Below are 109,800 nucleotides of genomic sequence, written 5' to 3'. Positions count from 1 at the left end.
AAAAGCCTCGAACTGCCTCTATATCTAAATTACTCCGAATGCAGTCAATATCTGGAATATCTTGCGTTCCTGAACGGGGATAGTACTCAGATAATGCAAAAACCGAGTTTTCACACAGCCTGAGCGAGAAGCGGACGTTATGCTTGCGCACAAACCGTCGGGAATTGTCGGGATAAACTTAGGGGATTCAACGCATTGCCTGCACAACACTAAGGAGTCTTGTCCAAAATACTTCTTTGCAACATAGTGTACTTATCCGTTTTGAATTCAGAGTATCTCATGCTTAAAGTCATTGCCGAAGATTTCATAAAACCAGATTATATCGAAACAGTTCTTCCTCTGTACCGTGAGCTAATAGCGGCAACTAAGAAAGAGCCTCTCTGTATTGCTTATGATTTGTATATTGATGAAAAAGATCCGGGACATTTCATTTTTATAGAGGAATGGCCGGGGCATGAAGCCCTCGACGATCATTGTGCAAGTGAACATTTCAGACGGCTTGTACCTTTAATTGATCAACATAAGCGGAAAGAAGCCCATTACATACTTATGAATTGCTTAGAGACGTCAGAAAGCTCTTGAAGGGGACAGAAACAAGCCCATAACTGATATTCCCTCACACAGGCAACTATGAGCGAGGAGCAGATGTTCTATTTGCCGAAGACATGGCAGTTAACTGTTTAGATGATGGGGATCAGCCCTGTCTGCTGATAAGTCACCCGCAGAGCGATTTAACCAGTGCGTTGCATCCATCGGTTGAACTCACAGCAGAAAGCAGACGGAAGGCAGAAGCCAGAGTCCATGTTCTGGCAGAGAGGTGACAGCAAACAGTGCGGCGCTAAAAAATGAGGCAGAAAAACGATGCGTGCGCCGTAACGATCGGACAACGCGCCACCAACAATAAACATGCCTTGCTGAGAAAACCTTCGCAAACCTAATATCAACCCGATGAGTCCGCCGGACAGCATCATATCGTCGTGTAAAAACACAGCCAGAAACGGCACAACGGCGTAGAAACCAATATTAAAAACAAACTAGCTGACCAGTAAAACAAACGGCCAGAGCAGAATAGCTGACCGCTGGATTAGCGAAGGCATGCTAATGAGCGGGCTTTAAGCGATGTAGTGAATATGTTTTTTTCCGTGGTATGGCGAGATTTCGATCTTTGTCTCTACCCTGAACACATCCCAAAGCAGTGACTCAGTGAGGATCTCCTGCGGACTACCTGCGGCGACGATCTGACCTTCCTGCATCACAATCAACGCGTCGCAGAACATGGCGGCGTGGTTGAGGTCATGAATAGCCACAATGCTGGTCACTGGCAGTTCGCTGACGAGTTTCATCAACTGCATCTGATGATGAATATCCAGATGGTTGGTCGGCTCATCAAGGAGGATCTCCGTCGGCGATTGTGCGATAGCGCGTGCAATGTGAACACGCTGGCGCTCGCCACCCGATAAACTCTGCCACCCCTGCTCGCTTTTGCTAAGCATATTCACGCGCTGGAGCGCGGCGGTGACCGTGTCGTGATCTTGCGTGCTCCAGTTGGAAAACGGGGTGTGATGGGGGATACGCCCCAGCTTCACCACGTCGACAACGCGCATATTGGCCTCCGTCATGCTGTGCTGTTCAACAAACGCCACCCGACGTGCCAACTGCTTTTTGGCAATCCGGCCGATGTTTTGCCCGTCCAGCGTGACAGTGCCTGAGTCTGGGCGGCGTAATCCAGCCAGGATCCGCAGAAGTGATGATTTACCGCAGCCATTAGGGCCCAGTAGCCCGACGGTTTCCCCACGCGAAACGCTCAGCGAGACATTGTTGACGATGACCTTTTTACCCACCTTCCAGGTAATATTTTCAGCGGTGATACTCATCACTTATTCCTTGAGCGGTAGATAATAACGGCAAAGAACGGCACACCAACCAGCGCGGTGACCACGCCGACCGGGAGGCTTTGCGGGGCAATCAATAAGCGCGAAGCGATATCGGCCAGTACCATCAGGATGGCGCCGGCCAGTGCACTGGCGATAAGCAATGTGCGATGCATCGGCCCAAAGAGGAAGCGCATGACATGCGGAACGACCAGGCCCACAAAGCCGATCGAACCGGCCATGCTAACGATGGTGGCGGTGATCAATGCCGTGGTGATGAACAGGATCAGACGAACCCAGGGAACCGCGATGCCCAGAGAGGCGGCCGCATCATCGCCAAAAGTAAATGCATCCAGCGCGCGAGAATAGTAAAGGGACACAGCAAGCCCTACCAGTACGACCACCAGCACCAGTTGAAACTCAGGCCATCTCACGCCGCTGAAACTGCCCAACAGCCAGAACATCACGTCACGTGCCTGCTGCGCGCTGGCGGATGTGCTGATGGTGTAAGCGGTAATCGCGTTGAAGAGCTGGGACGCAGCAACGCCCGCCAGAATGACGCGCTCATTGCCGCCGCGTGCGCCATTGGTCAACAAGGCGACGAATACAAAGGCAGCAAGTGCCCCCGCAAATGCCCCGGCGGAGAGCGACACGGCACCGGTTCCGACACCCAATACGACCACTGAAACCGCACCCGTGGAAGCGCCCGCAGAAACGCCGAGCACGTAAGGTTCTGCCAGCGCATTCTTCAGCAGACTTTGCAGTACCACACCGCAGACCGCCAACCCGGCACCGCAGCAGGCCGCAACCAGTGCGCGGCTTAGACGAAAGTTCCAAACCACACTTTCGTAAATGCCGTTAAGGGGCACGTCTGTCAGACCGAGTTTATTACTTATGGAGAAGAACACACTTTGTAGCGGGATATGAAGCTCGCCCACGCTGACGCCAATTGCGATCATCAGGAATAACAACACCACTGCAAGAACACTCGACGTGCCTAGCAGAAATGTTTTTCTGATCGGTTTCACCCCTGCTGTCATTTATCTAGGCCCAGATTTTTGAGCTGTTCACCAACTTGTTCAGCACCATAGATCGTGCGAATCGTTGGGTTCATCGCCTGACCGTCCATCACGACTATATGGCCTTTTTTCACCGCTTCTAACTGGCTGACAGCAGGATCGGTTTTGAGGAATTTGATTTTTTCTTCCGCGCTATCGAGCGCCCAGCGATTACGATCAAGGCTTGAAACGACTATCACGTCGGGATTTGCAGCAATGATGCTCTCCCAACCGACGGTCGGCCACTCTGTCTCTGAGGTGATGGCGTTATGGCCACCTAAAACATTGGCAATAAAACCGGAAGCGCCGTTCTTGCCGCCGACATAGGGGTCAGAGGACGGGGAAGAACTGGAGAACCAGAAAACAAACGAAAGATTCTTTTTGTTTTTTCCGAACTCCTTACGCAGGTCTGCTTCGCGTTTTTTAAAATTGGCAATTAACGCCTGGCCGCGATCTTCCACGTTGAAGATTTTGGCGAAGTCTTCAATCTCTTGATAAAGGAATTCCATGTTCCACAGTTTTTGGCGACTACCGTACATATCGCCAACACTCTTTTTGGTTGCACACATACCAGGAGACATATAGCTATTGACGCCAACCGTGGCGAGATCTTCACGTTTAGCGACTTTACTTTCTGGGCCGAGCAACAAAGGCGCTTGTGCGGGAACAAAATCAGGATTTTGGGCAAGAATAGATTCAAGCGTCGGGATTTCTACTGTCAGTACTTTTATTTTTGCATTCTGTTCAGTCAGTTGCGGCAAAACTTTAGTTGGCCAAAACGCACTGGCAACCACCTTATCCTGCAACCCTAATAGCATAAGAATTTCGGCGGTGTTTTGTCCCAGTGCGACAACACGTTCGGGGGCTTTGGTAAACACCTCTTTATATCCGCAATTTTCAATCGTCAAAGGATACGTGGTTGCCAAAGCAGAACTGACCGAGGCGAACACCATTCCTAACGCACAGATGACCTTTTTCATAAAACACTACCCTTCCACGGAACTAATTTTGAATGCGAAGCGTAATGATAATGAAAATTATTTATTTTGCGATAAAAATCCACTGCGTAAGCGATGGGCAGGCGCACATTAAATGTCCACTGACATTGTAAGGTTCAACAGCAGTAAACCACTTGATTTACAATTAATTAGGATTATCGTTCGTCGAAAAAGCTCCTTCCTCATAGGATTACCCTCATAGTGGCTTAGTCAGCGAAGACAGTTCTCATTTTCCGCCACCGTTTCGCGCAGTACACCACGTGGTGTAGTTCTGCCGATTAAACGCCGGACAATCATTTGTCTTTGAGATCAATAAATAAGAGTTCATTGATTTATAGGAAAAATAATAATCATTTTCGCCATCTTCGCCGTAGATCCAATAATTTGAAGATCCCTGATTTATGCCATACGGATTAAATGAAAAAAATCGAGGACTCTGCAGGAATAAAATTAGAACGATCGATCAGCATCATGAAAGCATTCGAAAGCAAATGTGTCGTCATTACCATGCCTAAAAATGAAATGACAACCAACAATTGTATAACCATTGAGAGGGATAATTTACTTTTCATAGTAATACAACCATGTCGCTCCTGTGTTGGCACTTTCAAGCGCATGCCATTAATATCCAATAGGTTAATGCCGTCATGGTACTAATTCAATAGCATGATATCAGGCGCTGGTAATACCAAAACTATTCCATAAAAAAGGGTGCCTGGCGCAGGCTGAAATTTACCCCCTACCCGACACAAAAACAAAAAAGCCCGCAATTACGCGGGCTCCAGGGTGTTTCTTGCTAGAGGGTGCCGGTCAATGCCGGACGTCCAATCATTCCCACTCAATCGTCGCTGGTGGCTTACCGCTGATGTCATACACGACGCGGGAAATGCCGTCGACTTCGTTGATGATGCGGTTGGAGCAGCGGCCGAGGAAATCGTACGGCAGGTGTGCCCAATGTGCAGTCATGAAATCGATGGTTTCTACTGCACGCAGTGACACCACCCAGTCGTATTTACGGCCATCTCCCATTACGCCAACCGAGCGCACTGGCAGGAAGACGGTGAACGCCTGGCTGACTTTGTTGTAGAGATCCGCTTTGTGCAGCTCTTCGATGAAGATAGCATCGGCACGGCGCAACAGGTCGCAGTACTCTTTCTTCACTTCGCCCAGCACGCGCACACCCAAACCTGGTCCCGGGAACGGGTGACGGAACAACATGTCGTATGGCAGGCCGAGTTCCAGACCGATTTTACGCACTTCGTCTTTGAACAGCTCTTTCAGCGGCTCAACCAGACCCAGCTTCATCTCTTTTGGCAGCCCCCCCACATTATGGTGCGATTTGATCACGTGCGCTTTGCCGGTGGCAGAGGCAGCAGATTCAATCACGTCAGGGTAGATAGTGCCCTGCGCCAGCCATTTTACCTGCTCTTGTTTGCAGGCTTCTTCATCGAATAACTCGACAAATACGCGGCCAATGATCTTACGTTTAGCTTCCGGCTCATCAACCCCCGCCAGCGCAGACAGGAAACGATCTTCAGCAGCCACGTGGACGATGTTCAGACCAAAACGGTCGCCAAACATATCCAGCACTTGTTCCGCTTCGTTAAGACGCAGCAAGCCGTTATCCACGAAGACGCAGGTCAGACGGTCGCCGATGGCGCGGTGCAGCAGCATGGCGGTGACGGAGGAGTCAACGCCGCCGGACAGACCGAGGATCACGTGATCGTCGCCAATCTGTACACGCAGACGCTCAATGGCGTCTTCGATGATTTTAGCCGGCGTCCACAGCGCTTCGCACTGGCAGATGTCCATCACGAAACGTTCCAGGATACGCAGGCCCTGACGGGTATGCGTCACTTCCGGGTGGAACTGTACGCCGTAGAAGCGTTTTTCTTCGTTAGCCATAATGGCAAACGGGCAAGTATCGGTACTGGCAACGGTGACAAAATCAGACGGGATGGCGGTGACTTTATCGCCGTGGCTCATCCAGACGTCGAGCAACGGTTTGTTGTTCTCGCTCAGGGCATCCTGAATGTCATTGATTAAGGCACTTTCGATCTGAACTTCAACCTGCGCATAACCAAATTCGCGCTCGCTGGAGCCTTCAACGTGGCCGCCTAACTGTATCGCCATGGTCTGCATGCCGTAGCACACACCAAGAACCGGCACGCCGGCTTCGAAGACGTAGTCAGGTGCACGTGGGCTGTCGGTGGCGGTAGTACTTTCCGGGCCACCGGACAGGATGATCCCGTTCGGGTTGAATTCGCGGATTTGGGCTTCGGTTACGTCCCAGGCCCAGAGTTCGCAATAGACACCCAGTTCACGCACGCGGCGCGCAACAAGTTGAGTGTACTGGGAGCCGAAATCGAGGATCAGGATACGGTGCTTGTGAATATTTTCGCTCATGAGGGGCGTTTTCCAGAAAGCAATAAAAGCGTTAAAAACGGAATAGTAATCAGCCCGGCCAACGCCGAACTGGATAAGAACCTCACGGGTGGCGACTCGATCCAGGCGCTCGCGAGCTAAGGTGAGGCAAGGCGGAAGCTGGCGAAAAAGCCCAGTTTACATGACGTAAATGAGCATTTTGAGCCAACTTCCAACACCGCATCACCGACGCGCAGCAGCGTCTGTGGGATCAAGAACCCATGCGGTAGTTTGGCGACTCTTTGGTGATCGTCACGTCGTGTACGTGGCTCTCCTGGATCCCAGCGCCGCTGATGCGAACAAACTCAGCCTTAGTGCGCAGTTCGAGGATGGTCGCACAACCGGTCAGCCCCATACATGAACGCAGACCGCCCATTTGCTGGTGCACGATCTCTTTCAGGCGACCTTTATACGCTACACGACCTTCGATACCTTCAGGCACCAATTTGTCAGCGGCGTTATCGCTCTGGAAGTAGCGGTCAGAAGAGCCTTTGGACATCGCGCCCAGAGAACCCATACCGCGATAAGATTTGAATGAACGGCCCTGATACAGCTCGATTTCACCCGGAGACTCTTCCGTCCCAGCCAGCATCCCGCCGACCATCACGCAGCTTGCGCCCGCCGCGATGGCTTTAGCGATGTCGCCGGAGAAGCGGATACCGCCATCGGCGATAACCGGAATACCGGTACCTTCCAGCGCTTCAACCGCGTCAGAAACAGCGGTGATTTGCGGAACGCCCACGCCGGTAACGATACGGGTAGTACAGATAGAACCAGGACCGATCCCGACTTTCACGGCGCTCACGCCAGCTTCAACCAGTGCCAGCGCACCAGCGCCGGTGGCTACGTTGCCGCCGATGATTTGCAGATCGGGATATTTTGCGCGGGTGGCGCGAATGCGGGAAAGAACGCCTTCGGAATGGCCGTGCGAGGAGTCAATCAGCAACACGTCAACGCCAGCAGCGACCAGCGCATCAATACGCTCTTCGTTGCCTTCGCCAGCGCCAACCGCAGCACCAACGCGCAGGCTGCCCTGCTCATCTTTACAGGCATTAGGTTTACGTTCGGCTTTCTGGAAGTCTTTCACGGTGATCATACCGACCAGATGGAATTGTGCGTCAACCACCAGCACTTTCTCTACGCGTTTTTCATGCATTTTCTGCAACACGATTTCGCGGGACTCACCTTCTTTGACCGTCACCAGACGCTCTTTCGGGGTCATCACGGCGGTCACTGGTTGTTCCAGGTCAGTCACGAAGCGTACGTCACGGCCGGTAATAATACCGACCAGTTCGTTCCCTTCAGTCACGACGGGGTAACCGGCAAAGCCGTTAATTTCGGTGAGTGCTTTAACCTGACGCAGAGTGGTGGAAGGCGTGACCGTTTTAGGGTCAGCGACCACGCCGCTTTCATGCTTCTTAACGCGGCGAACTTCTTCGGCCTGGCGTTCAATAGACATGTTCTTATGTATGAACCCCAGACCGCCTTCTTGCGCAAGTGCAATCGCCAGATTCGCTTCAGTCACGGTATCCATTGCTGCGGAGAGCATAGGGATATTTAGACGGATTTTAGCGGTCAGCTGAGTGCTTAGATCTGCGGTATTAGGCAGTACTGTGGAGTGGGCTGGAACAAGGAGGACGTCGTCGAACGTTAGTGCTTCTTTTGCGATGCGTAGCATGGGCAATATCTCACCAAGGTGGATGCGGAAAGGGGAAAATATTGCAGCGGGATTATACAGGTCAGCAGGCAAGGTCACCAGAACTATTTTGAGAAACTTCTTGATTACCTGTTTCGTGCATGTAGTATCAATCGATTAAGTCTCTGTTTTTGAATTTGATCTGGATCACATGTCGCTACCTTCTTCTCCCCCATCAATTTTTACCGTAAGCCGCCTCAACCAGACGGTCCGACAGTTGCTGGAGAACGAAATGGGGCAGGTCTGGCTCTCAGGCGAGATCTCCAATTTCTCTCAGCCCTCCTCCGGTCACTGGTATTTCACCCTAAAAGATGACCGTGCGCAGGTCCGCTGTGCCATGTTCCGCAACACCAATCGCCGCACCACCTTCCGCCCGCAAAATGGCCAGCAAGTTTTGGTGCGCGCCACCATCACACTGTATGAACCACGTGGTGATTATCAGCTGATTGCCGAAAGTATGCAGGAAGCCGGTGACGGCCTGTTGCAGCAAAAGTTCGATCTTTTGAAACAGCAACTGACGGCCGAAGGGTTGTTCGACACGCAGTTCAAACAACCGCTGCCCTCACCGGCCAAATGCGTCGGCGTGATCACTTCCGCGAGCGGTGCAGCTTTGCATGACGTGTTGAACGTACTGAAACGCCGGGATCCGTCACTGCCCGTCATCATCTATCCAACTGCCGTTCAGGGCGCCGATGCGCCGATGCAAATTGTCCGTGCTATCGAACTCGCTAACCTGCGCGAAGAAGTGGATGTGTTGATCGTCGGGCGCGGCGGCGGTTCGCTGGAAGATTTATGGAGTTTCAATGACGAACGCGTGGCGCGGGCCATTTTCGCCAGCCGTATCCCGATTGTCAGCGCCGTCGGCCATGAAACGGACGTTACGATTGCCGATTTCGTCGCCGACTTACGTGCGCCGACGCCTTCGGCCGCCGCAGAGCTGATCAGCCGCAATCAGTTGGAGCTGCTGCGTCAGATCCAGTCTCAGCAACAGCGTCTTGAAATGGCGATGGACTATTACCTCGCCCAGTTGACCCAGCGGTTTACCCGTCTGAATCATCGTCTGCAACAGCAGCATCCGCATTTGCGTCTGGCGCGTCAGCAAACTGCACTGTTCAAGCTGCGTCGCCGCTTAGATGAAGCTATGCAAAACCAGCTGCGCCAGATGCGGCGCCGCGCCGACCGTTTGCAGCAGCGTCTAACGCAGCAGCAACCTCAGCCGCGCATACATCGTGCTCAGCAAAAAATTCAGCAATTGCAGTATCGGCTGCAACAGGCGCTCACCGCCCGGCTCTCAGACAGCCGCCAGCGCTTCGGCACCCTGTGCGCCCAACTGGAAGGCGTCAGCCCGCTGGCGACGCTGGCACGGGGTTATAGCGTCACCACTACACCACAGGGAGCATTGTTGAAGAAAACCACCCAGACCGCACCGGGCGATACGCTGAAGACACGTCTGGCCGATGGCTGGATTGAAAGCGAAGTGACGTCGATCGTGGTGGAAAAGAAAGCGCGCAAACGTGCAGTCAAAGGGGCCTGAAACAGGCCCCGGAATTGAGCATCAGATCGTATAACTTCTCGTTGCCTCACCGTTCACCCACACTTCACGCGTCTCACACTCCGGCAGCACAATATTAAGCGTTTCCCACACCGGTTTGAAATCACCACGTTGAGTGATAGTGATGTCGATGCGTTCCCCGTTGCTGAGGATTTCCCAGTTCAGCCACAGCGCATGGTTTTGCTGCCAGCGATGGCTTTCACCGTCATCCTCAAACATCATTCCCACCGATCTCACCTGACCCGGTGCCGGGTAAACGTGCAACTCCCGCATGATGTCTTTGTTGGCATCGACATGGGCCAGACGGCCTGATTGAGGCAATGCAGCACCGGCACGCACCAGCAAAGGCAGGCGTTCGAGCGGTGCATCGAGGGTGATCGTCTGCCCGCCAGCGAACCATTTGCCGGTGTAGAAATCACACCAGCCGAGGCCGTTATCCGGCAGATAGACTTGACGCTCGACCTGTCCTTCTTCGACCACGCTGGCCACCAGCAAATCTTGTCCCATCAGGAAGTCGTCGTTTTCGGCAAAGGTCTTTTTATCATGCTCATGATCGAGGAACGTCGGGCGCAGCATCGGCTCATCGTCAGCATGCGCCTGCCATAACAGCGTGTAGAAATAAGGCAGCAGACGATAGCGCAGACGGATTGCATCTCGGATCAGCGGCGTCACCTGCGGGTACATCCACGGCTCGTTAACGGTGTGATCGTCATTCCACGAGTGAATGGTGAAGCGCGGATGCATCACGCCGTTTTGGACCCAGCGCACAAACAGTTCGGCATCTGGCTTATCGCCGGAGAACCCGCCGACGTCGTGGCCAACGTTGTACAAACCCGACAAACTCATGCCGATACCCATGCGCGTGTTATAGCGCAGCGTCTGCCAGTTGGTGCGGTTATCACCGCTCCAGGTCTGTACATAGCGCTGCATACCCGCGCAGCCGGAACGTGAAATCAGATACGGGCGAGTTTCCGGCGCAAAACGTTGCTGAGCCTCAAACGACGCACGCATCATCAGCAGCGGCATAACCGGACGAATATGTTTGATGGCGATCGACTTGCCGAAACCGTGGCAGCGCGCATCACTGTCCCAAACTTCGTATTCGTTGTTGTCGTTCCAGGTCGAACCAATGCCTTTTTCGAGCAACTGCTGCGTCACGCCTTTCTGCCACCAGCGAACGGCGGCAGGATGGGTGAAATCGAGGTGCGAACCTTCGTCATCCCAGAACACCGAGCGCTCAGGTTGGTCACTTTCGCTGTCGCGGACAAACAGTCCCTGCTCCGCCACCTGCGCGTACTGCGGATGATCCTGCAGCAAGCAAGGCTTGATATTAGCGGCAAGGCGGATACCGGCGTCGAGAAACGCCTGTGACATGACTTCCGGCTGCGGCACTTTGTCGTAGTTCCAGTTGAAAACGTAACGCTTGTTGCCAATCGACGTATAACCCGATGAAAGCTGGAACGAATCACAGGGAATGTCATGTTGCTGACACAGGGTGATAAATTTCATCAACTGCTGCTGGGCATCCGGCGCGTCGGTGTAATACATAGTCGAACCGCTGTAACCGAGACTCCATTTCGGGCCAAACGTCGTTTTACCGGTCAGCTTCACCAGTTTTTTGGTGACGTCCAGCGAGGTTGGGCCAAGAAACAGGTAGTAATCCAGATCGCCCGCTTCGGCGCTGAAACGACGATATGGCAGGTGGTAATTATCAATCTCATTGCCGAGATCAAGCCAGACATTGCTGAGATTGTCGTAGAACAGGCCAAAACTGACGTCATTACGACGCGTCATGGTAAACGGGATATGTTTGTACAGCGGATCGGTGCTGGCGGCGTTATAACCCATTGCATCGAGATTGCGCATTTCAAAACGGCGGCCGCTGCGGTTGAGATCACCGGTTTTTTCGCCCAGCCCGTAAACGCCGTCCTGCGCTTCACGCAGCTGATAATGCGCCGACGCATCGCCTTTTACGGCCAGCATATACGCGCCGGTTTTGCGGTCGCTGACCAGCGGCAGCCATTCGCCCGCCGCATTTTTATGTTCCCACTTTAGCCACAGCGGTTGGTGTACGGTGACGCGTAGCGCTTCGGTGGTCACCGTCAGGGTATTTTCGCCGTGCGTCAGTTGATAGCCAGGCAGAGAGAAACCGTCGTTGCTCAGGCGGTCGCGCCCTTCCCACGGCACATCATTTTGCGGCGCGATGCTCCAGGTGCGATCCAGCGCCAGCTCGCCGTTGCGCTGGATAAACACGCGCACCAATCCCTGCTCTAGCACCCGCAGACAAAACAGATGTTTACCTTCCACACGCAGATCCACACCGGCGTCATGATGTGCGGCCAGCTCCCAGTGTTTCAACGTCTTCATACACTTTCCCCTTTTGCCGGATTGCGGCGCTCAGCGATCAGAGCAATCAGGAATACCGCCCCGATCAAGTCAAAAAATCCCATCGCGATAAACAACGGGTTAAAGCCAATATTGTCTGCCACGGCACCGATCAGCAGTGAAAACAGGAAGCTGGCGATCCACGCCGACGAGCCACGCATACCGTTGACGGTCGCGACCTGGCTTTTGTCGAACGTCTCAACCACCACCGCACTCAACATGCAGGAGATCACCTGATGCCCGAAGCCACCGATGGAAATCAGCGCAATCGCAGCGTAAGGGCTTTGCGTGAGCGCAACCATCGCCAGCGACAGCATCATGAAAGCACCGGTGACCGAACTGGCAACGATAGAGTTAATACGCGTGCAGCCAAACACTTTGCGGTACAGCGTGGTGAGATAGCCGCTGGCAATGCTGCCGAGATCGGCGGCCAGGAACGGCAGCCAGGCGAACATAACAATGTGTTTTAAATCCATTCCGCGTTCGTTGGCGAGATACAGCGGTACCCAGAAACTGAACACTGCCCATGCAGGTTCAGCCAGAAATGCGGGAATGGCGATACCGTAGAATTTTTTGTTTTTACAGACGGTTTTCAGTGACTGGATAAACGGCAAACGTGCCAACTGCGGTTCGTTGTCCTGACGGATCAGCGCCAGTTCTTCTTTGCTCAGATTCGGATGCGTTTCGGGAGAGTGGTAAAACTTCCACCACAGCAATACCCACAGCATCGACAGTACACCGCAGAACAAGAACGCGCCGCGCCAGCCGAAGGACAAATGGGCCACCAGAATGATCGGCGGAGCCAACATGGCACCAATCGAGAAGCCCACTCCAGCCCAGCCTGCCGCTACCGGGCGCTCTTTACGCGGGAACCAGTCGGAAATCGCTTTGGCGTTGGCCGGTGTAGCCGCCGCTTCGGCGCTGCCCATGAAGAAGCGCAAGATCGCCAGTTGGACCCAGCTTCCGGCTCCGGCATGCAGCATACACACCACCGCCCATACGGATGCACAGATCAGGAAGCCAAGCTTCAATCCAATGACGTCAATCAGCCAGCCGCACAGTGGTTGGAATATCGTGTAGGCTGCCTGAAATGCAGCCACGACGTAAGAATATTGCTCGGTCGTCATGCCCAAACTGGTTTTCAATTCGGCGGCCAGTAAACCCAGCGAATTACGGGTGATGTAATTGACGGTGACCCCAAGTAAAAACAGCGACAGCATCCACCAGCGTAAAGCTTTTATTTTCCTGCGCCCTGTAACCGCAGTTGTCTCAGTGTTGATTTGAATTGTCATGCCGGTTCTCCCACCCGTCGGCCAATGCCGCAGATGATGTGTTATTTAAGGTACTCCGGCAGAGTAAGCAGACGGATTTGTGAGCGGAACGTGATTCTTTGCAAGAACTTTCACGGTATAACTTTTAACGTTTACTTTTGGCATTAAAGCCTGATAACACGGCATCTATAGGCTATGAAAATTTATTCATTTTCGAATTTGAACGGGATCACACTTTGAAAGGAAAGCTGAAAATCCAGCAAATTGCCAACCAGACAGGGTTGTCGATCAGTACCGTTTCGCGCGTTTTAGCGGGGAAAAATAATACCAGCGCCAAAGCCCGCGCCCAGGTGATGGAATGCGCAAAATCGCAGGGCATCTTTACCGGACTTTCGACTGGCCGGCTGATGCTGAACAACATTATAATTTTCGCTCCGGCTCGCGCTTTCGATGTGCGCAGCGATATTTTCTATTACAAAGTGGTGCAGGGCATTCTGGAGGCGACTGCACATCATGAAGTGCGCGTGCGCTATTGCGCGATGGAAGAGGAGAATGCCGACGCCGCGCTGTTTATCGCCAAAATGACCGACCCACTGACCGAAGCGGCGCTGTTGGTTGGCATCGACGACCCGCATATCCATCAGCTTGCTGCCGAAATGGGCAAACCCTGCGTGCTGGTGAACTGTCATGACCGACACATGCGCCATGATAGCGTCAGCCCCGATCATCAAACCATGGGCGATTTTGCCTGCGACTATCTGTTCTCTCAGGGGCATCAGCATATCGTGACACTGCAATGTCTGCGCCGTCATACCATGGAACTGCGCCTGACTGGCATCAAGCAAGCGTTCTCCCGTCATCATCAAACCTTCAATGACGGCCATCATCTGTTGGTCACCTCGGGGTTTGGCGCACAGGAAAGTGAACAGACGCTGCTCGACTATCTGGATGCCTTACCGGCAGGCCAGCCACTGCCGACGGCGATTCTGGCCGGTGGCGACTTTATGGCGGCTGGGGTGGTTGCTGCCCTGAGTAAGAAAGGGCTGTCAGTGCCGGGGGACATCAGCGTACTCAGCACTGACGGGTTTAATCTGGCGGAAATCCACGACGTGCCACTGACTGCCGTGCACGTTCCGCGCGATGAATTGGGGACCGAGACCATTGCCCTCTTACAGCGGCGTATGCTGCGCCCTGATGCACCCTACACAACGCAGCTGTTACAGGGACGGCTGGTGGTGAGAGAATCGGTGCGTAAGGCATCGGGTCGCGCAGTGACGCCTCATCCTCATCAATTGTATGACCCGCAGCCGGACAGATAAATCTCATCTTTATTGGGCATGACGTGGAGCGGTTCTATACTGATCGGTGACGACTATTCATTAGCCGCTTTTCAGTATCTGACATGCAGAACACCTTTCTTTCACCTCAGAGTGGACCTTGATAAGGAGATTCACGATGGATCATTGCTCAGCGAAACGTTACAACAGCGTTATCCCTCCCTACATGCTCAACCGCATTATCGAACATGGCTCAGAACCGCAAAAAAAATGCGCGCGCCAGACCCTGGTCCACGTTAATACGCTGATGACTGAATCTTATGCCAAACCCAACGTGACGAAAACGGCCAAAGGCGGTCAGGTCGAGCGGGATATTTATGATGCTAAAAATACCACCACGTTACCCGGAGAATCGGTTCGCCAAGAGGGCCAGGCCAGCGACGGCGATATCACCGTTGATGAAGCTTACGATTATCTTGGCGTAACTTATGATTTCTTCTGGCAGGCGTACCAGCGTAATTCGCTCGATAATAAAGGGCTGCCGCTGCTGGGAACAGTGCATTACGACAAGGGCTACGAGAATGCCTTCTGGAACGGTCAGCAGATGGTGTTTGGCGACGGTGACGGCGAGATTTTTAACCGCTTCACTATCGCGATTGACGTGGTCGGACACGAGCTTTCTCACGGCGTCACTGAAAGCGAAGCGGGTTTGGTTTATAGCGGGCAATCAGGAGCACTGAATGAATCGCTGTCTGATGTGTTTGGCTCATTGGTGAAACAGTTCCATCTGAAACATACGGCCGATAAAGCTGACTGGATCATCGGCGAAGGCTTGCTGGCCAAAGGCATTCACGGCACCGGTCTGCGTTCGATGTCGCATCCCGGCACCGCCTACGATGACCCACTGCTCGGCAAAGATCCGCAGCCCGCCGACATGGGCGGTTACGTGAAGACCCGCGACGATAACGGCGGCGTCCACATCAATTCCGGGATCCCCAATCGTGCATTCTATCTTGCTGCCACCAAGCTGGGCGGTAACGCCTGGGAGCGCGTTGGGTATGCGTGGTATGACACGGTGTGCGACAAGTCACTGCCGCAAGATGCCGACTTTGCTACCTTTGCCCAGAAGACCATTGCACATGCTGAAAAGCGTTTTGACAGCGCCGTCGCGCAGGCGGTACGGGAAGCCTGGGAGCAAGTCGGAGTGATGTAAATGAAACCACTGGACACACTGGACAGCAGCGCCGTAATTGAAATGTATCGGGAAGGCGGAATGGCGTTTATGCCAAAACTCAACGGGCCACGTCGTGTTGAGCTGGCCGGAATGAGCGATGATAAACGCCAGAAAATATGCCAGCTGATTAATCAGTCCCTGCTCTATGCCAAACCGGCGGAAGAGGCTGGGCGTGGCGATCAGCGCTATTACCGGCTGGAAATTCAGTACGCTGCACCCGGACAGTCCGGCAGTCTGGTGGTGATTATTCCTGAAAATCAAATCCCGGCTGAACTGGTCGAGTTGTGGAAAGCAGCCTCGCCAGACGGTTAATCGCCATAAGGCGCATAACTGAACAAGACGCGCTTTTTAGAGATCATCCCATGCCCGTTTTGGCAGAAGTAATCTACCGCGCCACAGGCTTTCAACGCCTGCAACGGCAGATGGCAATCCGGGCATAATGGCGTTTGTTGATACTCGCGGTGGCAGGTGTCACAGTGGAAGTAACCACTTACCCAGCTCATCGACTGGCCGCAAACCGGACAGAGTGCTTCCATCATGTTTCTCCCTCAAATGATGCGGTTAAACCACGCCCAGCGTGCGTAATAAATACAGCCCCAGTGCGGTAGTCAAGAATGATCCCAAGGTCGTCACGGCAATAATATTGGCAGCCAGCGTCGCATTACCGCCCATTGCGCGGGTCATGACGTAACTTCCTGCAGCAGTTGGCGTACAGGAAAAGAGGAAAAGAACGCCAAGCGGCGCACCGCGAAAACCAAATGCCCAGGCACCTAAAGTCATCAGCGCCGGAACAAACACCACCCGCGATGCCGATGACCACGCTGCAACGTTAGAGCTGCGGAACATTGCCCGCCAGTCGAGACTGGCCCCTGCGCACAACATCGCCAACGGCAGCGCCATACCGGAGATAAATGAACCCGTGCTGGCAATCGTATCCGGCATCGGCAAATGGCTGTACTGAAACGCCAATCCTGACACCAACCCGAGAATCAGCGGGTTCGTCACGATGCCGCGTAAAATCGACTGCATCCCGATACCTTTGCCCTGCCCTCCCTGCAAACTTCGGGTCAGCGTGATCACCGACAGTACGTTGAATAAAATCACCGTGACGGCCAGATACATCGACCCGAGGGCAATCCCTTCACTGCCAAATGCCAGCGAAGCATAAGCCAGACCGGCGATCCCCGTATTGGCGCGAAATCCCCCCTGAACAAAAATGCCGCGTTCTCGTGGGTTTTTCACCAGCTTCAGCGCGACCAGTTCAAGCAACAGGAAAGAGACCACCGTCGCAACACCGCCATAAATGGCCAGCGGCAGGTTGGAGCCGGAAGAGTTATGTCCTTGCGCTACGCTGAAAAAAAGCAGACAAGGTAGCGCAATATTGAAGACCAACCGACTGGCTTTCTCATTAAAACTGTCGTCCATCAGGCCAGTCCGCCGCAACAACATTCCTAATAACAGAATCAATAGATTGGGAACTGTCACACCAAACGCAAAACTCCAGGTCTGCCAAAACATCCGGCCTGCTCCTCGCGGGGAAAATTAGACAAAAAAAGGGGTACATTTTCATGCACCCCATCAGTTTAGGATTTGTTTTTCAGGTGCTGCAGGAGGCGTCTGCGCTTGCGCTGCTGGTGCGGCGACAGCGAGTTCTTTTTACCTTCATAAGGGTTCTCACCCTCTTTGAACTGGATGCGGATCGGTGTTCCCATCACTTTCAATGAACGACGGAAATAGTTCATCAGATAGCGTTTGTAGGAATCAGCCAGATCTTTCACCTGATTGCCGTGGATAACCACGATCGGCGGGTTATAACCCCCGGCGTGAGCATATTTCAGTTTCACGCGGCGACCGTTAACCAGCGGCGGCTGGTGATCGTCAGCGGCCATCTGCATGATACGTGTCAGCATCGAGGTACTGACGCGCGTGGTCGCGCAGGTATAGGCTTCGAGCACTGATTCGAACAGGTTACCCACGCCGCTGCCGTGCAGAGCAGAGATAAAGTGAATACGTGCGAAGTCAACGAAACCAAGACGTAGATCCAGCTGGTCCTTAACCTGAGCACGCTCATCTTCGCTCATGCCATCCCACTTATTGACTACGATCAACAGTGAGCGCCCACTATTAAGAATGAAGCCCAACAGCGAAAGGTCCTGATCCGAGATGCCATCACGGGCATCAATAACCAACATAACCACGTTGGCGTCTTCAATCGCTTTCAGCGTTTTGATAACGGAGAATTTTTCAACGGTTTCCGTTACTTTGCCGCGCTTGCGCACACCGGCGGTATCGATCAGAACGTATTCACGTTCATCACGAATCATCGGGATATAAATACTGTCACGGGTGGTGCCCGGCATGTCGTAAACCACGACGCGCTCTTCGCCAAGAATGCGGTTAGTAAGTGTGGACTTACCTACGTTAGGACGTCCGACAATAGCCAGTTTGATCGGCAAAGAGCGTGGGTCGAAGTCATCTTCGACGTCGGCTGGGATCTCATCTTCTTCGAGACTGGCTTCCTGCTCTGCCCAATAAGCGGCATTGGCCTGTTCTTCGGACAGTTCCACTTCTTCTGGCTTAGCACCTACAAACGGTATCAGTACGTGCTCGATCAACTGCGCTACGCCACGACCATGAGAAGCCGCAATCGCGTAGACTTCGCCTAATCCGAGCGCGTAAAAATCACCTACAGCGCTGTCAGGATCAAGCCCATCCGTTTTGTTGGCTACCAGGAAGGTGGCTTTTTCACGGCTGCGAAGATGCTGGGCAATGCCCTGATCCGCAGGCATCAGACCCGCGCGCGCATCAACCATAAACAGCACAATGTCCGCTTCTTCAATAGCCAGCAGTGACTGCCCTGCCATACGGGTTTCTACGCCATCTTCCGTACCGTCGATACCACCGGTATCAACGATGATGAATTCGTTACCCTCAATTTCAGCACGACCATACTTGCGGTCACGCGTTAGCCCCGGGAAATCCGCGACCAACGCATCACGCGTCTTGGTCAAACGGTTAAATAAAGTGGATTTACCCACATTCGGGCGCCCAACCAGCGCGACGACAGGTATCATTTTTGAAGCCTCTATTTTTTAATAGCAAAGCGTTTTATTGCAAAAAGTTCTAATGCACAAGTTATAACGCAAACATTAAGAGTTACAGCGTGGTGAAAAAATACAAATCGCTATAAATCAAATCATTACATCACAGCCGACAATGAGCGGCTGCGCATATTTCAGAATACGAAACGGCCCCTGATACATTCAGGAGCCGTTTTAAAGCCCGGTGAACTGCGATCCCAGGCCAGACGCTGTCAGCGAAAGTTAGCGGGTGAAGGAGTAAACCTCACCGCCTTTTGCCTGGATAACCAGCTTATCGCTTGCGACGATTGGCGCGCCGAGGAAACCGGAGCTGTCAACTTCCTGCTGTGCGACGAAACGACCATCAGTAGTGTTGATCCAGTGCAGATAACCTTCGGAATCGCCGACCACAATATACCCATTATACAATACTGGGGCTGTCAGGTTACGGTGCAATAAATCACTTTGACGCCAGAGGCTTACGCCGCCCTGAGTATCAAGTGCCATGACGCGGTCATCTTGATCAACGATATAAATATGGCCTGCATCGACGATAAAGTCGTTGATAGAACCCACATCACGTTTCCACGCGATCTGACCAGAACGGAGATCCATCGCCACCAAACTGCCGTTGTAAGCCAGCGCATAAACGACGCCATCAACGATAATCGGCGTGGTATCAACATCACTCAGACGATCAATCTCTGTTGCACCGCTTGGCTGAGAAATACGTTGCTGCCAGATAAGCTGGCCTTCTTTCATCATAACTGCGCTCACGCGACCGCTGTCACCACCCACAATGGCGGCGCCAAATGCGGTAGCCGGAGCAGACTCGCCGCGCAGGGAGAGCGTTGGCATATCAAGGTTAGCCGTCCACTGGATGCTGCCATCAGCTTCGCTAAGCCCTTGCAACATACCGTTGCCAGTATGAATCAGGACCAGGCCGTCGCTGACCACTGGGCGTGAAAGTGCTTCACCCGCCACTTTGGTCTGCCACGCGATGGTGCCATCACTGCTGTTCAGTGCATAAACGATGGCTTTCTCGCTGCCGATATAGACATGTGAACCTGCGGCAGTAACACCACCTGACAGTTGCGCTGAGTTATTGCTGGAGAAGAAGCCGGTCTTTTCAGACAGATTCACTTTCCATTTCTCTTTACCGCTGTCTGCATCCAGTGCTTTTACGATGCCAAAACGGTCAGCCGCGTAAATAGTATTATCTTGCCAGGCCGGGCGCAGATGCGAGTAGTAATCGCCCACGCCATCACCGACGGATGTACTCCAGACTTTCGTCGGCGTGAATTGATTTTCAACTTTCGGCAACGGGGACATCTTGACGACATCTTCTTCGCTGTTAAACAAAGAACAGCCACTCAGCAGGGCAACAGAGACCCATCCTACCAAGAGTGTTTTACGCAATTGCATCGGGGTTCCCCTTAGCTGGATAAGTTGTTCAATTTCATACGCAGCATGTTTTGCAGCGTTTGAGAAGGTTTAGAATCAAGGCCTTTGCTGTAGGCTTCACGTGCGCCTTTAGCATCACCTTTCGCCAGCAGGACGTTACCGCGAACATCTTGTTGCAGTGCTGTCCAGCCTTCGCCCTTCACGCCATCTAACGTTTTGAGTGCGTCATCGAACTTGTTTTGCTGCATCTGGATACGCGCTAAACGCAGATTCACCAGCGACAGTAAATTCTCTTCTTTTGCCTGACCCTGCGCCTGAGTCAGTTGCTTCTCGGCATTGGCAAAGTCTTTGGCTTCCGCGAAATGGTCAGCCAATTGCAAAGCAGCAAACACGCCATAATTGTTGCTGTTGCTCTGGGCAAACTTTTCGAGATCTTCAACACCTTGCGCTTTTTTATCCGTCATGGCCTGATTGGCTTGCTGGAAAGAAGCGGAAGCGTGGGTCATCTCAGAGCTTTGATGAGTTTGCCAGTAACGCCAGCCACCCAATGCAGCAATGCCCAGCACAACACCTATCGCCAATGCTTTTCCATTTTCAGCAAAGAAACGACGTACGACGTCAACTTGTTCATTTTCAGTGGTATAGACTTCCACGTGGTCTTTCTCCTTAACCTATCATCGAGGCCAGACGCGCAGCGAGGGAGCTTTGCGCCAGCGTTTCTTGCTCACCGCTTTGCAGATCTTTAATCACTACCTGCCCGGCCGCGACTTCGTTTTCACCTAATACCAGAGCGACACGCGCTCCCCATTTGTCAGCGCGGGCAAACTGCTTCTTGAAGTTGCCACCGCCGTAGTTAGTCATCACTTTCAATTCTGGCAGCGTATCACGCAGTGATTCAGCCAGTTGCATAGCCACACCCTGAGTACCGACACCGGAAGAAATCACATAAGCATCCACCGTGGCAGGCGCTTTGAAATCAGGATTGACAGCCTGAACCAATAACACCAACCGCTCAAGGCCCATTGCGAAGCCCACCGCAGGCGTTGCACGTCCACCTAACTGTTCTACCAGGCCATCGTAACGACCACCGGCACAGACGGTACCCTGCGCACCAAGATGGGTGGTTACCCATTCAAAGACGGTGCGGTTGTAGTAATCCAGGCCACGAACCAGACGCTGATTAACCGTATATGGGATACCTGCTTGCTCTAAAAGTTCACACAGGCCAGCAAAGTGTTCTTTAGATTCAGGATCCAGGTATTCAGCCAGTTCAGGAGCATCGTTCAACAGAGCCTGAACATCAGGATTTTTAGAGTCCAGAACGCGCAGTGGATTGGTGTACATCCGGCGTTTACAGTCTTCGTCCAGCTTATCTTTATGCTGCTCGAGATAGGCCACCAGTGCATCGCGGTAATCCGCACGAGCCTCAAGAGAGCCGATAGAGTTCAATTCGAGTGCAACGTGCTCAGAAATACCCAGCGCACGCCACCAGCGCGCAGTCAGCAGGATCAGTTCGGCATCGATGTCCGGGCCCTGCAGGCCAAAAACTTCGACTCCCAACTGGTTAAACTGACGATAACGCCCTTTTTGCGGACGTTCGTAGCGGAACATCGGACCGATGTACCACAGACGCTGTTCCTGATTGTACAGCAGACCATGCTCAATACCGGCACGCACGCAGCCAGCCGTTCCTTCAGGACGCAGAGTCAGGCTTTCACCGTTGCGGTCTTCGAAGGAATACATTTCTTTTTCTACGACATCAGTCACTTCACCAATGGCGCGTTTAAATAACGGGGTCTGCTCTACAATCGGCATGCGGATTTCACTGTATCCGTAATTACCCAACACCAGCTTAAGGATGCCTTCGATCTTCTGCCACAGCGCGGTATCTTCCGGCAGGTAATCGTTCATGCCACGGATGGCCTGGATATTTTTTGCCACGTCAATTCTCTACCATTTTATAAAAAATGAACCCGATTATAGGGGCTTTAGGTCATGCGGTTCAACGCGCAGACATTCCCACTCTGACCAAAATAATTGGTGCTGTATCAAGGCGGCAAGCGAGAGAATCCCGATGAGCTTACTCAAGTAAGTGATTCGGGGGAACAAACGCAGTTAACGCAGATGCAGCTTCAAGTATGAAGGGCTGGTCGGGTTCAATATAATGCAGGTGCTTAAACGCGCCCGCAACCGATGTTACTTTTCAAGATGATTGATAACGATACGATTACTCTTATCCATGATGGCCGCTTTAGCACGGATCTTCGCTTCAAGCTGGTCGATCATTTTTTCGTTATCAAAGCGCTCTCTCTGGCGCACGCCGTCTTCGTAAAAACCGCTCTTGTTATGGCCACCGGTCACGCCAATGGTGGAAACCAGTGCTTCGCCAGGTCCGTTAACCACGCAACCGATAATAGAGATATCCATCGGGGTGATCAGATCCTCAAGGCGCTGTTCCAGTGCATTTACCGTACCGATAACGTCAAACTCCTGGCGCGAACACGTCGGGCAGGCAATGAAATTGATACCGCGGGCTCGAATACGCAGGGATTTTAAAATATCGAAACCGACTTTAACTTCTTCCACAGGATCGGCGGCCAGTGAGATACGCAGCGTATCGCCAATACCTTCGGACAACAGCAAGCCAAGACCAATCGCAGATTTTACGGAACCACTGCGCATCCCCCCGGCTTCGGTAATACCTAAATGCAACGGCTGGTCGATGCGCGAAGCCAACAGGCGATATGACTCAACGGCCAAGAAAACATCAGAGGCTTTTACGCTGACTTTAAACTGATCAAAGTTGAGACGATCGAGGATATCGACGTGACGCATGGCGGATTCAAGCAGAGCTTCAGGCGTAGGTTCGCCGTACTTTTCCTGGATATCTTTTTCCAGAGAACCGCCGTTCACACCAATTCGTATTGGAATATTGTGGTCACGCGCGCAGTCAACGACAGACCGAATGCGGGACTCGTTACCGATGTTGCCCGGATTAATACGCAGGCAGTCCACGCCATATTCTGCAACCTGCAGCGCAATACGGTAGTCGAAGTGAATATCGGCGACCAACGGGACATTGACCTGCTGCTTGATGAGTTTGAAGGCTTCGGCGGCATCCATTGTAGGCACCGACACGCGCACAATATCAACGCCAACACGTTCCAGCGCTTTGATTTGCGCTACAGTAGCAGCGACATCGGTAGTACGGGTGTTGGTCATTGATTGCACGGCAATCGGCGCACCATCACCGATTGGCACCTTGCCGACGTAAATCCGGGTTGATTTTCGACGGGTAATGGGTGCTTGGTTATGCATGACTTACTCTCCCTTGTTGCAAAAATTTACGGACCGCCGGTTTATTCGGCAGCCAGAGTAAACCGCGCAACACGGCTTGATTTAACAAAACGGCTCAAATCAACCTGTTTACCCTGGAATTGTATTTCAACAGCACCAGGTGCACCAATCTTCAGTTTGTACGGGGCTGTTCCTTTAACACTTAAGGATTCGCCACCTTTCTTCATACCGCTGAACAACGTTTTGCCAGAAGCATCGTCAATCTGCAGCCAGCAATCTGACTTGAACGTCAGTGCCACAGTATCCGTATCGGTACCTGCAGTTTGTGCATTGGCAGTCGGCAGACCGCTTTCAGCCGTGTTCTGGCTGGTAGAGACGGCGACAGGAGCTTGCTGAGCTTGAGTCGCTGGGGCATTAGATGCCGCAGCGGTATTCGCAGGCTGTGCCGGAACAGCACCGGTGACTTCATCAGCAGGCGGCGTACCCTGGTTAGGTTCGCCTTCTGTTGGTCCGGAATTAGGGCTGTCACCATTGGTCAGGGGAATTGACTGCCCCTGGCCGTTATCCTGATTTAACTGCGCCGTTGACTGATCAGCCATCGTAACGATATCTCGCTGTTGTGCCTGATGGTTTTGCCACCACCATGCGCAAGTCAGGCCGAGAACCACGAGCACGACTAACCACGTAAAGCCCATCAACCATCCATCACGTTTCTTACGTGACTTACCGAGTGAGAAACCTTGCATCGAGGCAACTTTCGGCACTTTAATTGGCGCTTGTTTGCCAATCATGCTTGAAAGTTCGTCTTCGGGTACATGAACTAATTTAGCGTAGGAGCGAATGTAACCACGTAAAAACGTAGGCGCGAGATCGGCCGGCGTGGTCCCTTCTTCAATTTGGCGAATAGTCGAGACTTTCAGACACAGGCGTTCTGCAACGGCCTGATGAGTCAGTCCCAGCTGTTCACGAGCTTGACTCAGGCGTGCGCCTGGCGTCATTGTTTCTTTATTTTCTTTGGGGGCTTCAGTATTCATTAGCTAAGAACTGCTGGTACTGTTGAGATTGTGGAAAACTTCGCGCCAGCTGCTTGCCGTAGCGCTGAACGCTAACCGGGTTGCTTGCTGACGCAGCGAATCGAATCTGTAACATGAGGCTTTCAGCACTGGCTGGCAGAACATGTTGGTAGACATCCAGTAGTAATTGCGCCTGCGCGCGTTTCCCTTCGCCAAACTGTCTGGTTGCATTGGCAAGCAAAGGCCCACCTTTATCAGGATCAGTTTTTAATGCCCGACTCAGTAACACGCGTGCTTCCTCATTCTGATTGGCCTTCAGAAAACAGTAGCCTGCGTTTTCAAGACTGTCAGCCACCTGACCGTAATCAGGGACATTAGTCGCTGCGCTAAACTGCTGTTGTGCCGGTACATACTGCCCTAAACTACACAGAAACGCACCGTAATTATTCAGGACGGTTCCATTTTGCGGAGCCAACTTCAAAGCCTGTTGATAACGGCTTTGAGCCGCACTATTATCGCCGTTTTTTTGCTCATAAAGCGCCATGCCCAACTGGGTATGATAATCATCTGGCGCCCCGTCTACAGCCTTCTGTAAATTCGACTTCGCGCCGGCCATATTGCCCTGAGACAAATAGGCCATACCCAGCTCAAGGCGAGTTTGCAAAGCGCCAGTGGCCTGCTCTGGCTCATTTTTAGAACCTGAACAACCTGCCAGCAGGCAGAAGGTAAAGCTTAGCGCAACTGCCTGTCTCCATCCGAGTTTACTCATCATGCTTAAATCCCTTTATTCTGCCACCGGCCCGACTTCAGAAAAACATAACGGTCTGCCTTACCGCGGTTAACCCCGTCGTCAGGCAGAATGTCGCATCACCGTTTTTAGACTGCTTTGATGGCAATAGATTCACCGGCCATCTTTTTCTTTAATACACGCTTGGTGCGGTCGATGACTTCACCTGCCAACTGACCACAGGCCGCATCAATATCATCACCACGAGTTTTACGCACAATAACGGTAAAACCATAATCCATCAGTACTTTTGAAAAACGATCAATTCGGCTGTTTGAACTGCGGCCATAGGGCGCGCCGGGGAACGGGTTCCACGGGATTAAGTTGATTTTACACGGCGTATTCTTCAGGCGCTCTGCCAACTCATGCGCATGCTCAGTACCATCGTTGATATGATCTAGCATCACATATTCAATCGTCACCCGGCCCTGATTAGCGTTGGATTTACCGATGTAACGCCCTACGGCTGCCAGGAAAGCGTCGATGTTGTATTTGCGATTAATCGGGACGATTTCATCACGAATAGTGTCATTCGGCGCATGCAGTGAGATGGCCAGCGCTACATCAATCATGTCACCCAATTTATCCAGCGCAGGGACTACACCTGATGTTGATAGTGTTACACGACGCTTGGATAGCCCAAAACCGAAGTCGTCAAGCATGATTTCCATCGCAGGAACGACGTTATTCAGGTTGAGTAAAGGTTCACCCATGCCCATCATCACCACATTGGTGATCGGACGCGTGCCGGTCACTTTGGCCGCACCAATGATTTTCGCCGCACGCCACACCTGACCGATGATCTCGGACACGCGCAGGTTACGGTTAAAGCCTTGCTGAGCGGTTGAGCAGAAAGGGCATTCCAGCGCACAACCCACCTGCGAAGAAACGCACAGCGTTGCGCGGTCGCCATCCGGGATATACACGGTTTCGACCTGCTGATCGCCCACTTTGATAGCCCATTTAATGGTGCCATCGGTAGAGCGCTGTTCCAGTGCCACTTCCGGCGCGCGGATCTCGGCAACCCGGGCCAGCTTTTCACGCAGTGGGCGATTGATGTCGGTCATTTGCTCGAAATCATCGCTGCAATAATGGTACATCCACTTCATGACCTGATCGGCACGGAAGGGTTTCTCGCCCATGTTGGCGAAGAATTCACGCATCTGTTTGCGGTTAAGGTCAAGAAGGTTAATTTTGGCAACCACAGGCTCCACAGTATTCACTGCATCAGCGGGTTGAGAAGTCAGTTCTGAATTGAGGTCAGACAAGTTTTGCTCGGGCGTGTTTGATTCAAACATAATACGAATTGGCCTCGTTGTTACACGTTATGGCATCAGGGAAGTGCAGAGCTTATGAAGAAGTAGCCTGCAATACATTTTTAACTGCGTATTTAACGACAGCGCGTTAAAAACACATACGCCCCAAAGAGGCTGGCTCATTCGGGGCGCAACATTGTACAAATTTTAGGGCAGGGTTTCTATGTTTGAAAGGTCAGACTCAACTATTTATTGTATCTGTGGGTGAATCCTTGCAAAAAACCCGGCCAAAAAATCTTAACGCGGGCAGATTTCGCTTTCGGTGAAGAAGTAAGCGATTTCACGCTGTGCTGATTCAACAGCATCAGAACCGTGCACGGCGTTAGCGGTAAAGCTGTCAGCGAAGTCAGCACGCAGAGTACCGGCCAGAGCGTTGTCTGGGTTAGTTGCACCCATGATGTCACGGTTGCGCTGAACGGCATTTTCGCCTTCCAGAACCTGAACCATGATTGGGCCAGAGGTCATGAACTCAACCAGACCGTCGAAGAAAGGACGGCCTTTATGTTCAGCGTAGAAACCTTCAGCCTGCTCTTTGGTCAGTTTCAGCATTTTAGACGCGATGATCGTGAAACCAGCACGTTCAAAACGCGCGTAGATTGCGCCGATGTCGTTGTTAGCTACGGAGTTTGGCTTGATGATGGAAAAAGTACGTTGAATAGTCATGTAAAACCTCTGGCTGACTCTTATAGGTAGGGCCGGTTAAATTAATGTTATACCTGCCGTAAAATGGCGCAAATTATAGGGGGCGAAGTTAAGATTGCCTACCGGAATCACAACATTTCGTTAAATAAATGTGTCAACAAGTGAAAAGGAGCCAGTGGCCCCTTTGTTACTATGACGTCACCTAATCAGGCTTTGCCAGACGACGGAATAATATTGCGCAGCCAGCTTCCCCACTTCCGCTGATAGAACGGCTGGGTATGACTGATCAGGTAGTGACTGATGCCGCGCTCTTTCTCGGAGACGATGCAGAAATCTACCGGCTGATCGTCCGGCGAGGTTTCGCTGGCGACATTGCCCGCTTCACGGATCAGGGCATCTACCTCAGCTTCGGTTCCGTCTGCCTCTACGCCTACCAGCAGGTTGGGTAATTCATCGGCGGCCTTATCGTGGATCAATGCCAGGAATGCCCTGCGCACCGGTTTCTTCTGGCTAAACAGCGTGGTCAGGGCATCGATCATCGCTGAAGGATACTCCGGCGGCGGGCCGATCATCAGCTGACTCTCTTTATCCAGCACCAGTTCCGCAGGCGCATTTAGCCCACCATTGCTGAGCAGCAGGGTGACTTCGCTCGGCATGAACTCTTTACCATATTCAGATTTAGGATTGAGGAACAACTCCTCACCCTGGGTCATTTCAAACAGAACCCTGGCAGGAAGCGCCACAAAAGCCTGCTCCTGCGGGCTCTCTCCGGCACTGGCGCGTTCCAGCACTTCCAGCGACGAGAACAGAGGGATAATCGACATTCCGTCCTGCTTTTCCCAATGCAGCAAATTCAGTTCGCTGCCAGCAGTGATCGCCACCTCACCGGCACCCTCTTCTTCCTGACCGGCATCACCCAACACATACACCGTCGCTTCAAGCAAAGCCTGATAGAACGCCGGGCGGTACGCAGCTTCCTTTACCGACAGACGCAGCAAGCGCTCAAGTTCATTTTCATTGTTAGCCGCGGCTGCCGCTGGCAGGTGATCGTGCGGGACACTCATGTTCTTTCACTCCGATAAAACGGGGCACTTTTCAGTGCCCCGTTGTGGTCTTTCTGTCATACAAAGAAATCTATTTAGCTTTCGCCAACAATAGGTTAGCAACAGTACGAACGCCTAAACCGGTCGCACCGGCAGACCACTGGTCAGCCGCACTTTTACGGTAGGTCGCAGAGCAGTCGATATGTAACCAGCCCTTTTTGTAGTTCTTAACAAAGTGGGACAGGAACGCCGCCGCCGTGCTTGCGCCAGCAGTGTGCGCCGGGCCTGCAATGTTATTCAGGTCCGCAAAGTTGGACGGCAGATGCGTGCGGTGGAACTCTTCCAGCGGTAAGCGCCAGAAAGGTTCGTGCTCGGCTTTAGCGCTGTTTTGTAATTCAGCTGCCAGTTCATCGTCAAAGCTGAACAACGCGTGATACTCACCACCCAGTGCGGTTTTGGCCGCACCGGTCAGGGTTGCCGCATCGATGAGCAGCTCCGGGTTTTGCTCAGAGGCATCGATCAGGCCATCAGCCAGCACCAGACGGCCTTCGGCGTCGGTGTTCATCACTTCCACGCTTTTGCCGTTACGGTAGCGAATGATGTCGCCCAGTTTCAGCGCATTGCCGCTGACCATGTTGTCCGCGCAGCACAGATAGAGCTTCACACGTTTGGTGAGGCCGTTGGCTGCCGCCAGCGCCAGAGCACCGGTCAGGGTGGCTGCGCCGCCCATGTCGGCTTTCATGGAGTCCATACCCGCGCTCGGCTTCAGGCTATAGCCACCGGTATCAAAGGTGATGCCTTTACCCACCAGGCAGGCGTAAACCGGTTCGTCAGCGTTGCCGCTTGGGTTGTAGTCCAGTGCCAATAGTACCGGTGAGCGGTCAGAACCACGGCCCACGATGTGCAGACCGGCATAATTTTGCTGACGCAGGTCATCGCCTTTGGTAATGCGATAATTCACGTGACCATTGCCGAATTCGCACATCAAATCCACGGCGCGGGTGGCCAGTTGCTCCGGCCCTAACTCTTCGGCCGGAAGGTTGATGGTGTCACGAACCCAGTCGATAATTTTCAGGCGCTGCTGCAGGGTTTGAGTATCTTCGGCTGACAGTTCAGCCCACTCAACGTTGCGGCTGCCTTTTGGCCCGCGGAAGCCCTGCCAGAATGCCCAGCTGTTTTCCAGATCCCAGCCATCACCGGCCAGTTTTACGTTTTTCACACCCTGACCGTCGATACGGCGTGCTGCACGGGCAATCGCTGTCAGCGCATCGCCAGCGGTCAGGTGGATAGTCATGCCTTCTGCATTCGTGCTTAGCGTGGCTTTCTCGCCCCAGCGCGCGTCGGCAGACTGGGAAGAGATGAAAATGGACATGGCTTCATTGGTGGTAACTTCGGAACTCATAACTGCACTCCTGCTTGTTTTTATTCTCAATGAAAGTTCTATCTTCAATGGCAGGCTTTACGCCCTGACGTTCTGTAACGTTTTATCCAATTTTGTTAAGAAGAAAAAACTGGCGGTAATTCGCGTAACCGACTGACGGATTTCACAATCAGTTCAACAGCATAGTCTATCTCTTCTGCCGTTGTGAAACGTCCTAACGAGAAACGGATAGAACTATGGGCCAACTCTTCAGTCAGGCCCAAAGCGCGTAAGACATAGGACGGTTCAAGACTGGCGGAGGTACAGGCCGAACCGGACGACACCGCCAGATCTTTCAGCGCCATAATCAGCGATTCACCTTCAACACCGGCGAAACTGACATTCAGAATATTGGGGGCTGCATGTTTTGGCGAGCCATTGAGATGAACGTCTCTTAAGCGTTGGATACCATGCCACAAGCGATCGCGTAATGCATGCAGGCGCTGTGCTTCTTCGGCCATCTCTTCTTTCGCAATGCGAAATGCTTCTCCCATGCCGACAATCTGATGCACCGGCAATGTCCCTGAACGCATGCCGCGCTCATGCCCGCCGCCGTGAATTTGTGCTTCGATGCGAACTTTGGGTTTACGGCGAACGTATAAGCCACCGATACCTTTCGGGCCATAGATTTTATGCGCGGAAAAAGACATCAGATCCACAGCCAGTTCACTCAGATCCACCGGCACTTTACCCACACTTTGCGTGGCGTCCACATGAAAAATAACACCACGACTGCGGCACAATTCACCGATGGCGGCAATATCCTGAATCACACCGATCTCATTATTCACGTGCATGATTGAGACCAAAATGGTGTCATCACGCAACGCAGCCTCAACGGCAACCGGAGGAATAAAACCGTCCCGGTTCGGTGCCAGATAGGTCACGTCGAAACCTTCACTTTCCAATTGACGGCAGGTGTCCAGCACCGCTTTATGTTCAGTCTGACTGGTAATGATGTGCTTACCCTTTTCGCGGCACGCGTGCGCAGCGCCTTTAATCGCCAGATTATCCGACTCGGTTGCGCCCGAAGTGAACACCACTTCGCGCGGATCGGCGTTGATCAGTTCGGCAATCTGGTTACGGGCCACATCCACGGCCTCTTCCGCCTGCCAGCCAAAGCGATGCGAACGGGAAGCCGGATTACCGAAAATACCGTCCAAAGTGAGACACTGCATCATGACCTGCGCAACCCGCGGATCAGCAGGCGTAGTGGCAGAATAATCCAGATAGATAGGTAGTTTCATGGCGGGCAGACTCCGTACTGCGCATTGGGGACGAAAAAGTGAAAAACGGGGTGTACAAGTGCTCACCTGACCGATCATAAAACCCGCCAAGTATGGGTGTCATTATTACTCATATCTCTCCATTCCGCCTGCAGAATTAAAGACATGCTTGCAAAAAACAACCCAGATTGAAAGGGCGCACAGGGCAATTCCCCCAAGAATAAGATATGCGAAACTCCATGACGTGTGGCTGACAATTGCGCCAGCCACAGCAGGACTGAGTGAAGCACCCAGCCCTTGCAATAACATCACGATGCCCAGCGCTGCGTTGATATGTCCCGTGCCATTAAACAGCGAAGCTATAAGTCCAGGAACGGCCACACCCAGAATACCAGCTGCAATACCGTCCAGCGCCTGTACAGGGAATAAAACGAACTCATTGTTCCAAAAAGACGCAATAGCAGCACGCAACGGCAACGCGATGAGTGCAATTACGATCAGCTTTCCATAGCCATACTGAGAAGCATATCGCGCAGTCAGCAATGCTACGGGGATCATGACCGCCTGCGAAATAACCACCGTTAGCGCGGTATATGTGCCCGGCGTGAACATTGAGCCAGAGATTGAGGAGGCTACCCGCATGCTCAACATTGGCAGCTGTGCCGCATTTGCCAGGTGGAAAAGAAGCAGAGTCAACCCCACTACGGCTAGTTCAGGTCGTTTTAGCAACACAAAAAAAGAGACAGATACTACAGGGCCTTCGCGTATTTCAATACCCCGGGCCACATTATGGTCTATATCGTTTTTGTTAATCGCGGATATACACAGGATGGTGCACACGGCCATAGCGGTCATGAGTAAAAATACGGATCCAACCCCCCAAATCCAGCATGTTAAAGCTGCCAGCAGTGCAACCGCCATGTTGCCGCTATGGTTAAAGGCTTCATTTTTGCCCATTTGTCCCAAAAAGTCTTTCTGGCCGGTAATGCCTAAAGTTATTCCAGCAATAGCTGGTGCGACGATAGCTGCCGATAAACCTGTAATAATTTGCGATAAAATCACAACGGTGGACGTCGGGAAATACCAGAGTGCAAGTGTACTCAAAGTAATCAGCACCGATGAGACCATAATTAGCAGACGTTTATAACGCGTGGAATCGACAATCATTCCTGCAGGAAAAGTGGCCAACAATCCAGCCAGACCGCCCAACGTCATCACAAGACCAATCTGATCAGCCTGCCAGCGATGGGATATCAGAAATATTCCTAAAAAAGGCCCAATCCCGTCGCGGACATCGGCGATAAAAAAGTTGAGTAAACAGAGAACCTGCAGTGAACGTAATTTCATAAATGATCCCAGGCAATGAATATGCTCGTTACTCATTTTAAAAGGTGAAAATAAGGTATGTGCCTTAATGTATCGATTTCAGTCTACAACGCAAAACTGAAAAAAAGTACAGGCTGACAGTATCGTCTCCGAGTAAAAGGTCGCCGTAAAAAAGCCGTTAGCCCCGTCAACGACAGAAAATGTCGAAAGAGACGATGGAGAGAAGCTTTGCGGTTACGAAACAGCGCTGCTGACGCAGCTTTATTTTTTATTACTGTACAAAAAATAAGTCGAGCTGCAGCAAGGGGCAAGCTCGTCAATCCCTGGAAGCTTAGATAACTTAGCGACTGGGGTGAGCAAGCGCAGTCTGCAACTTAGAGTATGAAGGGGGTAACGGGAGAAAATATCGCGAGCGGTTTTCAGTCATTCAAAAAGAAGAACCCCACGAAAAGCGTGAGGTTCTTCAGCGCTCATAGGGCTGCTACTGGCAGCCCTATGAGCATTCTAAAAATGGTCAGTCTAAAGAGACTCAGGCTCTTAAATTAACGTTGATCGTTTCAAGCATGCGGCTGCTGGTCTGACGCCGTGGTTCACCGTTCTGGCGGTCGGCCACTTCCAGGATTTCCTGATTGTTGACCAGTTCACCCAGCGTAATATTGTTGAGGAAGCCGCTGATGCGCTCACTCAGATCACGCCACAGGGTGTGAGTCAGGCAACGTTCGCCATTCTGGCAGCCTTCTTTACCCTGGCAGCGGGTAGCGTCAACCGATTCGTCAACGGCAGTGATCACCGCACCAACGGCAATCTCACCGGCATCTTTACCCAGCAGATAACCACCACCCGGACCACGTACACTGGCGACCAGACCATTTTTACGCAAACGCGAAAACAGCTGTTCAAGGTAGGAAAGAGAGATGCCCTGGCGTTCGGAAATATCGGCTAAAGGCACCGGACCGTCCTGTGAATGCAGTGCCACGTCAAGCATAGCGGTTACGGCATAACGACCTTTGGATGTCAGTCTCATAGCATGGTTACCTGTTGATGAATACGATGGGGTAGAACATGCAAATGAGTCTGCCATTCCCGAGTAAAACAGTCAACTATTTAACCTAGTAATTTACTCAAGTATTATTTATGGCCTTTATCGATAGGGATCCCTTTATCTATCGAGGTCAAAATGCCCCGCAGGATGTTCAACTCCTGAGATTCAGGACGCGCACGGGTGAACAAACGGCGCAGTTTACTCATCACCTGCCCCGGATGCGCCTGACGAATAAAGCCGGTTTGCAGCAGGGTTTGTTCAAGATGCTGATAGAAGCGCTCGAGGTCATCCACCCGTGGATAAGCTTCCTCTTCTTCCATCTGAACGGCCGGTTTGTCTGCTTCGAGCAAAGCCAGATGCGCGACGCGTACTTCATAAGCAATAATTTGCACGGCCATCGCCAGATTCAGCGAGCTATATTCTGGATTAGCCGGAATACAGACATGGTAATTACATTTTTGCAGCTCTTCGTTGGTCAGACCGACACGTTCGCGACCAAACACCAGAGCGACCGGCGCGGTTTCAGCGGTTTGTGCGCTTTTCTCACCGCATTCACGCGGATCGAGCATTGGCCACGGCAGCGTGCGTGAACGTGCACTGGTACCGACCACCAGACTACAACCGGCCAGCGCTTCGTCGAGCGTATCAACGATTTTCGCATTGCCGATAACATCACTGGCGCCAGCGGACAAAGAGATGGCCTGGGAGTCAGGCTTAACCAGCGGGTTAACCAGATAAAGGTTAGATAAGCCCATGGTTTTCATGGCACGGGCGGTCGACCCCATGTTTCCCGTGTGGGAGGTTTCAACCAAAACGATGCGGATATTGTGCAGCATAGAGACTCTGAGCGTAGCGGAAAATCACAACAGCTTAACACAACGGTAGTCAACTTTACGAACCCCTGCTATACTGCGCGCCGTTTCCCGTATTCCCGTTCTTTAACATCCTAGTTGGAAGATATCCATGCATCCGATGCTCACCATCGCCGTGCGCGCTGCGCGCAAGGCCGGTAACCTGATTGCCAAACATTACGAAACGCCTGATTCTGTCGAAGTCACTCAGAAAGGCACCAATGATTTTGTTACTAACGTTGATCGTGATGCAGAGCATCTGATTATTGACGTTATTCGTAAGTCCTACCCTAAGCACACCATCATCAGTGAAGAGTGTGGCGAGCTGGCAGGCGAAGACAACGATGTACAATGGATTATTGACCCACTGGATGGCACTACCAACTTCGTTAAACGTCTCCCTCATTTTGCTGTTTCTATCGCCGTGCGCATCAAAGGCCGCACTGAAGTGGCGGTAGTTTACGATCCAATGCGTAACGAACTGTTCACCGCCAGCCGCGGTCAGGGCGCACAGCTCAACGGTTACCGTCTGCGCGGCACCGCAGCGAAAGATCTGGACGGCACCATTCTGGCGACCGGCTTCCCGTTCAAAGTGAAACAACACGCAAACAGCTACATGAATATCCTCGGCAAACTGTTTGGCCAATGCGCTGACTTTCGCCGTACTGGCTCTGCTGCGCTGGATCTGGCCTACGTGGCTGCAGGCCGCGTTGATGGTTTCTTCGAAATCGGCCTGAAACCTTGGGATTTCGCGGGTGGCGAACTGCTGGTTCGTGAATCTGGCGGCGTAGTGACCGACTTTGTTGGCGGCCACAACCATTACACTTCTGGCAACGTGGTTGCCGGTAACCCGCGCGTAGTGAAAGGTATTTTGACCACCATGCGCGATGAACTGAGTGAAGCCCTGAAGCGTTAGTCTGCGTTATGCCACTCAGCAATCTAAAACGGATGCCAAAGCATCCGTTTTTTTATACCTGAAATCCGGCCACTATCCTTGACCGAAGGGGCCAATTCCCCCGCCGACTGACACAGCGCTGGCATTGTACAACAGCACCCCGGCCAACAGCAGGATCACCCCACCCGCCAGCGCCACTGCTGACCACGCCACAGTTTGCCACGCAGCTGGCGTTCGTTTCGCACCAAGCTTTACCGCTATCGCCCGGCTATAAAACACCAGCAAACCGATCATCGATACCGTGATCGATGTCCCAAGCGCCATCATCAGCGCCGAAAGCACGCCCCAGAAATAGACACCAATCACCTTGGAAAACAGCAATACCATGATGGCCCCGGAACAGGGCCGCAGCCCCATCGCCAGAACAATAGTCGCCTGCGTACGCCAGTCACTGCCGGTCTGAAGCTGCCGATCGGTGGGAAGATGCTGATGCCCGCAGCCACAGTGGTCGTCATGAACATGGTTTTCATCCAACGGCCGCAGACGATGAATATGTAAACCTGCCTGCTGCCTGAGACGTTTCAGGGTGCTGTAACAGCGTCGGATAGCGCGCCAGCAGAGCAAAACACCAAGCAGCATCACCAGAATGAAACTGCCCCTCTCCAGCCAGAAACTGCTTTCGTGCAGTTGGCGAGAAGACAGCTGAAGCACACCCAGCATCACCGTGACTAATAATACCGCCACCAACCCCTGCACCAACGCGGAGGCAAACGTCAGTTTCAGGCTATTTTTCAATCGGGAAGGATGGGTAGCCAGATAGGTGGTGATGACAATTTTGCCATGCCCCGGCCCAACGGCGTGGACGATACCGTAAATCAGACTAAAGCCCATCAGCGTCAGACCGGCCTGGTGCGGGCTGGCTTTCACCCGCTGTAAAAGCGTTGCCAGTTCCTGGTGTAAATCGCGCTGCCAGATAATACTGTCGAGTAAAATGCGCGGCCAGTATTGCCAAAACAATGCACCGCCTATGGCCAGCAGCAGCAAAAACAGCAGTAGCGGCCAGACATCCCAGGCCCAATGACGGCGATGTTCAATTATATTCAATGACATTGTACGGTGACCTTTTGCGCAAACTGCTGGCCAAGATCCATTTCTTCGGGCGGCGCATTGGCCTTATCCAGCGACAGCGCATAGCTTTGCAGTGAGGCATCCGGCTTAGGGGTAAATAAACTCAGCGTGCAGGATTGCGCCACTTCAGGCGGCAGATGCAGCGCACTCTGATCTTTATAGGTCATATCCACGAAGTAACTCGGATCGAACGTAGAGAAAACCATCGGCTTCCCGCTTAACGGCTGCGGCACGGCCAGCGGCATTACAAATTCCAGCACCGCCTGATCGCCTTTACGTGACAGCTTATATTCACTGGGTAGATCCAGGTATTTAACCGGTTTACCGTCGCGATAAAAATCCGTGAAATAGTGCTGACTGAGCACGCGGGCCATCACTTCGGCGGCCAGTTTTTTCCAGATATCGGAATCAGCGTTGGCTTTATGCGCGTCATACAGCAAGTCAGCGGAAGTGATCACATCCATCGTCCAGACCATTTTCAGGCCGGTCAGTTGGTGCTGTTGAATCACCAGCGTGGTTTGCATATCAATAAAGCTGTGCGGGTGTGCCGAAACGGACACCGGCAATGCCAGAAAGCTGCTCAGCAGCAATATATTACTGCTGATATAACGCCGGTTTCTGGCGTAAAAAGAGGTCTTTTCCATGGTTAAGGCCCGTAAAATCAATCACACATCACATTTCATTGTTATAACGTAACAGCTTTTTATTAACCGTTTAAGCAATCGAAAGAAATATCTGTGATCTGAGTTGTAAGCCGGTGTAAAACCCTGAACTCTCACCCGATGCGCAACCGGTGATTTGCTATGCTTAACGTATAATTTCATTTTGAATGGTAACGGATAATTCTATGAGCCTGGACACTAACCCCGTGCCTGAGCTCTCCGGTCAACAACGACGCTGTCATGTTCTGTTGATGCTGTATGCGCCATTATCGGCGGTGCAACTGGAGACGATCGGCCGAATCAACGGCACTGATCTCCCGACAACCCGGCAAGATATTGCCGAGGTCACCCGCGAGATCCAGCGCTTACATCATCTTGATATTCTCCCGTATGGCGAAGATGCCTGTCATTTACAGGGAAAATTGCTGGATCAGCGGTTGTGTCTGTTCAACGGATTGCGCCGCACCCTGCGCACGTCTCCCTGGTTTATCGCCGACCATTTCACTCCCTGGCTGCATCGGGCAATGCGGCCGCACTCCTTTGCTGACAACAGTTTTCGCCAGCAGCAGTTAACGACATTAATTGTGCAATGTGCCATACAACTTGGGCGTGAATTTAGCGAACGCGATCGAGAATTTCTGCGTATCTATCTACAATATTGCCTTTGGCAGAACGCCGAGCAATCCAACTCCCCCTTCGGCCCCATTCAGTTTGATGCTCTGCAATGCCAGTGGTTGCGCGAGAAGCCGGAATACACCGCTGCCAGTATGCTGTTCAGTCAATTGCAGCAACTCAGTGCGGGTTTACTGGCTGAGGGTGAGCGTGACTTTTTCACCCTGCTGCTCAGATTGCTGAAAAATCACAGCTATCACAGTTCAGGCTCAGATGAAGATCGGCGACTGATACACCAGGTTGAGCAGGTGGTGGCCAGCTTTCAGGATGTTGCCGGAATGAAATTCAGCAGCGACGAAGGATTAATCCGTCAGTTGTTTGCCCATCTTGGCCCGGCCATTGAACGCTGCCATTTTTCCATCGGCATCGACAGTTCACTGCAAGATGAAGTGACCCGTATGTATCCGCGGCTGGTGCGCACCACGCGCAGGGCGCTGGAGAGTTTTCAACAGGAGTATCACATTCGTCTTTCAGAAGAGGAGATTGGTCTGGTGGCGGTGACTTTTGGCGCGTGGCTGATGCAGGGCAATGCACTGCAGGAGAAACAGATTTTGCTGTTGACCCACCATAACCCGCAACTGGAAGAGGCGGTCGAGCAGCAAATCCGTGAGGCGACATTACTGCCGCTTAATATTGAATATCAAACGCTGGTGGAGTTCCAGCAGCATGGCGCACCGGACGGCGTTGCAATGATCGTTACACCTTACGCCACCAAGATAACCGACGCCGATCCATTGGTGATCCACACTCAGCTTCCTCTGACAAAAGAGCAGCGAAAACGTATCCGCTCGCTGCTCGAAGCCCCTTAAGCCGACGCAGTCGGCGTCACTTTTGGTCGCAGGAAAATAGCCGGAATCGCCAGTGCTGCCATCACGAAGAATAACCCTGCGTGCAAATATTCAAACAAAAAGCCCGACACCATGGTCATTACCGCAATACCCCCTCCCATCGCCAGTGCCGAATAGACCGACTGCAAACGGATCACCTGATCCCTTGGTCGTGACGCGATAAACCGCATACCCGCCAGATGGCAAACGGTGAAAGTACCGCAATGCAGGATCTGAATCAGAATCAGCCATGGCAGTTCAATGAAGGCTCCCATCAGCGCCCAACGCACCACGCCGCAGCAGGCCGACAGCAATAACAGATCGCGCGCTGACCAGCGGCGGAAGAGCTGATTACTGAAGGTAAATACCAGCACTTCCGCTACGACACCCAGTGACCATAAGTAGCCCACCACTGACGCCGAATACCCCTGATCCTGCCAATAAATGGCACTGAATCCGTAATAAGCCGCGTGTGCACCTTGTAATAAAGTGACGCACAACAGAAAGCGCCACACCGGGGTTTCACTGAGCAGAGCTTTCCATGAGACGGTCGGCGCATTGCTTTCGCGCTTCTCGCCCACCGGTTTCACGCTCGGGCGCAGCAACATGCCGAGTAGCATCGCCGCCACGGCGACGGTCAGCGAATACAGAATCGCGTTGTGACCGTACACTGAGACAAGCTTACCGGTGAGGGCGGAGCCAATCACGAAGGCGATCGAACCCCAGACGCGGACTTTGCCATAGTCCATATTGATTTGCCGTTGCAACGTACCTGATAAAGCATCCGTTAGCGGAACCAGCGGGCCGAAGAACAGGCTGAAGCCCGCGATGTTGATCATCAGCCACGCCCAACTGTTGCCGAACCAATAACCGACGGCAAAGACCAGGGTCAGTAGCGCCAGAATGCGCAGGCCTGTGACTAAATGTGCGGGATCTTTGATGGCGGGGGAAATAATCAAGGTACCGAGGAAGCGTGAAACCAGACCGGCCCCCAACAACAAACCAATGCTTTCAGAAGAGATGCCCTCACCTTTAAGCCACACGCCAAAGAAAGGCAGGAAAATACCGTAACTGAAAAAATAGGTGAAATAGCTAAGTGCCAGCCAATAGGTTGAACGCAATACCATAATTCCTCCGGTTTGAGGGCAATACTTTGACAGAGGTCACACTGGCTAGCAATCGGCGGTGATGTTTCGAAGGAAAGAATGCAAAGCAGCTCACAGTTATGGCGTCATTCCAAAAAAAACCCGCTTTCGCGGGTTTTGTCGGTTCGAAAAAAACGTTTTAACTGACGCGATTAGGCATAAACCGGGAAGCGCTCGCAGATATCGAGAACTTTCTGCTTAATGCGTTCGATAGTCGCTTCATCGTTAACGTTGTCGAGAACATCGCAGATCCACCCAGCCAGTTCACGGACTTCCGCTTCTTTGAAACCACGGCGGGTCACAGCCGGAGTACCGATACGCACACCAGAGGTCACGAAAGCGCTTTTCGGATCGTTTGGCACGCTGTTTTTGTTAACGGTAATATTGGCGCGGCCAAGGGCGGCATCCGCTTCTTTACCGGTCAGGTTTTTATCCACCAGATCCATCAGGAACAGATGGTTATGCGTGCCACCGGAAACGACTTTGTAGCCACGTTCCAACACCACGGCGACCATTGCCTTGGCGTTGTTAGCCACTTGTTGCTGGTAAACTTTAAACTCAGGTTCCATCGCTTCTTTCAGCGCGACCGCTTTACCGGCAATCACGTGCATCAGCGGGCCGCCCTGACCACCAGGGAATACGGCTGAGTTGAGTTTTTTGTAGAACTCTTCGCTACCGCCTTTCGCCAGAATCAAACCACCGCGCGGTCCGGCCAGAGTTTTATGCGTGGTAGTGGTAACGATGTGGGCGTGTGGCACCGGGTTCGGATAAACACCCGCAGCAATCAGACCTGCAACGTGCGCCATATCGACGAAGAAGTAAGCGCCAACGCTGTCAGCGATTTCGCGCATTTTTGCCCAGTCAACGATACCGGAGAAAGCCGAGAAACCACCGATGATCATTTTTGGCTGGTGAAGTTCAGCCTGGCGTTTCACATCGTCGTAATCGATGTCACCGCTTTCGTTAATGCCATAAGGCACTACGTTGTACAGTTTACCGGACAGGTTGACCGGTGAACCGTGAGTCAAGTGGCCGCCATGACCGAGGTTCATCCCCAGAATGGTGTCACCCGGTTGCAGCAGTGCGGTATAGACCGCGAAGTTAGCCTGCGAGCCAGAGTGCGGCTGAACGTTGGCAAAATCTGCACCAAATAGCTCTTTTGCACGATCGATAGCCAGTTGCTCTACGATATCAACATACTCGCAGCCGCCGTAATAGCGTTTGCCCGGATAACCTTCGGCATATTTGTTGGTCAGTTGAGAGCCCTGAGCCTGCATAACACGCGGGCTGGTGTAGTTTTCTGAAGCAATCAGCTCGATATGTTCTTCCTGACGAACCACTTCCTTTTCCATTGCTGCCCACAGCTCAGCATCATAATCGGCAATGTTCATTTCACGCTTTAACATCTGCATCTCCTGACTCAACAAACTAAAGATTAAATGCCCCTTCCGGGTTCTGCGCCACAGTGTAAATGTTTAAGACGCCTGCGGATAGGGCCAGCTCAAGGTTTTTAGGCAAACGATTGGCTCCAGTGGTGGCAAGGCTTTGATCTACTAAACACTCTGCATAATCAAGGGAGATTTCTTCAGCATGCCATGCATATTTTTCAGCTTTGTGACCACACGCGCAGCAACTGCTGACGCAGGGAATTGACGCTGACCGCATTCGCTACGAATGCTTCGGCCCGCATAAAGTGAACTGACTCGCTAAATAGCAACCACAAAAAAGGCTGACGCAATGTCAGCCTTTTTCATTTTCAGCGTCAAAGAGGGACTGAAAATCAGATCGCTTCTTCGTCCTGTTCGCCGGTACGGATACGCACCACGCGGGACACATCGAAAACAAAGATTTTACCGTCGCCGATTTTACCGGTCTGCGCAGTGGTCATAATAGTTTCGACGCAGGTATCTACGATGTCGTCAGCCACCACAATTTCAATCTTCACTTTTGGCAGGAAATCCACCATGTACTCCGCGCCGCGATAGAGTTCGGTATGGCCTTTTTGACGCCCGAATCCTTTCACTTCAGTCACAGTCATTCCGGTGATCCCAACTTCAGCCAGTGCTTCACGCACGTCATCGAGTTTGAACGGCTTAATTATCGCATCAATTTTCTTCATGGCGGACCCTTATCATCATTCGTTTGCTCTCCGCCTTCCTGAGCGGCAGCATGTTTCACATTCGCGCTGCCGTCGTCAACGCACAGGCAGGCCTAAAGGTATCATATAGTAGCAGAGCAGAGTTGCTACTCTTTAAAGTCGGTCGCTTCCAGCTCGTGACGGGAGAGCAATTTGTAGAATTCGGTTCGGTTACGTCCGGCAATCCGTGCCGCGTTGGTGACGTTACCTTTGGTTATCTGCAATAACTTACGCAGGTAATTCAATTCGAACTGATGGCGAGCTTCAACAAAGGTCGGCAACGCAGTGTTCTCCCCTTCCAGCGCCTGTTGCACCAGTGCTTCACTGATCACCGGTGCCGACGTCAGCGCCACGCACTGCTCAATAACATTGACCAACTGGCGAACATTGCCGGGCCAGCTGGCGGCCATCAACCGCTTCATGGCATCGGTTGAAAAACTGCGCACAAAAGGCTTGTGGCGCTGCGCAGAGGCCCGCAGCAGATGAATGGCCAGTAACGGTATATCTTCGGCACGCTCAGCGAGCGTGGGCAACTTCAGGCTCACCACGTTCAACCGGTAAAACAGGTCTTCGCGGAACTCACCCTTTTCCATTGCTTTAGGCAGGTTGCGGTGAGTGGCAGAAATGATGCGCACGTCGACATCAATGTCATGATTACTGCCGAGCGGGCGCACTTTGCGCTCCTGCAATACCCGCAGTAATTTAACCTGCAACGACAGCGGCATATCGCCAATTTCATCGAGGAACAGCGTGCCGCCGGTCGCCGCCTGAAACAGCCCTTCGCGGCTGCTAACGGCACCGGTGAAAGCGCCTTTGGCATGACCGAACAGCTCAGACTCCAGCAGTTGCTCGGGCAAAGCGCCGCAGTTGATAGCAGTAAAGGCTTTTTTACCGCGCGGGCTGGCGGCATGAATAGCCTGCGCCAGCACCTCTTTGCCGGTGCCACTCTGGCCGTTAATCAGTACGCTGACGTCAGACTGCGCCACCATATTGGCCTGTTCCAGTAAACGCTGCATCGCCGGATTACGCGTCACGATAGCCTCGCGCCAGCTTTCATCACTGGCAGGAGCAGACAGTGAGAGTGCGGCATCAATAGCTTTGTAAAGCGCATCCCGGTCAACCGGTTTGGTCAGAAAGCTGAACACGCCCTGCTGGGTGGCAGCCACGGCATCGGGGATCGAGCCATGCGCGGTAAGAATGATCACCGGCATACCCGGCTGATGTTTCTGGATCTCGGCAAACAGGGCCATCCCGTCCATTTCATCCATGCGCAAATCGCTCAGTACCAGATCAATGCGTTCGCGGTTTAGCAGGCGCAAGGCTTCAGCACCGCTGCCGGCGGTAGTGACGCGAAAACCTTCGCTGGTCAGGCGCATACCCAGTAATTTAAGCAGGCTGGGGTCGTCGTCAACCAGTAACAGACTGGAGGCTTTACGCAGAGTCATGGGGTCTTTTTCTCCCTGGCAGGCGTCTTGTACGTTTCTTCCGGTTTAACTTGAGGAGCAGTGGTGCTGTCGCTGTCCGGTAAATCGCTTTGCATCTGTTTGCGCGAAGAGAGCTGACGTTCAATCTCTGTCAGGTTTTTTAGCTTAAGTTGCGTATCGGCGAGACTGGCCTGCAATGCAGCTTGCTGCTGCGTCATCAACACCACCTTACTCTCCGCCACCTCTTGCTGGCGGGCATTACGGCTTTTCTCATCACCCAGCGTAACCTGCAGCGTCTGACGTTCGCGCCAGAGTTGTACCAGAGGACGGATAGCGCCCGGCATCTGCGCACGGTACTGATTGACACGTGTTAGCAAAGCCCGCCGCTGCTGCTGATCGGGGTCGGTGCCGGAGATCAAAATGCTCTGCTTGAACACGGAATCCCAACGGCTCGCCTTGATCTGCTGCGCCTGAAAACGGGCCTGCGTATCGCTCATGCGATCGGCGCAGTCCATTGCCCGTAACCAGTAAAGTGAGTTAGTCATGGTCTCACCGTCATCAAGAGCCCATAAAGTTTCACAAGGAGCCACGCGAAAATCGATCACTTTGCTGGTCGGGATCATATCCTCAATCGGGCGATAATAGCCGTCACTGGTAGAATGGGGTGTACACCCCATCAGCAACGCGGGCACGGCGATCAGCGCCAGTGCGGCACGGCGCAAAGCCGCGGCAAAGGGTAATAAAACAGGGTTTACAGTCGCCATCAGGCGCTCCTGTCTGAAGATGGGATCATTATGGGTATTTCTCAGCCGTTAATGGCAATTCAATACGAAAACAGACGTCGGCGTCCTCTACGGCCACCAGTCTTAATTCACCGCGCATTCTGCGTATGCAATCTTGTGCAATACTCAGTCCCAAACCACTGCCTTTTACAGCGCCTTTGCGTTGTTGGCTTCCCTGATAAAAAGGTTCGAAGATCATCGTCTGTTCTGCCTCGGGAATGGGAGGGCCGCTGTTAGCAACATCAATAACCACCCGGTTTTCCAACTGCTGACTGCGCACCCAGATGGTACCGGATTCAGCGCCGTAGTGCACCGCATTGGAGTAGAGATTATCCAGTACCCGCATCAGTAATGTCGGTTCTGCCCAGCAGGATTGCGCGCCAATGTTCACTTCACTACGGATCTGTTTGGCCCGCGCTGGCAAACTGTTCGACGCCACCACGCTTTCAATCATAGCAGCAAGATCGATCTGTTCTTTTTCGGTTGGGCCATCGGCCAGTTTACGGTTGTAGTCGAGCAGTTGTTCGATCAGCGTCTGCAGATGCCGGCTGCTGTCATTAAGGATCGCCACGACCTCTTTTTGATCCGGCGTCAGCGGCCCCGCCACCTCATCCTGCAAGAGTTCAGTGCCCTCCCGCATGCTGGCCAGGGGGGTTTTCAATTCATGCGAGATATGACGCAAAAACTCATGCCGCTGGGATTCCAGCCAGGCCAGTCGCTCACTCAGCCAGACAATGCGCTGTGCCAGCGAGCGGATCTCGCGTGGGCCTTTAAATTTGGCAGCATTACCGAGCGGCTTGCCCTCCCCCAGCCGGTTAATCATCTTCTCCACCCCTTTCACCGGGCCGATGATCATGCTTGTAAACAATAGAACCAGCGCGCCACTGAGCAGAAACAGTACCAGAGCCTGCCAGCCAAAGAACTGCCCGCGTTCGGCAATCGCCCGCTGCAGTTGTTGACCGCGAGAGAAAATCACTTCACGGGTGGCTTGTACCATTTCAGCATTCGAGCGGGCAAAATTTTCCAGTTCGCCAGCAGAGGCCGGCGTCGGATTGTTATTCGCGCATTTGAGATCGGTTAATTGAGTGAGCAGTGCTCGCAGCGTCTGGTAATAGTGCACGTCAGGCAACACTGGCGCATGGACCTCCAGCATTTGCGAATAACGCTTGCGTTGCGTCTGATAAAGAAGGGACAACGTGGCATCGTCCAACACGCAGTACTGGCGATAACTACGTTCCATTTCCAGCGCCACGCCGGACATCGCTTCACTGCGACGTGCGTCGGTCAGCGTGGTGCGGTTGATTTCAGCCGCCTGAGAACTGAGACGGTCAAGACTGTGATAAGCCTGGTAAGCCAACACCAGTAAAGGCAGCAACACCAGCAAGAAGGCCATCAGCACAAGCTGACGCAGGGAGCCGGGAAATAGGTTTCCTCTTTTCAACGCTTTCATCTCATTCGCTGGCGATCTGTAAATGCTAACTGAGTAACGCAGTGACAGCCAGAAAAGAGTCAGACAAAAGAAGCATTGGAGAAGAAGATGAGAAAAGGGATGACTTTTTGCAGGTTGGTGTTGCTGAACGCCAGGGCGGCATTCAGCAAACCGGAAGAGGTGGTGCCTCACTCAACGTGTCGTTCGATGCTTGATAACGAGCTTGCGCTGCGATTATCGGTATTGTGAACGATAGGCACCTTTCTTTGGCGTCATTCGGGCATTATGGGCGTTGATTGCGGATTAGCGCAGGCTTTCATAATTAATTGAATGAGCAACTACGCCTAGTATGCATAATATATGCCAACCTTCAAATTTTAATTATAAAGCATTGTTTTTATTGAAATATAAAAATCCGCATTTTTTAACATCGCATTAAGGAATGATTAACGCGACATAAAATTCAACAAAGCGTCGCCAAAAAACAACACATAAACGACATGGAATTTATTTTCATAAAAATCAAATAGTTACATGTCTCCATTTTGAGACATCCCTATAGCCCTTTGTCGCTATTTTTAGACACAGTTGCCTGGCTTTCAGCCGAAGTAATCAATGTTCACTGAAACCCAGCGCATTAGAGGCAGGAACGTCCTGCTCGCAGTTGGCTGGGTTATCCACTTTGGCAGGATCACATTTCGCTACGACTTCAGGCGGCAGGAAAATATGATCTAAGATGGCGCGGGCCGTTGGGCCAGCCACCACGCCATCCCCTCCGCCGTTCTCCAAAATCAGCGCCATCACTACCGTCGGGTTTTTATAGGGCGCAAATGCGGTATAAAAGATGTGGTCACGCAGGCGTACTGGCGTCATCTTGGCATTGTAGGTCTGGTCCTCGCGTAAGCTAAAAACCTGCGACGTCCCTGATTTCGCCGCAATCTGATACGGTGCGGTATGGAATAGCTTATAGCCGGTGCCATTCGGCAAGTTTGCCATACCAAACATACCGTTTCGTACGAGGCCCCAGATTGGTGATTTCGGATCGGCAATTTGCGCGGCAGGCGGCGGCAGATAAGGGGTGATCACTTTACCCTTTTTGCTAGAATAGAGCAGATGCGGGGTTTTCAATTTACCATTGTTCACCAGCGCACTTAACGCGCGTACCATCTGAATCGGTGTCGCCACCCAGTAACCCTGCCCGATGCCCACGGACACGGTATCTCCCTGATACCAAACTTTCTTGTGTACCCGCATTTTCCAGTCACGGCTTGGTAACAACCCGCTGTACTGCTCGTCCAGATCAATACCAGTGGGCTGACCGTAACCAAATTTAGTCATCCATTCGTGGATGCGATCAATGCCCATCTCATAGGCCACCTGATAGAAGAAGGTATCGGCGGACTCCTCAATGGCTTTGGTGACATTAAGCAGGCCATGGCCCGTTTTAAGCCAGTCGCGATAATGACGATCGGTTCCAGGCAGAATCCAGGTCGGTGCGCCGAAGAACGTGGTTTGCGGAGTGATCACGCCAGCAAACAGTGCCGACGTCGCCATAAAAGGTTTGATGGTTGATGCCGGCGGATAGAGGCCCTGCGTCACACGGTTGATCAGTGGCAGATCCGGATTTTTCAGCAAGGCATTGTACTGCTTGCTGGAAATACCGTTAACAAACGGATTGGGATCGTAACTCGGACTAGAGACCATCGCCTTAATACCGCCGTCGCGCGGGTCCATTATGACCACCGCCGCCCGCTGGCCTTTCAGCACTTTCTCGATGTACTGCTGTAAATCAAGATCCAATGTCAGATAGATATTCTGGCCAGCCTGCGGCGGTACCTCGCGCAACAGCCGAACGACGTGGCCGTGGTTATCCACTTCGACTTCCTGATAACCCGTGCGACCATGCAGGATATTTTCGTAGTACTTTTCTACGCCCTGTTTACCAATATTATGATCGGCAGCGTAGTTCTCGGAGATGCCTTCTTTATCGAGCCGTTGTTCATCTCTATCGTTGATTTTAGACACATAACCCACCACATGCGCTAACTCAGCGCCATAAGGATATTGCCGCTGCTGATAGGTGCTGATCGACACGCCTGGAAATTTGAATTGATTGACGGAGAAACGTGCCACTTCGAGATCGCTGAGTGCCAGTTTCAGGGGAATTTGTGCGAACTTCCGCCCGTGATACATCGCATCATGGAAAGCATCAATATCGTCTTTGGTCAGATCAACAATCGGCGTCAGCGCCCGCAGTGTAGCGTTGAGATCGTCCACTTTGCCGGGGATCACCTCAAGCTGATAGAGGGTGATATTACGAGCAAGGATGACGCCATTACGGTCCATAATCAGCCCCCGACTTGGGGCTATCGGCAGCATTTTGATGTCGTTCTGATTGGAGCGAGTCTGGTAAAAGTCATGCATTCCTACCTGTAAACGATACAAGTTGAACACCAGAATGGCTGAGAGCAGTACCACCACCATAAAGGCAATGATGGCACGGCGGACGAAAAGGACGGACTCGGCAGTATGGTCGCGGATTTCGTCATTGAGTAAAGCCATAAGCGGGCAGGTACCTTTCTGGTCGGTTTCTTATGCAGTGGAGAAAACGCAGAGGTGAAAAGTGCGCAAGTCTAGCCCGTAAGCACCGGAGCGACTACCAGAAGTGTGCTAATGATGTGGCAGTAATGTTTCTATTTATGAATACTTCAGCCATACCTTCACTGGGCAATAAAAAACCCGGCACAGTGGCCGGGTTCAGTCTGCACTCTGTCAGCGCCTATTGGGTACTGACCTGCACGCAGTCGCCATAGACGTATCCTTCAGTCTCAGTGGCGACAACAAAGCTATTTTTAACATGAATATACATCAGGTTATCTTCTGTCCCGGCTTTCATCGGCTGGTTATTTTGACCAATAATATCGGTCAACTCCGGGCTGGTGATCATTTTGGTACCATCCGGTGAGAAGGTAAAAGTATTACCCGCATCAAAAACATGCGCATCTTTATTGATCACATCTGCAGTTTCCGTTCCGTCCGCCGCCTGCACATTGTGCGTCAGCACACATTTATACGCCGTAACTGCAGAGACTGAAAAAGAAGTCAGTGCCAGCAAAACCGCCACCAAAGCACACAACCTGAACATGAGAATATTCCTATCGTGAAAGTTGCGGCACATCCTACCACTTAGGCCTTTTATAGAAAGGGGTTGGCGAAAAAATATTCATGTTGGGGTGATGAGGAGCGAAGCCCTAAAACTAACACCGTAAAGCATGACCCAGATCAAACAAAACCCGCGGTCTGACTGGCCTGCAAGGACGTTTTAACTGCAATTATCGACCTGATATGGACCAAAAAACGCCGTTCATACCGTCTTCTGTGCATTTCATTCCGCAACGCATGCATCTCATGCCGCAAACGGATCGCCTGACGAAGATCGATTTATCATACCAACAGATTAATTGACTTTACTTCGCTCGGGAGAACCCACTATGAGTGACACATCAGGCATGCAGAACTACAACCGTACCCGTTGGCTGACGCTGCTCGGCACCATTATTACCCAGTTTGCCCTTGGCTCTGTTTATACCTGGAGTCTGTTCAACGGCCAGCTGTCGCAGAAGCTGGATGAGCCGATCAGTCGTGTTGCGTTCTCTTTCGGTTTGTTAAGTCTGGGTCTGGCGATTGCTTCTTCCGTCGCCGGTAAACTTCAGGATCGCTTCGGGGTGAAAAAAGTCACCATGGCGGCAGGTGTGATGATGGCGGTCGGTTTTGCCCTGACAGCCCATTCGAACAACCTGATCATGCTGTATCTCAGCGCCGGTGTGCTGGTTGGTCTGGCCGACGGCGCCGGGTATCTGATGACCCTCTCCAACTGCGTGAAATGGTTTCCGGAACGCAAAGGGGTGATTTCCGCCTGTGCCATCGGTGCTTATGGTCTCGGCAGTTTGGGATTCAAATTCATTTGTGGGCATTTACTGGCAGTCAACACGCTGGAAAACACCTTTATCATCTGGGGCATGATGGCAATGGTGATGATCATTATTGGTGGTCTGATGATGACTGATGCGCCAAAACAGGCCGCACAAACTATCACCTGTGATGAAGATAGCCTGACCAGTAGCCGCGACTTTACGCTGGCTGAAGCCGTTCGTATGCCACAGTACTGGATGCTGGCGTTGATGTTCCTGACGGCCTGCATGAGCGGTCTGTATGTCATCGGCGTGGCGAAAGATATCGGTGAAGGCATGGTCCATCTGAATGCGATAACTGCGGCCAATGCGGTGACCGTCATCGCGATTGCCAACCTAAGCGGACGCCTGATCCTCGGCGTGTTGTCAGACAAAATGGCGCGTATCCGGGTTATCTCAATGGCGCAGGTCATTTCCCTGGTTGGCATGAGCATCCTGTTGTTTTCCAGCATGAATGAAACGCTGTTCTTTATCTCCATTGCCTGCGTCGCTTTCAGCTTCGGCGGTACCATCACCGTTTATCCTTCACTGGTGAGCGATTTCTTTGGTTTGAATAATCTGACCAAAAACTACGGCCTGCTGTACCTTGGTTTCGGTATCGGCAGCGTTATGGGCTCGCTGATTGCCTCCCTGTTCGGCGGTTTCGTGGTGACATTCACCTTCATTACTGTTCTATTGATTGTGTCGTTAATTCTGTCTGCCACAATTAGCTTACCTAATAAGTCGGAACAAAGGCATAATGCGCCGCAGCATGCATAGGCCAGTTTTTGTGAGCAGTTAAAATGAAAAAAGGGAGCATAATTCGCTCCCTTTTCTTATTAATTAGATGGTTATCACTCAGCGCGCTCCTCTGCATAATTTACCCCTATTTTGATCGGATACGTACCAATGAACCGCACTATCGCCGTACTTTTCATTCTGACTTTCAGCACTCTGACATTCAACAGCATTGCAGCGCAGCCATCAACCGCCCGGGATGTTGCATCCGAACTGAGCCGTAAAGCACATGAAGGCGGCGAACCGCTCAGTACAACTATCAGTGCCAGTGCTCAAAATAAATTGTCTGCTCCTGTCGATACCCTGAATTAATCCTCAGACCGCAGCACAGATCGCGGGGACGAAATCATAAGATCAAAGAAGTGATTTAAACCTTAAAGACTGTTTTTACATCTTCTGCTTAAACCTTACTGAGCGATGACAAAAACATACAGAGCGTTTGGTAACTTAGAGCCATCAAGAAGTTGTGTGATGTCCCTGTGTAGAAAACCCTTGTAGAACCCTGTTATTTTGCCCGCCTTGTGCGGGCTTTTTTTTGTCGTTAATTTGCCAGGTAAGTGAATCTGATGAACTAAAAGAAAAAAAGGAGAGGGACGAAAAAAACACAAAAAAGCCGCGCCTGGGCGCAGCTTCTATTTATAAGTGCCGGTAACTTTCCCGGCCGTCACATTGTGGCGCAAGCGTTCATCGAACACTCCAACATTGCGCAGTCTGAGCATGACTGTTTCACAACAGAAAAATCGGCTCTTTATAAGTCTCTTATTTATCCGATAAAAAACAGATTAAGATAAAGAGTAAACCGGCTTTTCTGTTGGTAAACAGATGAAGCAAAAAACATAACTGCAGAGAGCAATAAACCCCGATTTTCACCGAGGTTTATTTATATCGTAGTAACCGCTGTCTTAATTATTTCCCTGTCTGCTCCGGGTTATTCCCATCATCGCTATTGCAGGTTAAAAACATTATGACAGTCGAATGTTACAGTACGACTACGTTGCCGGCTGATGGGCCTTTCATACCATTTTCAATGGTAAATTCAACGTTTTGGCCTTCGTCCAGGGTTTTAAAATCATTGCTCTGGATTGCAGAGAAGTGTACGAATACATCTTTGCTGCCGTCTGCAGGGCTGATGAAACCAAAACCTTTACCAGCGTCAAACCATTTTACTAAACCAGTCATTTTATTAGACATAAGAAATACCTTCTTCGATTTTATTTTTAGATGCCATAGGCAATGAGGGTCTGTTTTTATTATGAGTTACTTATGGGGGCACTAGAGAAGAAAATTCGTCGGAGAAGAGATTTGTTATATCACTTGGACCAGGAACTGCTTTACTAAAATGTCTTTCATAAATAGGTCTTAACGACAAACCGTGCAGCTATTTACACATAGATAACTTTTTGGTGCAAGCTTTATTTCATATTATATTAACAGGATAACCTTTATTCTTTAGCATTATAAACCGCTGGACGTCTATTTGTTAACACCCTGAGAGGGGGAATAAACGTCCCGTCGCACCGCTGACGCTATTAACAGGGCTCCGCAGGGTCGATAGCTTATGTCATCCGGCATTCGCCACACACTTCTGCCGCCGTTCATCGACACGCTTAGCGAACCAGGCCGTGGTCAGCTTGCGGGTGATTTTCGGGCTTTCCAGCTGGATGCCCGGCAACATTTCCCGTGGCTGACGCTTGCCGGTGGCTTTATCAGCCAGCGCAAACACCTGTTTATATAAAGACGATTGCTCAAAATCTGGCTGATCACCTTTCTCCAGCGCACGCCGAATGGCAGAATTGCTCATGCTCAGACGTTTGCCCAGCACCCGCACAGCCAGTTCCGTCGAACCAGGTTTATCGGTACCGAAGTTAATCAGGTCACCATCCAGCGCCAGCGGAATACCCGAGGCAACGCTGACCGCACGCTGAAACGCGGCATTTCGGCTGGCATACCACCCGGCATTGAAATCGGCAAAGCGGTACAACGTCTGGCTGTAACTGGCTGGATACCCCAGTAAATGCAGAATGCCAAAATACATCCCGCCGCGACGGCTGAACACTTCATGTCGGATCGTACTCTCGACAGCATACGGATAACCTTTGGCATGGGCCTCGGCAAAAGCAATACTCACCTGCATAGGCCCGCCAGTATGCACCGGATTAAGATTGCCAAACAGCCTCTGCCCCATCGGTACTATGTTGATGAAATCGTCAAAAATGGCGCTCAACTCTTTCTCACTGCGCACCTTATCCAGCCGCTCGCTGTAGGTCTTACCGTTGGGTGATTTCAGCATCAGCGCAGTGTGCACCACGAAATTCGGCACATGGACCGCGTCGGCACGCCGGTCAATTTCCTTCCATGCAATTTTCCCAAGGCCAGGCACCGGCGCATCGACGCTAAAATTAGACTCCTGTTCCGTCACCGCCAGCACCGCGCAAATGTTTTCTGTGGTAGGCGCAATATTTTGCGCGGCAAAAGCCGCTGTCATGTCCCTGGCCCAACCCTGCCGGTCAGAGACGTTGGCTGGCATCAGGCGGACAATTTGCGCTTTTACGTCAGCCGGATGCTTCACCGCGGTTTCACTCTGCTTCTGGCTGCTACACCCTGCCAGCACCAGCAGTGCTACAAGAGAAAGTGTGTGCTTACATTTATAATGAATCATGCTTAACCTGGTTATCATTCTGTTTTATAGGAGGTTACCCATACTTACCGATTGAAATATGCCGGGTATAGTCTATGTTTGTAGCCTGAGATGTTTCAAACAAGGAACAGGAATTAATGCACAACATCAATAATCATATCCGTTTTATACGCTATTTAATGCTGCCGTTGATGCTCGCGACGCTGATTCTGGCCGTCAGCGGCTGCGGTGATAAAGAACCGGCACAGCGTAAAGCGTTTATCGATTTCCTGCAGACACGTATTCTCGCGAAGCAGACAGTTGCTGTGCCGAAACTGACCGAAAAAGAGCGTGAACAGTTTGGCCCTTACAGCGATGGCTACACGCTGATCACTGATTTCTACCAGCAGATGAACAGCGAAATGAATGCCTCGCTCGTGCCGGTATTCAGCGGTCTGAATGCCACCACCACAGTGAGTACACTGCTGGAAAAACGTGACGACCTGCAGAAAATGATCGAAAGCAGCACCAAGTGGCGTGAAAAGCTGGTGATATTGCGTAAACAAGTCGACACCCGCCACGCCGCGTTGAAACAGCCGGATGATCTGAAAGTGGTGTATGACCAGGTCTACACAAAAGTCATCGTGCAACCCAGTGAGGTGGCCGAACAGGCGTTCACACTGGTGCCGAAAGTATTGACGCTAGTGGTCGCGAAAGCAGATTTCATCAAAGCCCAGGGCAAAAGCGTCACTGTTTCGGGCAACATTATACAGTTTGAAAAGCAATCCACGCTCGATAAATACAATGCTATTCAGCAGCAGTTACTGCCGCTGAACGCCGAGTTGATCAAGCTCAGTGGGCAGATGCAAAGCATGGTGCGCTAAACCACTATTGTGACTCAACCGCCGCAAGGCGGTTTTTTTTGTTCTGGATATTTTGTTAAGGTGTGCGCCATCACTTTTAAGGAGATAACCATGAGCGACGATATTCAGGCCAAACGTATTGATCAGCTGGAACGCGTGAACCGTGAATTGCTGGTGCAGATTTCAGCTATGCGCATTCTGTTCGGCACCGTCGGCAATGTGATTAACGCACAGCACGGCAATGCCTTTACAACTGCCGTGAATGAGACCATTGATGCTGGCAAAGCCGATGTCGCCAGCACGCCGGACCTTGATGACGCATCAAAGAAATTCCGCGAAGACGTATTCAAATGCGCGCAATCCCTACTGCCCGGCTCAAAAGCCTGACAGTACGCGGACTAAAAAAAACGTCAGGCGCAGTGAAAAACTGGCCTGACGTTGTTGTTGCTGGCTACTCTAATCCCTGCAATTTCCACTAATACTGTCCCGTCCATGCGTGCACACATCCTTGGATGTAGGTATCAATCCCCACAAATGGTTGTCTGCAACACACCCGGTCAACATTGCGATCATTCCGAGCATTAAGAGGATTTTGCCACTCTGAAATTTTGGGCGTTTAAGCATAATTCCTGCTATTACGGCGATGCGATTAATAGGCCTGACAATTTTTCTTCGACTGGCTCATGGAGCCATCATGACAAATGAATTTCTCACCATAACAGTGGGAAATACCGCCTTTTTTGCCAGAACATGGCGTATTCGCAGCGGTGGCTGTCAATGTAAACAAAAGGAGGAAGAGTGCAATAAGGCATTTGTTCACTTTCATTCCTTGATAAAAATGTTGAATAGGCATTTTCCTGCTCAACATTCTAGACCTCACTTGCACTCACTGATGTGACCTCATACTCATATCACCGCTATTTTCACTTGCGCAATATTTTCTGTAACCTCGCCTGCTGCCAGCGGATTAGCCAGTCCCGCAGAACAAATACCCGCAGCCCACGAAAGATAAGTAACCCACCCCATATCCCCAATGGCCAAAAGAACCAGTGATTGCCTGGCGTGGTGACTCGGTTAATAACGAATAAAATCACATTGACGATGATGAAGACGATCACTCTACGATAAAAGTTACTTTCATCACGCACCTGCCGTCTTGCTGCTTGAATCTGTTGATCCAGCGCCAGATCCGGCGTGGTATTTTCGTCCATCTCGGCTGGTGCGATAAGTTCAGCGACTTTAATGTCAAAGGCTGCCGCTATGGCACCCAACGTTTCCAGACTGGCCTGTTCCCCGTTTTCGATACGCTGCACAGTACGAACGCTGAGTGACGAAAGCTCAGCCAGTTGTTCCTGTGACCACGCACGAGAGACCCTCAATTGCTTAATACGGTTTAGGTTCATTGATATCACCTTTAACTGATTGTTGAACACCTCAGTAGCATGCATTCAACGGCAAGCATTCAACACGACAGTAACCTGACAGCAAAGCGACACGGTGCAGACAGGCATAAACAGTGCATCAACGATGACGAAAACAATAGCGCTACAAAAGACCATCCGGTCGGATAATCATCTTCCCAGTGTTTCAATCTGCTCAAAAGCCATTCTCAATTGAGCGGCACCTACAGCGAAAGGCAAGTTGTGAATAGACTCACCGGATTGCAGCGTACGCGCTATCAGTGCGTCAATCTGCGCTGGCTGATGAATATCGACATCCAGCGCCGCCAGAGTGGTCGGCAGATGCAGTGTTTGGTACAGCGCCACCAGTTGTTGGGCCACGTCATTTTGCCCGAGCAGCGCCGATTGCACCAGAATCCCGTAAGCCACTTTGGTGCCGTGCAGGAAAGAATCGGTGTGCGGCAGCGCGGTCAGGCCATTGTGAACCGAGTGTGCGGCGGCGATGCGGGTATAACGATCGCCCAGCCCACCCACCAGCCCGCCACCGGCAATAATCGCGTCGAGCACATCCAGAAAATCCTGGCTCAGCTGCTGCTGGTCCTGCGCTCGCAGGGCCGATTCACTTTGTGTTAACAACACATCACGGATAGCCAGCGCGGTATTCAACCCCAGACGCACGGTCAGCGGCAGCCGCTCGGGCTGCGGGCTAAGCACTACGGCTTCATACCATTTCGCCAGCGTATCGCCGATCCCAGCCAGGAGATATTCTTGGGGAGCTTGCAAAATAATCTCAGGCTCCACCAGCACCAGATGATTGGCATCATTGAAGATCTCATAGCGCAGCGCCTGCCCGGCATCGTTATACCAGACCGAGAGCGGTGTCCACGCAGCACAGGTCGCTGCAATAGTCGGGATAGCCACCAGCGGCAAACCCAATTTTCTGGCGACAACTTTCGCCGTATCCAGCACCGCACCGCCGCCCACTCCCATCACCACCCGACGATCTTCGCCAGCCTGCGCCACAATGCGTGCCACTTCACTTTCACTGCAATGCGCGCTGAACAGCACATGTTTTGCGCCCGGTGTGGCGAACACGGCAGGTAGCCAGGGTTTAGCCGCCTCAAGTGCACGCTGTCCATAAACCCATAAGGCGCCCGCCAGTTGGTCGTCAGAATAGAAGTCGGACAACCGCTCAATAGCGCCAGGGTAAGAAAAGTAATTGGCCGGGCCGGTAACAACGCGGATGTCGGTATCGCTCATAAATTTCCCCTGCTTGAATAAATAAAAATGGTGACGAAAGCGATCGGTGGTCCTACTGTCATTTTCAGGCATCCAGATGGCTAATACTCTTTGGTATTAACTTATGTTATTTCATTCATTGCCAACAACCTTAAACCCGTGAAGACTGAGAAAATAACCCCATTTTAAGGATTTACATGGCTTCCCCGGCACTTTCTACTCCCGATCACAGTCATAATATGCGCCTTATTGGTCACAGCGATCAGGGTGGCAGGCCCGATGGTGTACAGGTGATGGTTAACCGCGGCTTCGCGTACATCGGTCATATGGTGTCGCAGGGCTTTTCCATTGTGGACGTGCGCGATGCCAAAAATCCGCGCGCGGCCGGGTATATTGCCGCCCCACCGGGAACCTGGAATATCCATTTGCAGGCCCACGACGATCTCTTGCTGGTGATCAACGCCCGCGATCTGTTTGCCGACGCACGCTTTGCCGATGAGAAAGTTTATTACACCCGCTCGGTCAGTGAGACCGTCAGGGACGTGCAGGATCGCGGCTGGAGCGCCGGTCTGCGAATTTTCGATATCTCGATGCCTGACCGGCCGCGCGAAATCAGCTTTCTGCCGCTTAACGGCATCGGTATTCACCGCATCTGGTACGTCGGCGGACGCTGGGCCTATGTTTCTGCGCTGCTCGAGGGTTACAGCGACTACATCTTCCTGACCATCGATTTAGCCGATCCGCGCAAGCCTGAAGTCGCGGGCCGCTGGTGGTTACCGGGCATGAACATTGCTGAAGGAGAAAAACCGGACTGGCCGGAAGGCAAACGCTACGCGCTGCACCATGCAATCATCAGCGGCGATACAGCCTATGCCAGTTGGCGCGACGGCGGCCTGACGCTGCTGGATGTGAGCGACCGCCGCCACCCGAGCCTGATCGCCCATCGCAACTGGAGCCCACCGTTTGGTGGAGGCACACATACCGCACTGCCACTGCCCGACCGTAACCTGTTAGTGGTGCTCGACGAAGCAGTGCTGGACAATCAGGAAGATGGTGAAAAATTTATCTGGCTGTTCGATATCCGCGAACCGGCTAATCCGGTCAGTATCAGCACCTTCCCACAGCCGGATGACACCGATTATGTTAAAAAAGGGGCGCACTTCGGCCCGCACAACCTGCATGAAAACCGGCCGGGTAGCTTTATCAGCTCCACGCTGATTTTCGCCACTTATCAGAATGCCGGTGTCCGTGCCTATGACATCAGCAACCCTTATCAGCCAAAAGAGACCGGTGCGCTGGTTCCTGCTACACCGGAGATCATGATGGACAAACGCCCAGATCGGCCGCAGGTGATCCAGTCCTGCGACGTCTTTGTCGATGCGCAAGGCATGATTTATAGCACCGACTACAACGGCGGTTTGTCGATTATTGAATATCTGGGGTGATCAAATCAGCCTCTGTCAGCTGATTTTCGTAGGGGAGAGACTGGAAATTCGCTCTCAGGCATGACTCACAGCAACAATCACTGGGTTAAATCGCCCTATGAAGCGGTTCAGGGTTGAATCCTGAGGCCATGCAGGTCAAAATATGCTCTGTCCATCTGCGGAGTTCACATCATTATCAAATCTATAAGCACTGACAAACCACGCCGCCCACATGGTCGATGGACTTACTTCATCATGCATGAAGACATTTTGTGGCCCTGCCCTGTTCATTGGGAATGGGAAGACAGCTACGGTGGCTGGCTGCCCTATTATTTATCGCCCACGTTTGAATTTGTTGCGGGTGATCCTCTTCTTGCGTCAAAAGTATCGAAAGACAAACCAGCGCCAGACAGCAATCCTGAAATATAGCCCAGCTCCTTAGGGTATTCACTGCTACGCTTAATCCAACCGGTTGTCGCTTGCACCGTCCATCCGTGAAGCTTCCCAGCTTGTTCTTCACTCACTCAGCGTACGTACACATTCAGCCATACCGATCCCTGTCCTTTTGCGTACGCATAAGGAATGTTCGCGTGAAAAACCCTTTCAGTGTCTGGCTAAAGAATCGAAGAAATCTCCCGGTGTCAAAGGGCGCAATGCCCCGCACCACCAGAGAGAGTCAGGAAAATATTCTCATTGCGGCAGAACTTTTCTCTGCCGATCAGATGGAACGTTATGGTGAAAAGCTGGCGCAATCCCACAAACTATCCAGTAAAAAAGCGCCCTACTATCTGTTAAAACGGCTGGCCGCAAATGAAACGCTGCTGACCCGTAACTGCCATATTCTCAGCAGCGGCGAGAAAAACAGCATCGCGCCCGCCGGTGAGTGGTTGCTCGACAACTTTTATCTGATTGAAGAACAGATCCGCCTGGTGCGTCAGCTGCTGCCGAAAAATTTCGGCAAAGGCCTGCCTGCGCTCGCCGCACCGCATAACTGTCCGCGCATTTATGACATTGCCACCGAAGCCATCGCCCACAGCGACGGCCACTGGGACCCTGCGACCCTGACGCGCTTTATCGCCGCCTATCAAAAAGTCACGCCGCTGAAACTCGGCGAACTGTGGGCGTTGCCCGGTATGCTTCGCCTGGCGCTGATCGAAAATCTGCGCCGCGTGAGTATTGACGTCGCCCAAGCCCAGCAGGAGCGTAATCTGGCCGATCGCTGGGTGACCAAAATGCAGGACGCCGCCGAGAACGATCCGGCCCGACTTATCATTGTTATCGCCGACATGGCGCGCACCAACCCGCCTCGCACCAACGCTTTCGTCGCTGAACTGGTACGCCGCCTGCAAGGTCACGGCTCGATGCTGGCGCTGCCGCTAACCTGGATTGAACAGCGGCTGGCGGAGGACGGCCTGACCACGGCGGAGCTTATTGCGCGTTTTAACCAGCATCTGGCGGTCAGTCAACTCTCCGTTAGCAACAGCATCACCGGCCTGCGCCAGCTCAACGAGATGAATTGGGCAGACTTCGCCGAAAGCATGAGTCTGGTCGAACAGATCCTGCATCAGGATCCGTCGGGCGTTTATCCGACCATGCATTTTGACACCCGCGATAACTACCGCCACGTGATCGAGATGCTGGCACGGCACTCTCCGTATGACGAAGCCGGCGTCGCCCGTCAGGTCATCCTGCTTACCGAAAATGCACCGCCAGGCAGCCGGATGCAGCATGTTGGCTACTTTCTGGTCGATAAAGGTCGCGAGGCGCTGGAAAAACATCTGCAGGTCCGCTTCTCACCGCTCAGCCGCTCCCGTTCTCAGCTCAATAAAGCCCCACTGCTCTCCTGGCTCGGCAGCCTAAGCCTGCTGATCACTGCCATGACCGCCGACCTGCTTTTCCGCACGCATACACAGGGTATGAACTGGATATTGTGGCTGCTGGCAATACCGGTGGTGATCGCGTGCAGCCAGTTCATCATGAACTTACTGAGTGAAATCACCACTCGCATCCGCACACCACATCCGTTGCCACGACTGGATTTCTCCGAAGAGATCCCCGAGAAGTTCAGCACACTGGTGGCGATCCCCTGTTTGCTCGGTAGCCGCAGCGGCATTGATACTCTGCTCAACAGCCTTGAAGTCTGCTACCTGGGTAACGAGCACGCGCATCTCTATTTCGCGCTGGTCGCCGATTTCTACGACAACACTGTTCAGTTCCGCCCTACCGATGATCCGCTGCTGGATTATGCCAGCGTGCAAATCAATCAGCTCAACCGCAAATATCCGGACGGCGGCGGCCATCGATTTACCCTGCTGCACCGCGAAAATCAGTTCAACGCGGCACAAGGCGTGTGGATGGGTTATGAGCGCAAGCGCGGTAAGCTCAGTGCGCTGAACCGCTGGCTGCGCGGTGAAGCGCAGCAGTTCACCACCGTGGTGGGCGCGACCCAAAACCAGCTCAGCGTCGTCAAATATGTCATCACTCTCGACAGTGACACCGTGCTGCCACGCGCCACTGCACATCAGTTGATCTCCGCGATGGCCCATCCGCTCAACCATCCCGTCTATGACCCGAAAAAGTTGCGGGTGGTGGAGGGTTACGCCATTTTGCAACCGCGTCTGGCCGAGGAGATCCCTCGCTATGGCCAGAGCCGTTATGCAGCAATGAGCAGTAGTATTCCCGGCAATGACCCTTACTCATCAATGTCTTCCGATATTTATCAAGATCTGTTTGGCGAAGGCTCTTTCGTCGGCAAAGGCATTTACGACGTGGATATGTTCAAGCAAGCCACCGCCAACACCTGTCCGGAGAATCTGGTGCTCAGCCACGATCTATTAGAGGGCTGCTATGCCCGTTCAGGAATGTTGAGCGATGTGGTGCTGTACGAGCAATATCCTGCTAATTATCTGGTCGATGTGTCGCGCCGTTCACGCTGGATCCGGGGTGACTGGCAGTTGCTCAACTGGCTAGGCCTGCGCGTACGTCAGGCCGATAACCATCTCTGCGCCAACCCCCTCAGCACGCTGTCGCGCTGGAAACTGCTGGATAACCTGCGCCGCAGTTTGGTCGCACCCAGCCTGCTGGTGATCATTTTTGCCACCCCGTCACTGGTGCCGAATTCAGGTTACTGGCTGGGGTTTACCGCGACGCTGATCCTGTTCCCCACCGCCGTTGCGCTGGTGCTGGATTTGCTCAACAAAGCGCCACGCCGTCCGCTCCTCCAGCATATTCGTAGCGTCATTTCCGGCACCCTGAGCCGCCTTTTACACATTGTTGTGCATCTGGCCACGTTGCCTCATGAGAGTCTCTATACCCTCAAAGTAATTTTAGTCACACTCTGGCGGCTGGTCGTCAGCCACAAACATTTGCAGGAGTGGACCAGTTTTGACGCCAGTAAGTCACGCTTTTCACTGACGCCGGAGAATTTCTACCGCGCAATGTGGATAAACCCGCTAGCCGGCGTGGGGTTGATTTTACTGACCATGCATTTCAATCCGATGCTGATGACTATTGCTGTACCACTCGGTGCGTTGTGGTTCCTGGCACCGCGTCTGCTGAGCTGGCTGAGTAAAGCACCCGTACGCCCGAAGGCCAACATCAACCTAAGGCAGCGCCGTTTCCTGCGTCAGACCGGCCGTGAGACCTGGTCATTCTTTGCCACCTTCGTCAACCAGCAGGAGAACTGGCTGCCGCCGGATAACTATCAGGAAGTGCCGGAACCGGTGATTGCTCACCGCACCTCGCCGACCAACATCGGCCTGTCGCTGCTGGCCAACATGACGGCGCTGGACTTCGGTTACCTCACTCAGGGCGAACTGCTGCTGCGTACTACCCGAACGCTGGATACCCTCGACAAACTCGAGCACTTTCGCGGCCATCTTTATAACTGGTATGACACCCGCACGCTGGCACCACTGAATCCGCGATATATCTCCAGCGTCGACAGTGGCAATCTGGCAGGCCATCTGCTGACCCTCAGTACGGGCTTTGCCAGAATGCGCGACCAGCCCGCCATGAATATCGCCAGCGTACTCGCCGGTCTGGAAGATACCCTGAATCTGGTGGAAAGCGGCGCAGGCACGGCCAAACGTGAAATGCTCAAACCGTTGCGCCAGCACTGGATGAATGCCAACGCCTTACCGGTGCATCAGGTGTTTGGCGAACTGAATGTCATGCTGACGCTCACCTCAACCCTATTGCATGACACCACCGGTGACCATCGCTGGCTCAGTGCGCTGCAACAGCAACTGAGTGAGTTCTGTCAGGAATGGGCACTGCTGTTTGGCTGGATGCAACAGGAACCGGCCGAAAAAGTGCTGCCATCGCTGGTATGGCTGTCGCGGCTGGAGGGCAAAATACCTGGCCTGAACCGGGCGAAAACCACCCTGACGGTCACGCTGGCGTGCAAGCGTCTGGTATTGATAAGCGAACTGGAACAGCGGCTGGCTGAACACGCCAGGATGGACTTCAAGTTCCTCTACAACAGTACCACCAGCCTGCTGAGTGTCGGCTTTAACTGCGATCTTGGTAAGCTCGACAGCGGCAGTTATGACCTGCTGCCCTCGGAGATCCGTCTGACCAACTACTTCACTATTGCCACCAACCAACTGCCGCAAAAAAGCTGGTTTGCTCTGGGACGGCTGTTCACGGTAGTCGACAAACAGCCCTCGCTGATGTCGTGGAGCGGTTCGATGTTTGAGTACCTGATGCCACAGTTGGTGATGCCGGGTTATCCCGATACGCTGCTGGTGCAGATGTGTAAGGCAGCGGTTAACCGGCAGATTGAATGGGGCAACGAGCACGGCATACCCTGGGGGATTTCTGAATCCGCCTACGCGTCGTTCGACCCGAACCATAACTATCAATATCACGCGTTCGGCGTACCGGGTCTCGGCCTTAAGCGCGGTCTGGGCGAGGACATGGTGATTGCACCTTACGCGACGCTGATGGCGCTGGTCGTCGAGCCGCAAAAGGCCTGCGATAACCTGATTGTGCTGGAGAACATGGGCGCGCGCGGTATATACGGCTTCTATGAAGCACTGGACCACTCGCCTTCACGGCTTAACCGTGGCCAGACCTACGTGATTGTCCGCTCTTACATGGCGCACCATCAGGGCATGAGCTTCCTTGCGCTCTCTCATCTGCTGCTCGATGCGCCGATGGTGGATCGCTTCGCGGCCAATCCGTCGTTCCAGTCCGCACGCCTGTTGTTACAGGAACGAGTGCCTGACGCCGTTGAACTCTATAGCCTGCGCCGTCAATTTGAATCAGCCGAAGGGGGACTCAAAACCGCCAACGTTGAGATCCGCCAGTTCGACAACGTGGACAGCCCGATCCCGGAAGTCCAGTTGCTCTCCAATACCCACTATCATCTGATGCTGACGCAGGCCGGAGGTGGCTACAGCACCTGGCGCAATCTGGCACTGACCCGCTGGCGGGAAGATGTCACCCGAGATAACCGCGGTACCTTCTGTTATATCAGCGACCCGCAGTCCGGCGAGATGTGGAGCAACACCTGGCAACCGGTAGGCAAGAAAGCCAACCAGTATCAGGTTGTGTTTACCGACGCCGGTGTCGAGTTCAAACGCACCGAAGGCACGCTGACTATCCACACCAAAATCGTGGTGTCGCCGGAAGATGACGTTGAACTGCGGCGCATGACCCTGACCCACCGTGGCCGCCAGCCACGCACCATTGAAATCACCACCTATGCCGAAGTGGTGCTGGCACCGGCGGCCAATGACCTGACGCATCCGGCCTTCAGCAACCTGTTTATTCAGACTGAACTGGTCGCCGATCGTGAAGGGATCCTCTGCCACCGCCGTCCGCGCGAGGAGAATGAAGCCTGCCCGTGGCTGTTCCATATGATGGCTATCCACGGCCCGACCGACCGTGAAACGTCATTCGAGACTGATCGGGCCGCTTTTATTGGACGCGGCCAGACTGCCGCAGACCCGCAGGCGCTACGCACCCACGGACCGCTTGGTAACAGTGCCGGACCGGTACTTGACCCGATCGTGGCCATCCGCCAGCGCGTAGTGTTAAAACCCGGCATTCCGCTCATTATCGACATGGTGTACGGCATTACAGAAGAAAGAAATCTCAGTCTGGCCCTGATGGAGAAGTACCGTGACCACAACATTGCCGACCGCGTATTTGACATGGCCTGGTCACACAGCCAGGTGATGCTGCGCCAAATTAATGCCAACGAGGATGACGCTAACCTGTTCAACCGGCTGGCCAGTGCCGTGCTGTTCCCGAGCGCAGAACTGCGCGCCGATGCACACATGCTGGCCCGCAACCGGCGCGGGCAGTCCGGCCTGTGGGGGTACGCCCTCTCGGGTGACCTGCCGATCGTGCTGCTGTCGGTAACCAACAATGAAAATATGCTGATGGTCACCTGCCTTATTCAGGCGCATACCTACTGGCGACTGAAGGGGCTGAACGTCGATTTAGTGATCCTCAGTAACGATCAGGGCGGTTATCAACAGGAGTTACACAACGAGATCATGAGCCGCGTGGCCGCGGGTGCAGAATCGAGCTTGATCGACAAGCCGGGCGGGATTTTCGTGCGTAAAGCCGAGCATATGGCCTTAGAGGACCGCACTTTGCTGATGAGCGTGGCGAGTATTCTCATTGAAGACCATCACGGCAGCCTGATCGACCAGATGAATCAGAAAATGCAAATTCCTCTTAACACGCCGCCACCGCTGGTGGTGCAGCCTGGACTGCCGGATAACCGCTATGCACCGCGTGAGTTCGACACTGCGTCGCTGGCCTTCTTTAACGGTTTAGGCGGTTTCTCGCCGGACGGTCGCGAATATCAGATCCTGCTGGGCGAAGGTAAAAATACCCCTGCGCCCTGGTCCAATGTCATCGCCAACGCCAATTTCGGTACGGTAGTTTCCGAAAGCGGACAGGCTTATACCTGGTTTGAGAATGCACATGAATACCGGCTGACGCCGTGGGAGAACGATCCGGTCAGCGACAGCTCCGGCGAAGCCTTCTACCTGCGTGATGAAGAGAGCGGCGAAGTCTGGTCGCCGACGCCGTTGCCGGTGCGCGGCAACGGCGAATACCTCACGCGTCACGGCTTCGGTTACAGCATCTTCGAGCACCGCCAAAGCGGTATCGACAGCGAACTGACGGTGCTCGTCGCCGAACATGCGCCAGTCAAACTGTTCATCCTCACACTGAGTAATCACTCAGGGCGACCACGCAGACTGTCGGCCACCGGATATGTCGAGTGGATCATGGCCGATCTGCGCGCTAAATCCTCCATGCACATCGTTACCCGTTCCGGCCCTGCTGACCGGGGTTGCAGCGTACTGGCGACCAACCTTTATGGCGGCAACGGCTCTGATCGCACCGGCTTCTTTGCGGTCACCGGCGCCCACTGTTCGGTGAGCGGCGACCGCCGCGAGTTTCTCGGCCGCAACGGATCGACAGGCTCACCAGCCAGTATGCTGCAGCAAAGGCTATCAGGTAAAACCGGCGCGGCGCTCGATCCCTGTGGTGCGGTGCAGTCTGCTGCCACGCTGATTGACGGCGACCAACGCACCTTCATCTTCGCCTTAGGCTTAGGGCAGAACGCGCAGGAAGCCGAACAGCTTATCGGCCAGTTCCTCAATGAGGGCGCGGCACGCCGCGAACTGGATAACATCCACCACCACTGGCATCAGGTGCTGGATAGAATTCAGATCACCACGCCGGAACCGGCCGTCAATCTGCTGGCTAACGGCTGGCTGATTTACCAGACGCTGGCCTGCCGCATCATGGCGCGCAGCGGCTATTACCAGTCCGGCGGTGCGTTCGGATTCCGCGACCAGTTGCAGGATACCCTTTCGCTGACCCACGCAGCACCGGAGCGGATGCGCGAGCAGATCCTATTGTGTGCATCACGCCAATTTGCCGAAGGCGACGTCCAGCACTGGTGGCATCCGCCATCCGGTAACGGCGTGCGCACCCGCTGTTCAGATGACTATCTGTGGTTGCCGCTGGCGATGTGTCACTACATCGACGTGACCGGCGACACTGATATCGCGCAGCAAACGGTCGGCTATATCGAAGCGCGCCTGCTGGCACCGGAAGAGGAGTCATTCTACGAGCAGCCAACCCTCAGTCAGCTTAGCGAATCGCTGTTTGAGCACGGCGTACGCGCCATCAAACATGGCCTAAACTTCGGCAAAAACGGCCTGCCGCTGATGGGTGCCGGGGACTGGAATGACGGCATGAACAATGTCGGCATCAAGGGCCAGGGCGAAAGCGTGTGGCTCGGTTTCTTCCTCTATAACGTCCTGCAACGCTTCGCGGCGCTGGCCGAACGGCTGGATCACCCGGACGTTGCCGCCCTGTGCCGCCAACAAGCTGCCACGCTTAAACAGAATCTGCACGATAACGCCTGGGACGGTGAATGGTATCTGCGTGGCTATTTTGACAGCGGAGAAACTCTCGGATCGCACCTTAACAATGAGTGTCAGATTGACGCCATCGCCCAGAGCTGGTCGGTAATTTCCGGCGCAGGCGACCCGCAGCGCAGCCAGCAGGCCATGAAAGAGCTGGATACGCGGCTGGTCGACGATGAAACCGGGCTAATTAAATTACTGACACCGCCGTTCAACGGCGACGGACCTAACCCCGGCTATATTCGGGGTTATCTGCCCGGCGTGCGCGAAAACGGCGGGCAGTATACTCACGGCGCTATTTGGGCAGTGATGGCCTTCGCCGAGATGGGTAATATCGAGCGGGCGTGGCAGTTGATGCGGCTGATTAATCCCATCAATCACAGCCTCACGGCTGATGCCGTTGAGCGCTATAAAGTCGAGCCTTACGTCATTACCGCCGATATTTACACCGTTGACCCGCACAACGGACGCGGTGGCTGGAGCTGGTACACCGGCTCCGCTGGCTGGACTTATCGGCTGATCACCGAATCACTGCTCGGTATAAAACGCCACGGCGAATTTATCTCCATCAATACCCGCCTGCCCGCCGACTGGCCGCAGGTCACCCTTACCTATCAGCAGGGCAGCAGCCAGTATCAGATCACCGTCAAACGCGGTGAAGGAACCTATCAGGTGATGATGGATGAACAACCGCTGGCGGATGGCATGATCCCGCTGATCGACGACGGTGAAAACCATAGGGTGGAGGTGTGGCTGGCGGAGTGATGCACATTTCGCTCCACGCCGAAGCATTACATTTTGAACCCGATAAAGTGACTCTCATTCCTACACCAGAGAGAAGAATGATGATCGCAGTAATTTTCGAGGCGGATACCGTTCCGGCTAAACAAGCGCGCTATCTTGAGCTCGCCGCTGAATTAAAACCCCTGCTGGCTGATATAGCGGGTTTTATTTCTATAGAGCGTTTCCAGAGCCTGACGACGGAGGGGAAAATCCTTTCATTGTCGTGGTGGCAAGACGAAGAGTCGGTGCTTGCCTGGAAGAAAAATATCTTTCACCAAGCGGCACAAGCTGAAGGGCGTGAATCAGTATTTTCATACTATCGGATCCGCATTGCGCACGTTGTCAGAGATTACTCATCAGAAAACCGGAGTTAAGCGATGCACGACATTCATGTCATTCTGAAAAATGTGCCCGGTGAACTGGCCCTTTTAGGCGCAACTCTCGGACATAACGGCGTGGGCCTTGAAGGCGGCGGCCTATTTACAATAGATTCACAGTGTCACGCCCATTTTCTGGTTGAAGATGGCCAGAAAGCCAGAGCCGTGCTTGAAAGCGCAGGCATCGAGGTGCGAAAGATTCATCGGCCTCTGATCCGAAAACTCAGGCAGGAACGTCCCGGCGAGTTGGGGGAAATAGCCGCAGCACTGGCTGAAAAAGGCATCAACATCCTGACGCAATACAGTGACCATGCAAATCAACTCATCCTCATTACGGACAATGATATTATCGCGAGCAAATTAACCGCAAAGTGGGCCGTTCAGGGTGAGTAAACATGCTTAAAAAACGTGAGCCGGTTGAAGATAATGACACGCTCGAACTCTCAATAGCAGCCATTGCGGCTGCTATGTCTGACCCCTCCAGAGTCAAAATGCTTTGCGCTTTAATGGATGGGCGGGCATGGACCGCGACGGAGCTCAGCATAGTGGCAGACGTCGCCTCTTCCACAGCCAGCGCGCATCTGTCCCGGCTTTTCAATGAAAAAATGGTGACCTGCCTTTCGCAAGGACGGCACCGCTATTATCGTCTGGCGGGACATGACATTGCCGAACTGATTGAGACGATGATGGGTGTGTCATGGAAAAGGGTCTTGCCTCCGGAAACCCGCGCACCGATTGGGTTAAGAACCACCCGCACCTGTTACGACCATCTGGCCGGTGAAGTCGCCGTTAAGATCTATGACGTGATGGTCAGTGAAGGATGGTTTGATTCTGAGGGCACGTCAATAACGCCTGAAGGCTGCAAAAGGTTTCAAGCGTTAGGCGTTGTACTCGATGCAAAGACAAGGCGTAAAGCCTGCTGCGCCTGCCTCGACTGGAGCGAACGACGTTTTCACCTCGGCGGAGATGCAGGTGCAGCGTTCTTCACCCACTGCGAACAAAAAGGTTGGTTAGCACGGGTGCCGGGCTTCAGGGAAGTCAGCATAACCTCCAGCGGAAAACTGGCCTTCAGAAGGTTATTTAATATCGAAGTGTGATGTTCCCTTGTTTTTTTATCTTATGTTTTTTTATGAAAACTCATGATTACTGCGGCCAGCTCGTCATCTTCTGCATAAAAATATGCCAATGGTAGATCCAACACTTGTGCAATCCGAATCGCCGTATCTTGATCAGGCTGGTGCTTTCCCTTCTCATATTGATTCATTCGCGCACTTGAAGATGCTTCATCAATACCCGCCAGAACGCCGAGTTTGTATTGTGAGAATCCCGCGCGCAGTCGTGCTTCTTTGAGTCTTTTGATTATCATGATTTTCGAAGCCAACACCTTTACTAAGTTAATCTTAGCTTTTTATTGTGTTATTTTTAGGCTTACGAGATACTAAGGATAATTTAGTATTTCGCATAAAAAGGAGCTTTACATGACAAAATCGAAGGATTGGCATCAGGCAGATATCATCGCGGCTATAAAGAAAAAAGGAACTACGTTGGCGGCACTCTCAAGAGCATCAGGCTTGAGCTCTTCAACGCTTGCAAATGCATTATCTCGCCCATGGCCAAAGGGGGAATATCTGATTGCTGAAGCGATTGGAATTAAACCGCAAACAATATGGCCGAGCAGATATTTTGATCAAACGACAGGGAAAGCAGTTGAAAAAAAGGCTTTACCATTTGATATGCGCATACCTAATGAGCTAACTGTTGAGAGTATATCTAACAGTGAAAAGGGCGTAGATGTTCATACAGCCAATGACGCTGATGACCTATTTAACAAGCTTAGTATCTGAACACTAAGCACCTTGATGGCGCTTCAGATTGCTGACGTCGTCGTGGGCAGGACTTTGACCCGGTATGGATACGCCGTTTTTGCCTCGCGTTATAAATAGAAGGTGATGGTGATGAAACCACACAGGATCAGCCCACTCAGGGTAATTTCAAACCGGTATCGATGCAGCATCATGGTTCAATACCTCAGGCCAAAGCGGGAGACAAAAACACCCGGCAAGCCGGGTGTTTAATCATCAGTCTGGATAATGGTGAGTAGAGTCACTCACCAAAATGTCTGACTTATGCTGCTGGGGTGCTTTTTACAGCAGGTGCAGCTTTTTTAGCATGTTTCACGTGTTTTTTAGCAGCCTGCGCTTTCTGAGCTACTGGTGCAGCTTTTTTAGCGTGTTTCACGTGTTTTTTAGCAGCCTGCGCTTTCTGAGCTACTGGTGCAGCTTTTTTAGCGTGTTTCACGTGTTTTTTAGCAGCCTGTGCTTTCTGAGCTACTGGTGCAGCTTTTTTAGCGTGTTTCACGTGTTTTTTAGCAGCCTGCGCTTTCTGGGCTGGCTTCTTATGTGATTTCTTCATGACATGCTTAGTCGGCGCTTTCGCTGCCGGCGCTGCGGTAGTAGTAGAAGTTGCCGGTGCCGGAGCAGCGGTAGTTTCAGCAGCGAACGCAACAGAAGACAGACCCATCGCAGCAGCAACAACCAGAGCTAATACTTTTTTCATTTTAATTCCTTTACGTTTTGTTGTTTAGGTTTGCCCTACACTGCCGGGCCGTTGAAAAAAGATTAAGCTTCTGAACTCTGAAAGTAAGTGAGTGAATGGTGTCGGTAAGTAACCATATGTACATTCACTCACCAAGGCTGACGTCTTTGACGCAGGCACTGAGGGTAAAATGCGGGCTGTTACCAGGTGGTTCCATTGGAGCGGTTAATATAGATAGCCCCGGATGGCGCCAAATTCTTGGTGCACAAGAACGTCAGGTGAATCTCACGTCCGTCGTTACTTTCCCCCATAATGTCGTACTTCCCGCCACAAAAATCATAGATTTTCTTGAAGGTATCTTCGCGGCGACTGCGTTCAAGCGGGGCAATGATGGACGAGGTGTAACTCGCCTCACCTTTGATCCCGCTGGCGTTGAGCGGACGGTAGGTGGCAGAACCGACCGGTTTATCAATGCTTGAACAACCTGCCAGAATGCTGATGCTCGCAGCCACCACTAAAACGCTGATGTATTTCATGCCGATCTCTGAAAATAAAGAATGTCATAAGAGTATCGGCGAAAATGGTCCAGACATTAATTTTTCGGCACGTTCCGTGTCAGGAACGGAGTCGCTACACTTTGTCATGCTGCACGATATGTTGTGTTGATGCCCATTTTGAAATTTTTTGCCGCCATCATCACCGTCAGAATCAGTAATAGAGAAAAGTGATGAGGTCGTGGCAACTCAACTGATAGACGCCCTCGAAGCGCCTTCCGGCGCGCAGGCCCGCACTCAGCGTCACGGTTAACTCCAGCGTGAAGCGACATTCATCTTCATTGAGCGCGACAAGCTGTGCATCAAGAAAACCAAACAGTCTGCCCACCTGCGGATAGAGCATCTTAAACAGGCTCTCTTTGGCCGAAAAGGTTAAGGTCAATAATACAGAAAGAGAAAGGTGCGGGTGATGTCGAAGCAGTTCATATTCTTTGCCGTTGACAATCATTGGCAAAAAATCCAGTGCCTGCTGCCCTTCCATCAAGGTTTCAACATCAATACCTACGCCGCCCAACGGCGGTGAAGTGTCGTAACGCACCGCCGCGCACAGCGCAGTATCCTGGTTATGGCTGATCGCACCTCGGACGTTGTGCGGCCAGCACGGTGCGCGATCGTCGCCGGTTTCAACCGTAAATTGCAGATAACCAAGGGGATCTAAAACCATCGATGCCAGATAGCGTCCGGCCAGAAACTCAGCGCGCCGTTTGGGTACGGCACGCATTAAGGATGACGGGAAAACCACGCCAAGCTCCGTAAACAGCACGTCACGATAGCCCACCAGCGTAAAATGGCAGCGCGCTATTTTACCCGGAAACGGTGCCGCCAGCGGCAAGCTCAGCCACTCGACGTCGGTAATAAAATGATGGGGCAAGGCGGTTTATCTCCTTTTCCGTACAACTCAATCGACCCAAAAACACTGGAGTTGCAGGAAGGCGGCAAACGAACGAATCCCGATGAGTTTACTCCGGTAAGTGATTCGGGTGAGCAAGTGCAGCCAACGCATCGGCAGCTTCAACGATGAAGGGGACTCAGGCACCCAGCGTTGCGCCGCCATCAATCACGATGTCCTGCATAGTAATATGACCCGCGCTGTCGGAGGCCAGGAACAGCACGGCGTCAGCCACCTCCTGCGGCAGCGCAATTTTGCCGATCGGGATCCCCAACTTGAACTGTTCGGGGAATCCGGCGATGGTGCGCTGTTCGGCGTCGGGCGTTTGCCACATCGCCTGCTGCATTGGCGTATTGGTTGACCCCGGCGACACCAGATTACAACGTACGCCGAACGGGGCCATTTCCAGCCCGACGGTCAAACACAAGCTACGCAGCGCGGCTTTCGAGGCACAGTAGGCCGACATACCGACGCGCGGCACATGGGCGGCGTTCGAGGCGATGCTGACAATCGCACCGCGTTTTTGCCTGCGAAACACCGGTAGCGTGTGGCGAAACAGGTTGAAGGCTCCGCCCGCATTCACCGCCAGACAGCTATGCCAGTCGCTGTCGCTGATTTCATCCGTCGCGCCCATGCGCAAAATGCCCGCGCCGTTGACCAGCACATCCAACGCCGGTTGTTCAGCCAGCAACCGCTGGCAAATTACCGCCACCGACTGACTGTCGGTAATGTCCATCACTTCCGTGCGAAATGAATACGCTTTGCCGCTGAACGCTTTATCGAAACCGATCACCGTCGCGCCCGCTTTCTGAAACGCCAGTGCGGTATGCAGGCCAATCCCCTGCCCGGCACCGGTGACCCACACCTGTTTGCCGCTAAAATCCCATACTGTGCTCATCAGGCTTTTCCCGTGGACAACAGCGCCCACCAGCCGTCAATAGTCGGCGTTTTGGCCAACGCAACAAAGTCGATATCGGCGCGGATTTTACGCCAGCGGGTGGCCAGGGCCATGATGCGTACCGAGTCGAGACCGTAGTCGATCAGGTTCTCATCGTCGGCAATATCATGGCTATCATCATCCAAAAATGGCAAAATCAGCGCACGCAATGCCGCTTTACTCGCCATCCCCTGACGGCCGGTATCAGGCAATAGTTCGGCGGTCGTCACCACACGACCGCAGCGACCAGCGGTATAGCGCAGCGCCATCAAATGCTCGTCACGGGAGAAGTCGGCCAGACCGTCTGCCACCATAAAGGGTTGAATATTGCGCATAAACGCATCGATGGCGGTAGTCAGGCAACCAATGTGAGCGTAAACACCACAGATAATCAGCTGGTCACGGCCGGTTTCCTGCAAAATATCCTGTAACGGCGAGCGGTGAAACGCGCTGTAACGCCACTTCACTAACACCTGATCGTCGGCGTCCGGAGCCAGTACATCCACTACCGCCTGCTGATCCGGATGTTTATTCAAACCCGGCCCCCACATGTCATTGAGCAGCGCGCGATCTTCATCACTCTGATTATTCGGTTGAGCGGTATAAAAAACCGGGATCCCCACTGACTTGCAGTAACGTCGCAGGTTAGCAATGTTCTCCACCACTTGTTGGATCAGCGGGCTATCTTCGTCCCAGAAATTAAGGAAGTATTTCTGCATATCGTGGATCAGTAACGCCGCGCGCTGCGGCTCAACCGCCCAGGTGACTTTATTGGCAGGCAGTTCACTCACCGCGGGCAGTGCATAGGATTCGAGTTTAGGAATGGCCATGAATTATTCTCCCTGAGGCTCAGTCTGTTCTGGTGCAACCAATGAGAAGGGTGTTTCCAGAGTTTCGCGCAGATGTTTTTTATCCACTTTGCCGACCGGCGTCAGCGGCAGCAGATCAACCCGCACAAAGCGGTCGGGCAGTTTAAATTCAGCAACGCCCAGTTCACGCAGATGACGGCGCAGTTGTACCGGTTTGAACGCCGTGTGCGTCACCACAAATGCGCAGCTTTTCTCGCCCATTAAGCTGTCGGGCATCGACACCAGCGCGGCGTTAATCACGCTTGGGTGGCGCAACAGCAGATTTTCAATCTCTTCCGCAGCGATTTTTTCACCGCCACGATTGATCTGATCTTTCAGCCGTCCCTGCACCTGCACGTAGCCGTCTTCGGTCAGGGAAATCAGATCGCCCGAACAGTAAAAGCCCTGTGGGTCGAAAGCCTCGGCATTATGTTCAGGGCTTAAATAGTAACCACGGAAGGTGTAAGGCCCGCGTGTCATCAGGCGACCGGTCTGGCCGACGGGTAACGGATTACCCTGTTCGTCAGCTACCCAGAGTTCATCATCAGGTGACATCGGCGTGCCCTGAGTAGTGAGAATGTGCCGGTCATCGTCGTCCAGCAGAGTGTAGTTCACCAGCCCTTCGGCCATGCCAAAGACCTGCTGTAGCCGGCAGCCGATTTCCGCCGGGATACGTGCCGCCAGCGTTTCGCTAAGTTTTGCGCCGCCCACCTGCAACAATTGCAAACTGTCGAGTGACGGATGCGCTTCCCATTCGCTCATGGCCTGCAACCACAGCGTCACCGCCGGAGGAACCAGCGCCGTAACCGTAATGGCGTGCTGCTCAATCAGCGGGAAACAGACTTGCGCGCTGGGGTCGGTCGCCAGAATAACCTGCCCACCGCCGAAGAAGACGCCGAGTGCGCCGGGGGAGCTCATCGGGTAATTATGGGCAATCGGCAACGCGCACAAATAGCGAGTCTGAGCATCGAAACGGCAAATTTCCACGCTGCGCCGGATGCTGTAGTAGTAGTCATTGTGGGTACGCGGGATCAGTTTTGGCGTACCCGTGCTGCCGCCGGAGAGCTGGAAGAAGGCCACCTCATCGGCAGGAGTCGGTGCGGCGAGAAAGTCAGCAACATCTTCGGCAATCCAGGCCGCCAGCGAATACTCTTCATTCTCAGCATTGCGCAGCGCCATCACCCGCAGCGAAGGGTGTTGCTCAATAAAAATATCGGCAAAAACGTGGTCAGCAAACAGGGTATGCGCGCAGTCAGCAATCAACAACGCGGGCTGTATCTGTGCCGCATAGGCGCTAAGTTCGCTGCGCTGATGGCTGAACAGGGCATTGACCGGCACGACGCCGATTTTCAGCAGCGCGAAAAACACCACATAAAATTCCGTCACATTGCCTAACTGAACCAGTGCAGTGTCGCCGGACTTCAGCCCGCGCCGCAGCAGCGCAGCAGCCAGCCTGCCCGAGTCCTCGGCCAACTGACGGTAGCTCAGGCTGGACGTTGAATCGGCGATCGCCACGGTGTCGCTGTCGGCATGACGCTGTAAAATATCGGTCAGCGGCAGATCCAGCCAGTAACCGCGGTCACGGTAGCGCTGCGCCAAATCATCCGGCCAGCGGGTAAAAGCAATAGTCATGCCCATATTCTTATCCTTGATCCAGGCCGAATGCATGCAGCATGGTGGACAGCTTGGTGCCTGTTTCTGCCCATTCGGACGCCGGGGATGAGTCCGGCACAATGCCGGCTCCGGCAAAGAGTTTCACCTGGGTGTCTTTCACCGTTCCGCAGCGAATAGTGACCACCCACTCGCCGTTTCCCCTGGCATCACACCAACCAACAATGCCGCCAAACAGGCCACGGTCGAAAGGTTCGAGCTGTTCAATAAACTCGCGGGCGGTTGACATCGGTGAGCCGCACAGCGCTGGCGTCGGGTGTAAAAGGCAGGCCAGCGACAGTGCGTTTTCAGCCGGATCGGCCACGTCGCCATCAATCGGAGATGACAGATGCCACAGCGTTGGTGTACTGAGCAGCTCCGGCTGGCGAGGAATATTCAGATGGCTGCAACGCGCCGTAAGCGCCTCGCGCATGCCTTCGGTGACGATGTGATGCTCATAAGCATCTTTAGTGGATGCCAGTAACTGATGACTGATTTGCTGATCCTGTTGCGGGTCGAGGCTGCGTTTCGCTGAACCCGCCAGCGGAGTGGAGTGAAAATGGTTGTCCAGTTTACGCAGCAGCAATTCGGGGCTGGCACCAAGCAGCGCGCCCTCTTCAAGCGGCACGTGGAAATGAAAACCGTCCGGGTTCTGCTCGATCATCCGTGCCATCAGCGCCGGTTTATCAACCGGCTGACGGGTTTCAATCTCCAGCAGCCGTGAAAGCACCACTTTGCTTAGCGCTCCCTCACGGGTGGATTTGACCGCAGACGACACCATCTGCATAAAATCATTTTTCGCCGGATGCTCGGTTTTGCTGACCACCTCAGGCAGCCCAGTATCAACTGGGGTCTGGCTTTGCAGAAATGCCTGCCGGTCAAACCACTGCACCCGCTGTGGGACAAACAGCGAAGAGGGCTGCCGCGTATCGAAAGGAATCGCACCGCAGAGTATTGGATTAGCTATTCCGGCCGCTCGTGCCTGGCTGAATGCCTGCTGCACCGCCTGCTGAAAAGCACTAGTGAGTGATTCACCGCCTGCTGCAGGCAGGTTCAGGCGAGCAAAACAGCCCTGGGTAGCCAAACTGCGAAAAGGTGAAGTGAAGAAGAAACCCGAAGTGGGAGAAATGTTTGTCTCATTATCAACACCGTCACTTAATCGCTTATACGTCTGATTGACCACGTTCACTGTTGCATCCATTAGTTCGCTCCTGTTAACAGAATGATAATGAATATAATAACCATTATCATTTGCATCTATTGCAGGTAAACTACTCGCCGAATTTATGCCTGTCAATAAACGTAAACCACGCTTTGTGCGTTTTGGATTGAGCTGCCAAGCACAGACATGCTGTAAAATGAGCTACATCAGCATGTAACAACTGAGGATCGCCGTTAATGAAGAGTACCCTGTTTCAACGTTTCGCCCTGTCTGCCGCATTTTTGACATTATTGATGCAAACGTGCATCGCAGCCCCTGCCGGATGGCCGCGACAGATTGAAACCGAACACGGCATAGTCACCCTCAACCAACCACCGCAACGCATTGTCTCCACCAGCGTCACGGTCACCGGCACCCTGTTGGCGATTGACGCGCCGGTCATTGCCAGCGGCGCGACCACCCCCAACAGCCGTATTGCTGATGCGCAGGGCTATTTAAGTCAGTGGGGTAAGATTGCGGCTGAGCGCAAAGTGCAACGGTTGTACATCGGTGAACCCAACGCCGAAGCCATCGCCGGAGAAGCGCCGGACCTGATCATCATGTCGGCCACCGGCGGGGATTCCGCCCTCAAACTCTACGATCAGCTTGCGGCCATTGCACCGGTATTGGTGGTCAACTATGACGATAAAAGCTGGCAGGAGCTGGCACGACAACTCGGTGAAGCCACCGGCCATGAAGCGCAGGCCAACGCCACCGTGAAGCAGTTTGACGCGCGGGTCAAAAAGCTGAAAACCGGACTGGCTTTACCGCCTCAACCGGTCTCCGCGTTGGTTTACCGCCCGGATGGTAAGTCTGCCAATCTGTGGACCAGCGCCTCACCGCAGGGACAACTGCTGCACGAACTGGGCTTCACTCTGGCCAAACTTCCAGCCAGCCTGCATGGCAGCCAGAGCCAGGGCGTACGTAAAGACATTGTGCAACTGAGCGGTGAAAACATGGCCGAAGGGTTAAATGGCAACACGCTGTTGCTGTTTTCCGCTGATGACAGCGACGGTCAGCGAGTGATGAACAACCGCTTTCTGGCCCACCTTCCGGCGGTAAAAAACCAACGGGTTTATCCGCTCGGCAATGACACCTTCCGCCTGGACTATTACAGCGCCAGTAACCTGCTAACACGGCTGGAAACGCTGTTTACTTCTCACTAACTGTATCGGAGGGCGCGCCCGGCTGCGCCAGCATGAGACTGTCGTTAAAATGTGCCGGTTGCACCGATCCTGGATGTGTACCATAATACGTACGTACAGAATCATGTACATACGGAGAAATACTATGCACACACTTACCAGCACCGAATTACGCCAGACCTTAGCGCACGTCCTGGACGAGGTAAGCGCAAGCCGCGCCCCGATCATGGTCACACGGCAGGGCGCTGAAAATGTCATTCTGATTGCAGAATCCGAATGGTCTGCCATGCAGGAAACGCTTCACCTGTTTAGCAATCCAGCGAACGCCGCGCACCTGATGGAAAGCATCGCGCAGGCCGAACGCGGCGAAGTAATACCTTTCGACCTTTCGGCCGGAACTTTTAAATGAATGTCGTTTTTACCCATAAGGCGAAAGAGGATTATGACTACTGGGCCGAGGTAAACCCGAAGACCCGCGATAAGATTCTGGAGCTGTTACGCAATACCGCAGAAACACCTTTTAAAGGCATCGGCAAGCCGGAGGCCCTTAAACATAAAAAGCCGCTATGGTCGCGCAGGATAACGCAGGAGCACCGCCTGGTGTACTGGGTAGAGGGTGATACCGTCACCGTAGTGGGCTGCCGATATCATTACACCAATATTTGAATTACCCAGGATGATGTTGGTTTTTTTTTGGCTGGAAGCGCACTCAGTTAACGGTATCTCGTAACGCCCGCATAACCAAAGCCAGCACCACGCCGAGAACCGCTGCAGTGAAACCGAAACTCGCGGTGGTCATCGCCGGTAACATCACCGAGCCCAGCGCGCCGAGCAGCAGCGCACCGATGGCATCGCCGGTGACGTTTTGCGCGGTCCACAGGCCGTTAATCCTGCCAAGAAAATCATCCGGCGTCAGGTTCTGGATCAACGCATATTGCAGCAACGCATTGATAGCGCTGAGATAACCGAAGATCGTCAGAAACACCAAGCCCAGACCAAACCACGGCATCAGACTGAACAAGCCAATGGCAACGAACGCGCCGATGGCGGTCGTCAGCAGCATCCAGCCGGGCCGGACCACATTCGCTACGCGTCCGCTGGTCAGCGCTCCGACGGCGGCACCCAGCGGCACCGCCGCGTACATCAACCCCAGCTCAGACGCGCTAACCTGCCAGAGACCAGACAACACCGGGTAAAGCACGCGTACCGCGCTGGCCATGGTGAGCAGTGCGCCAATCAGCGCCACCATACCGATCACCCGGTTCTGCAACAGAAAGACGAAACCCGATACCAGTGCCCGCAGCGGATGTTCGCGTTTTTGCATCGGGGGCATCAGCTGTGGTAAACGCAGCAACGGGATCAGCGTCAGGCCAGTGCCGAGCGCCGCCAGAGCGTAATTCCACACCACGCCACCGCTGGCGATCACCAGCCCGCCGATAGCAGGTGAGAGAATCGAGCCAAACCGCACGGTAAGCATGCTGATCGCCCCGGCTTGTACCAGGTTTTCACGCCCGACAATCGCAGGCGTGGCCGCCAACAGTGCCGTGACGCCCACCGCACCGAAGAAACCGTCCCACACCGCCAGCAGATAGATCACCGTCAGCGAAGGCGCAGGCAAAAGCGCATTGATGCACAGCCCGATAAACCCCAGTCCGCAGGTGCTGCGCGCAAACAGGATCAGGTGACGGCGCTCATAGCGGTCTGCCATCACGCCGCCCATCAACAGGCCAATAAACATACCACTTCCGGCCAGCGTGACCGACAACCCTACCAGCAGAGTAGAACCGGTCATGGCCTGAATCTGTACCGGCACCGCAATGCCCAACAGACCCAATGCCAAAATAGAAATAAAGCGGGCGCAGAAGACGGCACGGAAAGTGGCATGGGTTTTCAACAGGGAAAAATCGAGTAAAATCGAGGGCTTATTCATTATAAAGTTGTCTTAAACCAGTAAAAGGCACAGTCGGAGTAATGCTATAGAGAGATAACTCATGCTACCATAGTCAAATGCAATAGATAATGATAATAAAAATCATTAAGATTAACTTTGGTGTATTTTCTTACTATGTCACGGCTTCTTACCGATAGACCTCACAGGCTTTCCAACACACAAAAGAGACGGCCAACCGCCACCTCGCGGGCGCTTCTGCGCAACGCGCTCTGCATGCTGTTGGCAATTGCCTTGCTGGCGCTGGTTATTTTCCTCAGCCTCTCCGTGGGTGCAAAATCCATCCCGCTGCACACCGCGATCTCCGCGTTGCAGGGCCAGTGCGCCCTGCCCGACTGCACCATCATCCGCGATGCCCGTTTGCCGCGCACGCTGGCCGGGCTGCTGGCAGGCGTGGCGCTGGGGCTTTCCGGCGCACTGATGCAAATCCTCACCCGCAATCCGTTGGCCGATCCCGGCATTCTTGGCGTCAACGCCGGTGCCGGTTTTTCCGTGGTGCTGGGCATCACCTTTTTCGGCGCCGTCGACGTCAGCCAGTATTTATGGTTTGCCTTTGCGGGTGCGCTGGTTGCTACGCTGATCGTGGCATTGATCGGCGCTATCGGTGGCGGCAAGGTCAACACGATACGTCTGACGCTGGCAGGCGTGGCGCTCGGTGCCGTGCTGGAAGGCTTCTCCTCCGGCCTTTCCCTGCTCAATCCTCTGGTATTTGATCAACTGCGTTTCTGGCAGGCTGGCTCGCTGGATATCCGCAGTATGGCGGTGATCCACGCGGTGACGCTGCCGATCCTCGGCGGGGCTATTCTCACCCTGCTGATGAGCCGCGCCCTGAATAATCTGAGCATGGGAAGTGACCTTGCGACCGCGCTGGGCACCCGCATTGTTCCTACTCAACTGTGCGGCCTGCTGGCCGTGACATTATTGTGCGGCAGTGCAACGGCGGCGGTCGGGCCGATTGCCTTCGTCGGCCTGATCATGCCACACATCGCCCGCCACTTGGCCGGTTCCGACCCACGCTGGATGCTGCCCTGGACGCTGGTGCTGACGCCTATTTTACTGCTGACGGCCGATATTGTCGGACGGCTGCTGGTGCCCGGCGAACTACGCGTCTCTATCGTGACAGCCTTCATCGGCGCACCGGTGCTGATAGTGCTGGTGCGTAACCGTGCGCTGATGAAGCGGAGCTGATAATGAAAATCTTCACGTCAACTGCGCCCCCTTCACGCAAGATAGCGCTATTTCCGCGACAAATTCTGATGATCTGCTTGCTCATTATCCTCTGCGTGATGCTGGCGATATACGGGCTGGGCAGCGGCACGCTCTCGCTGAGCCCGATGCAGGTGATTGATGCCCTGCGCGGAGAAGGGCCACATAATCTGACAGTTATTGTCACTCAGTGGCGGCTGCCACGCGTGGTGATGGCGTTGATTTTGGGCGCGGCGCTGGCGGCCAGTGGAGCAATTTTTCAGTCGCTGATGCGTAATCCGCTGGGTAGCCCGGATGTGATTGGCTTCAATACCGGCGCGTACAGCGGCGTGCTGGTGGCGATCGTGCTGTTCAACAGTTCGATCCTGGGCATTACCGCCGGTGCGATGGCCGGCGGCCTGCTGACCGCCCTGCTGGTCTATCTGCTGGCGTGGCGCAACGGCGTGGAAACCTTCCGCCTGATCATTGTCGGCATCGCCGTGCGTGCGCTGCTGGTGGCTGGCAATACCTGGCTGGTGATTTCGGCCTCGCTGGAGTCGGCGCTGACTGCCGGGTTGTGGAGCGCAGGTTCGCTGAACGGTATCACCTGGGCCAAAAGCCTGCCGGTGGTGGGCCTGATTATTCTGGCGTGGGGGCTGGCGCTACTGCTCTCGCGGCGTATGCATTTGCTGGAGATGGGCGATGATATGGCCCGCGCGCTGGGCGTGCCGGTGGAACGTTCACGCCTGCTGTTGATGCTGACGGGCGTTGCCCTGACCGCCGCTGCCACCGCCGTGGCCGGGCCGATCTCATTTATCGCGCTGGTTGCACCACAAATTGCCCGCCGGTTGTGCCCAAATCAGTCGCAGCCACTGCTTATGGCAGGGCTGACCGGCGCGCTGCTGCTGCTGGCGGCCGACGTCGCCACACAGCGCCTGTTCCTGCCCTACCAGTTGCCGGTCGGGGTGCTGACCGTCAGCCTCGGCGGCATTTATCTGATTGGATTATTAATTCGTGAGTCGCGCAAAAAATGATGACGAAAAACGACCTTAACGCTCCGCTACGGGGTGAAAACCTGACCCTGAGTTATGACAAAAAAGTGGTGATAGAGGATCTGAATCTCACCATTCCGCCCGGCAAACTGACGGTGATCATCGGCCCTAACGCCTGCGGAAAATCAACGCTGTTGCGCACGCTCAGCCGCCTGATTTCACCGCAGTCAGGCAGTGTGCTGCTCAACGGCCGGCAGATCAGCGATTACGCCACCAAAGAGGTGGCGCGCGAACTCGGGCTGTTGCCGCAAAGCTCCGTCGTGCCCGGCGATATTCTGGTGGAAGATTTGGTAGGCCGTGGCCGTTATCCGCATCAGCGCATGTTCAGCCGCTGGAGTGAAGCTGATCGGCTGGCGGTGAGTGAAGCCATGCAGGCGACCGGCATCAGCGGGCTGGCAGATCGTGCCGTCGATACACTGTCAGGCGGACAGCGCCAGCGGGTGTGGATAGCCATGGTACTGGCCCAGCAAACGCCGCTGCTGTTACTCGATGAGCCAACCACCTGGCTGGATATCACTCATCAGATTGATTTGCTGGAATTAATGCAGGATCTGAACCGCAATCTCGGCCGTACGCTGGTGGTGGTGCTGCACGACCTTAACCACGCCTGCCGTTATGCCACGCACCTGATCGCCATGCGTGACGGCAAGATTGTTGCCGAAGGGCCACCGGCAGAGATTGTGACCACCGCACTGATTGAAGCGGTGTTTGGCCTGCGCTGCATGATCATCGATGACCCCGTTTCGCATACACCGCTGGTGGTCCCGCTGGGAAGGGCTCTGTCGCCAGCGGTACGCCGTTCTGATTGACGAAAGGTTAAGTGGCTACGGTTCTCAAGACACGGTTTAGCAGCGGCCCCAGGATTTTAAATGAATCCGGAGAGACAATATCCACGTGCGCGCAGTCCAGTTCGTGAACCTGTAATGCATCGACGTATTCCGCCCAGGTTTGTTGTACGTCCATCCCGTCCTGCAACGTTTGGCGGGCGACAAACAGCGTGGCCTGCCCGTTGAAACGCGCGGTTTTGGTGGCCGACAACAGCCGTACCGAATCAGCATAGTTGGCCTCGATATGATCGAACATGATCTGGCGGGCCTCGACCTGTTCGCCATCCAATGTCTGTTCTGAAGCCGCCCTGAACTGCTGGCGTTCGCGCTGGATCTCCTGCAATACGTTGTCATCAAGCATCACATCCCAGCTCTGGGTTTCCGGCGGGTAAGTATCCAGCAGCCCGAGAAACGCCACCGCTTCCCCTCTGGCTTGCAGGCGGGCCGCGATGCCCTGTGCCAGCGTCCCGCCAAGTGAATAACCGATGAAATGGTAAGGGCCATGCGGCTGCACAGTTAATACCCTTTGTAGATGAGCATCGCACACCTGTTCCATATTCTGGCTGACGGCCAGCGGACCATCAGGATGCGGCGACTGAATACCAACCAGCGACCAGTGTTGGTCGATATAGCGCGGCAGTACGCTGAACTGCCAGGCAAAACCCGAGGCCGGATGCAGGCAGAACAGGATCGGGCCACTGCCGGTGCGCAGCGGCAGCAACGCATCAAAACCGCTGCGATCTGCCTCTTCCTGCGTGCATTCTTCAGCCAGTAATTGCGCCAACTGCTCTACCCGCGACGCCACCATCACCTGCCCGACCGACACCGGTTTGCCGAGTTCGCGCCGCAGTTCTGCCGCCAAACGCATCGCCAGTAGCGAATGACCACCGAGTGCGAAAAAGTCGTCATCGGCAAACACCTGCTCGCATTGCAACAAGCGCCCGAACAGGGCTGCAATGGTGCTTTCCAGTCCCGGCAACGGCTCGCGCCCCTGCTGGTCGGTGGTACTTTGCGGCTGCGGTAAGGCTTTTCTGTCGAGCTTGCCGTTGGCGCTGAGCGGCAGTGCCTCGAGCGTCACCAGCACCACCGGCACCATATGCGCAGGCAGCCGCTCAGCCAGCGCGGCGCGCAGACTTTCGGCGTCCAGCGTCAAGCCTGGCTGAGCGACCAGATAACCCACTAACTGACGTGCGTCGCCGCCCGTGGCATCGCTGCTGACCGCGCCCAGCGCCATAGCGTGAGTCACTGCCTGCTGCACGCCGGGCAACGACAGCAACGCATGGTCGATTTCGCTCAGTTCAATCCGCTGACCGCGAATTTTGAGCTGATCGTCACTGCGTCCGAGATATTCCACCGCGCCATCCGGCAGCCATCGCGCCACATCGCCGGTGCGGTACATGCGCCCGCCCTGCCCGAACGGGTCGGCGACAAAGCGGCTGGCGGTGAGTTCAGGCCGGCCAAGATAACCCTGAGCCAGTTGGTCGCCGGTCAGGTAGAGATCCCCCGCCACGCCCGGCGGAACCGGCTGTAACCGCGCGTCCAGAATGCGCAATCCAGTGTTCCATACCGGCACGCCAATGGGAACGTTGGCGCCTTTAACCGCCGCCAGCGCCTCGCCCCACGCGGGGTGCCAGCTGACGTCCACCGCCGCTTCGGTCGGGCCATACAGATTGTGCAGCGGCACGCTGGTTTTACTCTGCCATAAACGACAAAGCTCGGCCGGCAGCGCTTCTCCGCTGCAAAATACCTGTCTGAGAGAGGCACACTGGGCCACCGCCTGCGGCGTATCCAGCGCGGTGACGAACGCCGCCAGCATCGACGGCACAAAGTGCAGTGTGGTCACCTGATGTTGTTCAATCAGATTCAGCAGCTGTTCGGGATCGCGGTGCGCCTCAGGCGGTGCCATCACTAAGCGGGCACCGACCATCAGCGGCCAAAAAAACTCCCATACCGAGACATCAAAACTGCACGGTATTTTCTGCAACACCACGTCCTGGGGGGTCAGCGGGTAGTGATCCTGCATCCACAGCAGCCGGTTGACGATGGCCTGATGTCCCACCACCACACCTTTAGGGCGGCCGGTGGATCCTGAGGTAAAGATCAGATAAGCCGCATGTTCAGGCGTTGGAGCATGAACGGGCAGCATGGCTTCAGCATCCGGCGATAAAGGTCTGTCCACCAACAGCACGCGGCCCTGACCGGCAAAACGCGCCAACTGGCCGGGATGTGTGACGATCAACTGCGGGCTGGCGTCTTCCAGCATCATCCGCAGGCGCTCATCGGGGTAGCCGGTATCGAGCGGCAGATAAACCGCACCGACCTCGACAATCGCCATCAGCGTCAGCGACAGAAAGACCGAGCGCGGCAGCGCAACGGCCACAATATCACCGCGCATCACGCCCTGTTCAGTCAGCCGCTGTGCCAGTGCCACAACCTGCTGGCGGGTTTGCGCATAGCTAAATTGATGGTGCAGATCCGCCAGCGCAGGCGCGTGCGGCGTGCGTTTTGCCTGTTCCGCCAGTTGCTGACTCAGCGTACTTTTCACCACCGGATGTGCGGTGCGGTTGACCTGTTCGATTAATTGACGGTCCGCGTCGCTTAGAAGCTGCACCGCACCGACCGGCAATGCGGTATCAGCGGCAAACTGACTCAGCAACAGCGGCAGGCGCTGCAAATGAGCCTCAAGTTCATCGCGGTCATAACGTTCAGCATTGGCCTGTAAATCCACCGTCAGCGCACCGGCGTCACCGATATGCAGCGCGATCTCCAGATCCCGCACCGGCCCGGAGGCGAGATCGTGAGTGATGCCCGCCACGCCGTCGAAGTCGATGTGATAATCGAACATTTTAAAGTTGAATACTGTGCCATACAGCGGCCGGGCGTCACCGGCAATGCCTATGTCGCGTGAGATCTGCTCGGCATCGTAACGCTGATGGCGGCGAACTTTTTTGAGCTCATTGCGCAGCCTGATGGCCAGTTCAGTCAGCGTGTCGGCAGGGGCAACGTTCATTGCCACCGGCAGCACATTGATCACTGGACCGGTAGCACACAGGGCGGCGGAGCCCATACGGCGCATAAAAATAAAACCGCCGCAGAAATCCGTCTGACCGCTCAGGCGTGATACCCACAACACCACCAGCGCGATGGCAATGTCGCTGGCGGTTAACTGATCGTCCTGCGCCATGGGAGTCAGAGACGCGACCTGGCGGGCGTCGCAGGCGCATGACAGCCGGTGAAGGCGTACAGACGGCGCCTGCCCGGTCAACGGCTGCGGACAGAGGGTGGCAGGTGCAGGTAACGTCGCCGCTTTTTCGCGCCAGAACTGGGCATCACGTGCAAAAGCGGGTCCCTGTTGGTACTGCTGGTACTCTTCCACCACGTCCCGAAACGGCACAAACGGCGTCGGTTCCGGCGTTTTCCGCTGGCGCAGTGCGGTATAAAGTGTGGCGATGCGCCGGGCAATGGCGGTGAAGCTGAAGCCGTCGACCTGAATATGGTGATAGCGCTGATACCAGAACCAGCGCGCATCGGCGATGCGGATCAGTACATGGCGGTGCAGAATATTGCCGCTGAGAATACGCAGCTCCACCGCCAGATCCTGACGCATCAGGGTCAGCGCAGCGTGCTCAGGATCGGCTGACTCGCGCAAATCCAGGCACTCTGGCTGAAAAGCGGCAGGCGCAGGCTGCGGGGTTTGCAAGGCGAAACCGTCCTGCTCTTCAAAACGCATATGCAGCGTATCGGCTTCGGCCAGACCCTGAACGATGGCCTGCATCATGTCGTCGGAATCGAGCAGCCCCTTGATGTCAATATAGTGGGCGACGGTGTAGGCATTACCGTGCGGCGAAAGCTGGTCCGCCATCCAGATGCCGGGCTGCGCGGCCACCAGCGGCATGCCGGTGGTGACATCATTACGGGTCGCTATCAGAGAAGTTTCAGACACCGGTTCACTCCTGTTCGAAAGAGGCTGCATCATGCAGGCGCAGGGATTGCGGACGCATGTCTCGCCAATTGGCCTCCAGCCAGCTGGCACACTGCTCGCGGGCCGACGGGCCAAAGACCACGCGCCAGCCTGCAGGAACCGAGAGGGTTTCCGGCCACAGGCTGAACTGCTGCTCATCGTTAGTCAGTACGCAGCACACTACGTTTGGGTCATCAAACGGGTTAAGGTTTTCCATCACACACTCCTTCAGCTTCACGTACCGGCGCAGTGGCAACAAAGTGCGGCGACCACAGCATCGCCAGCCCGTCCATCAGACCGCCGCGCCAGCAAAGGGCATCGTGCCCGCCGGCCACCGCGCGGTAATGAACCTGATGCGGCGTCTCCTGTAGCAAATTCACCAGTTCGCCGTTCACCCGGTGGATCAGGCGCTCATGCACACCGGCTTCCATAAAGATTTTCAGCGGTGCGGCCTGCCCTACCCCCTGCTCAATTTGGCGCAGCAACCAGCCGGATTGATCCTCAGACGCTTCCGGCTGCGAGGCCTGGCGTTGCGGCCACCAGAACGAGCCGGACTGACTGAGCGTGCAGCCAAAGGTTTGCGGCCAGTGCAGACAGGCGTAAAGCGCCGAGAGTCCACCAAAACTTTGTCCGGCCACCACGGTGGTGTCGGCCGAATTATTGTAAGCCGCCCAGGCGCGCAGTTGCGGCAAAAGCTCCTCCTGCACCGCCAGCCAGAAGTCAGCATTGCAGGTCAGTTCGCGGCTGCGGTGTTCGATATCGATCACCTCAATTAACAGATAAACGGCTTCGGGCAGTTTGTCCTGCTCCGTCAGCTGATGAAGCGGTTCCCAGACCGGCATTTGCTGCGACCAGAACTGGCCATCGAGCAGAATGGCCAGCGGGCGCGAGGCGGGATCGCTGTCACCGGTGGTATAGACCCAAACCGTGCGGCTGTTACCGAGGCGTGGGCTATGCCATTGATGTTTTTGTAGCAAGGTCGGCGGTGCTGGCGTACAGCGGCCGCAACCGGTGGCGAAATTGTCGAAATCTCGCCACGCCGGTTGCGCCGGTGCGTCCGGCATATGCAGCCCGGAGACGCGATGCCCGCGCCCGCCGGGCCAGCTGCGGTGCGCATTGAGGATGTCGGCAGTCGAGGTGGTAAAGCGGTCACGCCACCAGTGGCGCAGCGCCATCATGTTGGTATGAGGATCGTCTGACGACGGCGTAAAAGGCCGGTTTTCAGTGGCCGGCAGAAAGCTGTAACTGCCGCGCCAACCCGCTTCCATGTCGGTTTGCCAGAACCAGACATCGGTGCCATTCAGGCGTTGCAGGCTTTGAGGAGGATTGGGCTGATGATGATCGGTCTTGCCGGTGATGTTGATCCACACGCGTTCACAGGTCGAGGTAAATTCGCTGCCTTGCGGGTCACGCCAGAAGAAGGTGACTTTCCAGTTTCCCTGCCCTGAAGGCTCAATCCATGGTGTCCCGCGTCGGGCAATATCCAGCCACCAGCGGTTACTCCCCGCATGCCTGCTGGACAACAGCGTGCCACTTTCTGACTCTGATCCCATTTTAAACATCCCTACTCACATTATGGATTATTTATTTAACATAACAATAACCTCATTATTTATAACAAGTTACATGAGGATGTTATTTTCAGCGTTACGCCAAACGATAAAGGGAATGGTATTGATAATTGTTTTCATTTGCAATAGTGTGTGTCTGCCCATAATAGGTGGGCAACGATTGACGACACAAATTGACTTCACACAACACGATCACCGGCCGTCCTGCTGCTGGCTTTTATCTCTCCTCATGCAGCCATTGCAACCAGTAGTTCAGGAACGGAAACCGGACCAGGAACGAACATGAACAACACATTGTCCAGCTACTCTTTAGCGACGCTTTTAGGATTGGGCCTCGGGGCCAGCACATTCTCTACCTCTCTCAGCGCCGCAACCACCAACCCCACAACGGTTGCAGCAGCGTCAGATCAAGCAGAGAACGGTAAAACTGAAGACCTCAATGGTGACACCATCATGGTCACCGCCGCGCAGCAAAACCTGCAGGCACCGGGCGTCTCCACCATCACTGCGGATGAAATCAAAAAACGGCCTCCGGCCCGTGATATTAACGAACTGATTCGCACCATGCCCGGCGTTAACCTGACCGGCAACTCCACCAGCGGCCAGCGCGGCAATAACCGTCAGATCGATATTCGGGGTATGGGCCCAGAAAACACCCTGATCCTGATCGACGGCCTGCCGGCCAACAGCCGCAACTCGGTGCGTCAGGGCTGGCGTGGCGAGCGAGATACCCGCGGCGACACCGCCTGGGTACCGCCCGATATGATCGAACGCATCGAAGTGCTGCGTGGCCCGGCCGCTGCGCGCTACGGCAACGGTGCGGCAGGTGGCGTAGTGAATATCATCACCAAACGCGATACCAAAGCGTTGCACGGCTCATGGAATACCTACATGAACGTGCCGCAGCATGATGAGGAAGGTTCGACCAAACGTACCGACTTCAGTCTGGCCGGTCCGCTCGGCGATCAATTCAGCTTCCGCCTGTTTGGCGGCTACAGCAAAACTCAGGCTGACGCGCAGGACATCAACCAAGGGCATCAGTCTTTACGCACCGGTACCTACGCGGACACATTGCCTGCGGGGCGCGAAGGGGTGATTGATAAAAATATCGATGGCCTGCTGCGCTGGGATTTCGCCCCAATGCAGTCGCTGGAATTGGAGGTTTATAATGGCCGTCAGGGCAACCTGTATGCGGGTGATACGCAAAACACCAACACCAGCGACCTGGTGAAAAGCCAGTATGGCGATGAGACTAACCGCATTTACCGCCAGACCTATGCGCTGAATTATCGTGGGGCCTGGGACAACGGCATCAGTACCACTAACTATGTGCAGTATGAGAAAACCAAAAATACGCGTTTGAATGAGGGGTTGGCTGGCGGCACCGAAGGGATCTTCGCCAACACCGATTTCAATACCACCTCTCTCGATAACGTACTGCTGCACAGTGAAGTGAGCATTCCGTTCGACCTCGGGGTGCCGCAGACCGCGACCTTCGGCACCGAGTGGAATCAGCAAAAGATGAAAGATCTCTCCTCCAATACCCAGGCCATGTTGGGTGGAGATATTGCCGGGGTAGATAGCAGCAACCGCAGCCCTTACGCCTCGGCTGAGATTTTTTCGCTGTTTGCGGAAAACAATATGGATCTGACTGACAGCACGACGCTGACGCCAGGCCTGCGTTTTGATCATCACTCGGTTGTCGGTGATAACTGGAGCCCGTCCCTGAACCTGTCGCAGGAACTGGGTGACGACTTCACGCTGAAAATGGGTATCGCCCGCGCCTACAAAGCACCCAGCCTCTACCAAACCAACCCGAACTACGTGCTCTACAGCAAAGGTCAGGGCTGTGCCGCCAGTGCCGGAGGATGCTACTTGTTGGGTAATGACGACCTGAAAGCCGAGACCAGCATCAATAAAGAGATCGGGCTGGAGTTTCACCGCAATGGTTACCTGGCGGGTATGACCTACTTCCGGAATGATTATCGCGATAAAATCGAAGCGGGTTACCTGCCAAATGGTACATCGAGCAACGGTAAGTCCGATATTTACCGCTGGGAGAACGTCTCGAAAGCCGTGGTTCAGGGGCTGGAAGGAACGTTGAATATTCCGGTGACCGACACCGTCGCCTGGAATAACAACGGTACCTACATGATCGAGAGCAAGAATAAAGAGACCGGCGATTATCTGTCGATTATTCCGAAGTTCACCATCAACTCCACCTTGAGCTGGCAGACCACGGAAGACCTCTCTCTGCAATCCACCATGACCTGGTATGGCCGTCAGAAGCCGAAGAAATACAACTACAAGGGTGAAGCAGTCACCGGCAGCGAACGGCAGGAAGTTAGCCCTTACGCGGTATTCGGCCTGAGCGGCACCTACGCGGTGAATAAATACGTCAGCGTGACGACGGGCATTGATAACCTGTTGGATAAACGCCAGTTCCGCGAAGGCAACGCCCAGACTGTCGGTAACGCCACCACTAACGCCTATATGTACGGCGCCGGTGCCGCAACCTACAACGAACCGGGCAGAACGTATTATATGAGCCTGAATACGCACTTCTAAGCTGAACTACGCTAAAAAAATGCCGCTGTGAATCACTTCGCAGCGGCATTTTTTCTAAACATAGACCCAAAATAATTCGAGTCGCCCAGAGGCGCCTACTTTTGGTGCAGAAAGGCGGCAAATGAGGAAATCCCGATGAGCTTACATAAGTAAGTGATTCGGGTGAGCGAATGCAGCCAACGCATCTGCGTCCCGAAGTATGACGGGTATATTTACTTGTCAGTAAAGGTTATGCGTACCACATCATCCGGCTCGCTGGCCTGTTTCTGCTTCGATGACGCCTGTTTCACAGTGACAAACAGCGACTGACCGTCGTCCGACAGCGCCAGGCTGTTCGGGTGAACCGGTGTGTCGATGGTGTGCAACACCTTATAGGTTTTAGCGTCAATCACGCTGACTTTGCCCGCGTCACGGTGGGTGACATAAATTTCATGGCGAACCGGGTTGAACAGCACCGCCAGCGATACCGGCAGGTCGGTTTTGTGCAGTACTTTGCCATTCTCTGTATCCACCACCAGTAACTGCGGCGATTTTGAATCAGTCAGGAAGGCGCGATGGGTAGCCGGATCCAGTGCGATGTTCAGATAAAAGTGTTCGCCGTCGGCGTCCAGTTTCACGCGGGAGAGAACCGCATTGGTTTTGGTGTCAATAGTTATAAATTCGTTGTTCGCGTTGGTGACATACAAACGTGATGCAGCGCTGTCGAGCGCCAGCCCTGTCGCATACTTCCCCAGGCCTTCGATGGTTTTTCTCAGTTGCAGCGTCGCGCCGTCAATGACCCACACGACACTTTGATCCCCTAATCCCCCCATATAAACGGTGTCGGTTCTCTCATCCACGACCAACTCACGCGGTGCCAGCGGACGCTCAGTTTCGCTACGCGGGCGCTTATCCAGCACCAGCGTCCCCTTCACTTCCCCCGTTTTTGCATCCACGGCGGTTATCGCGCTGTTGACAGTATTACCGAGGAACAGCGTGTCGGTTTTCTTGTTCATCGCCAGACCAAAGGGTTTCAGCGCATTTTTAATGGTCTGCGTAACGCTCAACGTGGCCGGGTCAAGACGATACAGAATGCCACCCTGGTCGAGCTTGCGGCTGCCGGTTGTTGCCACATATAAAGCCTGCGGCGAGCGGTACACCAGTTCATACACGCCTTTATTGACCGCTTTACGCTCAACGTTGAAAGTGCTTTCAGCCCAGGCAGAACCGGAGGTCACGAGTGAAATGAATAACGCCAGCGGCAGGATGCGCTTCTTCATTAATGGGGATGTAATCGATGCCATAAATCCTCTCAAACAATAAGTAACAGAGCCGCCACGGTGGTTCAGATCAACCGCAACAACGTGAATTATAAATAGAAATGATAATTGTTATCATTCTAATTCAAATTCAACCATAGGGCCATGAGAAATGAGAGAATTGAGGAGTTCTCGCTGAAAGATTGCCCGAGTTTCACGGAGGGCCCGACAATAAAAAGCCCACTCGAAAGTGGGCAAAGGGGGACGAACTTTTTTCTAACGGCTTACTTTCACTGGTGTGGCACACATTACTCTTTTACCGTTTCCTCTAACGTGAAACGGCCTAACGGATTCTGGTGGAAGTCTTTAATATTTTTACGGGTGACGTTGCGATACGGGCTGTAATACAGGTCAATCCAGTTCACGTCAGCTTTGGCCATTTTCTGCAAATCGATGTACATCTGTTCGCGTTTTGCCGGGTCCATTTCGATCCGGGCGGCGGCGACCAATGCCTTCACCTTCTCGTTGTGGTAGTGCGTCATGTAGTTATTGTTCGAATCGTGGCCCAGCGTGAAGGTGGTTTTTTGATCCGGATCGAGAATGTCGTTGGTCCAGTACATGACTGAAATATCGTAATCCCCGGCCACCAGCATGTCCCAGCTCTGACTTGGGTCCACTTTTTGCAAATTGGCGGTGATCCCAACTTTTGCCAACTGTTGTTGCAGCAGAACGGCGATCTGTTCATCGACTTCATCACCGGCATTAACCAGATATTTCAGCGTCAGGTTTTTCACACCAGCGGCGGCCAACAGCTGTTTGGCTTTTTCCGGGTCATAAGGGCGCTGTAAGTTATCGGCATAGTGATAGAGCGCGCCGTCAGGGATATAGGAGTTCGCAATTTTGCCGTAGCCGAAGGTCACGGTATCGATAATGGATTTCTTATCGATAGCGAAGTCCAGTGCCTGACGCACTTCAATTTTGGCTAAATCGCCGTGGGCATGGTTGATCAGCAGATGGTCTTCCCGGGTGGAACGGTCCAGTTCGACGTTCAGTTTCGGATCTTTTTGCAGCGACGAAATGCGCGAGAACGGAATCGACAGCGCGGCATCAATTTCTCCGGCCTGCAATTTCAGCATACGGGTGTTGTCATCCGGCAGCGTCAGCCACTCAACACCCTCCAGTTTGACCTTCGTCGCATCCCAGTAATACGGGTTTTTCACCAGCTCGACTTTCTCGCCGCGCGTCCACTCTTTCACGCTGAATGCGCCAGAACCAACCGGGTGCTCGGCAAAATCCTCCGCGCCCTGTTTGGTCAGCGCCTGTTGTGAAATCACCGAGGCATTCGGCAGCGCCAGCTGGGATAAAAACGCCGCCGACGGGGTTTTTAGGGTTATCACCAGCGTATGGGCATCGGGGGCTTTGAGGGTGTCGATGATGCTGTAAGAGTCTTTCCACATTGACGCCGCATCGTCACGGATACGCGTCAGGCTGAAAACCGCATCAGACGCGGTGACTGGCGTGCCGTCAGAGAATTTTGCCTCACGCATTTTCAGCGTATAAGTCTTGCCGTCCGGCGAGATAGTCCAGCTTTCCGCCAGCCCCGGCAGCAGTTTAGTGCCACTGTTATCGACCCGGACCAGCGGATCAAACACATTGGAGAATACCCAGTTATCGGCGTTTTGCGCGGATTTGATCGGATCAAAGGTGGTGCTGTCTTCACGACGACCAATGGTTAACACCCCCGCAGCCTGCGCCATTTCGCTGACCAGGCTTAACGCCAGCAACACCCCGGCGGCCACAACGTTAAAATGCTTTTGCTTCATGTAACATTCCTTCAGTCATCGGATAAAGCCTGTCGCGGCTGTGGCCGTCAAGCACACAGGCGAAGGCATGGTCGGCAATATGCCGGGTTTCTGGTGCCGCGCCCTGCCGGCATGCGGGAAGCGCATGGGCACAGCGTGGGTGAAAAGCGCAGCCTGCCGGCAAAAAGACTGGACTTGGCGGCTCGCCCTGTAGCGGATGTTCCGGCAGCGGCCGGTCGGGGTCGATCTCAGGAATGGCCGCCACCAGGGCGGCGGTATAAGGATGGCGCGGCGCGTTAAATACGGTCTGCGTCGGCCCGCTTTCGACGATCCGCCCGAGGTACATCACCGCCACGCGGTCGCACAGGCGGCGCACAATCGCCAAATCATGCGCAATGAACAGGATCGCCAGCCCCATGTTTTCGCGTAGATCCATCAGCAAATTGATGATTTGCGCCTGAATCGACACATCGAGCGCCGCAACGCACTCATCGGCGACGATCAAACGGGGTTCGATGGCCAACGCTCTGGCGATACCGGCGCGCTGACATTGCCCGCCGCTCAGCGCCTGTGGACGTTTGCCCGCGTGTTCCGGGCTAAGACCGACCAGCGTCAGCAACGCATCAACGCGCGCAGGGATCTCCGCTTTCGTCACTTTGTGATGCACCCGCAGCACTTCGGCAATGCTTTCGCCCAGCGTCTGCCGTGGGTTAAGTGACGAGTACGGGTCCTGAAAAATCATGGCAGTTTGTTGACGCAGGCGGGCGATATCCGGCTTTATGCCGTCAGTGATCAGCCGCCCACGAAAGCGCACACGGCCTGCGGACGGCTCCTCCAGATGTAAAATCGCTCTGCCGAGGGTGCTTTTGCCGCTGCCCGATTCACCGACCAGCCCCAGCGTTTCACCCGCATTGATGTACAGCGAGACGCCGTTCACCGCCTGTACATAGCGTTTTTTAAGACCAAAACCACCGGAGACCGGAAAAGCCACAGACAGCGCTTCCACCTCCAGCAGCGGAAAGGGTTTATTGACCATGTTCACTCCCGGATATCATGACGTGCAGCGGATGATGGCAGGCCGTCACGTGACTGTGAGCAAATGAAGCGGTTTGCATGGCGGGCTGAACGCGCTGGCATAGCGACGTGGCGCGGGTACAACGTGGATGAAAACGACAGCCGTCAGGGAAACGTGCGGCAACCGGCGGCTGGCCGGGCAACGTGATCAGCCGCCCGATACCGCCTTCGCTGGCGGGTTGGCAGTCAATCAGGCCACGAGTATAAGGGTGCAACGCCTGCGCCAGCACCTGACGCTTCTCGCCGCTTTCACAGAGACGGCCGCCATACATCACCGCAATGCGGTCACAGGTTTGTGCCACCACGCCAAGGTCATGGGTGATCAAAATAATAGCGATGCCGAGCCGGTCACGCAGATCGCGGAGCAGCCGTAAAATCTGCATCTGCACGGTAACGTCCAGCGCGGTGGTGGGTTCGTCGGCGATCAGCATTTTCGGCTCGCAAGCCAAGGCGACAGCGATCATCGCGCGCTGGCGCATGCCGCCGGAAAACTCATGGGGATAATTGTCTGCACGGCGCTGCGGATCAGGAATGCCTACCTGCCGCAATAACGCTATCGCCTGAAGATGGGCTTCACGGCGGCTCGCACCGAAATGTAAGCGACGGCTTTCGGCAATTTGCTGGCCGATGGTCATCACCGGATTGAGATGGCTGGCGGGATTCTGGAAAATCATGCCGATTTCCCGTCCGCGTATTGCCGTCATGCGTTGGTCGTTCAGGGTCAGTAAATTCGTTCGGTTAAACAGAATTTCACCGCCGCTGATGCTCAGTCCTTGGCCCGGCAAAAGACGCATCATCGCCCGGCAGCTCAGGGTTTTTCCCGAGCCGCTCTCACCTACCAGCCCGAGAATATCGCCCGCGTTCAGCGTCAGGGACAATTTATCCACCAACGTGATACCTTGCCGGTCTTCAATCGTTAAACCGGAAACCCGCAATAGGGTCATGGCCGCTCTCCCAGTTTGTCGCCCAGACCGTCAGCCAGCAGGCTAAAACTCATCGCCAGCACCACAATCGCCAGACCGGGAAAGGTGGTTATCCACCATGCGGTGGTGATAAAACTCTGGCCTTCGGCGACCATCACGCCCCATTCGGCAACCGGCGGTTGTACACCAAGGCCGAGATAACTGACGGACGCGCCGCTGAGCAACACCAGCACGCAATCGGACATTGAGAACACCAGCGAACTGGTCAGGGCGTTTGGCAGCAGGTGTAACAGCAGAATGCGCGGATGACTGTAGCCCAGACTGCGCGCCGCCAGAATGAAATCCCGGTGTTTGAGCGTCAGTACCTGCGAACGCACCAGACGCGCGTAGGACACCCAGCCGACCATTGCCATCGCGATGTAAAAACTGCCGAGGCCCGGACCAAGAATGGCAATGATCGACAGCATCAGAACCAGGAAAGGAAACGCCAGCACCACATCAATCACCCGCATGAAGAACGTGTCGACTGCACCACCGAGATAGCCGGAGAATGCGCCAATCAGCGTGCCGAAGATAAACGGGAAAATGACGCCGATGATGCAGATTTGCAGATCCACCTGCGCGCCCCACATCACCCGCGAGAGGATGTCTCGGCCAAAGTTATCAGTGCCGAACGGATGTGCCATATTGGGCGGCAACAGCGTTGCGGCCGCATCCTGGGCTATAGGATCATAAGGCGCAATCCACGGGCTGAGCAGCGCGACCAGAACCCACGTCAGCAACATCAACATCCCCAGCCGCAATGCCTGCTGGCGCGGTAGCCAGCGCAGGTGATAAGAGCTGAACCGTGGCGTCGCCATCTTGTTAGTCATGCTCATTTTCATAGTTTCACCCTCGGATCCAGCGCCACCGTTACCAGATCAGCGACCAAATTCACGCCCACCGTTGCCAGCGCAAACACCAACACCACGCCCTGCACCACCATGTAGTCACGGCTGATGATCGCTTTCACCAGCAGTTGCCCCATGCCGGGAATGGCAAACACGCTCTCAATCACTACCGTGCTGCCAATCAGCCAGCCAATGTTCACCGCCAGCAGATTGACGGTCGGCACCAGCGAATTCGGCATGACGTGCCGCCAGAAAATACGGTTTTCGTTTTGTCCGCGCGCACGGGCGGCGGTGACGTAGTCATTCTGTAATTCCATCAGCAGGCTGGCGCGCAGATTGCGGGTCAGCACTGCGGACAGCGCCAGTGCCACTGTCAAACAGGGTAAAAACAGGTGATGCAGACGCTCGCCTGCGTCACTGCCGTAGCCTGAAACCGGAAACCAACCCAGCGACAGGCTGAACAGTAAAATCATCATGATCGCCAGCCAGAATGCGGGCAAACCGAGACCAATGGTGGAAAGCAGGCGGATCGCCTGATCGGCCAGGCGCCCGCGATTTCGCGCCGCCGCCGCCGCCAGCGGTACCGTAAATAACAGGGCCAGCAGCACGCTGCCGAGCACCAGATAAAGGGTCGGTTCGATACGCGACATAATTAGCTTCAGCGTATCGACGCGGTAGATCAACGACTTGCCCATTTCGCCGTGCAGCAAATTGCGCAGGAAATAGAGATACTGCTGCCAGATAGGATCATCCAGTCCGTATTGCGCACGGATGCGGGCAATAGCTTCCGGCGAACTGCGCACACCGAGCAGGATCCGCGCCGGATCGCCCGGAATGGCGCGCACCATGATAAAAGTGAGAACGCTGATCCCCAGCAATACCGGCAGCAGTTGCAGCGGTCGCCAGAGCAGAAAACGATAACGGTGCATGGCAATCCTCTTAATGACGTATGCAGGTGCAGGGATGGGCTGGCAAAGAGGATCGCGCACCACCATAGTGCAATGGCGCTTTATCAGATTCATCTGCGAAAACCGGCCGCTTCCCTCTTCGGCTTTCGGCCTCTGAAGATCCTTTACCCTGTCGCCCTACGTTAGCCTTAGCGCCATATCACCGGTAGTTAGTAAAAATGCTAGTTTTGTCATTGCTGGGATCTGGCACTGTGATTGCATGTTTTTTATACGTTGAGAAGACTGAAGCTGGATGGCTGCCCGAACGGGTACTGGCTGGCACAGAGATAACGCGGGCTGGAGAGAAATTCATGAAACTTGCGGTGAAACAGAGTGCAACATCTTTGCGGGAAACCAGCGTGGATGCCGCGTTTGATCAGCTGTTCGCCCAGACCTCACGTCTGGGGTTTGATGCCCTGATCTACGATTACACGCCGGTTACCCGTTCACTGGAGGGAGATTTAATCACGCCGTCGCTGCTGCACATGTGTAACGTGCCGGGCGATATGCAGCGGTTATGGCTGGAGAACGGCTATTACCAGGTTGATCCGGTGCAGCATTACGCCCTTGAAAGCTGCGCGCCGTTTATCTGGTCTTATCAGCGGCCTGATAATACGTCGCTGCAAAATCGCCTCAGCGATCTGAATAAACCGGTCACCCATTACATGTGCGATAACAATATGCCCTGCGGTGCGACGGTTCCGTTACATCTGCCGAACGGCGGGTTTGTCACCGTCACCGGTATTCACACCGGGGCCGGGCACGAGCTGGATATTCAGGACGTGCTGGCGGAGTTGAGCCTGCTGGCACTGACCTTTCAGGAGTGCGTGTTTCCGCTGTTCGACGCCAGCGTACTGACCTGCCAGCATGTGCGGTTAAGCAAACGCGAGCGTGAATGTCTGGCCTGGGCGGCGGAAGGGTTAACCGCCAAAGAAATTGCCCGAAAACTCAACCGTTCAATTGCCACCGTCACGCTGCATCTCAACACCGCTGCCCGTAAGCTGGGTGCCAGCAACCGCGTGCAGGCGGTAGTGCGTGCGCTGCATTACCGTTTGCTTAATCGTTGAGCCAAAAAGACGCCGCCCCACTTTCTATCTTTTTTACTAGCTGTTTAGCACCGCCCTGATGTTTACCCTGTGATGATTATTCACCGACAGGGGAAACAAAAATGATCAACATCACTGAAGGCTATGCGCCGTTTCAGGAATACCAGACCTGGTATCGCATCTGTGGCGATCTTCGCAACAGCGTCACGCCGCTGGTGATCGCACACGGCGGGCCGGGCTGCACACATGATTACGTCGACGCTTTTCGGGATATCGCCGAAACCGGCCGCGCAGTGATCCATTACGATCAAATCGGCAATGGCTGCTCCACTCACCTTCCCTCGAAACCGGCAGATTTCTGGCAACCGTCGCTGTTTTTGGCCGAGCTGGATAATCTACTTAAGCATCTGGGCATCGAAAAAGACTACGCGCTGCTCGGGCAATCCTGGGGCGGGATGCTCGGTGCCGAACATGCCGTAACGCGACCCTCCGGCCTGAAAGCACTGGTCATCGCCAATTCACCGGCATCGATGGCACTCTGGCTCCAGGCCGCCGCTCGTCTGCGCAGCGAACTGCCTGCCGACGTGCAGGACACCCTGCTGACGCATGAAACTGCCGGAACCCTGGACAGTGCCGAATACAAAGCGGCGTCGCAGGTGTTCTATCAACGTCACGTCTGCCGTCTGGATCCGTGGCCTGAGGAGGTGAAACGCACCTTCGCCGCGATGGACGCCGATCCAACGGTGTATCACGCCATGAACGGCCCGACTGAGTTTCACGTCATCGGCAGCATGAAAGAGTGGACGGTGATCGACCGGCTGTCCGCCATCGACGTGCCGGTGTTGCTGATTTCCGGCCGTTATGACGAAGCCGCTCCCGAAGTGGTGCAGCCCTTCGCTGACCACATTAAACAGGCAGAATGGGTGATCTTCGAAAACTCCAGCCACATGCCCCACGTCGAAGAACGCGAAGCCTGTATGCGGTGTGTTAACGGATTCTTGCGACGTAAGATCGGCGGAAAGGACATGCCGGAGTAAGTATCCACTCCGGGCAATGAATTGTCGGTACTGAGTTAGCCTTCTGCGGGCTGGCAGATCTCCAGAATCGCCAGCAAATAAATGCGCACAATGTCCAGAAAATCACGAATGTGGACGCGCTCGTCAGGCATGGTGTTGAATTTCCCGCCCGGTCCGCAGACGATGCCTTCCATGCCCAACATCTGGTAGAAATGTGCGGCGTCGGTTCCGTAAAATGCCGGTGGCGTTATTACGCCGGTAGGCTGATCTTCACCGCGAACCTGGCGATAAGCGCGCCCTACGGCTTTGACGATCGGTGATTGTGGCGACACTTCAAACGGCATCATCGTCGGGCGATCGCGTTTTCCATCGTCAAACAATTCCGCCTGTAAACCCGGATATCTTGCGCACAAGGCATCCAGCAATTGCTGAAGATCCGCCAGCACACCTTCGACGCTCTGACCTGGCGCAAAACGCGCGGATCCTTTCAGCCGGACAAAGTCAGCCACCTGCGGCGGTCGCCAGTCCTGTAAATCCCGGCCCAATGCGCCGAACATCGACCCAATGTGTCCACGGTTAACTTTCAGATGCTCGGCGGTTTTCGCGCCGGTGAAGGTCATACCGTTAATTTGTGGCACCAGGTCCATCGCCGCAACAATAGCGTCCACGGCCTCTTCGCGTTTCGATAAATGGCGGGTGTCGCCGGTAAGCTCAATGGTGAACATCAGCGAGCCTGCGTGCATGGTCAGCGCCTGCACATCGGTCGGCTCTGAGTTGATAAAGTAGTCGGCTTTAATCCCCTGTTCAATCGCGGCAATGGTGCCCACGCCGCCCTGCAATTCGCCGACCACATAGGTCAGGATCACATCACCTTTAAGCTTCACACCGGCATCAATCAGCGTTTTTAATGCGCAAAAATAGGCAGCGTCTCCCGCCTTCATGTTCGATACGCCAATACCGTAAATAAACTCGTCGTCGATTTTTCCTTCCCAGGGATCGACCGTCCAGCCTTCGGTCACCGGATTGGTATCAAGATGTCCATTGAACAGCAGGCTGTTTCCGCCACCGCCCACGCCACGTAATGTACCAATGGCGTTGACGCGATCGCCCGGGACAGCTTGCATCTGGGTTTCAAGGCCCAGCGCCTGCATCTGGCTGGCCATATATTCTGCCAGTTGGCGCTCACCGTCGGTGGCGCTATAACTTTTATGTTGCACCATCCGCGCCAGGAAATTCAGGCAATAGTCATCATCGATAGAAGCCAAAAGCTGTTCAGCGTTCATGGTAAAACCTTTTATTTCAGGAGAGTTCAAAGGGAATTTCGCCAACCGCAGGGCTGACGTCCGGCGTATGGATCGCGGCTAATAACGCGCGGGTATAATCATGCTGTGCGTGATGCTGCATATCTTTGCCCGGTAACAACTCCACCACATCACCGCGATACATCACGGCGACCCGGTGAGCAATCTGGCGAACCAGATTGAGGTCATGGGTAATAAACAGATAGGCCGTTCCATAACGGCGGCGCAGTTCGAGCAATAATTCAATCACCGTCGCCTGGACGGACACATCAAGCGCGGCGGTGATCTCATCGCAAATCACTAAGTCAGGCGGATGGGCAAAGGCGCGCGCAATGGCAATGCGTTGTTTTTGACCACCGGAAAGCTCATGCGGAAAACGCCGGGCAAAATCTGCCGGTAAGCGGACGTCTTCCAGCAATCTTGCCACCGCCTGTGCTTCGGTTTCGCCATCGGGTAAACCGTATAGCCGCAGCGGGCGGGCAATGATGTCACCAATGCGCTGGCGCGGATTGAGGGAGGCATCGGGATGCTGGAAGATCATCTGCACCCGACGACGATAATCTTTGCTCATCTGCGCTTTGCCAAACACGCCATCACCACCGAAGTTAAGCTTGCCGCTGAAGGGCACCAGCCCGGTTAGCGCTTTGGCTAAGGTCGATTTACCCGAGCCGGACTCACCGACAACTCCCAGTATTTCCCCCTGATGTACGGTAAAACTGACGTCGGTCGCCGCGCGAGTCTGGCGGTTTTCACGTTTGAACAGGCGTTCAATCAAGCCATGAGTGCCATAATCGATCGTCAGTTTTTCGAGGCTTAATAAGGCGTGCTGAGAGACGGGTTCGTCGTCGACTAAACGGTGAGCAGGATCGGGCACCGCGGCGACCAGTTTTTGGGTATAGCTGTGCTGCGGCGCACTGAATAACCGCTTCGCCGGCGCCTGTTCGACAATCTGGCCCTTTTCCAGCACGCAGACGGTATCTGCGACGGCCGAGACGAGGGAGAGATCGTGGGAAATATACAGTGATGCCACACCTGTCTCTTCACGCAAACGGGCAAACAACGCCAGTATTTGCGCGGAACTGATGACATCAAGGGCAGTAGTCGGTTCATCAATAATCAGACAATCTGGCTGACAGGCAAAAGCGGTCGCGATCAGAATGCGCTGTTTTTCCCCACCCGATACCTGATGCGGATAGCGTCGCATCATCGCTGCCGGATGTTTAAGTTCGACGTCGTGAAGCAGCTGAATGCCCATTTCATGTGCCTGCCGGGGTGTCAGTGCCCGGTGACGAATAAGTACTTCAGTCACTTGCTCACCCAGCGTCAGCGTCGGATTTAATGAAGCACTCGGATCCTGAAAAATCATCCCCAGCTTGCCGCCGCGCAATGCTTCAATATGTTGCTGAGGCATCTGGCGCAAATCGTTGCCGAGCAGGCGAATTTTACCGCTGCGCTCACGGGCGTTGGCGGCCATATAACGCATGATTGACCAGCCGAGCGTGGTTTTTCCTGAACCAGACTCGCCCACCAGCCCGACCACTTCACCGCGTTTAACCTCAATATTAATGTTTCGCAAAACGTGCAAAACATCGCCTCCCGGCAGCACATAATCGAGGCTGTAATCTTCAATCGACAGCACGCTGTCGTTGACCGGCTTCAGGTGTTCATCATGCAGCAGCGTCATCTTAATGGCTCCTTGGGTTGAGCGCATCGCGCAGGCCATCGCCCAGTAAATTGAAACCGATAGCAACCATGGCAATAGAAATACCGGGAGCCAGCATCATCCAGGGAGCGTTGAAGAAATAGGCCCGCCCGTCGGATACCATCAATCCCCACTCCGGTTCAGGCGGCTGCGCGCCCAGCCCGAGAAAGCTCAGTGTGGCAAATAACATGATGGCGAACGCCACACGAATAGTGGCTTCAACGATGATCGGCGCGACAATATTGGGTAACATTTCGCGCAGAATGATGTAGTGCGTCGATTCACCACGGGCAATGGCCGCATTGACGTAATCCTGCTGGCGGGCAGCCAGCGAAACGCTGCGCGCTATGCGTACCATGCCGGGAATAAAGGCAATGGTGATCGCCAGAACGGCATTAAAACTGCTCTGCCCCAGCGTGCTGACGATAAGTAATGCAAACAACAGGCTCGGAATCGACATTACGGCGTCCATGGTACGCATGATAATTTCATCAATTTTGCCGCCCAAATAGGCACTGGTCGTACCGATAATGGCGCCGATGATCATCGACATCAGCGTTGCCAGCAATGAAAGCACGATCGTCGCGCGCGCTCCGATCATCACGCGGCTGAAAATATCGCGTCCCAACTGGTCAGTGCCAAACCAATGTTCCAGACCCGGTGCTTTATAACGTGACAAAATCGACAGAGCCTCTGGGTCATAAGGCGCAAAGTGCGCGCCGCCCAACACCATCAGCGTGGCAATAATCAGAATGAAAAGCCCCACCGCACCCTGCGGCGAGCGGGTTAAATGCTTCACGACATCATGCATAACTGATCCGCCGGTCAAGGTAGACATAGGCCAGATCGGCCAGGAAATTGGCTATCGAATAGGTGGCAGCGAGGATTAACACGCCCGCCTGAATGGTCGGCAGATCCCTCGCCTGCACCGCCACAATCAGTTCGCGCCCCACGCCCGGAATAGCAAAAATCTCCTCAACGACCACAATGCCACCGAGCAGATAACCGACATCGAGCGCCACAATCGTGATGGTCGGCAACAGGCCGTTGCGTAAGGCATGTCGCCACAGCACCCGCCGTTTCGACAATCCTTTCAGGTGCGCGGCGCGGATATAGTCAGTTTGCAATACGTCGACCATTTCGGAACGCACCATACGGGAAACGTGGGCGACTAAAATCAGTGCGACGGTAACGGAAGGTAAAATGAGGTGGCTGACACCGCCCCAAAAATCCTCGGTGATCGGCACATAACCCGTGGCCGGTAAGAGTTGCCAGACGTCGGAAAACAGCAACAGCAGCAGCGTGGCGGTCACAAATTCGGGAAACGAGATCCCCACGTATGACAATACGCTAACCAGCATGTCGGCCATTTTTCCACGCCTGACGGCAGCCCAGATCCCCAGCGGAATAGCGATGAGCAACATGAGTAACAGGGCGCAGGCCGCCAGTAATAATGAGCGCGAAAGCGCGGCCAGAATGGTCGGTGCAACCGGTAAACCATTGCGCATTGACACACCAAAATCACCGTGCAGGATGCCCGATAGCCAGTGCCAATATTGCAGCCACGCTGGTGCACCCAGCCCCAGACGAACGCGCACTGCCGCCAGCGCTTCCGGCGTAGCGTTTTGCCCCAACAAGGTGACCGCCGCATCGGCGGGCAACAGTTGCGTGATGCCAAATACCAGCAGCGAGACCACCAACAGGGTGTACACCACCAGCATCAGACGTTTTAAAAGATAACTTGCCGTCACACTGCCCCCTGCTATTTGCGGTTGGGTGCTTTGTCGGTCACCCACACGTGATCCAGACGGAATACCGCACCGCGCGGATTAAGCTGGTAACCGGCCACGTAATCACGACTGGCGGCCAGCAAGTCGAAGAACATCGGGATCACCGAAGGCACCTGCTCATGCATCAATTTCTGCGCCTGACCATAGAGTTCAGCACGTTTAGCTGGTTCAGCGGTTTCACGAGCCGACTGCACGGCTTTATCAAAATCGGGATTGTTCCAGCGGGTTTCGTTCCACGACGCCGTCGAGGTATACAGCAAGGAGAAGACGGCATCCGCCGTCGCCTGCATATTGTAGAAACCGACGTAGAAGTTGCCTTTCTTCCACACCTGATCCAGATAAGTGCTGTTAGCCATGGTTTGTACTTTGATACGAAAACCGGCAGGTTTTGCCATCTCACGCAGGGCTACGCCAAGCTGAGTACGGGTAGAAGGCTTATCTGAAGCAATCAGCGTGATATCCAGTCCGTCGGGGTAACCGGCTTCCGCCAGCAGTTGTTTGGCCCTGGCGTAGTTGACCTGTTTGAGCGGCTCTTGCATAAAATATTGATACGCCGTGTTCAGCGGTGTGTCATTGCCTGGCGAACCAAAACCGTTGGCGACAAAATCGACCATCGCCCCACGGTCGGTACAGAGTGCCAGCGCCTGACGTACCCGCACATCATTGAACGGCTTCACATCGCAGGCCATATTGACGTTGAGGAACTGTCCGGCCGGAACACGGAGCGGGATCACCCCCGCAGACTTGGATAAACGCGGAAACTCAGTGGATTGCGCGGCCTGCATCAGGTCAGTATCCCCGGAGATTAATGCAGAACCTTCCGCAATAGCGTCGGGATAGACCACCACTTCAACCCGATCCAGATAAGGGCGTTTGGGATCGTAATAATGCGGGTTGCGCTCGACCACAACTAAACGGTCCGGGGCAAACGACACCAGCTTAAACGGCCCGGTTCCAACCGCCTCTTTACTCAGGCGGGCCAGTTGGCCGTCGGCTATCGAAGCAGGAATGATTTTGGCGGCAGGATAGGCCAACATGACCGGCAAATCGGCGTAAGGCCCGTCGGTAGTGATCACCACATTCAGAGCATCGGTGGCGGTGATGGTTTTAATCGGTCCGATATTGCGCTGGGCGGACGAGGCGTTTTTGCTGTCCAGAATGGCATTCAGGCTCGCCACTACGTCTTTGGAGGTGCAGCTTGAACCGTCATGAAACATCAGGCCACTGCGCAGCGTGAAGGTCCACTGCGATAAATCGGCGTTTGGCGTCCAGGATTCGGCCAGATCGGCTTCGGCTTTCATATCCTGCGTCAGCCGGGTTACGCCGCTGTACAGCAGTTCAGCCAGCAGGTATTCAGGAACCACCCGCGCCTGATGCGGGTTGAGCATATTGGCGGCCTGATCAACGCTGATGCGTAATACTCCGCCGCGTCGCGCCTGACCGCTGGCAGGCGTTGAACTTGATGCTGGCGCAGCGGCCTTTGCAGACCAAGGAAGCATTGCCGCACCGGTTAATGCGGTACTGGCTGCGATGAACTGGCGGCGGTTAACGTCTTTCATTGCACACATGATGACTTCCTCAGTAATGAATTAAAAAACCTGGGTTGGCGCTATCAATAAAATCAAAATTAACACTGACTATAAGCAGCAGAGACGGATGGCTCAGGTTCAAAATCAACCGCGATATACGCCAGGATTGACTGAGCCAGAGCTACAATATCCTGCATCGTGGTGTACTCGTCCGATGCATGGATACGATTCTCAGGGCGGGCTAATCCGCCGAGCAGAATTTCTTTAATGCCCGCCTGTTGAACCCACCCCATATCAGAACTGGTTGAGGATCCCCAGACGGCGTAATCGTTTGCGTTAAAACCAAAACCTAGACTGAGTGCCGCCAGCCAACGCGGCCAATGTGGGCCGGTCGGATCACTCACCGGCGCCAGATGGCCGATAAGATGATAATCAACCCGCAAGGCGGCCGAGCCGGACATCGCCTCGTCGATACATTCGGTGAGTTCTGCAAGAACCTGTTCAAACGGCTCCTCCGGGGAATAACGCCGGTTAATCAACAGCTCAAAACGGGCCGGGATGGTGGAGCCTTTGCTGCCGCCCTGCACTGCCGCCAGCGTCAGGCGCGACGTTAAAGGTTGCCCCTCAAAATGCGGTGGCGATGGCATGGCAGATCCGCGTTGTTCCACCTGCTGTTTCAGCGCAAATAAGGCATTGAGCAGCGGTAAACCTTCTTCGATGGCGTTAATTCCGCCGACCGGATCGCCGGAATGCGCGGATCGACCAATAACGCTAATTTTCAGATCAATACTGCCAAAGCATCCGCCCCAAATACGCGCTACCGCGCCGCCGTTAAAGCTGAGCATGTGGCCATCAAACCGTTTCTGTTCCGCCAGATAGCGAACGCCGGGATACAGGCCGCCTTCTTCATCGGTACACAATAAAAGTACCGGATTAAACCGCAGTGCCAGACCCAACCGCTGTGCAGCGCGAATAGCGGCCAACGTCGCCACGATAGTGCCTTTCATATCGGCACTGCCGCGACCAAACAGCTTGCCGTCGGCCTGGGTCAGCGCCAGCGGCGGGTAATTCCAGCCATCACCGGCAGGCACGGTATCGACGTGAAAGTAAAGATTGCAGGCTTCGGCCGCACCGGCATCCAGCGTAGCAAGCAGGTTAACGCGTTCCCCCTGCGCACTGCCGTCCGGCGTTTGCCAGAGTAATTCCGGCACCACCACGCGTTCGCAGGAGAATCCCATCGGTTGTAATAAGGATTGCATAACGTCGGCAAACGCCGGATAACCGGTTCCCGGAGGGAAACAGGTATCCACCTCAAGCATCTGACTCAGTTCCCGTAAAATGGTCTCAGAATCTTGCTCTATGGAGTCCAATGCTAATTGCAAACTTCCTTCGCACGGCATGCTACACTCGCTTAATCCTATTTCTATATAGTTTATAGATAAAGCAGATATTCCCTCAGGTCAATAGGTAATCAGGCATGAATCAGAAAAACCATGGTGAGCAGGAAGTCAGCAGCTTTGCCCGTTTAGGCGACAGGGAAGGCGCGCCGCTGTATGAGGTGGTAAAACGTCATATCAGTGAATCTATCCTGATGGGGCAACTGACGCCGGGCATGGTATTACCCAGCGAGAATGCGCTGGCGGTAGATTTTGGCGTGTCAGTGGGCACCGTTCGTAAAGCACTGTCGGCGTTAACCACTGAAGGATTGCTGATGCGCCGCCGCAAAACCGGCACGGTGGTTACCGGTTGGGCGCCGCTGCACAATTTAAGTTATTTCTTCCAGTATTTTCGCCTGCACGGCCGCGATGGGTCGCTGGTTCATTCCGAAACGCGGGTAATTGATTATCAGACCGGCCCGGCCAGCGCCGATGAAGCAGAAAAATTGCAGATTGCACCGCAGTCCAACGTTATCCGGCTCAGGCGTTTGCGCAAAATAAACGACATTCCCACCATGCATGAGCAGCTGGTTCTGGCCGCCGATCGCCTGCCAGACTTTCCTGCCGCTGAAGATTTACCGCCACTGCTGTACCGTTTTCTACTGGAAAAATACGGCCTCCGCGTGGCCGCCGTGCGCGAGCAGATCACCGCAAGCCTGGCGACCGAAGAGGATTTACGATTACTGGCACTGCCGTCGCCCCACGCCGTGATGGTGATCGACGAAGTGTCATTTGATCAAAGCGCACTACCGATTATTTTGGCGCATCACCGATTCAGCACCGATAATTACGTCTACATGAACGAAATCAGATAAAGCGTTTATATCCACTGTTGGTTTTCTGTGCGGTGGGTGAATACAGTTGTCGACCTATGCTCCTTCTTGAAAGGGAAATCGTCGACTCAGGTTCCTGTTTGCAACCCTGCCTATTTGATTAGCGGGTTCATTTAGAAAAAGCAGAAAACCGTATGAAAACCGGATCACCAAAATAATTCAGGTAATGACGTAATGAATGAAAAAAAATTTATAATCAAAAATATCAACGAAATTGATACGGAAAACTTTGAACGACCTCCCCTTTATGAGTCCAAAGGAGGCTCACTCACTTCAGGAACGTTGGCCCAAAAATTGGGGGCATCGGTTGATACTTTGCCGCCGGGCAAAAGAAATGCCCCCTACCATTTTCATCATGTTCAGGAAGAGATGTTCGTCGTGCTGAAGGGGACGGGAACAGTTCGAATAGCAGACCAGATGGTGGCGATTAAAGAAGGCGACGTAATTTGCATCCCTCCAGGAAAACAGTATCCACACCAGATAATAAATACATCTGAATCACTTTTAACTTATATGTCGATAAGCACCATGGAAACCCCGGAAATTTGTGAGTATCCCGATTCAAACAAATATTTAGTAAAATCGGTTAATGATGAGATCGGCACATTAAGGGTTATAGATTTTCATGGAAAAAATATTGATTACTGGGAAGGCGAGCCTTAATCAGGCTTTCTGGGGTCCGCCTGGAATTCGAAAAACATTATCCGTTAAGCGTTTTGAGCGTAGCGGATGATGTTGGAATTGTTCCGGAAAGATCATCGAGTCGATAGGTATTTACTGACATTTTATCCCTGCCTTCGACATTGGCCACGGATTCACAATTGACTTCGGGCGGCATGCTGGGCCGATCGCATCACTGACTTATTTCATGTGGACATGTGGATGAACACTCATTAGTGAACCGCCCTGCTAACTATATAAATAGTAAATATCAGGCTCTTATTTTCTTGCAATTGGACAAGTTAGGTTGATACTCTACATCGCGTAATCGATTTTTATAAGGTATAGGGCATGGAGTTAGATAGCACGAGTAATCTCAGCGGTACCATTTATAAAATGTCATGGGTGGCTTATATTAAACCAGTATTTATTTTCATTATTTTATTTTCCATTGCTATATCTATGGAATACTCAACTAATAAAATTTTTGAAACAATTGGTGTCGTACTCATGATTGCATGCTCAGCAAATTTCATCTGTCAGATGATGTTTATTTGGGGAGCCAAAGTAATTATTAATGATGATGGCGTGTGGTTTTTTAGAGGGATTTTCCCTTGGACTAAAGGCGCGATTGGAACGGCTTGGCGGGATATGGCTGACGCTGAATACTTTACTGGATTTATCAGTTGGTTAGTAAAATCTTATAGAATTCGTGTGGCACACAGATTCACTAAAACAAGTGAAATAATCATTCCACACATTCGGAATGGCAATAAAGCGGTTATACAGATCAATGAATTTTTGAGATCTAAATACAGAGATAAAGAGTAATGTCTCACTACATTTTTTGATGATATTTTCGGCCTACCTCCTGCTTAGCTTGAATATCAAAAAATCGACATCGGGCGGCTTGTCCCGCCGCTCGAGATACTAGCACTCTCAAGGTTTGTTTGACGCTGGATTTACTCACATATGTTTAACGTACACCTTTCGGATCGGGGTTTGATGCTGCGTGAAAGGCTTGATGTTAAAGATGAGTATCGCGTGCTTTACGATTTTGACGGCACAAATTGGGTATTTACATTCACTTGACCACCCATTTTCGTTTTACTTGACTGCCTGTTTGCAAATTACTTGGCCATCTCCAACAAAAAATCGCGACTAAATTGACAGGCCGCTGAGAGCGGTGAGTTCAACGGCCCATGCTACCACTAGGGGCGGCTAATAACCCTCACAAGGCCAAAGGATCGCTAATAGGAAATGAAAGCTCTTACCGAATTAAAAATAAACATTGAAAATGTTTTCAGGATCCCCTCGGACTGGATATATTCTTTTAAATACCACCTTCTCTATGCGGAGCGCGAAATGCCGAAAAAATGCATCCGTAATATGGCGAATGACTATATTTGGCACCAAGCCGCCCTGCTGAGAAACGTCGTCGGCTAAGAGCGCAGGCTGTGTGAAAACTTCTGATCACTTTTTGGTCTAAGCAATGAATTTATATGATCAACCATTCTCGATAAACCCGTGCGGTAATATTTTTTTTCTAATAAAATTAGAGGCATATAAATG

At 53.7% G+C, this 109,800-nt stretch carries 95 protein-coding genes and 1 pseudogene; 31 read left to right on the top strand and 65 right to left on the bottom strand.

Annotation, left to right across the window (positions count from 1 at the left end; all coding sequences use genetic code 11):
• The first annotated feature begins 279 nt into the window (after positions 1 to 279).
• Positions 280 to 582, top strand: a complete 303-nt coding sequence (locus ACMV8I_RS18545) for a putative quinol monooxygenase (RefSeq protein ID WP_498866664.1) — start codon at positions 280 to 282, stop codon at positions 580 to 582.
• A 269-nt stretch (positions 583 to 851) separates the two neighbouring features.
• Here the strand turns inward: ACMV8I_RS18545 and ACMV8I_RS18540 are convergent.
• The 6 genes and pseudogenes from ACMV8I_RS18540 to guaB form a co-directional block, all read right to left on the bottom strand.
• A pseudogene (locus ACMV8I_RS18540) lies at positions 852 to 1,097 on the bottom strand (MFS transporter); the annotation flags it as partial.
• Between the two features lie 15 nt (positions 1,098 to 1,112).
• Entirely contained in the window at positions 1,113 to 1,874 is a 762-nt protein-coding gene (gene eitC, locus ACMV8I_RS18535) for a siderophore ABC transporter ATP-binding protein EitC (RefSeq protein ID WP_498866663.1), read from the bottom strand.
• A complete protein-coding gene (locus ACMV8I_RS18530) occupies positions 1,874 to 2,911 on the bottom strand; it encodes a FecCD family ABC transporter permease (protein ID WP_498866662.1) in 1,038 nt (345 codons plus the stop codon). The genes eitC and ACMV8I_RS18530 overlap by 1 nt, the downstream gene beginning before the upstream one ends.
• Positions 2,908 to 3,909 (bottom strand): siderophore ABC transporter substrate-binding protein EitA, encoded by a 1,002-nt coding sequence (gene eitA / locus ACMV8I_RS18525; RefSeq protein WP_498866661.1) that lies wholly within the window; start codon positions 3,907 to 3,909, stop codon positions 2,908 to 2,910. The genes ACMV8I_RS18530 and eitA overlap by 4 nt, the downstream gene beginning before the upstream one ends.
• Before the next feature lie 846 nt (positions 3,910 to 4,755).
• A complete protein-coding gene (gene guaA / locus ACMV8I_RS18520; protein ID WP_498866660.1) occupies positions 4,756 to 6,333 on the bottom strand; it encodes a glutamine-hydrolyzing GMP synthase in 1,578 nt (525 codons plus the stop codon).
• A 229-nt stretch (positions 6,334 to 6,562) separates the two neighbouring features.
• Positions 6,563 to 8,029: an IMP dehydrogenase gene (gene guaB, locus ACMV8I_RS18515; protein WP_498866659.1), complete on the bottom strand. Its 1,467-nt coding sequence runs from the start codon at positions 8,027 to 8,029 to the stop codon at positions 6,563 to 6,565.
• A 169-nt stretch (positions 8,030 to 8,198) separates the two neighbouring features.
• Here guaB and xseA point away from each other — a divergent pair, with 169 nt between their 5' ends.
• Positions 8,199 to 9,581: an exodeoxyribonuclease VII large subunit gene (gene xseA, locus ACMV8I_RS18510; protein ID WP_498866658.1), complete on the top strand. Its 1,383-nt coding sequence runs from the start codon at positions 8,199 to 8,201 to the stop codon at positions 9,579 to 9,581.
• Between the two features lie 21 nt (positions 9,582 to 9,602).
• Here the strand turns inward: xseA and ACMV8I_RS18505 are convergent, their stop codons facing one another.
• Entirely contained in the window at positions 9,603 to 11,966 is a 2,364-nt protein-coding gene (locus tag ACMV8I_RS18505; protein WP_498866657.1) for a glycoside hydrolase family 31 protein, read from the bottom strand.
• Positions 11,963 to 13,276, bottom strand: coding sequence for an MFS transporter (locus tag ACMV8I_RS18500; RefSeq protein WP_498866656.1), 1,314 nt, complete (start codon positions 13,274 to 13,276; stop codon positions 11,963 to 11,965). The genes ACMV8I_RS18505 and ACMV8I_RS18500 overlap by 4 nt, the downstream gene beginning before the upstream one ends.
• A 215-nt stretch (positions 13,277 to 13,491) precedes the next feature.
• Here ACMV8I_RS18500 and ACMV8I_RS18495 point away from each other — a divergent pair, with 215 nt between their 5' ends.
• From ACMV8I_RS18495 to ACMV8I_RS18485, 3 genes are all read left to right on the top strand, one after another.
• Positions 13,492 to 14,574: a LacI family DNA-binding transcriptional regulator gene (locus tag ACMV8I_RS18495; RefSeq protein WP_498866655.1), complete on the top strand. Its 1,083-nt coding sequence runs from the start codon at positions 13,492 to 13,494 to the stop codon at positions 14,572 to 14,574.
• 136 nt (positions 14,575 to 14,710) lie between these two features.
• The gene (locus ACMV8I_RS18490) at positions 14,711 to 15,745 is read left to right on the top strand and encodes a M4 family metallopeptidase (protein WP_498866654.1); all 1,035 of its coding nucleotides are present in this window, start codon (positions 14,711 to 14,713) and stop codon (positions 15,743 to 15,745) included.
• Positions 15,746 to 16,078 carry a protealysin inhibitor emfourin gene (locus tag ACMV8I_RS18485; RefSeq protein WP_498866653.1) on the top strand — a complete coding sequence of 111 codons (333 nt, stop codon included), beginning with the start codon at positions 15,746 to 15,748 and terminating at the stop codon, positions 16,076 to 16,078. It abuts the gene before it with no gap.
• Here ACMV8I_RS18485 and ACMV8I_RS18480 read toward each other — a convergent pair.
• The 17 genes from ACMV8I_RS18480 to trmJ form a co-directional block, all read right to left on the bottom strand.
• A complete protein-coding gene (locus ACMV8I_RS18480) occupies positions 16,075 to 16,302 on the bottom strand; it encodes a zinc ribbon domain-containing protein (protein ID WP_498866674.1) in 228 nt (75 codons plus the stop codon). The two genes, ACMV8I_RS18485 and ACMV8I_RS18480, sit on opposite strands and share 4 nt — an antisense overlap.
• 25 nt (positions 16,303 to 16,327) lie before the next feature.
• A complete protein-coding gene (locus ACMV8I_RS18475) occupies positions 16,328 to 17,284 on the bottom strand; it encodes an AEC family transporter (protein WP_498866652.1) in 957 nt (318 codons plus the stop codon).
• Between the two features lie 65 nt (positions 17,285 to 17,349).
• Positions 17,350 to 18,840, bottom strand: coding sequence for a ribosome biogenesis GTPase Der (der, locus tag ACMV8I_RS18470; RefSeq protein WP_498866651.1), 1,491 nt, complete (start codon positions 18,838 to 18,840; stop codon positions 17,350 to 17,352).
• A 249-nt stretch (positions 18,841 to 19,089) separates the two neighbouring features.
• A complete protein-coding gene (gene bamB, locus ACMV8I_RS18465) occupies positions 19,090 to 20,271 on the bottom strand; it encodes an outer membrane protein assembly factor BamB (RefSeq protein ID WP_498866650.1) in 1,182 nt (393 codons plus the stop codon).
• A gap of 11 nt (positions 20,272 to 20,282) precedes the next feature.
• Positions 20,283 to 20,903: a YfgM family protein gene (locus tag ACMV8I_RS18460; protein ID WP_498866649.1), complete on the bottom strand. Its 621-nt coding sequence runs from the start codon at positions 20,901 to 20,903 to the stop codon at positions 20,283 to 20,285.
• A gap of 13 nt (positions 20,904 to 20,916) precedes the next feature.
• Positions 20,917 to 22,191 carry a histidine--tRNA ligase gene (gene hisS / locus ACMV8I_RS18455; protein ID WP_498866648.1) on the bottom strand — a complete coding sequence of 425 codons (1,275 nt, stop codon included), beginning with the start codon at positions 22,189 to 22,191 and terminating at the stop codon, positions 20,917 to 20,919.
• Between the two features lie 255 nt (positions 22,192 to 22,446).
• Positions 22,447 to 23,568: a flavodoxin-dependent (E)-4-hydroxy-3-methylbut-2-enyl-diphosphate synthase gene (ispG, locus tag ACMV8I_RS18450; RefSeq protein ID WP_498866647.1), complete on the bottom strand. Its 1,122-nt coding sequence runs from the start codon at positions 23,566 to 23,568 to the stop codon at positions 22,447 to 22,449.
• A 41-nt stretch (positions 23,569 to 23,609) separates the two neighbouring features.
• Positions 23,610 to 24,581, bottom strand: coding sequence for a cytoskeleton protein RodZ (rodZ, locus tag ACMV8I_RS18445; RefSeq protein WP_498866646.1), 972 nt, complete (start codon positions 24,579 to 24,581; stop codon positions 23,610 to 23,612).
• Positions 24,571 to 25,329: a type IV pilus biogenesis/stability protein PilW gene (gene pilW, locus ACMV8I_RS18440; protein ID WP_498866673.1), complete on the bottom strand. Its 759-nt coding sequence runs from the start codon at positions 25,327 to 25,329 to the stop codon at positions 24,571 to 24,573. Before pilW ends, rodZ begins: the two co-directional genes overlap by 11 nt.
• Before the next feature lie 107 nt (positions 25,330 to 25,436).
• Complete coding sequence (gene rlmN / locus ACMV8I_RS18435) at positions 25,437 to 26,645, bottom strand: dual-specificity RNA methyltransferase RlmN (protein ID WP_498866645.1); 1,209 nt, start codon at positions 26,643 to 26,645, stop codon at positions 25,437 to 25,439.
• Positions 26,646 to 26,900: 255 nt separating this feature from the next.
• Entirely contained in the window at positions 26,901 to 27,326 is a 426-nt protein-coding gene (ndk, locus tag ACMV8I_RS18430) for a nucleoside-diphosphate kinase (protein WP_140470980.1), read from the bottom strand.
• Between the two features lie 185 nt (positions 27,327 to 27,511).
• On the bottom strand, positions 27,512 to 28,369 hold the full coding sequence (gene sseB, locus ACMV8I_RS18425; protein ID WP_498866644.1) for an enhanced serine sensitivity protein SseB: 858 nt from the start codon (positions 28,367 to 28,369) through the stop codon (positions 27,512 to 27,514).
• A gap of 70 nt (positions 28,370 to 28,439) precedes the next feature.
• Complete coding sequence (pepB, locus tag ACMV8I_RS18420; RefSeq protein ID WP_498866643.1) at positions 28,440 to 29,750, bottom strand: aminopeptidase PepB; 1,311 nt, start codon at positions 29,748 to 29,750, stop codon at positions 28,440 to 28,442.
• A gap of 95 nt (positions 29,751 to 29,845) precedes the next feature.
• Positions 29,846 to 31,015, bottom strand: coding sequence for an IscS subfamily cysteine desulfurase (locus tag ACMV8I_RS18415; RefSeq protein ID WP_498866642.1), 1,170 nt, complete (start codon positions 31,013 to 31,015; stop codon positions 29,846 to 29,848).
• Between the two features lie 105 nt (positions 31,016 to 31,120).
• Entirely contained in the window at positions 31,121 to 32,341 is a 1,221-nt protein-coding gene (locus ACMV8I_RS18410) for an MFS transporter (RefSeq protein WP_498866641.1), read from the bottom strand.
• A gap of 508 nt (positions 32,342 to 32,849) precedes the next feature.
• Positions 32,850 to 33,344 (bottom strand): Fe-S cluster assembly transcriptional regulator IscR, encoded by a 495-nt coding sequence (iscR, locus tag ACMV8I_RS18405; RefSeq protein WP_498866640.1) that lies wholly within the window; start codon positions 33,342 to 33,344, stop codon positions 32,850 to 32,852.
• 104 nt (positions 33,345 to 33,448) lie between these two features.
• Positions 33,449 to 34,198, bottom strand: coding sequence for a tRNA (cytosine(32)/uridine(32)-2'-O)-methyltransferase TrmJ (trmJ, locus tag ACMV8I_RS18400; RefSeq protein ID WP_498866639.1), 750 nt, complete (start codon positions 34,196 to 34,198; stop codon positions 33,449 to 33,451).
• A gap of 127 nt (positions 34,199 to 34,325) precedes the next feature.
• Here trmJ and suhB point away from each other — a divergent pair, with 127 nt between their 5' ends.
• Complete coding sequence (gene suhB / locus ACMV8I_RS18395; RefSeq protein WP_498866638.1) at positions 34,326 to 35,129, top strand: inositol-1-monophosphatase; 804 nt, start codon at positions 34,326 to 34,328, stop codon at positions 35,127 to 35,129.
• 72 nt (positions 35,130 to 35,201) lie between these two features.
• On the opposite strand, the gene ACMV8I_RS18390 is transcribed toward suhB, so the two are convergent.
• Positions 35,202 to 36,218, bottom strand: a complete 1,017-nt coding sequence (locus ACMV8I_RS18390) for a nickel/cobalt transporter (protein WP_498866637.1) — start codon at positions 36,216 to 36,218, stop codon at positions 35,202 to 35,204.
• Entirely contained in the window at positions 36,209 to 36,880 is a 672-nt protein-coding gene (locus ACMV8I_RS18385; RefSeq protein WP_498866636.1) for a DUF1007 family protein, read from the bottom strand. Before ACMV8I_RS18385 ends, ACMV8I_RS18390 begins: the two co-directional genes overlap by 10 nt.
• Positions 36,881 to 37,083: 203 nt before the next feature.
• Between ACMV8I_RS18385 and csiE the strand changes: the two genes are divergently transcribed.
• Positions 37,084 to 38,379 (top strand): stationary phase inducible protein CsiE, encoded by a 1,296-nt coding sequence (csiE, locus tag ACMV8I_RS18380; protein ID WP_498866635.1) that lies wholly within the window; start codon positions 37,084 to 37,086, stop codon positions 38,377 to 38,379.
• Here csiE and ACMV8I_RS18375 read toward each other — a convergent pair.
• The 6 genes from ACMV8I_RS18375 to ACMV8I_RS18350 form a co-directional block, all read right to left on the bottom strand.
• Positions 38,376 to 39,524, bottom strand: coding sequence for a 3-phenylpropionate MFS transporter (locus tag ACMV8I_RS18375; protein ID WP_498866634.1), 1,149 nt, complete (start codon positions 39,522 to 39,524; stop codon positions 38,376 to 38,378). The genes csiE and ACMV8I_RS18375 overlap by 4 nt on opposite strands.
• A gap of 170 nt (positions 39,525 to 39,694) precedes the next feature.
• Complete coding sequence (gene glyA, locus ACMV8I_RS18370) at positions 39,695 to 40,948, bottom strand: serine hydroxymethyltransferase (RefSeq protein ID WP_498866633.1); 1,254 nt, start codon at positions 40,946 to 40,948, stop codon at positions 39,695 to 39,697.
• Positions 40,949 to 41,322: 374 nt separating this feature from the next.
• Positions 41,323 to 41,661, bottom strand: a complete 339-nt coding sequence (gene glnB, locus ACMV8I_RS18365; protein WP_169405210.1) for a nitrogen regulatory protein P-II — start codon at positions 41,659 to 41,661, stop codon at positions 41,323 to 41,325.
• Positions 41,662 to 41,786: 125 nt separating this feature from the next.
• Positions 41,787 to 43,124, bottom strand: coding sequence for a two-component system response regulator GlrR (glrR, locus tag ACMV8I_RS18360; RefSeq protein ID WP_498866632.1), 1,338 nt, complete (start codon positions 43,122 to 43,124; stop codon positions 41,787 to 41,789).
• Entirely contained in the window at positions 43,121 to 43,867 is a 747-nt protein-coding gene (gene qseG / locus ACMV8I_RS18355; protein ID WP_498866631.1) for a two-component system QseEF-associated lipoprotein QseG, read from the bottom strand. Before qseG ends, glrR begins: the two co-directional genes overlap by 4 nt.
• Positions 43,868 to 43,895: 28 nt before the next feature.
• The gene (locus tag ACMV8I_RS18350; protein WP_498866630.1) at positions 43,896 to 45,335 is read right to left on the bottom strand and encodes a sensor histidine kinase; all 1,440 of its coding nucleotides are present in this window, start codon (positions 45,333 to 45,335) and stop codon (positions 43,896 to 43,898) included.
• Between the two features lie 99 nt (positions 45,336 to 45,434).
• Between ACMV8I_RS18350 and ACMV8I_RS18345 the strand changes: the two genes are divergently transcribed.
• Positions 45,435 to 45,563, top strand: a complete 129-nt coding sequence (locus tag ACMV8I_RS18345) for a hypothetical protein (protein WP_498866629.1) — start codon at positions 45,435 to 45,437, stop codon at positions 45,561 to 45,563.
• 363 nt (positions 45,564 to 45,926) lie between these two features.
• Here ACMV8I_RS18345 and mrdA read toward each other — a convergent pair whose 3' ends face one another.
• On the bottom strand, positions 45,927 to 47,876 hold the full coding sequence (gene mrdA, locus ACMV8I_RS18340; RefSeq protein ID WP_498866628.1) for a penicillin-binding protein 2: 1,950 nt from the start codon (positions 47,874 to 47,876) through the stop codon (positions 45,927 to 45,929).
• Positions 47,877 to 48,093: 217 nt separating this feature from the next.
• Positions 48,094 to 48,459, bottom strand: coding sequence for a hypothetical protein (locus ACMV8I_RS18335; protein WP_498866627.1), 366 nt, complete (start codon positions 48,457 to 48,459; stop codon positions 48,094 to 48,096).
• A 346-nt stretch (positions 48,460 to 48,805) separates the two neighbouring features.
• Here ACMV8I_RS18335 and ACMV8I_RS18330 point away from each other — a divergent pair, with 346 nt between their 5' ends.
• On the top strand, positions 48,806 to 50,044 hold the full coding sequence (locus ACMV8I_RS18330; protein WP_498866626.1) for an L-lactate MFS transporter: 1,239 nt from the start codon (positions 48,806 to 48,808) through the stop codon (positions 50,042 to 50,044).
• Positions 50,045 to 50,173: 129 nt separating this feature from the next.
• Entirely contained in the window at positions 50,174 to 50,374 is a 201-nt protein-coding gene (locus ACMV8I_RS18325; protein ID WP_498866625.1) for a hypothetical protein, read from the top strand.
• 666 nt (positions 50,375 to 51,040) lie between these two features.
• On the opposite strand, the gene cspE is transcribed toward ACMV8I_RS18325, so the two are convergent.
• Positions 51,041 to 51,253, bottom strand: a complete 213-nt coding sequence (gene cspE, locus ACMV8I_RS18320) for a transcription antiterminator/RNA stability regulator CspE (protein ID WP_034788110.1) — start codon at positions 51,251 to 51,253, stop codon at positions 51,041 to 51,043.
• 370 nt (positions 51,254 to 51,623) lie between these two features.
• On the bottom strand, positions 51,624 to 52,721 hold the full coding sequence (locus ACMV8I_RS18315; protein WP_498866624.1) for a DUF1615 domain-containing protein: 1,098 nt from the start codon (positions 52,719 to 52,721) through the stop codon (positions 51,624 to 51,626).
• Positions 52,722 to 52,837: 116 nt separating this feature from the next.
• Between ACMV8I_RS18315 and ACMV8I_RS18310 the strand changes: the two genes are divergently transcribed.
• Both ACMV8I_RS18310 and ACMV8I_RS18305 read left to right on the top strand, forming a co-directional pair.
• Positions 52,838 to 53,563, top strand: a complete 726-nt coding sequence (locus tag ACMV8I_RS18310; protein WP_498866623.1) for a DUF3053 domain-containing protein — start codon at positions 52,838 to 52,840, stop codon at positions 53,561 to 53,563.
• Positions 53,564 to 53,653: 90 nt separating this feature from the next.
• Positions 53,654 to 53,929: a hypothetical protein gene (locus ACMV8I_RS18305; protein ID WP_498866622.1), complete on the top strand. Its 276-nt coding sequence runs from the start codon at positions 53,654 to 53,656 to the stop codon at positions 53,927 to 53,929.
• 262 nt (positions 53,930 to 54,191) lie between these two features.
• Here the strand turns inward: ACMV8I_RS18305 and ACMV8I_RS18300 are convergent, their stop codons facing one another.
• The 3 genes from ACMV8I_RS18300 to ACMV8I_RS18290 form a co-directional block, all read right to left on the bottom strand.
• Positions 54,192 to 54,368, bottom strand: a complete 177-nt coding sequence (locus tag ACMV8I_RS18300; protein ID WP_498866672.1) for a YdcA family protein — start codon at positions 54,366 to 54,368, stop codon at positions 54,192 to 54,194.
• 97 nt (positions 54,369 to 54,465) lie between these two features.
• Positions 54,466 to 54,945 carry a 2TM domain-containing protein gene (locus ACMV8I_RS18295; protein ID WP_498866621.1) on the bottom strand — a complete coding sequence of 160 codons (480 nt, stop codon included), beginning with the start codon at positions 54,943 to 54,945 and terminating at the stop codon, positions 54,466 to 54,468.
• Positions 54,946 to 55,113: 168 nt separating this feature from the next.
• Positions 55,114 to 56,202, bottom strand: coding sequence for an oxidoreductase (locus ACMV8I_RS18290; RefSeq protein WP_498866620.1), 1,089 nt, complete (start codon positions 56,200 to 56,202; stop codon positions 55,114 to 55,116).
• Positions 56,203 to 56,378: 176 nt separating this feature from the next.
• Between ACMV8I_RS18290 and ACMV8I_RS18285 the strand changes: the two genes are divergently transcribed.
• The 6 genes from ACMV8I_RS18285 to ACMV8I_RS18260 all read left to right on the top strand — a co-directional run bounded on the left by ACMV8I_RS18285 (position 56,379) and on the right by ACMV8I_RS18260 (position 68,267).
• Positions 56,379 to 57,626 (top strand): LVIVD repeat-containing protein, encoded by a 1,248-nt coding sequence (locus ACMV8I_RS18285; protein WP_498866619.1) that lies wholly within the window; start codon positions 56,379 to 56,381, stop codon positions 57,624 to 57,626.
• A 183-nt stretch (positions 57,627 to 57,809) separates the two neighbouring features.
• Entirely contained in the window at positions 57,810 to 58,034 is a 225-nt protein-coding gene (locus ACMV8I_RS18280; protein WP_498866671.1) for a hypothetical protein, read from the top strand.
• A 161-nt stretch (positions 58,035 to 58,195) separates the two neighbouring features.
• Complete coding sequence (locus ACMV8I_RS18275) at positions 58,196 to 66,775, top strand: glycoside hydrolase family 94 protein (protein ID WP_498866618.1); 8,580 nt, start codon at positions 58,196 to 58,198, stop codon at positions 66,773 to 66,775.
• Positions 66,776 to 66,855: 80 nt separating this feature from the next.
• The gene (locus ACMV8I_RS18270; RefSeq protein WP_498866670.1) at positions 66,856 to 67,167 is read left to right on the top strand and encodes an antibiotic biosynthesis monooxygenase family protein; all 312 of its coding nucleotides are present in this window, start codon (positions 66,856 to 66,858) and stop codon (positions 67,165 to 67,167) included.
• 3 nt (positions 67,168 to 67,170) lie between these two features.
• A complete protein-coding gene (locus ACMV8I_RS18265; protein WP_498866617.1) occupies positions 67,171 to 67,563 on the top strand; it encodes an amino acid-binding protein in 393 nt (130 codons plus the stop codon).
• Between the two features lie 2 nt (positions 67,564 to 67,565).
• Positions 67,566 to 68,267 (top strand): ArsR/SmtB family transcription factor, encoded by a 702-nt coding sequence (locus tag ACMV8I_RS18260; protein WP_498866616.1) that lies wholly within the window; start codon positions 67,566 to 67,568, stop codon positions 68,265 to 68,267.
• Positions 68,268 to 68,287: 20 nt separating this feature from the next.
• On the opposite strand, the gene ACMV8I_RS18255 is transcribed toward ACMV8I_RS18260, so the two are convergent.
• Complete coding sequence (locus ACMV8I_RS18255) at positions 68,288 to 68,536, bottom strand: helix-turn-helix domain-containing protein (RefSeq protein ID WP_498866615.1); 249 nt, start codon at positions 68,534 to 68,536, stop codon at positions 68,288 to 68,290.
• A gap of 112 nt (positions 68,537 to 68,648) precedes the next feature.
• On the opposite strand from ACMV8I_RS18255, the gene ACMV8I_RS18250 reads away from it, so the two are divergent.
• A complete protein-coding gene (locus ACMV8I_RS18250) occupies positions 68,649 to 69,014 on the top strand; it encodes a helix-turn-helix domain-containing protein (RefSeq protein ID WP_498866614.1) in 366 nt (121 codons plus the stop codon).
• 89 nt (positions 69,015 to 69,103) lie between these two features.
• On the opposite strand, the gene ydgU is transcribed toward ACMV8I_RS18250, so the two are convergent.
• From ydgU to ACMV8I_RS18210, 8 genes are all read right to left on the bottom strand, one after another.
• Positions 69,104 to 69,184, bottom strand: a complete 81-nt coding sequence (gene ydgU / locus ACMV8I_RS18245) for a small membrane protein YdgU (protein WP_460527186.1) — start codon at positions 69,182 to 69,184, stop codon at positions 69,104 to 69,106.
• A gap of 110 nt (positions 69,185 to 69,294) precedes the next feature.
• Positions 69,295 to 69,726: an acid resistance repetitive basic protein Asr gene (gene asr, locus ACMV8I_RS18240; RefSeq protein WP_498866613.1), complete on the bottom strand. Its 432-nt coding sequence runs from the start codon at positions 69,724 to 69,726 to the stop codon at positions 69,295 to 69,297.
• A gap of 179 nt (positions 69,727 to 69,905) precedes the next feature.
• Complete coding sequence (locus ACMV8I_RS18235; RefSeq protein WP_498866612.1) at positions 69,906 to 70,241, bottom strand: hypothetical protein; 336 nt, start codon at positions 70,239 to 70,241, stop codon at positions 69,906 to 69,908.
• Between the two features lie 172 nt (positions 70,242 to 70,413).
• Positions 70,414 to 71,130, bottom strand: coding sequence for a 4'-phosphopantetheinyl transferase family protein (locus ACMV8I_RS18230; RefSeq protein WP_498866611.1), 717 nt, complete (start codon positions 71,128 to 71,130; stop codon positions 70,414 to 70,416).
• Positions 71,131 to 71,287: 157 nt separating this feature from the next.
• Positions 71,288 to 72,046 (bottom strand): 2,3-dihydro-2,3-dihydroxybenzoate dehydrogenase, encoded by a 759-nt coding sequence (gene dhbA, locus ACMV8I_RS18225; RefSeq protein WP_498866610.1) that lies wholly within the window; start codon positions 72,044 to 72,046, stop codon positions 71,288 to 71,290.
• Entirely contained in the window at positions 72,046 to 72,915 is an 870-nt protein-coding gene (locus tag ACMV8I_RS18220; protein ID WP_498866609.1) for an isochorismatase family protein, read from the bottom strand. Before ACMV8I_RS18220 ends, dhbA begins: the two co-directional genes overlap by 1 nt.
• A gap of 3 nt (positions 72,916 to 72,918) precedes the next feature.
• Positions 72,919 to 74,565 (bottom strand): (2,3-dihydroxybenzoyl)adenylate synthase, encoded by a 1,647-nt coding sequence (locus ACMV8I_RS18215; RefSeq protein WP_498866669.1) that lies wholly within the window; start codon positions 74,563 to 74,565, stop codon positions 72,919 to 72,921.
• A gap of 10 nt (positions 74,566 to 74,575) precedes the next feature.
• Positions 74,576 to 75,784, bottom strand: a complete 1,209-nt coding sequence (locus ACMV8I_RS18210) for an isochorismate synthase (protein WP_498866608.1) — start codon at positions 75,782 to 75,784, stop codon at positions 74,576 to 74,578.
• 197 nt (positions 75,785 to 75,981) lie between these two features.
• On the opposite strand from ACMV8I_RS18210, the gene fepB reads away from it, so the two are divergent.
• The 3 genes from fepB to ACMV8I_RS18195 all read left to right on the top strand — a co-directional run bounded on the left by fepB (position 75,982) and on the right by ACMV8I_RS18195 (position 77,595).
• Positions 75,982 to 76,950 carry a Fe2+-enterobactin ABC transporter substrate-binding protein gene (gene fepB / locus ACMV8I_RS18205; RefSeq protein WP_498866607.1) on the top strand — a complete coding sequence of 323 codons (969 nt, stop codon included), beginning with the start codon at positions 75,982 to 75,984 and terminating at the stop codon, positions 76,948 to 76,950.
• 124 nt (positions 76,951 to 77,074) lie between these two features.
• Positions 77,075 to 77,338: a type II toxin-antitoxin system Phd/YefM family antitoxin gene (locus tag ACMV8I_RS18200; RefSeq protein WP_498866606.1), complete on the top strand. Its 264-nt coding sequence runs from the start codon at positions 77,075 to 77,077 to the stop codon at positions 77,336 to 77,338.
• On the top strand, positions 77,335 to 77,595 hold the full coding sequence (locus ACMV8I_RS18195; protein ID WP_188469341.1) for a Txe/YoeB family addiction module toxin: 261 nt from the start codon (positions 77,335 to 77,337) through the stop codon (positions 77,593 to 77,595). The genes ACMV8I_RS18200 and ACMV8I_RS18195 overlap by 4 nt, the downstream gene beginning before the upstream one ends.
• A 43-nt stretch (positions 77,596 to 77,638) precedes the next feature.
• On the opposite strand, the gene entS is transcribed toward ACMV8I_RS18195, so the two are convergent.
• Positions 77,639 to 78,859: an enterobactin transporter EntS gene (gene entS, locus ACMV8I_RS18190; RefSeq protein WP_498866605.1), complete on the bottom strand. Its 1,221-nt coding sequence runs from the start codon at positions 78,857 to 78,859 to the stop codon at positions 77,639 to 77,641.
• Between the two features lie 135 nt (positions 78,860 to 78,994).
• Here entS and fepD point away from each other — a divergent pair, with 135 nt between their 5' ends.
• The 3 genes from fepD to ACMV8I_RS18175 are packed head-to-tail and all read left to right on the top strand — an operon-like array spanning position 78,995 to position 81,923.
• Entirely contained in the window at positions 78,995 to 80,065 is a 1,071-nt protein-coding gene (gene fepD / locus ACMV8I_RS18185) for a Fe(3+)-siderophore ABC transporter permease (protein ID WP_498866604.1), read from the top strand.
• 41 nt (positions 80,066 to 80,106) lie between these two features.
• Complete coding sequence (fepG, locus tag ACMV8I_RS18180) at positions 80,107 to 81,096, top strand: iron-enterobactin ABC transporter permease (RefSeq protein ID WP_498866668.1); 990 nt, start codon at positions 80,107 to 80,109, stop codon at positions 81,094 to 81,096.
• Complete coding sequence (locus ACMV8I_RS18175) at positions 81,093 to 81,923, top strand: ATP-binding cassette domain-containing protein (protein WP_498866603.1); 831 nt, start codon at positions 81,093 to 81,095, stop codon at positions 81,921 to 81,923. The genes fepG and ACMV8I_RS18175 overlap by 4 nt, the downstream gene beginning before the upstream one ends.
• Before the next feature lie 7 nt (positions 81,924 to 81,930).
• Here ACMV8I_RS18175 and ACMV8I_RS18170 read toward each other — a convergent pair whose 3' ends face one another.
• Genes ACMV8I_RS18170 through fes form a run of 3 tightly spaced genes read right to left on the bottom strand, consistent with a single transcriptional unit; the run spans position 81,931 to position 87,455 of the window.
• On the bottom strand, positions 81,931 to 85,836 hold the full coding sequence (locus ACMV8I_RS18170; RefSeq protein WP_498866667.1) for an enterobactin synthase subunit F: 3,906 nt from the start codon (positions 85,834 to 85,836) through the stop codon (positions 81,931 to 81,933).
• Positions 85,837 to 85,888: 52 nt separating this feature from the next.
• Positions 85,889 to 86,119, bottom strand: coding sequence for an MbtH family protein (locus tag ACMV8I_RS18165; RefSeq protein WP_498866602.1), 231 nt, complete (start codon positions 86,117 to 86,119; stop codon positions 85,889 to 85,891).
• The gene (gene fes, locus ACMV8I_RS18160; protein ID WP_498866601.1) at positions 86,106 to 87,455 is read right to left on the bottom strand and encodes an enterochelin esterase; all 1,350 of its coding nucleotides are present in this window, start codon (positions 87,453 to 87,455) and stop codon (positions 86,106 to 86,108) included. Before fes ends, ACMV8I_RS18165 begins: the two co-directional genes overlap by 14 nt.
• A 300-nt stretch (positions 87,456 to 87,755) precedes the next feature.
• Here fes and ACMV8I_RS18155 point away from each other — a divergent pair, with 300 nt between their 5' ends.
• Complete coding sequence (locus ACMV8I_RS18155) at positions 87,756 to 90,041, top strand: TonB-dependent siderophore receptor (protein WP_498866600.1); 2,286 nt, start codon at positions 87,756 to 87,758, stop codon at positions 90,039 to 90,041.
• Between the two features lie 212 nt (positions 90,042 to 90,253).
• On the opposite strand, the gene yncE is transcribed toward ACMV8I_RS18155, so the two are convergent.
• From yncE to ACMV8I_RS18125, 6 genes are all read right to left on the bottom strand, one after another.
• Positions 90,254 to 91,324 (bottom strand): 7-bladed beta-propeller protein YncE, encoded by a 1,071-nt coding sequence (gene yncE, locus ACMV8I_RS18150; protein ID WP_498866599.1) that lies wholly within the window; start codon positions 91,322 to 91,324, stop codon positions 90,254 to 90,256.
• Between the two features lie 263 nt (positions 91,325 to 91,587).
• The gene (locus ACMV8I_RS18145; protein WP_498866598.1) at positions 91,588 to 93,102 is read right to left on the bottom strand and encodes an ABC transporter substrate-binding protein; all 1,515 of its coding nucleotides are present in this window, start codon (positions 93,100 to 93,102) and stop codon (positions 91,588 to 91,590) included.
• On the bottom strand, positions 93,083 to 94,117 hold the full coding sequence (locus ACMV8I_RS18140; protein ID WP_498866597.1) for an ABC transporter ATP-binding protein: 1,035 nt from the start codon (positions 94,115 to 94,117) through the stop codon (positions 93,083 to 93,085). The genes ACMV8I_RS18145 and ACMV8I_RS18140 overlap by 20 nt, the downstream gene beginning before the upstream one ends.
• Positions 94,107 to 95,099, bottom strand: a complete 993-nt coding sequence (locus ACMV8I_RS18135; RefSeq protein ID WP_498866596.1) for an ABC transporter ATP-binding protein — start codon at positions 95,097 to 95,099, stop codon at positions 94,107 to 94,109. Before ACMV8I_RS18135 ends, ACMV8I_RS18140 begins: the two co-directional genes overlap by 11 nt.
• The gene (locus tag ACMV8I_RS18130) at positions 95,096 to 95,956 is read right to left on the bottom strand and encodes an ABC transporter permease (RefSeq protein ID WP_498866666.1); all 861 of its coding nucleotides are present in this window, start codon (positions 95,954 to 95,956) and stop codon (positions 95,096 to 95,098) included. The genes ACMV8I_RS18135 and ACMV8I_RS18130 overlap by 4 nt, the downstream gene beginning before the upstream one ends.
• Before the next feature lie 2 nt (positions 95,957 to 95,958).
• On the bottom strand, positions 95,959 to 96,897 hold the full coding sequence (locus ACMV8I_RS18125; protein ID WP_498866665.1) for an ABC transporter permease: 939 nt from the start codon (positions 96,895 to 96,897) through the stop codon (positions 95,959 to 95,961).
• Positions 96,898 to 97,226: 329 nt separating this feature from the next.
• Between ACMV8I_RS18125 and ACMV8I_RS18120 the strand changes: the two genes are divergently transcribed.
• Together ACMV8I_RS18120 and ACMV8I_RS18115 are read left to right on the top strand one after the other, a co-directional pair.
• The gene (locus tag ACMV8I_RS18120) at positions 97,227 to 97,982 is read left to right on the top strand and encodes a LuxR family transcriptional regulator (protein WP_498866595.1); all 756 of its coding nucleotides are present in this window, start codon (positions 97,227 to 97,229) and stop codon (positions 97,980 to 97,982) included.
• 101 nt (positions 97,983 to 98,083) lie between these two features.
• A complete protein-coding gene (locus ACMV8I_RS18115; RefSeq protein WP_498866594.1) occupies positions 98,084 to 98,998 on the top strand; it encodes a proline iminopeptidase-family hydrolase in 915 nt (304 codons plus the stop codon).
• 35 nt (positions 98,999 to 99,033) lie between these two features.
• On the opposite strand, the gene ACMV8I_RS18110 is transcribed toward ACMV8I_RS18115, so the two are convergent.
• Genes ACMV8I_RS18110 through ACMV8I_RS18085 form a run of 6 tightly spaced genes read right to left on the bottom strand, consistent with a single transcriptional unit; the run spans position 99,034 to position 106,699 of the window.
• Entirely contained in the window at positions 99,034 to 100,260 is a 1,227-nt protein-coding gene (locus ACMV8I_RS18110) for a M20 family metallopeptidase (protein ID WP_498866593.1), read from the bottom strand.
• A gap of 16 nt (positions 100,261 to 100,276) precedes the next feature.
• Complete coding sequence (locus tag ACMV8I_RS18105; RefSeq protein ID WP_498866592.1) at positions 100,277 to 101,962, bottom strand: dipeptide ABC transporter ATP-binding protein; 1,686 nt, start codon at positions 101,960 to 101,962, stop codon at positions 100,277 to 100,279.
• A 1-nt stretch (position 101,963) separates the two neighbouring features.
• Positions 101,964 to 102,791, bottom strand: a complete 828-nt coding sequence (locus ACMV8I_RS18100; protein WP_498866591.1) for an ABC transporter permease — start codon at positions 102,789 to 102,791, stop codon at positions 101,964 to 101,966.
• A complete protein-coding gene (locus tag ACMV8I_RS18095) occupies positions 102,784 to 103,731 on the bottom strand; it encodes an ABC transporter permease (protein WP_498866590.1) in 948 nt (315 codons plus the stop codon). The genes ACMV8I_RS18100 and ACMV8I_RS18095 overlap by 8 nt, the downstream gene beginning before the upstream one ends.
• A gap of 11 nt (positions 103,732 to 103,742) precedes the next feature.
• Positions 103,743 to 105,338, bottom strand: a complete 1,596-nt coding sequence (locus ACMV8I_RS18090) for an ABC transporter substrate-binding protein (RefSeq protein WP_498866589.1) — start codon at positions 105,336 to 105,338, stop codon at positions 103,743 to 103,745.
• A gap of 59 nt (positions 105,339 to 105,397) precedes the next feature.
• Positions 105,398 to 106,699, bottom strand: coding sequence for a M20 family metallopeptidase (locus ACMV8I_RS18085; protein ID WP_498866588.1), 1,302 nt, complete (start codon positions 106,697 to 106,699; stop codon positions 105,398 to 105,400).
• A 77-nt stretch (positions 106,700 to 106,776) separates the two neighbouring features.
• Here ACMV8I_RS18085 and ACMV8I_RS18080 point away from each other — a divergent pair, with 77 nt between their 5' ends.
• The 3 genes from ACMV8I_RS18080 (at position 106,777) to ACMV8I_RS18070 (ending at position 109,059) form a co-directional block, all read left to right on the top strand.
• The gene (locus ACMV8I_RS18080; RefSeq protein ID WP_498866587.1) at positions 106,777 to 107,550 is read left to right on the top strand and encodes a GntR family transcriptional regulator; all 774 of its coding nucleotides are present in this window, start codon (positions 106,777 to 106,779) and stop codon (positions 107,548 to 107,550) included.
• A gap of 192 nt (positions 107,551 to 107,742) precedes the next feature.
• Positions 107,743 to 108,231 carry a cupin domain-containing protein gene (locus ACMV8I_RS18075; protein ID WP_498866586.1) on the top strand — a complete coding sequence of 163 codons (489 nt, stop codon included), beginning with the start codon at positions 107,743 to 107,745 and terminating at the stop codon, positions 108,229 to 108,231.
• Positions 108,232 to 108,579: 348 nt separating this feature from the next.
• On the top strand, positions 108,580 to 109,059 hold the full coding sequence (locus ACMV8I_RS18070; protein WP_497232999.1) for a hypothetical protein: 480 nt from the start codon (positions 108,580 to 108,582) through the stop codon (positions 109,057 to 109,059).
• The last annotated feature ends 741 nt before the right edge of the window (positions 109,060 to 109,800 follow it).

This window comes from Ewingella sp. S1.OA.A_B6, from assembly GCF_049889095.1.
In the GTDB taxonomy this organism is placed as follows: domain Bacteria; phylum Pseudomonadota; class Gammaproteobacteria; order Enterobacterales; family Enterobacteriaceae; genus Ewingella.
Note: the sequence above shows the minus strand (reverse complement) of the source record. Positions and strands in the feature narration are given on the sequence as shown.

Coding starts and splice junctions, on each gene's coding strand:
- ACMV8I_RS18545 (WP_498866664.1), top strand. CDS start 280: ATGCTTAAAGTCATTGCCGAAGATTTCATAAAACCAGATTATATCGAA.
- eitC (WP_498866663.1), bottom strand. CDS start 1,874: ATGAGTATCACCGCTGAAAATATTACCTGGAAGGTGGGTAAAAAGGTC.
- ACMV8I_RS18530 (WP_498866662.1), bottom strand. CDS start 2,911: ATGACAGCAGGGGTGAAACCGATCAGAAAAACATTTCTGCTAGGCACG.
- eitA (WP_498866661.1), bottom strand. CDS start 3,909: ATGAAAAAGGTCATCTGTGCGTTAGGAATGGTGTTCGCCTCGGTCAGT.
- guaA (WP_498866660.1), bottom strand. CDS start 6,333: ATGAGCGAAAATATTCACAAGCACCGTATCCTGATCCTCGATTTCGGC.
- guaB (WP_498866659.1), bottom strand. CDS start 8,029: ATGCTACGCATCGCAAAAGAAGCACTAACGTTCGACGACGTCCTCCTT.
- xseA (WP_498866658.1), top strand. CDS start 8,199: ATGTCGCTACCTTCTTCTCCCCCATCAATTTTTACCGTAAGCCGCCTC.
- ACMV8I_RS18505 (WP_498866657.1), bottom strand. CDS start 11,966: ATGAAGACGTTGAAACACTGGGAGCTGGCCGCACATCATGACGCCGGT.
- ACMV8I_RS18500 (WP_498866656.1), bottom strand. CDS start 13,276: ATGACAATTCAAATCAACACTGAGACAACTGCGGTTACAGGGCGCAGG.
- ACMV8I_RS18490 (WP_498866654.1), top strand. CDS start 14,711: ATGGATCATTGCTCAGCGAAACGTTACAACAGCGTTATCCCTCCCTAC.
- ACMV8I_RS18485 (WP_498866653.1), top strand. CDS start 15,746: ATGAAACCACTGGACACACTGGACAGCAGCGCCGTAATTGAAATGTAT.
- ACMV8I_RS18480 (WP_498866674.1), bottom strand. CDS start 16,302: ATGGAAGCACTCTGTCCGGTTTGCGGCCAGTCGATGAGCTGGGTAAGT.
- ACMV8I_RS18475 (WP_498866652.1), bottom strand. CDS start 17,284: ATGTTTTGGCAGACCTGGAGTTTTGCGTTTGGTGTGACAGTTCCCAAT.
- der (WP_498866651.1), bottom strand. CDS start 18,840: ATGATACCTGTCGTCGCGCTGGTTGGGCGCCCGAATGTGGGTAAATCC.
- bamB (WP_498866650.1), bottom strand. CDS start 20,271: ATGCAATTGCGTAAAACACTCTTGGTAGGATGGGTCTCTGTTGCCCTG.
- ispG (WP_498866647.1), bottom strand. CDS start 23,568: ATGCATAACCAAGCACCCATTACCCGTCGAAAATCAACCCGGATTTAC.
- rodZ (WP_498866646.1), bottom strand. CDS start 24,581: ATGAATACTGAAGCCCCCAAAGAAAATAAAGAAACAATGACGCCAGGC.
- pilW (WP_498866673.1), bottom strand. CDS start 25,329: ATGAGTAAACTCGGATGGAGACAGGCAGTTGCGCTAAGCTTTACCTTC.
- rlmN (WP_498866645.1), bottom strand. CDS start 26,645: ATGTTTGAATCAAACACGCCCGAGCAAAACTTGTCTGACCTCAATTCA.
- ndk (WP_140470980.1), bottom strand. CDS start 27,326: ATGACTATTCAACGTACTTTTTCCATCATCAAGCCAAACTCCGTAGCT.
- sseB (WP_498866644.1), bottom strand. CDS start 28,369: ATGAGTGTCCCGCACGATCACCTGCCAGCGGCAGCCGCGGCTAACAAT.
- pepB (WP_498866643.1), bottom strand. CDS start 29,750: ATGAGTTCCGAAGTTACCACCAATGAAGCCATGTCCATTTTCATCTCT.
- ACMV8I_RS18415 (WP_498866642.1), bottom strand. CDS start 31,015: ATGAAACTACCTATCTATCTGGATTATTCTGCCACTACGCCTGCTGAT.
- ACMV8I_RS18410 (WP_498866641.1), bottom strand. CDS start 32,341: ATGAAATTACGTTCACTGCAGGTTCTCTGTTTACTCAACTTTTTTATC.
- iscR (WP_498866640.1), bottom strand. CDS start 33,344: ATGAGACTGACATCCAAAGGTCGTTATGCCGTAACCGCTATGCTTGAC.
- trmJ (WP_498866639.1), bottom strand. CDS start 34,198: ATGCTGCACAATATCCGCATCGTTTTGGTTGAAACCTCCCACACGGGA.
- suhB (WP_498866638.1), top strand. CDS start 34,326: ATGCATCCGATGCTCACCATCGCCGTGCGCGCTGCGCGCAAGGCCGGT.
- ACMV8I_RS18390 (WP_498866637.1), bottom strand. CDS start 36,218: ATGTCATTGAATATAATTGAACATCGCCGTCATTGGGCCTGGGATGTC.
- ACMV8I_RS18385 (WP_498866636.1), bottom strand. CDS start 36,880: ATGGAAAAGACCTCTTTTTACGCCAGAAACCGGCGTTATATCAGCAGT.
- csiE (WP_498866635.1), top strand. CDS start 37,084: ATGAGCCTGGACACTAACCCCGTGCCTGAGCTCTCCGGTCAACAACGA.
- ACMV8I_RS18375 (WP_498866634.1), bottom strand. CDS start 39,524: ATGGTATTGCGTTCAACCTATTGGCTGGCACTTAGCTATTTCACCTAT.
- glyA (WP_498866633.1), bottom strand. CDS start 40,948: ATGTTAAAGCGTGAAATGAACATTGCCGATTATGATGCTGAGCTGTGG.
- glnB (WP_169405210.1), bottom strand. CDS start 41,661: ATGAAGAAAATTGATGCGATAATTAAGCCGTTCAAACTCGATGACGTG.
- glrR (WP_498866632.1), bottom strand. CDS start 43,124: ATGACTCTGCGTAAAGCCTCCAGTCTGTTACTGGTTGACGACGACCCC.
- qseG (WP_498866631.1), bottom strand. CDS start 43,867: ATGGCGACTGTAAACCCTGTTTTATTACCCTTTGCCGCGGCTTTGCGC.
- ACMV8I_RS18350 (WP_498866630.1), bottom strand. CDS start 45,335: ATGAAAGCGTTGAAAAGAGGAAACCTATTTCCCGGCTCCCTGCGTCAG.
- ACMV8I_RS18345 (WP_498866629.1), top strand. CDS start 45,435: ATGACTTTTTGCAGGTTGGTGTTGCTGAACGCCAGGGCGGCATTCAGC.
- mrdA (WP_498866628.1), bottom strand. CDS start 47,876: ATGGCTTTACTCAATGACGAAATCCGCGACCATACTGCCGAGTCCGTC.
- ACMV8I_RS18335 (WP_498866627.1), bottom strand. CDS start 48,459: ATGTTCAGGTTGTGTGCTTTGGTGGCGGTTTTGCTGGCACTGACTTCT.
- ACMV8I_RS18330 (WP_498866626.1), top strand. CDS start 48,806: ATGAGTGACACATCAGGCATGCAGAACTACAACCGTACCCGTTGGCTG.
- ACMV8I_RS18325 (WP_498866625.1), top strand. CDS start 50,174: ATGAACCGCACTATCGCCGTACTTTTCATTCTGACTTTCAGCACTCTG.
- cspE (WP_034788110.1), bottom strand. CDS start 51,253: ATGTCTAATAAAATGACTGGTTTAGTAAAATGGTTTGACGCTGGTAAA.
- ACMV8I_RS18315 (WP_498866624.1), bottom strand. CDS start 52,721: ATGATTCATTATAAATGTAAGCACACACTTTCTCTTGTAGCACTGCTG.
- ACMV8I_RS18310 (WP_498866623.1), top strand. CDS start 52,838: ATGCACAACATCAATAATCATATCCGTTTTATACGCTATTTAATGCTG.
- ACMV8I_RS18305 (WP_498866622.1), top strand. CDS start 53,654: ATGAGCGACGATATTCAGGCCAAACGTATTGATCAGCTGGAACGCGTG.
- ACMV8I_RS18300 (WP_498866672.1), bottom strand. CDS start 54,368: ATGAAAGTGAACAAATGCCTTATTGCACTCTTCCTCCTTTTGTTTACA.
- ACMV8I_RS18295 (WP_498866621.1), bottom strand. CDS start 54,945: ATGAACCTAAACCGTATTAAGCAATTGAGGGTCTCTCGTGCGTGGTCA.
- ACMV8I_RS18290 (WP_498866620.1), bottom strand. CDS start 56,202: ATGAGCGATACCGACATCCGCGTTGTTACCGGCCCGGCCAATTACTTT.
- ACMV8I_RS18285 (WP_498866619.1), top strand. CDS start 56,379: ATGGCTTCCCCGGCACTTTCTACTCCCGATCACAGTCATAATATGCGC.
- ACMV8I_RS18270 (WP_498866670.1), top strand. CDS start 66,856: ATGATCGCAGTAATTTTCGAGGCGGATACCGTTCCGGCTAAACAAGCG.
- ACMV8I_RS18265 (WP_498866617.1), top strand. CDS start 67,171: ATGCACGACATTCATGTCATTCTGAAAAATGTGCCCGGTGAACTGGCC.
- ACMV8I_RS18260 (WP_498866616.1), top strand. CDS start 67,566: ATGCTTAAAAAACGTGAGCCGGTTGAAGATAATGACACGCTCGAACTC.
- ACMV8I_RS18255 (WP_498866615.1), bottom strand. CDS start 68,536: ATGATAATCAAAAGACTCAAAGAAGCACGACTGCGCGCGGGATTCTCA.
- ACMV8I_RS18250 (WP_498866614.1), top strand. CDS start 68,649: ATGACAAAATCGAAGGATTGGCATCAGGCAGATATCATCGCGGCTATA.
- ydgU (WP_460527186.1), bottom strand. CDS start 69,184: ATGCTGCATCGATACCGGTTTGAAATTACCCTGAGTGGGCTGATCCTG.
- asr (WP_498866613.1), bottom strand. CDS start 69,726: ATGAAAAAAGTATTAGCTCTGGTTGTTGCTGCTGCGATGGGTCTGTCT.
- ACMV8I_RS18235 (WP_498866612.1), bottom strand. CDS start 70,241: ATGAAATACATCAGCGTTTTAGTGGTGGCTGCGAGCATCAGCATTCTG.
- dhbA (WP_498866610.1), bottom strand. CDS start 72,046: ATGAGCACAGTATGGGATTTTAGCGGCAAACAGGTGTGGGTCACCGGT.
- ACMV8I_RS18220 (WP_498866609.1), bottom strand. CDS start 72,915: ATGGCCATTCCTAAACTCGAATCCTATGCACTGCCCGCGGTGAGTGAA.
- ACMV8I_RS18215 (WP_498866669.1), bottom strand. CDS start 74,565: ATGACTATTGCTTTTACCCGCTGGCCGGATGATTTGGCGCAGCGCTAC.
- ACMV8I_RS18210 (WP_498866608.1), bottom strand. CDS start 75,784: ATGGATGCAACAGTGAACGTGGTCAATCAGACGTATAAGCGATTAAGT.
- fepB (WP_498866607.1), top strand. CDS start 75,982: ATGAAGAGTACCCTGTTTCAACGTTTCGCCCTGTCTGCCGCATTTTTG.
- ACMV8I_RS18200 (WP_498866606.1), top strand. CDS start 77,075: ATGCACACACTTACCAGCACCGAATTACGCCAGACCTTAGCGCACGTC.
- ACMV8I_RS18195 (WP_188469341.1), top strand. CDS start 77,335: ATGAATGTCGTTTTTACCCATAAGGCGAAAGAGGATTATGACTACTGG.
- entS (WP_498866605.1), bottom strand. CDS start 78,859: ATGAATAAGCCCTCGATTTTACTCGATTTTTCCCTGTTGAAAACCCAT.
- fepD (WP_498866604.1), top strand. CDS start 78,995: ATGTCACGGCTTCTTACCGATAGACCTCACAGGCTTTCCAACACACAA.
- ACMV8I_RS18175 (WP_498866603.1), top strand. CDS start 81,093: ATGATGACGAAAAACGACCTTAACGCTCCGCTACGGGGTGAAAACCTG.
- ACMV8I_RS18170 (WP_498866667.1), bottom strand. CDS start 85,836: ATGCCGCTGGTGGCCGCGCAGCCCGGCATCTGGATGGCGGACCAGCTT.
- ACMV8I_RS18165 (WP_498866602.1), bottom strand. CDS start 86,119: ATGGAAAACCTTAACCCGTTTGATGACCCAAACGTAGTGTGCTGCGTA.
- fes (WP_498866601.1), bottom strand. CDS start 87,455: ATGGGATCAGAGTCAGAAAGTGGCACGCTGTTGTCCAGCAGGCATGCG.
- ACMV8I_RS18155 (WP_498866600.1), top strand. CDS start 87,756: ATGAACAACACATTGTCCAGCTACTCTTTAGCGACGCTTTTAGGATTG.
- yncE (WP_498866599.1), bottom strand. CDS start 91,324: ATGGCATCGATTACATCCCCATTAATGAAGAAGCGCATCCTGCCGCTG.
- ACMV8I_RS18145 (WP_498866598.1), bottom strand. CDS start 93,102: ATGAAGCAAAAGCATTTTAACGTTGTGGCCGCCGGGGTGTTGCTGGCG.
- ACMV8I_RS18140 (WP_498866597.1), bottom strand. CDS start 94,117: ATGGTCAATAAACCCTTTCCGCTGCTGGAGGTGGAAGCGCTGTCTGTG.
- ACMV8I_RS18135 (WP_498866596.1), bottom strand. CDS start 95,099: ATGACCCTATTGCGGGTTTCCGGTTTAACGATTGAAGACCGGCAAGGT.
- ACMV8I_RS18130 (WP_498866666.1), bottom strand. CDS start 95,956: ATGAGCATGACTAACAAGATGGCGACGCCACGGTTCAGCTCTTATCAC.
- ACMV8I_RS18125 (WP_498866665.1), bottom strand. CDS start 96,897: ATGCACCGTTATCGTTTTCTGCTCTGGCGACCGCTGCAACTGCTGCCG.
- ACMV8I_RS18120 (WP_498866595.1), top strand. CDS start 97,227: ATGAAACTTGCGGTGAAACAGAGTGCAACATCTTTGCGGGAAACCAGC.
- ACMV8I_RS18115 (WP_498866594.1), top strand. CDS start 98,084: ATGATCAACATCACTGAAGGCTATGCGCCGTTTCAGGAATACCAGACC.
- ACMV8I_RS18110 (WP_498866593.1), bottom strand. CDS start 100,260: ATGAACGCTGAACAGCTTTTGGCTTCTATCGATGATGACTATTGCCTG.
- ACMV8I_RS18105 (WP_498866592.1), bottom strand. CDS start 101,962: ATGACGCTGCTGCATGATGAACACCTGAAGCCGGTCAACGACAGCGTG.
- ACMV8I_RS18100 (WP_498866591.1), bottom strand. CDS start 102,791: ATGCATGATGTCGTGAAGCATTTAACCCGCTCGCCGCAGGGTGCGGTG.
- ACMV8I_RS18090 (WP_498866589.1), bottom strand. CDS start 105,338: ATGTGTGCAATGAAAGACGTTAACCGCCGCCAGTTCATCGCAGCCAGT.
- ACMV8I_RS18085 (WP_498866588.1), bottom strand. CDS start 106,699: ATGCCGTGCGAAGGAAGTTTGCAATTAGCATTGGACTCCATAGAGCAA.
- ACMV8I_RS18080 (WP_498866587.1), top strand. CDS start 106,777: ATGAATCAGAAAAACCATGGTGAGCAGGAAGTCAGCAGCTTTGCCCGT.
- ACMV8I_RS18075 (WP_498866586.1), top strand. CDS start 107,743: ATGAATGAAAAAAAATTTATAATCAAAAATATCAACGAAATTGATACG.
- ACMV8I_RS18070 (WP_497232999.1), top strand. CDS start 108,580: ATGGAGTTAGATAGCACGAGTAATCTCAGCGGTACCATTTATAAAATG.